The organism is Brevibacillus panacihumi (genome assembly GCF_003710985.1).
In the GTDB taxonomy this organism is placed as follows: domain Bacteria; phylum Bacillota; class Bacilli; order Brevibacillales; family Brevibacillaceae; genus Brevibacillus; species Brevibacillus panacihumi.
Map to the genome: position 1 here is coordinate 1 of NZ_RHHT01000029.1, position 115,343 is coordinate 115,343.

The following is a 115,343-nucleotide window of genomic DNA, read 5'->3' on the forward strand; positions in this document are numbered from 1 at the left end:
CGGTCATGACCGTTTTGTATGACCGCAAGCGGTCATATCGAGTTTTATGAAAAACGTCGAGATGTTTCGATCCCCCGATGAGAGGGGACGTTTTTCACACAAATATAGCCAGGTTGCGTGTGTTGATGGTCGTCTGGTCGATCAGGAAGAAGCGTTTGGAAAGCTTCCACTCGCCGTCTACATACGTGAATTCATCCGTTCTCTCGCCCGAAACAATATCGTGGAAAATATCGGTGGAACGGCTGCGGTACAGCATCAAATAGCTTTTTACCACCGCTTTTTCATTCGGCTTGAATTCCATCACGCGCACGTTGTTGACGTTGCGGCGCGTACGCGAAGGCGGCATTTCCGCCCAGGCGTAGTCGGTTTTCAGACGCTCGACACGCAGCTTCAACAGCTCGTAATCGTCGTTGAAGGCAAACATGTCCGTCGCATAGTCAGGACGTTCCATCCCTTCCTTGTTTACGCGCACCGGCATGACGTACTTGAGATCCTTGTGCATCAGGGCAAACCAGCCGTCGAAGTCGATCTCGTCCAAGAGACTCGCCTCGCGGTACAGCCATTGCTGAAATTCATGTGTTGCCAGCATCATTTCCATGCTCATCGTGTCCATCCTCCTCCACAAATTACGAGTTCATCAGGTCGAGCCAGTACCGGTAGAAGTTGCGGGAGCCAGCTTCGGAGAATTTGTCCGGATAAGCTACACCTGGACCCGGGAAGTCTTTCACGGGCTCGCGATGCATGCCCATCGTGTAGTTGTAGGTCAGTTGCTTGGTGTATGGCATTGTGCCGCTGGCAGCAGCTGTAATATCGGTAAATACCTCTGTGTCATCCTGTTCAAAGATCCCCGATGGACTGAATGTCAGGATGTACGCTTCACGAGAACGCTCTTTCCAGTCCTCTGTCGCGCCTTTTTCTACCAGGAACCAGGTCATGACTTCCATCTTGTCTGGTCCGACTGGCTTCCACAGGCGCATCGTGGTATTGGAGATCAATTGGTCTTTGATTTTGGTATGGGACACCAGGATCGACAGGTTCGGGAAAACGGTACCAATCAGATTTTTCAGATTGGACATCATCTCGAATTGAGCGGCCGACAGATTCGCCTTGTACTCGTCGATCAGGTTTTCCGGGAACGCGAAGTCCGGGTTCGGCATTCCGATGTTGCAGCCATGGCCGTTGTTGGTATGAACCTGATAGCCGCGCTTGGAATAGGTTGCGCTTGGCACCATGCCCAATGCTGCGATCGATCCATGAGTCACCATGGTGTGGTAGGAGTCGCTGACGAAGTTGTCAGAACCGATTTTCCAGTTCGAGTGAACGATAAATTTCTGCGGAGGTCCTACGACTTCCATTTCGGTGCGGCCGAACACCATGTCCAGATACCATTTGTAGTCGCCAAGGAAGTCTTCCAGCGGCTGCGGATTGTCGTTCCAGGTACCGAAGATCAAGCCTTTGTAGGTGGCGATGGTGACCTTGTTCAGGCTCATTTTGGATTTGTCCATTTTGTCGCCGTAGATGTCGTTTTGCAGCGGCACCCCGATCAGTTCCCCGGTATTTTTGAAGTTGAAGCCATGGTACGGACAGGTGAAGTTGGCCTTGTTCCCTTTGTCCGCACGGCAGAGCTTCATGCCGCGGTGTGTGCACATGTTGTAGAAAGCGCGGAGTTCTCCGTCCGAAGAGCGAGTGATAATGACGGAATAGCCCGCCAGATCACGAGTCAGATAGTCGTTTTTCTGGGAAAGCTCGGACTCATGGCCCAAGAGAATCCAGGTTTTCATAAAGATTTTTTCATGCTCCAATTTATAAATGGTAGGGTCCGCCAGGATATAGGCAGGAATGACGCCTTCCTCCGGCCGTACCGTTTCATTCAGGTATTGAAGGGTCTCTTCACGGGTCATTTCGTCAAGAAGCACTTCTGGCTTACTCATTCGTGATCACTCCGTTTCTAGCATTTTGATCTTTCTGTATCTTCCATTTACAGTGATGCTTTCTTATACAGGAGCACTTCTGCCCCTTCTTTCTTCAGGGTGGTGATATACGCCAGGAAACCGATGATCGCGACTACGATTAGCATGATGATGGATGTGCCGAAGTCGCCGCCTGCCGCATCACGCAGCCAGCCCATGATGTAGCTGGAAAAACCGCCGAGAATATTCGTGAAGCCCATCAAGCCTGCTGCGCGGCCTGCTGTCTCAGGAGTGGAGAATTTGACGATAAACAGATTGCTCAATTGGAACACGCCGCCCTGCGTCCCCATCGCCAGCCCCAGACATACACCCGCCAGAACCGGGTTCGATGCATTGGAGGCAATGGTCAGGAAGATCGCACAAAGCGCGAACAAGATAGTGGCCAGCAGAGAAGGTCGCTGTGTTTTGTCCGCCAGATAACCGCAAATCAGAACGAAGATCAAGGCGAACAGCCAGGACAAGGAAGTGATTCCAGCCATCTCTTCGATCGCGAATCCTTTCCCTTGTGTCAGGTAGGTCGGCAGCCAGATACTGATCCCGAAGAACAGGAAGGAGGATGCGAGCATTCCGATCCAAACCATCCAGTAGCGGAAGTCTTGCGCAAAGTTTTGACGGTCTTCCGCTTTGCTCACGACGTCTTCCTGACGGATGAAAGCCAATTCTTCCTTGCTCATTTTCGGATGTTCTTCCGGTGTTTCACGAGTCAAATACAGGAACATCGGGATGTTGATCAGCAGGTTGAACGCTGCCAGCAAGAAAAAGGCGCTATGCCAGGTAAAGTTGGCAATAATGGCAGTCAAGGCAAGTGCCCCGATCGCTGGTCCCAGATAGTTGCCTGAAATCCAGGAGGATTGGGCACGGCCAATCTCCTTGCGATTAAACCAGTTCGCAATAAATTTGCCGGATACCGGAATCATGATCCCTTCGCCGATCCCCAGAATAATCCGGGAGACTAAAAACGTTTCATAAGAGGTTGCCAAGCCCGCCATAATCATCGTAATTCCCCAGATGACCAAGCCGAGGATCGCTGTCTTGCGGGCGCCGAGCTTATCGATGACGATGCCCCAAAACAGGTTGGACAATGCATACGCGACTGTGAAGATAAAGGTCAGAAAGCCAATCTTTGCGTTCTTGTCATCGCCAGTCAGGCCCATGTCTGCCAAAAATGCTGGATCCGTCTGGATAACAGAGATGCCAAGCTTGTCAATTTGCCCAAAGAACCAGAAGAAGAAAATTGGGATTGAAATATAAACCCATCGCATGTTTTTGCTTAGCATAATCTGCGCCTCCTGATGTAAGATGCACTAGTTGAGTGTGGGCGTAAAGCTGTTAATTGGCAAATCCGTATTTGTCTGCAAACAAATCAATGCTGCACCATTCGGTTTCGCGGCTCAGTCCACTCTCTTTCAGGCCTGGGAAGTCATAATGCAAGTCTTGGAAAATCGTATGGTTGTTAAAGAACACAGCTCCCGCTTCCAGGCGGTCGGCAATTCCTTCAGCCTTTTCCTGATCGGCTGTCCAGACGGAAGCGCGCAATCCGAATTCGGTGTCATTCGCCATCGCAATGGCTTCATCCAGATCGGAGAATTTCAATACAGGAATGATCGGCCCGAACTGTTCTGCGCGAACCAGCTCGCTGTCTTGTGTTACACCAGTGGCAATCGAAGGGAGCATGAAGTAGCCTTTGTCCCAGGATTCTTCATCCAGCTTGATTCCAAGTGTTTCGACATGAGCGCCTTCACTCTTGGTGCGCTCGATCAAGCCTTTTACATAATCGTACTGGGCTTTGTTGTTGATCGGACCCATCATGGCATCCGGCTGAATGCCGTTGCCGACGATCATGCGTTGGAATTCCTTGGTCAGCTTCTCGAGGAACTCGTCATAGCGGGATTCATGCACGTACACGCGCTTGATCGCGGAGCATACCTGACCGGCTGCTCGGAGGATTCCCATGCGAATGCGCTGCATCGCTGTTTCGTCCAGCACGGCATCTTCGAGTATGAGCGCCGGGTCATTGCCACCCAGCTCCATGTACAGCTTTTTCACGGTTCCCGAAGACATTTTCATGATTTGTTTTCCTGTCTCGGTGCTGCCTGTAAACGCAATCGTGCGGACGCGTGGATCATGGCAGACCACGTCTCCCACCAAAGCACCCGAGCCTGTAACGATATTGATGACGCCTGGCGGCAACTGGGCGGCTACCACCTTGAGGGTTTCGAGAACAGTCAAAGGGCAGTCGGTCGCCGGCTTGACAACGACGCTGTTTCCTGCCAATACGGCTGGAATGACGCGTTTGTAAGTCAGAATCATCGGTGAGTTCCACGGGGAGATGACGGCCGTTACACCGCGGGGACGACGGCGGATTTGCACCATCTGACCGCCTGGGAGCGTTTCTGTTTTCCAAAATTTCACAAGTGCATCTGCGCCCTTGCTCATGATCTCGACACAGCGCATGATGTCTTTTTTGGCTTCGACAAGCGGTTTTCCGTTTTCGCGGACGAACAGCGGCACAGTGGACTCGATCACTTCCGCCAGTTTTTCGGAGGCTGCTTTTACCAGCTCCGCTCTTTTCTCTACCGGCGTGCTTGCCCATGCGGGGAACGAGCGCTCAGCCGCATCGATCGCTTGAATCACTTCTTCTCTTGTGCAAAGAGCCACCTGTCCAACCACTTCGGAAATGTCAGCGGGGTTGGTCACATCTGTGACCTTCCCCCCCTGAATCCATTCGCCGTTGATCAGAAATTGGCCGGAGATGCTTGGATATCGTGTCGTCATGTTTGTTCGGCCTCCTTACAGTTTTTTCGGCTTAAAGGCGTCTGCCGCTCCTGGAGGGCCTCCAAACGGCTTGGCCATCGGACCTACGGCATTCATATCTACTACGATCATGGTCGGCTTTCTGCGCGCTACTGCTGCTTCCAGCTCATTGACCAGTTCTTCGGGGGAACCGACGCGGTTGGATTCATAGCCCATCGATTTCGCCAGCATCACGAAGTCCGGGCTGACCAGATCGACGGCTACCTGACGTCCGTAAGCTGCATCCTGGATGTTGCGCAGGACGCCGTAGCCTGCATCGTCGAACAAGAGAACGATCAGCGGCAGATTTTCCTGTACAGCAACTGGCATTTCACCCACGTTCAGCATGTAGCCGCCGTCTCCCGCCATCAATACGACCACGCGATCCTGCTGTCCCATCTGGGCACCGAGCGCAGTCGGCAAACCTTGTCCGATACCGCCTCCGGAAGCGTGGATGGAAGTGCGAGGCTCGTAGATTTCGAACAAGCGGCTGCCCCATACGTTGGCTGGAACGGTTACATCACGCACGAGAATGGCGTCTTTCGGCAGCACTCTGCGCATGCCGTCGACAATTGCTTCGTAAGGTCCAAGCGTCTCGCGCAGGATTGCACGGACTTTTTCACGGACAGATTTTACTTCATCTACGTAGGCTGCCTCAGGAGCAGCACCTTTTGCTTGCAAGGCTTCGTTCAGGGCGGCCAGGATCGGCTTCGCTTCGCCCAAGAGGCCATGCGTCACTTCGTAGTTGCGGTTGAACGCACTCAGGTCGGCGTCGATGCTGATATGTGCTTCAGGAGCCGTCACTTTCCAGTTGGCCGTCTCGTTGCCGCGGAAACGAACCCCTACGCTAACCAGCAGATCCGCATTTTTCAGCAGTTCTTTAACTGCCTCATAAGCTGCGAAGTGACCGATGCATTGCGGATGATCCTCTGGGATCGAGCCTTTGCCGGATTGGCTGGTAATCACAGCTGCTCCAGTCAGTTCAGCCAGCTTGGTCAGCTCTTGGGAAGCGCCTGCAGAAATGACGCCTCCGCCTGCCCAAATCACCGGGCGACGGGAATTCGCCAGCATATCGACAACCTCTGCCGGAATCACAGGTGCTGCCGGTGTCGCACAGGCCACCTGCACGGATTCGATCTTGCTTTGCGGGATGATCGCGGATTGGAAATCAATCGGGATTTCCAGCGATACCGGACCTGCAGGAGCCGTCGTCGCAGTGACGATCGCCTGACGCACGACCGAAGCCGCTTGCTCAGGCTTGCGCAGACGGTACGCTTCTTTACAGCAGCCCTTCATCATGGAAAGCTGGTCTTTGCATTCGTGGATGTAGCCTCTGCCTGTGCCCAAGTATTTCGAACCGACTTCACCAGTCAGGTGCAAGACAGGCGTCCCTGCTGCCCATGCTTCTACCAGTGAACCGGCTGCGTTTCCTGCGCCGCTTCCTGTACTCGTAATCACGACGCCCAGCTTGCCTGTCGCTCTTGCGTATCCATCCGCCATATTGGCTGCACCGCTCTCGCCACGGGAGCAGACGATACGGATGCTCCCCTCGCGGAGCAATGCGTCATAAATCGGCATATTGTGAATGCTGACGACACCAAAAACGACTTCTACCCCGGCGCGTACAAGCTCGGCTACTACCGCGTCTGCTGTCGTAAATTCCATTTGTCCATTCGTAGTCATGATGTACCCCTTTCAGACTCTTTCGTTATTAAAGCGCTTTCCCCAAAGCTCCGGCTACTTCAATCGTCGATCCCGATACGTAGCTTGCTTGCGCGGAGGCGAGGAACAGAATCGCACTTGCCACTTCTTCGGGTTGGCCGACTCTGCCCATTGGAATATTGCGTTTTTTCGCCAAGTCGTTGTAATACTCTGCCGGATCCATCTCAGGCGCATTTTTCAGGCGTCTGCGTTCCCATTGATCCGTCGCTATCAAGCCGAGACTTACCGAGTTTACCGTGATGTTGTGGGGAGCCAGCTCCTGGGAAAGAGTCTTGCTCAGGTTCAGCAGCCCTGCTCGTGTCGCAGCAGTCGCTACCATATGGCGCTCCGGTTCTTTTGCCAGCGTCGCATTGATGTTGATGATGCGGCCGCCGCCCTGCTTGAGCAGATGCGGATAAGCAGCACGCACGGCGTGAATGATCGCAAAGTACTTCAAGTCAATTTGTTGTCTCCACTGCTCATCCGTGATGTCGAAGAAATAGCCCATGACGCTTTGGCCCGCTGCGTTGACCAGAATATCGACAGCGCCGAAGTGTTCCGCAGTGCCGTCGATAAAGCTGTGCACGTCTTCTTTGCTTGTCACGTCACAGGTTTTCGCAAAAACCTGCTCGGCAGGAGCAAACTGCTCCAGATGCTTGCAAGCGTTTTCCATTCTCTGTTGGTCTCGCCCGCAAATCGCGACGCGGGCCCCTTCCTGCAGGAACATTTCTGCCGTCTTCAAGCCGACGCCGGAAGTTCCGCCCATGACAATCGCCACTTTATTTTTCAGACCCAGATCCATCTTTTTCAACACTCCTTCTTCAGCGCTGGCTGGTTGTCGTCGATGCTAGTCTTTCTTGGCCAGTTTGGTCGCCCAGCCTTCGTCCGGATCGCCTTTCATGGATGCGCGGGCTCCTGGCGGCGGCGGACCTGCGATGCCCCATTGGTCCATCAGATGAGGTACGCGTTTCCAAACCAATGCTTGCCACTTGTCATCATCCTCTACCGTAGTCAGGTAGCAAGTGTATTCCATGACGTATCCAGCTGGATCGCGGAAGTAGCAGAAGATGTTGTTTCCCGGGCCGTGACGTCCTGGTCCCCACATCGGTTCGACGTCTGCTTTGCGGACATTGGCGATCCCGCGCATCACTTCGTCGACGCTCTCTACCTCGTAGGCGATGTGGTTCACAGAAGCGTGTTCGTCCTGGTTAAACGCAAGCGAGTGGTGGTTCTTGTTGCAGCGCAGGAAGACCATTTGATGCTCGCTCCAGTCCGTAACCTTGAAGCCCAGCACTCTTGTATAAAATTCCGTAATCATGTCGATGTCTTTGGTGTTCATGACGACATGGTTCAATTTGATCGGATCGACGTTTTTCTTGCTCCAATCCTTTGTATGAATCTCTACCCAGCAGCTCAGCTCGATGCATCTGCCTTCCGGATCGAGAAAGCGAAGCCCGTATCCTGCTCCCGCTTCGTCCAGATAGCCTGGTTCTTGAATGACGGGAATGCCCAATTCCTTCAGTTTTTCCGCAGCCGAATCGACAGCATGCTTGTCGACGACACCGAACGCGATATGGTGCAAGCCTCTTTTTTCCCCTTTTTGCAGATGCAAAATGTGGTTCTCTGAGCCAGCGCCGCGGAAGTACACATTGTTCTCGTCCTCTTGCAGCTTATCGAGTCCCCATATTTTTTCGTAAAAATCTGCTTGTTCTTGCAACACCGGCGTAAATAAGCTGATGTGACGCAGATGGGTAATGCCCAACATAGGAAATCACCTCTTGTGGAATAATGTAGTTTGGAGCAAGCAATGCCGATGAAACATATTCAGTTTGTTCATAATGTTTCAAATATAAAACGATGTTTCCGAATATGACTAAAAAAAAGAGGCTCTTACAACCTGTTGCTCTTTCCTAAGCAGCTTTGCCTTTCCTTTCTCTCATAAATCTGCACATCGTTTCATATACAAAACAAAGTTTATTTTTTCATGTCTTTATTTTAGTTTTTTCGCAACTATGGTGTCAATACTAAAGATTTAGATAATTTCACACTTATATGGAACCCCCATGCCTGACAGACATAGAGGGGCTTATTGCTAAGGCATCACAGCTATTGTTTGGATTATTTTACTATCAAGACCGAGAGCGGTATGTACCATGCACACGATGGCAACCCGGCATCCACCCGGCTCTTCCCGGTGTGCAAGGGCAAGGCGCGGCCGATCAGACCCAGCCGGGGACTCCCCCCCACCCTGGTTCCTTCCCCGGTGGTAAAACTGGAGCGTACAGCCAAAGGCATGTGGTCGACCGACCGCCGTCATGCAGCGAAATACCGCGCGCCGGCGCCAGCCGCCACATCGATGCGCCGTCTTCTTCTGTCGGCGAACGCAGGCTGATCTGCCCTGTACGAATCTTCTCGCTCGTCTTGATCTGTATCACCTCCTTTCAAAGCGCTGCTACACGGTGCGTCATCCGGCGCGAAAACGGCTTAGGAACGTCTGCAGGCGCGGGCTTTCTGGCTTGTAAAAAATTTGTTCGGGCGTCCCCTGCTCCACAATCCGGCCTCCGTCGGTGAAAATGATCCGGTCTGCCACATCACGGGCGAAATCCATCTCGTGGGTAATCAAAAGCATCGCCATCTCGCCTTCTGCCGCAATCTCCCGAATGACCGCCAGCACTTCTCCGACCAGCTCCGGGTCGAGCGCAGAGGTCACCTCGTCAAACAGCATGACCTTCGGACGCATGACCAAGGCACGCGCGATCGCGACACGCTGTTTTTGACCGCCGGAAAGCTGTGCGGGATAATGGTCCAGCTTGTCGGCGAGTCCTACCTTTCCCAGCATGGTGATCGCCCGATCGACCGCTTCATCCTTATCGAGACCCAGAACGTGTATCGGAGCCTCCGTTACATTTCGCAGAATGCTCATGTGCGGAAACAGATTGAAGTGCTGAAACACCATCCCGATCTTGCCGCGGATGCTGTGCAGGTGCTTTTCATCCGCCCGCACCAGTTTGCCATTCACCGTTTTATGCCAGAGATGCTCTCCATCCACCTCAATCGTTCCCGAGCTCGGCTCCTCCAAGGTCATCAGCAGACGGGCCATCGTGGTCTTGCCTGAGCCGCTGGGGCCAATCACGGCGATCTTTTCGCCGGATGCGATGTCCAGATCAATTTCCCTTAAAATGGTCAGGTCTCCAAACGACTTGCTCACCTTCCGATAACGAACGACGGGAGCATCCTTACTTGCAAAGTTCATGATTGCTTCCTCCTTTTTTACGTGCGGTTCCATTTCAGTTCCAGCCTTCTGATCAACAGCGATGAGGCGTAGCTGAGAAGCAGGAAAAGAATCCCTACGAGCGTGAATGCTTCCAGATAGCGGAAGGATTCTGCCCCGATCATCTTGGCTGCCATGAGCATTTCGACCAGCGTAATGGCGGACAGGACGGGCGTTTCTTTAAACATGACGATCAAATAATTGCCGAGAACCGGGACTACCGGACGGATCGCCTGGGGAAGAATGATGCGCCGCCACATCGTCCACCGCGTAAAGTTCAAGGCCTTGGCAGCTTCCCACTGACCGCGCGGCACGGCGTCAATCCCGGAGCGGTATACCTCTGACAGATAGGCGCTGTAGTGGATGCCAAGCCCCAGCACTCCGGCGGCAAAAGGGCCCAAAGAAATGCCGATCGCCGGCAAGCCGTAGAAAAGGAAGTACAACTGCACCAGGAGCGGCGTACTGCGGACGAATTCGATCACTCCGGTGGCAACCAGCGAAATCAGGCGATTCTTGGAACGACGCCCCATCGCCAGGAGCAAACCTCCTGCCAATGCGATGGCAAAACCGACGATCGTCGCCAGGATGGTCATTTTCATCGCGTCCAGAATGTGCGGCAAGGTACTCCAGGTAAAATTCCAATTCCACATCGCCTACACCCTCCCCGCGGAAAGACGTCGTTCCAGCCAACGCATCATCAGCGTCAACGGATACGCCATGACAAAGTACAGCAACAAAATGAGACCGAATATTTCAAATGTTCTGGAAGCATCGAATGTGCGCAAAATCATTCCTTGGTACGTCAGATCGGCCATCGTAATCAGCGAGACCAGGGATGTCCCTTTCAGCAGCTCGATCGCTAAGTTGCTGAAGGACGGCAGCATGATGACCATCGCTTGCGGCAAAATCACGCGTCTCATCCGCAGCATCGGGCTCATGTTCAACGCAATCGCCGCTTCCGTCTGTCCTTTTGGGACTGCAAGAATGGCGCTTCGCACTACTTCCGATCCATACGCCCCGTAGTTGAGGCCCAATGCTGCGACCCCGGCAGCCAGCGCAGTCAGCTCGATCCCCAGCAGCGGCAGCGCGTAGAACAGCCAGAACAACTGGACGATCAGCGAGGTGCCGCGAAATACCTCCACGTAGACCGAACTGACCAGACGAATGCTTTTTCGGCGGGAAAGTCGGGCGAATCCCGCCACAAACGAGAGCAGAAACGCTACGCCCATCGACAGTACGGTGACCTTGAGAGTCGTAACGGCTCCCTGATAAAGCAGCGGCAATAAATCGACAGACACCATGATCCTTCATTCCTCTCCTAAGCGGATTGCCTTATTCCTTGACTAATTCCTCTGCTGTCATCTCACCCGGCAATTCCTGCTCGGTAAAACCGAACGGCTCCAAAATTTTCAGCAGTTCTCCTGACTCCTTCAGCTTTTGCAACTCCGCGTTGTAGGCCGCGACAAAATCTGCATCCTCTTTGCGGAAGGCGGCTGCGCCATAGCCACGGACACTTTTGCCGTCGATCTCAGGCTGAACAAAGTCCATCACTCGCTCCAGGCTGTCGTCCTTCGCACTATCCAGCACGGCTTGGAGAGAGGGTCCTGTCATCGTGATCGCATCCGCACGTCCGGATTGCAGAGCCGAGACTGCAGACGGCTGGTCGGGAACGAGCACCATCTGTTCCTTTTTCACACCGCTTTTCTCCAGGTATTCGATCTCGATCGCTCCGCCCATCACCGCTATTTTGGCAGCAGGATTGGCTGCAATGTCCGCGTAGCTTTTCAGGTTCAGCGGATTCCCCTTCTTCACCGCAATCGCTTCTCCAATGCTGTACTCGGGATTGGCAAAAGCGACTTCCTGCGCTCGTTTGGGTGTGATGTACATGCCGGCTGTAATAATGTCAAAACGGTTTGCCTTCAAGCCGGGTATCAGCGAGCCGAACTCGGTCAGAACGCCGTTCATTTCCGGGATGCCCATGCGCTCCAGAACGACACGCGCCACCTCTACGGCCTCTCCCGTCAGCTTTCCGTCCGGTGTCGCATAGGCGTATGGCACTTCATTGGCGAAGCCTACTGTGACAACGCCCTGCTGTTTCGCTTTTTCCAGCGTCGATCCTCCTGACGCCTGCTCTCCTCCCGGCGCTCCTATCTGCGCCGTGTCTGCAGAACATCCCGCAAACAACAGGCTGCTGGACAAAATTGCCGTACATACGAAACTCATCATGCTTTTTTTCATTCCTTGCTCCCCCTTGTCAAAAATGGATACCAAAAAAATTGGATAGAACAAAAAAACGGCGCATTGCTTCTTCCAGCCGAGGGCCATCCCGGGGGGCAAAAGCAAATGCACCGATCGTTCTTCATAAAGCAGGCAGCGCAAAAGAAACCTCCTTGTTTGGAGCTCTTTCCAAACAAACAAGTGCTGCGATTCCCTGCGAAAAGGTGTTCATACATGATCTGCTTTAGCCGACGAGGTTAGCTGACGGGTAGGATGGCAGTTTGGCATCCCTTCTGCTCGATGCAGAATTAACCCCAGAGGTGGTTCCCCCGCTTCCGTCCTGAACGGAACTAGGCCCTTATTTGATTGGCAGGTGGATCTGTACTCCTTTCATGAAGCCGTTATGGTTAACACGCGTTTTATGTTAGCACAGGCTCGACGGGGACTCATCCTTGATAATCCACGATATGCGGCCTTCAGGTCCCCTCAGGCAGAGTTAACCGTAATTACCGGATGTATCCAAAAAGTTCCTCCCTGATCCTGCCCTGTCCAATCTGGTTGAAAATGTTTAGGGGGGTGTCGTCGAGCTGCAGTGGTGGGGAGGAAAAAGAGGAGAACGCTCCGGCGGGTTGGGATCTTTGCCGGGGGTCATCCCTGGACGCCTTCATTGCAAAGGCGGAACCGCGGCCAAAAGCAGCCCACTTCGAAGAAGTGATTCAGGGTTGGCCGCTGAATGCGTGTTCCGCCTTTTCCATTACGGCTTGGTCAAGATCCCAAATGCCTTCGCTTTTCTTCCCTTTTTCCTCGGCCAGCTTCACTCGATCTTCGAGCTGATAGCGTGTGGGTTTCTCAGGGGGTAGTGCAGAACGCTCCGGCGGGTTGGGATCTTTGCCGGGGGTCATCCCTGGACGCCTTCATTGCAAAGGCGGAACCGCGGCCAAAAGCAGCCCACTTCGAAGAAGTGATTCAGGGTTGGCCGCTGAATGCGTGTTCCGCCTTTTCCATTACGGCTTGGTCAAGATCCCAAATGCCTTCGCTTTTCTCCTCTTTTTCCTTGGCCGGCTTCACTCGATCTCCAATGCTAATGGTGTGTGGGTTTCTCAGGGTGTCTTTCTTATTTCTTGGTCACGACTCCGTCCGCATCTACCTTGGCATCAAATGAAATCTGGTTCAGCTTTTCGATCATCCGCTTTTTGCCCGCTGCATCCATGGGTACGGGCTGGCCGTTGACGATTTTCACGGGGATGACGCTGGTCTTTATACCTTGATCCTGATCGGCAAATGCCAGCTTGACCATGATCGCCTCGCGACCTTTTGGGTTGTAGGATGTCGTGAACACGAAATTGCCGACACTGTAGTAGATGGGAGCATCCTTGTAGAACTCAATGCCCATCACCGAGTGCGGATGCGAACCGACGACGGCATCTACGCCGCTGTCGATCAGCTTGCGGGCCATCGCACGCGCATAAGGTTCGGGCACATCCTTGTATTCCAGGTTCCAATGCATGACGGCGATGGTGATGTCTGCGACCTCTGCCGCCTTTTTGACATAGGTCAGCATCGGTTCATCCGTGTAGGCATGCGCAAGTCCCGGCTTGTTTTTCCCTGCGAACCACTGGCGATTGGGCAAAACGCGGCTCAACCCAAGCACGGCGATCCGTTTGCCTTTGATTGTCGTCAGATAAGGGGCGAACGCCTCCGCCTCGTTTTTTCCCGCTCCCACCCAGGCGATCTGATTTGTCTGCAGATGTTGGATCGTGTCAAACAGCGCATCCATTCCGTAATCCAGCGAGTGGTTGTTCGCCAGGTTGACGACATCGAATCCAGCATTCACCAAGCCTTTGAGCGTTTCCGGCTTGGAGCGGTAGGCAAATTCTTTTGGCTCTGCTTTTCCCCGCGTGCTCACGGATGTTTCCAGATTCCCGATCGTCAAATCCGCCTGCTGCAAGATAGCTGCTGTCTTTTGAAACGGGTAGTCCACCCCATGCTTGGCGATCTGTGCACCGACGCTTTTGTCCAGCATGATATCCCCAACAAAGACGATCTGGAGCTCTTCCGCCTGCATCTGCTGCTGCGCAGGCTGGTTCGTCTGTTCCGTAGCCATGACGAGTCCGGGTGCACCTCCGGCTACAGTCAACAGGCATGTGAGGCCCCATGCTGCCAGCGTTTTTTGAAGACTTCCGATCTTGCTTCACCTCATTCCTTTCCCTATTTGCCTTCATTCTAGGAAAAGGAGCGTGTGAAGCCTGTTGAAGGATGTCCGGCGCGAGAAGAAATTTATCGTGCCAAACCGACGCAAAAGGTGGATTTTTTTCCCATTTCCCGATCAGGACAGCAAAGCCGCGATTTGATCGATATCGACGTTGCCTCCCGAAATGACGGAGACGACTCTCTTGTCCCGCAGAGTCGTTTTTGCAAACAAGGCTGCCGCTACCGTCGTCGCACTGGATGGCTCGATCACTTGCTTCATGCGTTCCAGCACCAGGCGAAATGCCTCGCGAATCTCTTCTTCGCTGACCAGAACGAGGTCGTCCAGGTACTTCTGCAGCACGGGGAAGGTAAGATCACCTGGCTGCGAGGTGCGCAGGCCATCGGCGATTGTCGCGGTTCCCGGGATGGAGACAAGCTGGTTTTTTTGCAAGGAGAGGTACGTGTCGTTGGCTAGCTGCGGCTCTACCCCGATGACCTGGACCGCGGGCTTCGTTTCCTTGATCGCGGTCAGGATCCCGGAGATGAGCCCTCCTCCGCCGATGGGAACCAGGATCGCATCGACATCCTCCAATTGTTCGAGGACCTCCAGGCCGATCGTCCCTTGGCCTGCCATAATCAACGGATCGTCGTAAGGAGGGATGTACACGCCATTCTCCTCTTTGGCAATCACCTTGGCCTTGGGCAGGCGCTCGGCTGATGTCAGTCCGCATTTCACCACTTTGCCGTTGTAGGCCTGGATGGCTTCCATCTTGCACGTCGCTACATCTTCCGGGACTACGATCGTCGCGGGGATCCCCAGCCTATTGGCAATATAGGCGACTGCCTGTCCGTGATTGCCGGAGGAAGCCGCCGTGACGGAAGTGGCTCCTTGTGCAACCGCCTGCTTCACCTTGTTGGTTGCCCCTCGTATTTTGAAGGAACCTGTCTTCTGCAGATGCTCGGCTTTGAAAAACAGCTTGTTGCCGCATTGTTTGGACAACTGGTCGGAATGAAGCAAAGGAGTGAAGTGAACGGTGTCGGCAATCGCCTCTCGTGCTGCAATGATGTTTTCTAGACTGATCATGGACGTCTCTCCCCCGTTTACGATTTTACAGCGATAATAAAATCAATTTCGACCGGCGTATTGCCAGGCAGCTCCGCTACGCCGACAGCTGTCCTGGCATGGCGCCCTTTCTCCCCGAAAATCTGCATTAGCAGCTCGGATGCGGCATCCATCACCTGCGGCTGTTGGGAAAATCCAGTGCCCGACTGCACGTAACCGTTGATCTTCAGCACCCGCTCTACCCGATCGAGGCTGCCGATTTCCGCTTCCAGACAGCTCAAGCCCCTGAGGACACAGACCCGCGCCAGCTCCTGCGCCTGTTCGATCGTGACGTCCTGCCCAACCTTTCCTACATACGGAATTTTGCCGTCGACTCTCAGCACTTGGCCGCTGATGTAGGCGATCCCCTGGTGCACGACTACGGGCACATACTGGTAAAGCGAGGGGACAGCTTGTGGCAATTCCAAACCCAATTCACGCAATCGTTCTTTGATCATGGCTACCTCCATAATGAAAACCTCTGCTTTGCATGCAGAGGTCTCTTATTTACACAAATATACCAAATTTTCATGCCATTGATCCAGTTGGCTTGACGCACAAGCTCCTCACTTCGGCTGCATGCGGATGGCCCCGTCCAAGCGTATCGTCTCGCCGTTCAGCATGGTGTTTTCGATGATATGGCCCACAAGGCTGGCGTATTCCCGCGGCTCTCCCAGGCGCGGTGGAAAAGGAGCCATCGCTCCCATGGCATCCTTGGCAGCGCGCGGCAGCGTATCGAAAAGCGGCGTGTCGAACAATCCGGGAGCAATCGTCATGACGCGAATGCCGTAAGGGGCGAGATCACGCGCAATCGGGAGTGTCATTCCCACAATGCCGCCTTTGGAGGCACTGTAGGCTGCCTGACCGACCTGTCCTTCATAGGCGGCGACCGAGGCTGTGTTGATGATGACACCTCTTTCTCCCTGCTCGTTTGGTTCATTGCCGGCCATCTGTTCTGCCACCAGCCGAATGACGTTGAAGGAGCCGATCAAATTGACAGAGATGACTTTGGAAAAGGCATCCATGCGATGCGGGCCGTTGCGAGACAAGGTTTTTTGGGCGATTCCGATGCCTGCACAGTTGACGGCAGCGTGAATGGTCCCGAAGGTTCCGGCGACCTGATCGACGGCATCCCGTACACTCTCTTCGCTCGTCACGTCAGCATGGACGTAGGTGGCATAATCTCTTCCCAGCTCCTGAGCAAGCGCAATCCCCTTTTCCCGGGAAACATCCAGGATGGCCGCCTTCCCGCCACGTTCTACCACGTATCTCACTGTTGCTTCGCCTAGACCGGATGCTCCGCCTGTGACCGCGACGACAGTGTTTCGAATATCCAAGCCATCCTCTCCTTCCTCTTTTCAGTTCCCAGAAAAAGGAATGCAAGTTGGATACCAGTCGAGCATTTCGTTGATCCTGTGCGTCTTTACACCGTTGTACTGTGTCCGGTTATGGCATGAAGCGTACAGTTTTTGGACAGAAATGGTTTTTTGCCGGACAATTGCCTTTTTACAGGTAATCCTCCAGGTTGATACCATCGTATTGTGGAATTTTGATCCGAAGATAGCGCATCGGCTCGCTGTCGAGTGGAATCGTACAATCGAATCCCAGCTTGGAGCCTACTCCTTCATCCGTAGAGGGATCCAGCTTCGAACCCTGGGCGCCATGGACAACTACCAGATCGCGCTCTGCCTGAAAACGTGTGGCGATCGCCCATTCGACTTCCTCCATATTAAAGATGTCGACGTCTTCATCCACTACGACGACATGCTTGATGTCGAAGCTGTTTGCCAGTGCGGCCAATATCGCGTTTTTTCCCTCGCCTTCATTTCGCTTGAGAATGGACACGATGGCATGATAACGACAGGTGCCGCCCAGGCTCATATGCACCGCCTTCACACCCGGTACCGTTTGTTTGATCGATTGCAGCAAACTGGCCTCCCGCGGAATACCCCCGAGCAGAAGATGCTCATAGCCCGCTGGCACGATGGTATAGAAGATCGGCTGATGACGATGCGTAATCGCCATGATTTCCACAACCTCTTTATCGCTTCTCGGTCCGTAGTATTTCGGAAACTCTCCAAACGGTCCCTCTGGCTCACGTACATGCGGCAGGATTTTTCCTTCCAGCACGATTTCGGCAAAAGCAGGCACGTCGATGTCCACAGTCTCACAGCGAACGACCTCAAGCGGTTCACCTCGCAGCGCTCCCGCAATCTCCAGTTCATCTACCCCAAAGGGCGTACTTGCTTGCGAGGCCAGTAGGGTCAAGGGATCGACACCGATGACAATCGCACACTCCAGCGCCCTCCCTGCACTCTCCGCCTGTTTGTAGAGATGATAAGTATGTCTGGGGAGAAGCAACGCGCCGAGGCGATTCTTGCCCGTTACCTGCAGCCGATGAATGGAGACATTTTGCTTGCGCGTGACAGGGTCCCTGACGATGAAGAGTGCTGCAGTCAAATAGTTGCCCGCGTCCTTTTCATGATGAACCGGAATCGGCAACAACCGCATTAGATCGATGTCCTCCCTAATGATGTTCTCCTTTACAAGAGCCTCATCATTTCCGACCTGCTTGCAGGGGAGCGGAGATGCGACCGCCTCCGTGAACCTCCTGATGACGTCATAAGGATCGGTCTCCATCGCCTCGGCAAACTGCTCCCGCGTCGAGCAGATGCCGGAGACCACAGGGATGCTGTAGTCTTCTACTTGTTTAAAAAAGGCCGCCTTCACACCATCAAGCTTTTTTGTGACTGCTGCCAGCTCGTACTGAAGGCTGACCTGCTTCTCGATGGTCGCAAGGCGTTCTGTCTGTCGCAAATACTCCAGCCAAGTGCGTAATGTCTGCGCTCTTCGCATGGCTTCTCCCCCCTCCTTCGATTAAACACTTGCTTGTTTCCCAAAAATATCCCGGTATCTGCGCTGATACATTCTCGTCAATCGCTCGCGCCCCCTCACCTCTGGCGGGGTCGGATACTCTTTTCCGTCCACGATGATCGGCTGGTCGTAGCGAATGAGGATATGCGGCAGGTATTCGTTGAGCAACGCATCGATACGCTTGGCGTGCAAGGGATTTCGAGCCAGCAGTTTCAGCATGCGCAACCCGAAGCCCACATGACGTCCTTCGTCTTCCTTGATGCGGGCGAATCCTTCTGCCAATCCGGGGAGCAAGCCTTTGCTGCCGTATACGGCTTCAAAGACTTCATACCCCGTCATGGCCTGGACTCCCTCGATCACGCCCTGATAGTGGGTCAAGCCTTCCACCAAGGCAGCCTCCCGCTCTTCTTCCCCCAGTTCCAACGCTGCAAGCATGGTCTTTACCCGATCATCCAGCTTTTGTTGGACCACATTCTTGACTCCGGATATGCGCTCCCGGCCAAATACCTCCTGAAAATAACGCATGAAAAATTGCGTATGCTTGAATTCCTCCAGCAATTGCGTGCTTAAGAACGCCTGCTGCTCCGTCGAGGAACCCAGCATGATCCACGGACAGAATTTGAGAGCGACATTCTCCTCCGCATCCAAAAAACCGGTGCAGAAATGGATCAGATAACCCTTGAGATCCTCATCCAGCTCTGCAAAATCCTTTTTGTCCTGCGTCAGATCTATGGAGGCAGGGTCCCAGGTGCCAAAACGGATCGCTTTTCGATACAAATCCCATGCCACCTCATCCGTGGTTTTGTCGAGACCTGGAATCAGATCGTCAGAAGTCGTCATATTGACTTGCTCCTTCATTTTTCATTCCTCCTCAACGAAATGAAATGATTAAAACGCTTTTTGCAAAAGCTCCAGGACTTCCTGCTCGGTCGGCAGCCGGGGATTCCATTTCATCATGCCGCTTTTAAAGGAGTCTTTGGCGATGTCGACCAGCTTAGCTTCTGGAACACCCACTTCCTGCAGTCTTTGCGGGAGACCAATATCACGGACAAGCTGACCAACCAATTCAGCTGCCGTTCCCGTTTCTTTCTGAACGCTGCCCAGAACATCTGCGATCAACTCCGCTTTTTCCGGACGCACCGGGGTATTGAACGCCACCACATGCGGCAGCAGCAAGCCGATAGCCACCCCGTGCGGAACGTGGCAATGTCCAGAGAGCGCGCTACCGATGGCATGAGCAAGGCCTAAGAAGCCGTTGTTAAATGCCATCCCGGCCAGAACGCTGCCCTGGGACATTCCGATCCGGGCTTCCATGTCTGCTCCGTCTCGAACCGCTCGGCGCAAATGCGGCGCAATCATCTTCATCGCATGGATGGCGAGGGCATCGGAAGCCGGGCTGGAACGCAGGGAAAAAAACGTCTCGATCCCGTGGGCCAGCGCGTCAATTCCAGTCGCAGCCGTCATTTTTGCCGGCAAGCTCAACGTCAGGGCAGGATCGATCAAGGCGGTCGATGGAGCCATATGCTGGCTTGTTACGGTTATCTTGACGTGGTTCTCCCAGTCGGAATAAACTCCAAAGATCGTCACCTCGCTCCCCGTGCCGGAAGTGGTCGGAATTGCAATCAACGGGATCGCGGATGCTGCAGGGACGCGATTGACGCCCGCATACTGGCCGATGCCGCCGCCATTTGCCGCCAACACGCGAATTCCCTTGGCCGTATCGATCGGACTGCCTCCCCCGATCGCCACCATGCAGTCGAAGGACTGCTGCTGGAACATGGCTGCGCCCGCTTGGATGGTCTCCAGACTGGGGTCAGGCTCGACATCGGCGTAGATCTGGTAATGAAGCCCTTTTTCTTCCAGTGAGTGTATCACTCCATCCAAAAGTCCCGCCTGTCGCACTCCTTGATCTGTGACGAGGAAGACGCGGCGTACGCCCATCGACAAAAGCATCTCTCCAAGACGGGATGCGCTGCCCACCCCGAACTGGACGTTGGTGGGCAAGTGAAAGGAAAAAGGGGATTCGATTCCCTGCACGCTTTGATTCGCACTCATCGGTCTTCTCTCCCCTCTTCGCTCGGCAATTCATCGATTTCAAAATGAATATGCTTCGTCTCGCAGTACTCCATCAGTCCATCCACGCCCCGGGTGCGGCCTAATCCGCTCTGCTTGTATCCCCCGAACTCTGCCTCCGGGAAATTTTTATTGTACGTATTGATCCAGACCGTCCCCGCGCGGATTCCTTTCGACATGCGCATCGCCCGATTCAGGTCACGAGTCCACACCCCTGCTGACAGGCCGAAGTCTGAGTCATTCGCCATCTCGAGTGCCTCTTCTTCACTCGCAAAGCTTTGAACGGCGAGCACCGGACCAAATATTTCCTCGCGCACGACGCGGCAATGCGAAGGCAACTCATCGATGATTGTCGGTGCAAAAAAGCTTCCCTGATCAAATGCTCCGCCTGTAATCCGCTGGCCCCCTGTGACGATTTTTCCTTCCTTCCGCCCAATTTCACAGTAATTGGCGATTAGCTCCAACTGAGCCTGATTGACGACCGGTCCCATGTCGGTCGACTCTTCCAATCCATTGCCGACACGCAGATTCTCCGCGTATCGCTTCATGCGCGACAAGACCTCGCCTTTTACGGATTCATGTACAAGCAGCCGTGAACCAGCCATGCAGATCTGCCCCGCAGAGATGAAAATGGAACGGCCGATCACGGGAATGGCCTTGTCAAGATCGGCATCTGCAAATACCACATTGGGAGATTTTCCGCCCAATTCCAGCGCCAGCTTCTTGATATTGCTGGTGGCCATCTCCATGATCTGTTTACCTGTTGATGTATCCCCCGTGAAACTGATCATATCCATCTTCTTGCTCGTCCCCATTGCAGCCCCAATACTTCGGCCGGGACCTGTCACGATACTGACAATACCCTTGGTGAACTGCGGCACCTGATCAATCAGTTTGAATATTTCAACAGATATAGCTGGCGTGAGGCTAGCCGGTTTTACCAGCACCGCATTGCCCGCCGCGAGTGCCGGAGCAAGCTCCCGAATCATCAAAAGCGCAGGCCAATTCCACGGCGATATGATCCCGACTACGCCGATCGGCTCCTTGGTGATGACGCCAAAATTATGCGGCTCCAGTTGCACAGAGCGGCCAAACACCGTCCGTGCCGCACCTGCGAAATACTTTAGCGTATCGACACAGCCGGCCAGCTCCTGGCGGGATTCCTTGATCGTCTTTCCCTGCTCGCGGGTTAGAATGACAGCGAGGCGTTCGAGCTGCTCCTCCATTTTTTGCGCCAAGCCAAGCAATGCTTCATAACGCCTCTTGGGATTGTATCCCCAATCGCTTCTCTGAAAGACTTCGTACATTTTGTCTATCGCTTGCTCCACGTCCTGAACTGCAGAGTTCTGTGCGTATCCTACCAGCTCCCCCGTAGCGGGATTAAAAGATTCCAACCACTCTCCCGAAACGGAGGACGTCCACTCTCCGCCAATGTAATTGTAATATCGGGTCACCTGTACCCCTCCCTCTTTTTTTCTCCTTGCTCCATACCCTGCCATCTCTCAAACAGATGGGCTTCCAGACGAAATTGGTCGAGAGCCTTCTGCACGCTTTGATTCACGATGTCGTCGATGCTTTGCGGAAGATGGTAAAAAGACGGGACCGGGGGGAGAATGATTCCTCCCATCTGCGTGACCGCGAGCATCTGCTGGATATGGCCGAGGTGGAGCGGCGTCTCACGCAGCATCAGCACCAGCTTTCTGCGTTCCTTCAATTGCACATCCGCGGCTCTCGTCAACAGCTCGCTATTGTAGCTGTTGGCGATTCCGGAGAGGGTTTTGATGGAACATGGCGCAACGATCATGCCGTCGACCAGATACGAGCCGCTGGAAATCGCAGCCCCCAGATCCTGGTTGTCGTATACCTTGCTCGCCATCCTCCGCAAATCTTCCATCCGGTAATTCGTTTCGTACTCGATCGTGCGAATCGCTGTGTTGCTTACCACCAGATGAACCTCCACGCCCAATTTGCAGCATTGCTCTACGATCCGCACGCCATAAATGGCTCCGCTCGCCCCCGAAATCCCTACCACGAGTCGCATGACAACCTCCTCTCGTTATTCAAAATTGCCCTTGGTCTCCGGTATCACCAAGCTGCCGATGACATACACCACAAACACGGCGATTGAAAAGCCCATTAGCGAGTAAGGAATATTTTCGGTCGTTCCGCTCGCCAGCGTGACAAAGGTAGGCATCATGCCCCCGACCGCAAAGCCCATGTTCCAGGAAAGACCTGTTCCGCTCGACCGGATCGATGTCGGGAAGCGTTCATTGAGAAAAATCAGGATCGGGGCATAAGCTGCATTGCCCAAAAATGCCAGCGCGAGGGCGTAGAAGGTGATCATCGGGATTGAGGTTGCGCTTCCCAATTGAATGAAGAGAACAGGCAACAGAATCAGATTGATGAAGCCAATGAGCAAAAAGGTCTTTTTCCTGCCGATTACATCACTGAGATAGCCAAACAAGACGGCCGAAATGATGGCGCTTACACTTGCTCCCATGAGAATCAGAGAAGCGGTACCGCTGTACACCTTATTGATGACATTCAGGAAAGTAGGCAAATAACCGGATGTGAGATAGTAAGCCGTTCCGCCGCCGGTCACGAGCATGAGATTGACCAAAAGCACATTCCGGTATTGCGTGAAAATCATTTTGACAGGCGACCCCTCCGGTTTTTTCGCCGCTTCCTTTTTTTGCTGGGCTTGCAGCCACAACGGGGATTCTTCCAGCGATTTGAAAACAAACACGCCTAGCACAGCGCTGAGGATGCCGGCAAAAAACATAAATCTCCAGCCCCATGCATCAAACGCTTCGCCGGGAAATGCTTCAGAGACAATAAAGTAGACGATGGAAGCGAGCAAAGCGCCCAGACCTGCACCTCCGCCCCCGACAAACCCGGACATGAATCCGCGCCATTTCGGCGGGACCGATTCTGTACCGATCGTATGCGTCGAGGCAACCACGCCGCCTACAAAAATGCCCTGCACCAGCCTGAGAATCAAAAAGATGATCGATGCGCCGACACCAATCTGATGTACCGTCGGCAATGCTCCAAACAAGGCCGTGGCTACGCCGACACCGATGACAGCCACAATCATGGCTTTTTTGCGCCCTTTTCGGTCCGCGTACGAACCAAACAAAGCGGAGCCGATCGGCCGCATCAGAAGTGTGACGGCGAAGGAAGCATAGACAGCTGCCAGGGAAAGCGTAGGCAGCTCGGTGGGAAAAAAGAGCTTGCCAATTACGGGTGCCACATAAAGAAGGACAAAGAGATCAAACAAATCAAGAGCCCATCCCAGAAGAGATGCGATCGATGCATTTACCATCTGGCGGCGGCTGATCTCTACCTTCGGCGGCTGATTGCTGGAAAGCACCGTCGTACTGTTTGTCATGGACATGTTCATAACCTCCAATCATCTATTGTTGAAGCGGAGCGCAGGCTCGGGTATTCGCTTTGTCAGCCCCGAGCCTCCCCTCTCTTACTTCCCGGTAAAATTCGGCTTCCTTTTTTCGTTGAAGGCTTCTACTCCTTCACGGAAGTCGTCCGTGCTGCGCAGCATGCCATAGGCATAGCCTTCGATCTCCAGTCCCGCGCTCAATGATCCCTCTTGGGAGGCGTTCAGCACCTGCTTCAAGACGCGCAGGGCAAGCGGCGAGTATTCCAGCAGCTCGTCGACGAGATCTGCTACAGCCTGCTCCAGTTTTTCCTGCGGCACGACTGTAGTGAGCAGCCCCCATTGATACGCTTCTGCGGCTGGAATTCGTCTTCCGCGCATGATCATATCCTTGGCGCGTCCCAAGCCTGCCAGTCTGGCGATTCGTTGGGTGCCGCCGCTTCCTGGAATCATGCCGAGCTTGATCTCCGGCAGGGCGAGCAATGTCGTATCGGAAGCGACGCGGAAGTCACACGCCATGGCGATCTCCAGCCCCACGCCGAAGGTATAGCCTTGCAGTTGAGCAATCACCGGCTTTGGCGAGCGTTCCGGAGCGGCGACATTTTTATGGAGAACAGACAGTTCCTCGGGGTGGCGTTCCATGAACTGTGCAATCGTGCCCCCCGAAGAAAAAGCCTGGGTTCCCTCCCCTTTCAGCACGATGACACGCACATCATCGTCTTCGTTCAGCTCCTGGAAAATCCGGTTCAACTGGGAGCGTCCTATAAAGCTGAGCGTATTCATTTTTTCCGGACGATCCAGGATGATGGTCGCGGTCTTTTTTTCCGCGTTTTTCTCGACGCGAATGTGATCCCACTGCGTAGCTGCGAGGCTGCTTGTTTGTTTTTCCATTACGAAACACTCTCCTTTTTTGTTGTGCTTGGTTGAGCGTAGCCATCCCGAAGCATCCGCCGCAGGATTTTACCGACGGGACTTTTGGGGATCGAATCTACCAATACGTACTTTCTCGGTCTCTTGAAATTGGACAAATGCTTGCTTTGTCGGCAGAATTCGTCCAGCTCCTCAGCGGTTAACTGGGGATCATGGGCGACGATAAAGGCCGTTACGACTTCTCCCCAACGCTGATCGGGCAACCCCACCACAGCTACCTCTGCAACCTTGGGATGCTTGGCGATGACATCCTCCACCTCCAACGGGTGGATGTTTTCTCCCCCGGAGATAATCATGTCGTCCACGCGCCCCAGGACATACAGGTCGCCGTCTTCATCGAAGCTCCCCATGTCTCCCGTGAAGTACCAGCCCTCACGAATGGCCTTGCGCGTAGCGTCGGGACGATTCCAATATCCCTGAAAGGCTTCCTGGGAACGCAAATCCACGATGATCTCTCCCGGAACCCCTGTCTGGACCACATCCTCAGGAGTGGAACCTCCATCCGGGTCTGCCACGACGACGCGCAATCGCTGGTGAAAGCCCGGCTTCCCCGCACACCCCGGCTTGCGGTCGAGATAATCACAGATGGAAAAGGTGTATACCTCTGATGAGCCGTAGTGGTTGACGAACACCTTGGGCTTTAGCTTGGCGAAGATTTCCTCTGTCAGGGCCTTGGTCATCGCTGCTCCGGCATAGCCCAGTTTTTTGAGAGAAGAGAGATCGTATTGTGAGAACTTAGGATGATAGACAAGATCATGAAAAATAGTAGGAACGAGATACACGCATGAGAGCTTTTCTTTTTCCAGCGTCTCCAGGACCGTCTCCGCATCGTAATCAGGCGTCATGACCATCTTGCCGTTCAGCAATGCGATGGAGAGGAGGGAGCGCATGCCCATGGTGTGGTATAGCGGCATGACGCCAATCGTGCTTTCCTGAAAGACATACTGATTTTGAATGATGTGGGCGACTGCGGCGCTGTACTCATTGCGATGGGTTCGCGGCACGCCCTTGGGCCTTCCGGTCGTGCCGGAGGTGTACAGCATCAGGCACAGGTCATCTCCGTCGCTTTCGCTTCGCACGAGCGGTTGCTTGCTCTTGTGCCGCAGCTCCTCGTACTGGATGTCTGCTCCCCTCGCTTGCAGGACGGCCACTTTGACCGTATCCATCCCATGCACGGCCGCAAGAACGGCATACTCGCTGACCGGTTCATAGATGACAGCCTTTGCCTGCGCATCTTTGACGCAATATTCAATCTCTTCTGCCGTCAATCGGAAGTTGATCGGAGTGAACACGGCGCCGATCTTTTGAATCGCCCAGTACAGGATGACCATTTCCAGGCGATTTTTGAGTACGAGGACGACGCGGTCATGTCTTTTAATTCCGAGGGACTGCAGACCAGCTGCGGCATGGTCGACCTCCTGATTCAGTTCCGCGTAAGTAAATCGTTTTTCGCCTTGTACGAGTGCTTCATACTGTGGGTGCCGTTCGACTGCAAATTGAAACAGGGTCCCCAGATTCATGTTTTTCACCTTCCTTCCTACGATCGGCCACTTGCTGCACAGCCTCTACGATTCCCTTGTAGCCCGTGCATCTGCACAAGTGACCGGACAACATATCGGCAATTTCCTCCTTGCCCGGATCGGCATGAGTCTGCAAAAACTCGACGGAGGACATCAGGATGCCTGGCGTGCAAAATCCGCATTGCAGGGCGTGACATTCCGAGAACGCTTCCTGCAGGGGGTGGGGCTTGCCCCCCTGCGCCAATCCCTCTACTGTCGTGATGTCGGCGCCTTCCGCCTGAATCGCCAGGATCAGACAGCTGCGAACCGCTCTGCCGTCCACCAGCACTGTGCAAGCTCCGCATACGCCGTGTTCGCAGCCGACATGCGTGCCCGTCAAGCCGCAGTCCTCCCGCAGAAAATCGCTCAACAGCTTTCGGGGTTCGACCTGTTCCTCATAGCGCTTGCCGTTTACCTGCAAGCGCAGGCTGTATCGTTCCTCGCGCTTTACCTGCATCACGTCGCACTCCCCTTTCCCAATACCGCGCGATGGTAGGCGGTCTCCAACACCCGTGCCGCAAATACCTCGGCCAGGTGGAGGCGGTACTCCCTGCTGGCGTGCAGATCCCCTTCCGGATCGATATCGGCTGCCGCTGCACGGCCCGCTTCCAGCAGCAGCGAATCCGTCAGCTTTTCGCCGAGGATGAGACCCTCCACCTCGCGGGCCAGCACCGGAACCGCATCTACTCCGCCCAAAGTCAGCCTGACGGAAGCGATCCGCTCCTGTTCGTCGACATCGAGTACGCATGCCGCCGCTACCAGCGCGAAATCTCCATGTTTGCGGCTGTACTCCTGGAACGAGTAGCCTTTGGGAATACTCCCTGTGGGAATTTTCACCTCGCGCAGCATCTCGTTCGGCATGAGATCCGTCGTCAGATACGTGATGAAGAAATCCTCCACATTCACTTCCCTGGTTTCCTCCGCGCTTTGGATGACCACGGCGGCTTGCAAAGCCAACAAGGACAAGGGAATCTCGGCCGTCGGATCGGCGTGGACGAGGCTGCCCCCGAAAGTGCCGCGATTGCGCGTCTGCATATGCCCGATGTAGGGCAAGGCCTCCGCAAGCAGCGGTGTTTTTTCTCTGACAAGAGCGGACCTCTCTACGTCCCTTTGCCTGGTCAACGCTCCGATGTGCAACCAGTCCCCTTCCTCCCGGATGTACTTCAATTCTTCCAGTCCGCTGATATCGATCAGGCACTCGGGCGTGGACAGGCGCATGTTGAGGATCGGGACCAGACTCTGCCCTCCGGCGATCAGCTTCCCTTCCTCGCCGTACTCCTGCAAGTATTGGCACGCCTCCTCCACCGTGGAGGGACGAAGATAATCAAATGCTGCCGGTTTCATCTCTATCCCCTCCGAATTTTTTGTCAGGCTGTTTTTTGTTCCTTTTCCACATGCTTCTTCAGCTTTTTGAAAAAATCCGTAATCAGCAGCTTGGCGACGCCGCCCAGCATCCGTTGACCGATCGAGGCCACCTTTCCCCCTACCTCGGCTGTGTAGGTATAAGTGAGCGTCGTGCTGCCATCCTCTCCGGGGGCCAGTTCGATCAGCCCTTCCGCCTCGACAAAGCCTGGCGCTCCTTCGCCCCGTACAATCAGCTTGTAGCTTTTTCGCTCGATCACATCTGCCAATTGAATCGTGGCATCGTATTTTCCTTTGACCGCCGCTACTCCGACAGCCAGATCCGCACGGTATTTGCCATCCTCCACAAGCACCAGCTCCTTGCAGCCCATCATGCACTCGGCCAGCACTTCCGGATCCAGGATCTTCGCCCATACCTGCTCCACTGTCGCGTTCAGCTCGACAGAACCATTGCCGTTCATGCGTATTCCTCCTTCTTTTTCTTCGATTGCTGGATCCATGACCAGACGCGGTTCGGCGACAGGGGAAGCGTGTCGACCGTTACATCCCATTCAGCGAGCGCATCCGCTACCGCATTGGCGATGACGACCGGAGCGCTCATCGTATTACCTTCTCCCAGCCCTTTTGCCCCGAGCGGTGTCAGCGGGGACGGCGTCTCGATATGCCCGATGGTGACAGGAGGCATCTCGGTAGCAGTCGGACATAAGTAGTCCATGAAGCTGCCGGAGAGAAATTGGCCGTTTTTGTCATAGGCAAGCTCCTCATAGAGCGCGCCGCCCAAGCCGTGAGCCAGACCGCCCATGATCTGTCCGTCGGCAATCAGGGGATTCAGCAGCACGCCAGCGTCATGCACCGTGCAGTAATTCAGGATTTTCACATCCCCCGTGGCTGCATCTACCTCGACGACAACTGCATCCGCGACGAATCCGTAGGCAGCCGAACCGTTGACCCGATCCTGCTCGTCCGGGGGCTGTGCCGTAGGAATCGTATAAAAGGCGGTCTCGTGTATGCCCGGCTCTGTTCCTGCCGGCAGGCCTTGCGGATTCCAGTGGGCAGAACCAACCAGTCTTCTGAGCGAGGCCTGCTTGGCAGGATCATTTCTCAGTGCGACTTTTCCGCCTTTCATCTCCAGTTGATCCGGCGAGCACCCGAGCTGATCGGCCGCTATCCGCAGCAGCTTTTCCCGCACCTTGCCTGCCGCCTGATAGACCGCGCTCGACCCGATGGGAGCAAATCGGCTCGAATAGCTGCCCGATGCCACAGACCAGGGACTGGTCAAGGTGTCCATCTCAGCGATGACTTTGACCGTGCGGGGATCGACGCCCAATACCTCTGCTACGATCTGCGCTGCCACCGTCTCATGCCCCTGCCCTGTCGGCGCCGTGCTGATGCGGACGCTGATGCCGCCCATCGGATCGATGGACACGGTCGCTCCTTCTGCACATCCTGATTTGGGCAATGATTTTGACCGCTCCTCGGGAGTCAATGCGACAGTGATATAGCCCATATTGGAGCCAGAGGGCTCGACGATGCAGGCTAGGCCGATTCCCAACAGCTTCCCTTTTTGTCGGGCTTCCTTTTGACGTTGGCGAAACTCCTCGTATCCGACCATTCCGATCAGCTTGTCAAACGCACTCTTGTAATCGCCGCTGTCGTAGATGCCGCCTGAAGGCGTTTGGTAGGGAAACTCTTCTTTCCCCAACAGATTTTTGCGAAGGACCTCTGCAGGATCGAGTCCCAGCTTCGTCGCCACCATCTGCATGATGCGCTCGAGCGGAAAATAGAGCTGCTGTCCGCCATAGCCCCGTATCAGCCCCGTCGGACTTTTGTTGGTCATGACCGCGATGGTCTCCATCTGCAAATGCTCGATCCGATACGCGCCGGTAGTGTTGGAATGCGTCCGGTACAGGCAGGCGGGCTCCGGCGCTCGCACGTAGGCCCCTACGCTGTCTACCATTTTCATTCGCAATCCCGTAACCGTACCGTCCCGCTTCACCGCCGCCTCGATCCATGTCACCCGATCGGTGCCGCTCGAGCTCGCCATGAGATGCTCCTGGCGATCCTCGATCCACTTGACTGGCAAGCCCAGTTTTTTCGAGACTACGCCCATCAGCACCATATAGGGGTAGACACCGGACTTGATCCCGTAGCTGCCTCCCACATCCTTGGGAATCAGAATGCGGAGCCGGTTGCTGTCGATCCGCAGGGCTGCGGCCATGACGGACTGCAAGGTAAACGGCCCGTGAAAATTGGACCAGATCGTCAGGCTGTCATCACTCGACTGATAAGAAGCAATCACTCCATAGGTCTCGACAGGCGTGGCGCTGTATTTGGGAAAGGCAAACTTGTGCTTGATTACGACATCGGCTTCGCGGAAGGCCTTGTCAGGATCCCCGTAGGAAAAATGCCGGTGGTTGGCGATGTTGGAGCCAACCTGCTCATGCAGCAGCGGGGATTCCGGGTGCAATGCCTGCTCGATCTCAACCACTGCGGGAAGGGGCTCGTATTCTACCTCGATCTTCTCCAGCGCATCCTCTGCCAGATAGCGGTTCTTGGCGACTACGACCGCTACCGGCTCCCCGACATACCGCACCTTGTCTACCGCCAGAGAGTAATAGTGCACGGAAGCCGTCACACCTACCGGAAAAGGATTCGTGCAGGCCGCCACATCCTGTCCGGTCACCACGCCCTTCACACCTGGCATCTCTTCGGCCGCCTGCGTGCGGATCGCCTTGATTCGCGCATGGGGATACGGGCTTCGCAGGATGGCGGCGTGATGAATATGGGGCAAGGGACTCATGTCCTCAATGAAGCTTCCTTGCCCGGAAGTGAGTCGCGCGTCTTCTACGCGCTTCATCGGTTTTCCGATCTGTTTCGTCTCCACTCGCTGCTTCCTCCTCTCTTTTATCTGGTAAAATTTGTAGTTTTCGCATGTGAATACTGAGGTTTTTGAGCAACAGACTCCACAAGCCATATCCAGCCTGGGATGGTTATGACTTCGCTGCCAGAAGAGGTTCCTTGCGCCGCTCATGCAAGGGCTCGCTTCTTCCTTTCAGGGATAGCCCGCTGCGTCCGCTGCGGCAACTGCTGATCTCTGCCAAAATGCTCAGCGCGATCTCCTCGGGGGAATCAGCACCGATGTCCAGTCCTACAGGAGCATGCAGCTTGTTTCGCTCATCCTGATCGAATCTTCCCCGCTCTTCGCTGATCTCCCGCAGGATCTGCTCCGTGCGTCTGCGCGGACCAAGCACGCCCAGATACGGAATCGGCGACTCCATCAATCGTCTGAGCAGCATCAGATCCAGCTCATACTGATGGGTCATCACGACGACATAGGCATCCTCCCTCACGGAGATGGATCCATACTCCTGCCGAGCAACCAGCACCACCTCGTCCGCATCGGCAATGACCGGATGCCGGAGGGACAGCTGGCGATGATCGATCACCGTCACATGCCAGCCTAGCGCTCGCGCTCCCCGCACGAGCGGTACGGCGTCCGGCCCAGCGCCGCAGATGACCAGCGGCGTACGCGGCTGTATCGTTTCTGCAAAAAGGGTAATCTCCACTTCGTCCCTGATCACTTGGTACAGCCCTTTCGCCTGCGCAGGCAGTCCGAGTTTTTGCTGTTCATCCTGATCGAGGAAAAACACACTCCCCACAGGCTGCTTGGCTGGATCACCTGTCTGGATGATGACGCCGCTCATGCACACCTCTCGGGTCATCGCCTTTGCCTCATAGATGTGAAAAAGCTGTTCGGCTTGGTGGGGAGCGTGCTTGGGATCATAGGGCTGAAGCAGGATTTGCATCGCACCGTTGCAGCCGACCCCAAGTCCCCAGAGCAGATCCTCTTCCGCGCGGAAATCGTAGCGATGCACCGCAGGTCTTCCTGTCTGCAGCACATGCCTGGCATGCTCAAGCAAGTCACTTTCGACGCAGCCCGCGCTCAGTGTCCCGATCACTTCCCCGTGTTCCAGGAGGAGACACGCTGCTCCCTCCCTCCTGTACGTAGAACCCTCGACATGAATGATCGTCGCCACGACTCCGCGCTCCCGGCTTTGCAGACAACGCTTCAATCCGCGGTATACTTCCATCACCTCTGCATCACCTCACATCGGGAAGTAGCGTGCTTGAAACTATAATAGGAATATTTCGAATTATGCGGTTTTAAATTCTTCGCATCCTCATCTTGAGATTTTTGCTTTTTACTCACTCTTGGCGAGCAGGCTGGAAAACATCTGCCTGTATTCGGTTGGCGTGATATTTTCCAAGCGTTTAAACGTTGTGGCGAAGTATCCTGCATTCGTAAAGCCTGCATGATTCGCGATCACTTCGACCGGCAGCGCCGTCATTTTCAACAGCTTTTTCGCCTGCTCGACGCGGTATTTGGTCAGATACTCCACAAACGTCACCCGCATCTCCGCTTTGAAGAGGCGGCTGAAATGGGAACTGCTCAGGTACACCCGATCCGCCACATCGTGCAGCGTGATCGGCTCATGATAATGGCCATGGATGTACTGCAGCGAGCTTTGAATGGGATTTCCGTAATCGATCTTGTCCGATTCCGGAGAATGAGCGTTTTTTCTGACCGATGTGGTCTCCCTCCACAGCTGCGGCATGAGAAGCCGATCACAGGCGGCCAGGAATTCCAATCGGGCCACGGGCTTTAACAAATATCCGGAAAACCCTGCATTGATAGCAGCCTGAACCACTTCGAACATCTGCAGTTGTGTCAGGACGACAATGGAGATGTACGGATACTGCTCCAGGATGCGCTTGCCGCACTCGATCCCGTCCATGTCTGGAAGAGACAAATCGAGGATGACCATGTTCGGCTGGTAGTCTCGAACCATCGCCAATCCCTTCTGCGCGTTGTCGCACTCGTACACGGGAAGGTAATTGTACTGGCTTCCCGCCAGAATCGATCGAATTTCTTCACCGGTTTCTATTTCATCGTCGATAATGAGCAGCCCAGCCAACAGGATCCCCTCTTTCCTACGTGTTGTTTCTCTGCGCCAACAGGTGGTTCAGCTCCCGGCGAAGTATCTTGCCAGACGCATTTCTCGGAAGCTCGTCTACGAACAGGTATTTGCGCGGCCGCTTGCTATTGGACAGCTTCGCGTGCTGCTTGCAATACTGGTCTAGCTCCTGTACCGTCAGGCTGGCATCCGGCTCCCGCGGGACAATGCAGGCTACCACAATCTGTCCCCAGCGATCATCTTCCTCGCCGATGACCACGGCTTCTGCTACCTTCGGATGACTGGACAACACTTCTTCGATCTCCACCGGAGAGATGTTTTCCCCGCCGGAAATCAGCATCTCATCTATTCTGCCGACGATGTAGAGATCTCCCTCATCATCCAAAACGCCGAGATCACCCGTGTAGTACCAGTCGTGGCGGATCGCCCTGCGGGTAGCATCCGGGCGATTCCAGTAGCCTTTGAAGGCTTCGTCTGACCCAGCGTGAATGATGATTTCCCCGATCTGGCCGCTCGGCACCACGTCTTGTGGCGTAGCGCCTCCAGATGGATCAGGGACAATCAGCCGCATGCGCTGATGAAATCCAGGCTTGCCGGCACAGCCCGGTTTTTTGTCCAGCGCAGAGCAGGTAGTAAATGTGTAGATTTCGGTGCTGCCGTAATGATTGACGAAATGCTTGGGTTTGAAAAAAGAGAAGCATTTTTGCGTCAGGACTTCGGACATGGGAGCGCCTGCATAGCCGATCTTTTGCAATGCCGACAGATCGTAGTCCGCTCCGTTCCCGTTTTCCAGCAGCTCATGGTATAGGCGGGGGATCATGTACAAGCAAGTGATTTTTTCTTTTTCCAACAAGGACAGCATGGAGACCGGGTCGGATTGTACCGGTATGACGTACTTGCCATTGAGCATGCACATGGATAACAGGGAATGAATTCCCATCGTGTGGTACAGCGGCATGGCTCCCAGCGTATTTTCAAAAGGCTCGTACGCGTTTTGAATGATGTGCGCGATGGTGGAAGCGTATTCATTTTTATGGGAGCGCGGCACGCCTTTCGGGAATCCAGTCGTTCCCGATGTGTACAGCATCAAGGCAATCTCTTCCTCGTCGAAAACGGAGCTCTCGAACGAAGAAGTCCCTCTTTGCACCAATTCGTCGTAGCTGACATCGCCCTCCCCACGATCCACTCCGATAAAAACAGGACGATCGCTGAATTTTGCTGACATCACTGCGCGTCGGCTGCTGCTTTCAAAGATGACTGCCTTTGGCTCCGAATCACTGATGCAGTACTGGGTATCCTCTGGAGACAAGCGCATGTTGATGGGCGTAAAGATCGCGCCCAGCTTCTGGGTAGCCCAGAATACACATACTGCTTCACGCCGATTTTTCAGCAAAACCATCACGCGGTCCCTGCGGGCCACGCCCAGCTTCATCAAGGATGTCGCCAGACGATTTACTTCCTCGTTCAATTGCGTAAAGGTATACCTCACTTCATTCTCAACAAGCGCGACACGGTCCGGATAGCGACTGATTGCACATTCAAAGACGGTCCCGAGATTCATATTCGTTTCCCTCCAGATCTTCTGTCCAATCCTCCTATAATGGTACCAAAAAGATCTTTTTGAAAAATCATACTATACGCATTTCCGGCTTCTCTTTGTAATTTTGATCTTTGCGCTTTTAAAATTTGATCATCCTTCGACTAGGACCAGCCAGCTCTATATGGGTGTTTCGGGGGATAACAAAAGCGCTTCGAGCCTATGGATCGAAACGCTTTTTCGCTGCATGTTGGGGAACGAGGGCCAAAACGGAGGTAGATCCAGTCATTTTCTCATTTTCGCCAGATTCCTGCACTCAGGAGATATATTCGATAAATAAAAGCAGGGCGTCATTGCGATCACCCTGCTCATTGCGAAAATGCTCTTATTTGCCGATCACCGCAGTCATCTGCGCCAACTCCGCGATCGTCTCCTCGTCCACCGACAGCCCCAGGCCCGGGAGATTCGGCAGGACAATCCGCTTTCCTTCATACGGAAAGGCGGCGACGTCTCGTGAAAACATCAGCGGACCTACCAGCTCGTTGGAGATTATGTTCTTTTTGGCTGCGCTCAGATGCGCGCCTGCTGCCGATGCGACGGCGGACTCGACCATCGAGCCCACCTGGCACTCCATCCCTGCCATCTCGGCTTGCGCCACCAGCTTCAGGGCCGGATAGATGCCGCCGCATTTCATCAGCTTGATATTGAGCTTGTCGGCTGCCTGCTTGATGATTGTCTCGCGCATCTCACGGTCACCGTGGACACCTTCATCGATCATCACCGACAGATAGGTTTGCCGGCGTATTTCCGCCAGTGCGGAGATGTCGTCCGCGATGACGGGCTGCTCGATCCAATCGATGTTGCACGATTTTACCTGCTCCAGGACCCACATCGTCGTGGCTTTGTTTCTCCAGCCCTGATTGGCATCGACGCGCAATTGCACGTGGTCGCCGATCGCCTGACGGACAGCCTGGATTCGTTTGACATCGACAACTGGATTGTTGCCCACTTTGATCTTGATCGATTCGTACCCTTGCCGGATGGCTTCCTTCGCTTCCTCTGCCATGACGTCAGGGTCGAGAATGCTCACCACGTAGGGAACCGGCATTTGATCGTAATAGCGTCCCCCGAGCAGATTGTAGACTGGCTGGTTGGTCGCCTTTCCCATGATATCGTAGCAGGCGATATCAATCGCTGCCTTCGCAGACGGGCAGCCGTACACGGTTCCCGCCATTTTCTCGTGAATCCGCTCGATCTGGAAAGGATCTTCTCCGATGACGAGCGGGCCAAGCTGGTGGACCAGCAAGCTGTAGGTACTCTCCCATGTCTCTCCCGTCACGTGCTGGTCTGGTGTCGCTTCGCCGTACCCGGTGATCCCGGCGTCTGTCTCCACTTTTACCAGCAGCGTCGGCATATCTGCGTAAGTCTCGTATGCCACGATAAACGGGCGAATCAGCGGAAGCCTGATCCCCGTGACTGTGATCGAAGTAATCTGCATGCTGCTCCTCCTCGGGGGCGTTTACGCATTCCCCCCTATTATTGATAGCCGATCAGATGGGCAATCGTGACAAAGACTGCTCCCAGCACATAGTGAATGAGAATCAACGGCCAAATCCATTTTACCCACTTGATCCAGGAGATTCCCGCCAGAGCCAGACCTGCCATGAAATAGCCGGAAGTAGGCGTAAAGATGTTGGAGATTCCGTCGCCGAGCTGGAAGGCGAGAACGGCCGTCTGACGAGTCACGCCGACCAGATCCCCCAGCGGAGCCATGATCGGCATCGTCACAGCCGCTTGCCCGCTGCCGGACGGGATGATGTAGTTGACCATGCATTGGACGATGTACATCCCGATGGCTGTCAAAGCCGCCGGCAAGGAACCTACCGCATTGGCCAATCCGTAGAGAATGGTGTCCAAAATCTTGCCATCCTGCAAAATAACCAGAATCCCGCGGGCAACCCCGACCACCAATGCCCCCATGACCAGTGTGCGACAGCCCTCGATAAACGCTTCGGCGATCTGATTGAACGACAATCGGGACACAATTCCAGTCAGAATTCCCATCAGCAGGAACAATCCCGCGATTTCCTTCAGATACCAGCCCAGCTGCGTAACGCCGATCGCCAGCATGACAATGGCTGCTGCCAGGATGAGCAGCACCAGCTTTTGTTTTCCAGTCAAGCCCGCCACTTGTTCGACGGGATCTTGTTTTTCGCGGAGAACCGCATCTGTGTCATACGTAGCACTCTGTTTGGGGTCCTTTTTGATCTTGCCCGCATACCGCATCACGTACCAAATGCTGATGATGAGAAAAACCACCCACATGACAATCCGGAAGGTCATCCCGGAAAACAGCGGGATCTGGGCAATTCCCTGCGCCACTCCTACTGTAAACGGGTTCATAAACGCAGTCGTAAATCCGACAGAGGTACCGACCAGCACCACAGCCGCGCCTGTCATCGAGTCAAAGCCCAGGCGAAGCATCAATGGAATCAGGATGGTGATATAGGCGATCGTCTCTTCCGCCAATCCCAGCATTGCCCCAGCCAAAGCAAAAAAGATCATCAGTACAGGAATAATCAGCTTTTCCCTGCCTTCCATCTGCCTGGAGATGCTGCCTACAGCACCTTGCACGACATTGGTCGACAAAAGGATACCGAACGAACCACCTACGATAAAAATGTAAAAAATAATGTCCGCTGCTGCATTCATCCCTGTGTACAGCGACTCAAACACAGCCATGAAACCGATGTTGTCCGCTTCTACAGTATGATAGGTGCCATCTACTGCAATCATGCGTCCAGAGGCATCCTCGGCACGATCGTATTCGCCAGGTGGTACGACATAGGTGGCGATTGCTGCGAGCAAAATGACAGAAAACAAGATGACAAACACGTGAGGCACTCTCGAAGCCATCTTCCAACCCCCTTATCCATTTTTTGGCGACAATTGTCGTTATACTGTCGCTAATTTACGGACTAATATACGGAAAATTGCATCAACCGTCAAGGGAATTTTCTAAAAATTGATACGATACAAAGCACGCGGCCGCCCCTGCTGATACGGCTGTTCTTCGCCTACTGCCCGAACAAATTCCTTGTCTGCCAATTTTTTCAGTATCCGCTCCGCACTTCGTCTGCTGACTTGCAAGTAGGCTGCCAGGTCGGTTGCGGTAAAACGATTGTCCCGCCGAAGACGGATAAACGCGACCAGCTTGTTGATCGTCGCGACACTGATGCCGGTCTCTTCTGCCACGTGCAGGACGGTGCGATCCTCGCTTTTGAGATGAAACGCTTTCAAATCTTCATTCAGCGGACCAATCACTTCCTTGTCCTTCGTAACCAAAAATGCGCTGCTCACTCCCACCTGCTTGCGGGCATGAAACAATCCGATCCTCGCATTCGATTCCGCCTCTTTTGCCGTCATGCCAAATCCAAATCCCATGCTGATCGTGACGCCAAACAGCTTTTCCAGATTCCCGAAGACAGGCATATGCAAAAAATTGCCGGTCATCTTCTCGACGCTGCCTCGCGTCCCATAGAGAATAAACTGGTCCAGTCCAAGCTGTTGGATCGAAGCATCCGTCTCCTTGCCCAGCTCCAGAAGCATCTGCTGCAGCATGATTCCCGCATCGGTCCCGTTTTCCTGGAACGTCCCCTCTCTGGGATCGATCGCCGCTAAGCCGACAGCGATCTGCGCGTTTTCACTGATCATCATCTGACCGATGGAAGTCGCTCGCGCCACCGTCTCCCGAATGCTTTTTTCGGGCACGAGCATGCTGATGCAGGGGATGCCTGCACGGGTCAACTGGTCGTAGACGTAATCCACGCTGGTCAGGGCGAGCTTGCTCTTCCCGCTCACCACATTCTCCCGGTGAAAGCGAATCAAGGCCTCAGGGTCGAAAGGAGTCCCCTCCTCATCGATAATCTGGCTAAAGTCTTGGACCATCCAGCGGGAGGCATCAAGGGAAAGCTCGTTTACAGCCTGTTCGATGTATTCCTTTTTGGGAATATCGATGGACAATTCGCGCAGCCCTTCCTTGCGATTCAGCAAAATATGGGCCAAAGTAAGCGTCAGCGTATACTCATCGGATGGGATGTAGACGGACGGTATCCTTTTGCTGCGCGCCTGCTTGCGGGCAAAGTACGAAGGCAAGGGTCCCGCAAACAGCCACACGTCGCATTCGTCCAGCTCAGCCGGCAGTGAATCGCATTCCATCGGGTTTTGATAAGGAAAAACGCTGAAATGAATGCCGGGATACGTATCAGCATAAGCCGTAATCCGGAGAGAAAACGGTTCAGGAGTAATAACGGCTATTCGGATTAACACCTTGCTTTCCTCCATTCTGCTTCCAAGCATCTCTTGTTTGGGTATCCCCACCCAGCCCCAGCAGACAGGCGGGTGGGGATGGCTTCGTCACTTACGCGAGTGCTGTTCGCTTCGGCTCCCTGGTCTCTTTTCCCAGGAAAAGCAGGGTCCCCGTGCCCAGCAGCAGAACGACGGTGAACATCCCGAAGATAAAGGGATAACCGTAGTGCAAACCGGAGAAGTAACCTACGAGGTACGGCGCGATGATGCTTCCGACACGGCCTACCCCAGCGGCAAAGCCCGAGCCGGTCCCGCGCAAGGGAGTCGGATAGTTTTCCGGCGTGTAGGCATAGAGCGCACCCCAGGCACCCAGGTTGAAAAAGGATAGCAAAGCGCCTGTGATGAGCAGACTGGCTGTTCCGCTGCTTTCCCCAAACGCGTAAGCCAGGACCGCCGTCATGAACAAAAATGTGGCGAGCGTCTGTTTGCGTCCCCAGTTCTCCACCAGATAGGCCGCTGCAAAATAGCCCGGCAATTGCGCCAAGGTCATGATCAGAACGTACTGGAAGCTTTGAATCATCGTGAAGCCTTTGTCTACCAGCACAGACGGCATCCAAAGGAACATCCCGTAGTAGGAAAAGGCGATGGCAAACCAGACGACCCAAAGCGTGATGGTCTCGCGTTTATGCTCCGTCAGCAGTTTTTGCACCGGGATGCGTTCGGTTTGCGGCTTGTATTGCGGCGATTCCGGGATGTTTTTGCGGACAAAAAAGGCGTAAAGGATCGGAAGCGCTCCGAGAATGACGGCCATCCGCCAGCCATAATCCGGGATGATAAAATACGCGATCACAGCCGCAATCAGCCAGCCGACAGCCCAAAAGCTCTCCAGCAGCACGACCGTTCTTCCCCGTTTTTCCGGAGGCGCGAACTCATTGACCAGCGTAGACGCGACTGGAAGTTCGGCTCCCAGCCCCAATCCCATGCAGAACCGCAGCAGCAGCATGGCGAGGAAGCCCGTTGCGAATGCACTCGCCAGACTGGCTGCCCCAAACAAAATGAGCGTATACAAAAAGACAGGCTTGCGGCCGATCCTGTCAGCCAGATAGCCGCCCAGCATGGCGCCGATTGCCATTCCGACAAGATTGCCGGTCCCGAGCAATCCCGCCTCCTCTCCGGTCAGTCCCCATTCCTGCCGAAGCGCTACCATGATAAAGGAGAGGAGAGCCACGTCCATGGCATCAAACATCCAGCCAAATCCCGCTGCCCAAAACACTTTTTTATAAGTTGTCGTCATGATGTGTCCCTTCCTTCTTTTCAGTTCTTAAAACAGCAATGAGAGGAAGGATTCCCGGTCCAGATCGCCAAAAAACGGCTTTAGGTCCACCTCAGCGAGCAATTCCATCAGCGCAGCACGGTCATAAAGCTGGTCGTGCAGCAGCGCTTCCAGCTCCGCCACCTCCCGGACGCCAAAAAAGTCGCCGTATATATGTACTTCCTTCATTCTGCCCTTTTCAATCTCGAGCCGCACCTCAATCGTTCCGACGGGAAAACGCTTGGATTGGCGGAAATTGCTCTTCGGCGACTTCCCGTAATTCCACTCCCATGTCTGGTAACGCTCCCGGGACAATTCGTGAATGTTCTTCCAGTCCTCTTCGGTCAGCTTGTATTCCTCTACTTCTTTCCCGCCAAAAATGGATCGCAGGATCGCCTGGCGGAACTCTTCGATGGTCATTTTCTGCTCCAAAAACTCGGAAATATTGGCTACCCGGCTGCGAATCGATTTGATCCCTTTCGACTGGATCTTCTCCGCATTCACCTTCAACGCAGAGACGATGTGCTCCATCTCGGAATCAAACAACAGCGTGCCGTGGCTGTACATTCGCCCCTTGGTCGAATACTGGGCATTGCCGGAGATTTTGCGCTCCCCCACCTGAATGTCGTTGCGGCCAGTCAGCTCTGCGTCTACCCCCAACTGTTTCAGGGCCTGCACGACCGGCTTGGTAAACTTGCTGAAATTATGAAAGGATTGCCCGTCATCATTGGTAATAAAGCTGAAATTCAGATTGCCCAAATCGTGGTACACCGCTCCGCCGCCCGACAGTCGGCGCACGACGTGAATGCCCTTTTCCTGCACGTACTCCGCATTGATCTCCTCGATCGTGTTCTGGTTCTTGCCGATGATGATGGACGGCTCATTGATGTAGAACAACAGATAGTCATCTGTAGCAGGCAGATGCTTGAGCGCGTATTCCTCAATCGCCAAATTGATCCGTGGGTCTGTGATGCCTTGATTGTCTATGAACAGCATAGGAGTTCCTCCAATTGTTTACATATTCTCTCCTATCATACCATGTTCAACCAGCGAGGAAAGAAGGAGTTGCTTGCCATGTAGTGAACATTCAAAATTTGAAAAAAGGAAGTTTTTTCATATTGTTTTTTACTCATTATTCCTCAGTGTTTTGTCGATATAACCGTTAGGTATCAGAAATTATCCTTATTTACCGAATGAAAACCCTTGTAAAAATATGTGATAGACAAAAGGATATTCGACATTTTGGCTGATACACTACTTTACCTGATATCGAGGTGTGTTCAAGAGTGAAAGCGACAACCATTTTTTCCCGGTTCCAATCCTTGCGACCAAAGCTCATGACGATCATCCTCTTGCTGTTGATCGTGCCCAGTACCTTGATTGGAAATCACACCTATCAGACGGCCACGGAAAGTTTGGATCAATTGGGAGAACGCGCTCTCAAAAACAACGTTCGGCTTACCATCGAGATGATTGCCTCCCTTCACCCCTTTGTGGAACAGGGGAAAATCTCTCTGGAGGATGCACAGGAAATGGTCAAAAGCCGGATCCTGGGACCCAAACAGGCAGACGGCACTCGCCCTATCAACAAAAACATCGATGTCGGCGAAGCCGGCTATATATTTGTACTCGATCAAAAAGGGGTCATGCTCGCTTCTCCCAAGATCGAAGGGCAAAATACATGGGATACAGCCGGACCGGACGGCAGTCTGTTCACGCAGGAAATGATAGCCAAGGCAGGGAATGGCGGCGGCTTTACCTATTATCTCTGGCCGATTGAGCCGGGATCCGACATACTGGCGCCTAAAGTTACCTACACCGAGCAAGACCCTCATTGGGGCTGGATCATCTGTGCGGGGACCTATACATCCGACTTTAACAAACCGGCCCAGGCCTTGCTGACCGAGGCTATCATCTGGACAACGATTCTTCTCGCATTCGGTGCGGCCTTCTCCTGGTATATGACCGGCCGGATCACCAAACCTGTAACAGCCATTGCCGCACGCGTCAGACTGGTGGCAGATGGAGATTTGTCAGGCGAGCCGATCAAAGTGGCAAGCAAGGATGAGATCGGACAGCTCACCGATGACTTCAACATGATGACACGCAATCTGCGCGAGTTGATTCAGCAGGTAGGCGCCAGCTCTGACCATGTCGCGGCTACTGCCGAGCAATTGACAGCAAGCGCCCAGCAGACCAGCCAAGCAACGGAACAAATCGCTGTCACCATGCAGGAGGTCGCGATGGGCACGGAAGGCCAGGTGCGTGCCATCGACGAAGCCTCCCGCACGATCACAAGCATGTCCGCAAGCCTGCAAGAAATCGCAGCCAACACCGAACATGTGACAGTTACCGTGAATCAGGCTTCCAACGTCGTCCAATCCGGCAACGAGTCGGTCCATAAAGCCATCTCACAGATGGAGTCGATCAGCCGTACTGTAAATGGATTGGCTGATTCCATCAAATCGTTGGGCCATCGCTCGCAGGAGATTGGAAAAATCGTAGAGGTCATTACGGCCATCGCCGAACAAACCAACCTATTGTCTTTAAACGCAGCCATCGAGGCTGCACGCGCCGGGGAGCATGGCAGAGGTTTTGCGGTGGTTGCAGATGAAGTGAGAAAGCTTGCCGAGCAGTCCTCGCAATCGACGAAGCAAATCATCAGCCTGATCGCTGCCATCCAAGAAGAGACGAATTCCGCCATCGACTCGATGGAAACAACCACGGCTGAAGTAGCTGCCGGGATTGAAGTCGTGCATCAGGCAGGACAATCCTTCCGCGAGATTCACGAGGGAATCGAACAAGTCGCCGTTCAGACCAGGGAAGTCTCGCACAATACCTCCCAGCTGAGCGCGGGTACCCAGCAAATCGTCCAATCGATCGATGTCATCGGCGAAAAAGCCGACACGACAGCTTCGGGCACCCAAAACATCTCAGCGGCCGCCGAAGAGCAATTGGCTTCGATGGAAGAGATCTCCTCCTCCGCTGAATCGCTCTCCCATATGGCGGAAGAGCTGCAAGCCCTGATCCAGAGATTCAAAGTGTAGACCGGGTTGTCCAACCTTTTTCCAACGCAGCAAGGCTGTCACGCTGATCGATACAGATCGGGCGCTGACAGCCTTTTTTTAGCAGCTTGTATGTTATCCTCTGAGAAAACGCATGGCTTCGCTGATCAGCGGATGAAGCACCGAGACATGTCCTTCCCGTTCTAATTTGCGGAAAGAAGCCTGGAAATTCTCTGTTTGGCAGGGCACCATCCACCGATAGAGTTCTTCGGCATCTGCGACCATGTTGGGCTTTTCCTCCGCTCCGATCGCGATCAATAGTTTGGCGTCGATTTCGCCCTTTTGCAAGCGCTGCTCGAAGGCCGCCCATCTCTTGTGAAGGCTGTGTTCTTTCCACCAGATAGAAGGGCTTGCGGCAATATAGCTATGGAAGGCTTCGGGTCGGGTAAACAGCATATACAGCGCAAAGTATCCTCCTAACGAGTGTCCGAACAGACCTTGACGTCTCCGATCGATCGGGCACACCGCTTCCACAGCGGGCTTCAAATCCTCCTCGATGAAGGCGATAAAATCCTCTATGCCTCCCGTCTTCGGCCATGCGGAACCATCTGGCCGTTCCGGCAGCTCGGAAGTCTTCGCAGCCTCTGTATAATCATAGAAACGCTCGTCAGTTACGATCGGCACCTCGGCGTCATAGCCAATGCCGACGATCACCTGCGGCTCGATCCCATGCGGCTTCCTTCCTTGCAAGCACATGGCCTCAGCCATGGATCCAAATACGGCATTGCCATCCAGCACGTACAACACAGGGTACCCGTTCTTGGGAGACTGCTCTTGCGGAATCGATAAAAAGATGCGGTATTCCCGACCGGAGCGTTTGGCACGCAAGCTGAAGTGATGGGTATTGGGGATCTCGAAGCCGCTCGTCATGCGCCTGAACGGCACCAGCTCGTCTGCTTGATTCCGCGAATAGTCCGACTCCTTCTTTTCTTCGAACAGCCATCGGAGAGCGCACGGGAATTGCTGCGCCATAAAAAACAAATCATGCGTACCGCCTGCGATTTTCTCAAACTGCAGCTGCTGCACAGGAAAGCCTTTTTCCAGCCAAATCGCATGGGCTTCCAGCGTATTTTCCACCATGTGTCTCTGGCGATTGGATTTATAGATTCCTTCGCAGTCCCCGACAGACATGTAAATCCGTTGATTCGGTGAAAGGACTGGCTGATCGCGAAGGAATTCCAGCACCCCCTCGTACCAGAACGATGTCGACAAGAGCCCCAGCCTGCCAAAAGTCTCGGGACGCCAATAGCCGGCGAACATGGCGATGAGCGCGCCAAGAGAGCCTCCGATGATTCCCGTATGCGCAGGTTCGGGCATCGTCCGGTACTTCCTGTCTATCGCTGGCTTGATCACGTCTGCCAGCTCATCGATGTACTGCCGTCCTCTCCCTTCAAACGGCGGCTTGCCTGCAGCCAATGACGCTGCTGGCCAGGGCGTGTACTCGCTATTGCGCTCATGGGAAGGGATCCCGACCAGAATCACCTCGGTCAATTGGCCCGTCGTGCACAGATGATCGAGGTAATTGATGCAGCTCGTAAATGCTTCCCCCTCATCCTGAACATAGGCGACTGGATACCGCCTGTCAGAGGTTGGATAGGATGGAGGAAGATAGATTTGAAGCGCGCGATCAGATATGTTCAGGCTGTGATATCGATTCATGTTTCTCCCTTTCTGCATCCCGGACCGGAGTGGCTACCGTTTCATTTTCATCAGCAAATAGATAAAGTAAGGGACCCCGATGATCGAGATGACGATCCCTGCTGCAAGCTCGGCAGGAGCAAAAATCGTCTTGCCGATAAAATCCGCCCATACGACCAAGGCAGCCCCGATCAGCCCGCTAACCGGCAGGATGGCGCCGTGGTTCACTCCTGTCAGCCTTCTTGCTATTTGCGGAGCGATCAGGCCTACGAAGCTAACACTTCCCGATACCGCGACACTGGCGGCTACCAGGCCGATGCTGCAGCCGAGCAAAACCTTCTTTTCCCTCTCGACATGCACCCCCAGGCTGAGGGCGCTGTCTTCCCCCAGCTGAAAGAGATCCAGGACTCGTCCCTTCCACCAGAGAATCGGGGGCATCAGGATCAGCCAAGGCAGCAGGGTCACCACGAATTTCCAGTTGGCGTTGTATATGCTCCCTGCCAGCCACACCACAGCCATTTCAAAATCATTCGGATTCATTTTCAAGGAGACATACAGCGTCACCGCCCCAAAACCGGAAGCAGCAGCGATCCCCACCAGGATCATTCTCTGCGGATCCAGCCTGCCGTGCTGCTGGGAAAACAAATAAATCAAGACGACCGCCAGAAAGCCGCCAACCAGCCCAAACATCGGCATCATCATGACAGCGAGCCAGCCTTGGATCTGCACACTTCCTTGAAAAAAGAACATGAACAAAACGACTGCCATGCCAGCCCCCGCATTGATGCCCAGGATGCCGGGATCTGCCAGGCCGTTGCGCGTCACTCCCTGAAAGACCGTCCCCGCCATCCCAAGCGCCGCTCCCACCAGGACACTCAACACGATTCGCGGCAACCGAAAATCAAAGATGACCAGATCATGCTCCCGGACAGGATCGATCCGCAGCAAGGTCTGCACAATCTCTCGAAGGGACAAATCGAACATTCCGCTCGTCAGGCTCAGATAGGCTCCTCCCGCAATCACCACAATCAGAACCGCGCAGATCGACCAGACTCTGGGTGGAGAAACATCAGGCATGCTTGCCCCCTCCTCTCGTCTTGATGAGATAGAGGAAAAACGGGACGCCAAACAAAGCTGTGATCACACCGATCGGGGTCTCGAAGGGGTAATTGACAAATCGAGCCAGAATATCGCAAAACGCCAGAAACAAGCCCCCGAGAACCCCCGAAACGGGGATGAGGCGCTGATAATCCTCTCCGCAGAGGAATCGGGCGATATGGGGGATGATCAGACCGATAAAGGCGATCTTCCCTGCCAACGCGACCGACACACCAGTCAGGATCACGACGGCCAGAAGGATCAACACTTTGATCAGATCTGTCCGCTGTCCAAGGCCCGCCGCTACATCATCGCCCAGCGACATCACCGTGACGGATTTCGCAAGCAATAGAGCAAGCGTCAAGCCCACGATGGCAAAAGGCAGCGCCAGCTTGAGCATTGCCGGGTCCATGGCATGCAGCTTGGCGTTGTACCAGAAGCTGACGCCCTGCGAGATTTGAAAATAGCTAGCTGCCGCCGCAGAGATACCGCTCAAGAACGTGCCGACAATCGTTCCGAGAATCGCCAATCGCACTGGCGTCAAACCGCCGGGGATCAACCTGCCAAGACCAAAGACAAGCGCTGCCCCCAAGGCAGATCCGAGCATCGATAGGGCGATCAGGCTTGCCGAATTCGTGCCGGGCAAAAGGATCATCGCAAACGTGACGAGAAACGCCGAGCCGTCTACGACGCCCATAATGGACGGTGAAGCCAGGTAATTGCGCGTCATCCCCTGCATCAAAGCTCCGGAAATCGCCAGAAATGCCCCGATGAGCAAAGCGCCGATCGCTCGGGGAAGCCGGGATGCCATGACAATCTGATGGTCCACATTTTCCGCGTCAAAATGGAAGAGCGCATTCCAGATCTCTTCCGTCGGGATGCTTTTGGAACCGTACAGGACAGACAAATACAGGAGAAAAAGTGCGGCTACCGGCGCCATCAGCAGGATAGCAGCCGGTACAATACGTTGGGATCGCATACTAGCAACACGCCTTATCGAAATTGATTCATTCGCAGAAAGGATTCAACTACTTGGACAATTGCTCCACGGCTGCCTTCAAGAAGGCAATCTTACTGTACGCCGTTCCGCCTTGTGCCAGCGGATCTACGATATTGATGTAGACATTGCCGTTTTTCACCGCATTGCTGCTCTTGATAATGGGATTGTTCTTCCATTCTTCCAAAGCATTGGGTGCGTCATGGTTTTCTTCCGCCGCAAATTGGAGAAACACATAATCCGGGTTCATTTCAGCGAATTTCTCGATCGGGAGTGCTTCCTGGGCCTTGGCTGCCTGGATCTCGGCCGGGGTGTGCAAGCCAAGCTCGTGATACAAGATCGGGTTGAAATAGACGCCCGCGGGATACACATACATCAGCCCCTCGCGAACGCGGATCACGACTACTTTTTTATCCTTCAGCTTGTCGGCCAGCTTGACCTTTGCATCTTCCAAATCCGCTTTGTACTGTCCGATTACTTCTTCTGCCTGCTTTTCCTTGCCGGCGAGCTCCCCTAGCAGCAAGAGATTGGATTCCCAATTGGTCGATACATGAGAGTAAAGAATCGTCGGAGCGATCGATTCCAGCTTTTCGGAGACTTCAGGCTTGAACTTCGTGCTTCCCAGAATCACATCCGGCTTCAGCCCCAGGATCGCTTCGAAGTTCGGCTCTGTCTTTTCGCCAATCGAGACGGCATTTTTCGTGATCGACTCGAACATTGGCGGGAAAACGCCCGCGAATGAGATCGCTCCGACCGGATTCACGCCGAGCACGATGGCATCCTCCATCGCCTCTACGGCACCTGCCATGACGATGCGTTCTGTCGTGGCAGGCAATGTATACTCTTTGTCCAGATAGGTGATGGTCTTCGTCGCTGCAGCCTCCCCTGACTTTTGCCCGTCGGTACTCGCCTGTACCGGCTGTCCGGCGACACCGTTGCCATTGGCTGTCTGGTTGCTTGCCTGTTCGTTGCTTCCGTTCCCGCAAGCTGTCACTAATAGAGAAATTGCGAGAATTACGCTGACACCCGCTCTGGTCCTCTTCATCCTTCTTCCGTGCCCCTTTCATAATCGCTGTAAATGATAATGAGTCTCATTAGCAATTATAGTAGTGGGACCCGCTTTCCTCCATGTACAATATCCAGAATAATCATGGACATTTTCCGGTAAAAATCCGCATCGCTTCATCGACGATCCGATCCAGCGCGATAGGCGAATACTCCCTCCAAGGCTCGGAAGCGATCTGACACACCTTATTTTCGCGAACCATGCGAAGCGACATCCAGGACGGTGATTGCTGCAGTTTTTTCCACTCTGCCAGCGTCTCCGAATCCCGGCAAATCAACAGCAGGACGACATCCGCTTCGATACCGTCGAGCTCCTCCAGACTGATCGGGATATTGCGATCCACTCCCATGTTTTCGCAGGCAGACCTGACTCCCAATCCGTCATAGAGTACATCCTGCATACCTTGGTTGCGGTATAGATAAAAATGATGACGTACTCGTTTCAGCGTCAACACACGCGGACGAACTCCGCTTTCCAAGAGCCTTTTCTTTTCCCTCTCTATTTTCGATTCAAAGGAGGCTATCCAGCTTCGGGCTTCAGATGGTTCACCCAGAGCTTCCCCCAAAGCTAGCAATCCTTGCTTCCAGCCTGCCTTCTCATCAGGAAGCTCCACGATTGGGGCGATCCCCGCCAATCTCTCCCTCTCCCACGGCTCCAAATCCCGGTGAGTGATAATCAGCTCAGGCTTTGACTGTGCGACGAGGTCCAAATTGTGGCTATTCTGGTATTTCTGCCTGGCAATGTGGAGGTGGTAGGGGATATCGCTGCCGTATTTTGTGAAGTACAGGTTGGACCACATCGGATGCAGAGGGGCTGCATGAGGAATGACCTTCAGCGTCAGCAGATAACCGAGTATTGATGTTCGTCCGTATACAGCCACCCTTCGGCTTCGTTGCTTCATGTACTGGGATGGGGACAAGCCATAGGTTTGCTTGAATTTGCGGCTGAAGTAAAAAGGGTCCGTGTAGCCTACCTCGTGGGCAATGTCTTTTAGCAGCCTCTCCGATTGGTTCATGAGATGCTTGGCTTTTTCCATTCTCACCTTTGTCAGATGATCAAGGGCGCTGGCACCATAGGTTTTTTTGAATAGATCCACATAGTATTTGGGACTCAGCTCCGCAATGGCCGCCAGCTGAGTGATCGTAATTTCCTCGACATATCGCTCCTCCATGTACGCCTTGGAACGTTCAAGCGCTTGTCGCGTATCGACTGCCCGCTCGGAGTGTACCGCTGCCGCCGCATAGAGCAATTCCGCGCAATCGATTTGAGCCCGCCAAACCTTCATTCTGTCCTTGCTGTTGAAATGGGCGTGGATGGCGCGACACAGCTTTTCCAAGCGTCCCGCTGGCGTGACCGGGATTCCCTTGCGCAGGGCAATTGCTGAATCCAGTCGTTCTGCACTTGCGGCGGCAAAGAGGCCAGCTCTTTCCTCAAAAATATCCAACCGCAGCACCATCGCTGACAGCTCTCCGCTTCCGTCTCCGCTCCAACCGAATGTGCTCTCAGGAGGAATCAGATAGACATGATCCTTTTTCATTGCCACCTGCCTATCTCCCAACTCCAGCACCCCGCTGCCTCCGAGATGAACAATGAGCGCGTACGTTTCGGTGAGCTGTTGCTCCAGCTTCAATTTGCTTGCTCCCTCCGCAATGAATACGTCCCGCAGCCGGATGTAGCAGCGTCCAGGATCAAATGAATCCTCTTGCTCTTGCCCTGGCGCAGGGCTTTCGCTCCAATCTTGTTCGAGTCGATCTATTTTCATTCTCCACCCTCATTTGATAACGATTATCATTCTCCTTTGAGTATAGCAGGGAAAGGAAGCGGAATACATTGTTTTTCCCTAAAGGATAAAAAAGCATGCAGGAATGTTCCCGCATGCTTCGTTTTTCATCGAAATATGGATGTGAGATAATGAAGATGGAGGTGCATGCATATGAACAACAGTCCGGATATGATCGAAGTCGCCAGCTTGATCGGCGAACCGTCCCGCATTGCCATTCTGCTCAGTCTGCTGGGAGGAAAATCCCTGCCGGCAAGCGAGCTTGCCAGAGCCGCACGAATCACTCCGCAGACCGCCAGCGCCCATCTGTCCAAGCTGGTAGAAGGCGGTTTGCTCGTCCATGAATCCTATGGCCGCCATCGGTACTATCGCTTGGCACGTGCGGAAGTGGCACAGGCGCTGGAAGCCCTGAGCGTCATCGCCAGGCCCAAGCCCATTCGCTCCCTGCGCGAATCAGATCAAGTAAAAGCGATGCGCTATGCCCGTACCTGCTACGATCATCTGGCAGGAGAGATCGGCGTCGCGTTGACAGACCGCATGCTCGAACTGAGGATGCTCGAGGAAAGTGGAAAGGATTTTTTGCTAACAGATGTAGGGAAAAACAAGCTTCTGGAGCTTGGCGTCGACATCGAGCCCGCGGCCAAAAGCCGCCGCAGCTTTGCCCGCCAATGCCTCGATTGGAGCGAGCGTCGGCATCATCTGGCAGGCAGTCTGGGAGCGGCCGTAACCAAGCGGCTTTTTGAACTGGGCTGGATCGAACGATTTCAGGACAATCGCGCGGTACGCGTCACCAAAACCGGGATCAAAGGCTTCGCTGACGAATTTGGCCTTCAGCTCTAACCTCTTCTTGCTCCATCGAAATGGGCAGCTTTTCGTCGTCGCGCCTTTTGGAAAATGTCCAATTCACCAGGAAAATGCCTGCAAAGATGAATACACCACCCAGGTACACATGCCATTGAATCTCTTCCCCCAGCAGGAGCCACCCGGAGAGGACGCCAAAAAACGGCGCGAGAAAAAGAAACGCGCTGGTTCTGCCGGGGTCTCCTTTTTGCAAAAGGGTAAACCAAGTGGCGAATTGCACGATGGAGGCCATCACGGCAAGCCATAGCACGATCAGGACGGACTCCGGGGTAATGATCATCTGCGGTGTCTCCAGCGTTACCCCCATGAGCAGGAGCAGCAATCCCCCGAACAGCATTTGATACGCCGTCATTACCCATAGATGGAAGGCGGCCCCCCATTTTTTCACCAAAATCGTGGCTGCTGACCACGCGACAGCCGAACCGATCCCAAACCATGTTCCCGCCTCTACCTGCACCTGCGAGCCGAGTGTAATGACAACTCCGATGATTCCGATCAAGACGCCCAGCCACTGTGCCAATCGATATTTCATGCCGAGAAACACGGTCCCCCAGATCACGACCAGGAGCGGATTCATGAATGTCAGGATGGAGGATTCGCCTGCTGTAATCGTCCGCAAGCTGAGAAAAATGCAGCCCATCACGCTGGCGGTCTGAAGAAAACCGATCAACAGCAGCTTGCCCCAATCCTGAACGGAGGACGGAAGCGGCTTTCTCCACACCCACAGCGCCATGAGAATACCTGCAAGCGTAAAGCGAAATCCGACTAAAAGCAGCGGAGAAAAATACGTTAAACCCATTTTTCCCACAGCAAATGACGAGCCCATCAAAGACGTGGTAATGACGACAAGACTTGCGAACATGAGAGGATGCACGGTTCCACTCCCCATTTCCTGGTTTTTCCACCATTACTCATGAGGTAAGTGTAATCGATGATGGTTACGATGGAGAACGAATCGTCGTTGTTCGAGCTGTAGAGGAGGAGAGGAAAAAGGGGAGAGCGCTCAGGCGGGTTGGGATCTTCGCTGGGGGTCATCCCTGTACGCCTCCATTCCAAAGGCGGAACCGCGGCCAAAAGCAGCCCCTTCGAAGAAGTGATTCAGGGTTGGCCGCTGAGTGCGTGTTCCGCCTTTTCCATTGCGTCTTGGTCAAGATCCCGAATACCTTCGCTTTTCTCCCCTTTTTCCTCGACCAGCTTTTCAGGTTACCCTGCTTATTTATGTAGGCTTCTCAGGGTGTCTTCACAGTTCTCTTACGCCGACTCTCTCTCGACCAAGAGTTGCTTCTCCTTCCTTGCGAGACGCCCACCGTATAGAAAGATCCATACGCTGATCAGGCATATGACAGCACTCAAAGCAAAGCCACCGCTGTAATCGGTGATTTGTCCGCCATCGCCCGCCCCCTTCAGCATTCCCAATCCCATCGCCGCACCGAATACCATGCCGACATTGCGGATCATCCCGACCATCCCGCTGATGCTGGCGGATTCATGGGCTGGCACATGCTTCATGATCAGGCTCAGGTTCGGCGAAGCCGTAAGTCCCATGCCCGCTCCAACCATTCCAATCATGATGGCAATCAGTACGAGGGAGCTTTGCTCATAGAACAGCGCGAACAGCAGCGTGCCCAATCCCATCAATCCCAAACCGGCCAAGGTCAAGCGTTTCGGACCATAGCGATCTGACAATCTTCCTGCCATCGGTCCGGACAAGGCCAAGACGAGCGGATAGGCAATCATGATATAGCCTGCCAGTGCAGTCGGCATTTTTTGAAAGCCGGTCAGGTAAAAGGGGGTGACAGCCAATGTCGTATTGGCGGCTGCATACGAGGCAAAGGTAACAGCCATCCCGCTCGCCACCATCGGATTTTTACAGGTTTGCAACGGGAGAAACGGCTTTTGCTGCCGTCTCTCCCAAAGGGTCAGCACCAGCAGACTGGCGACGCTTCCCGCCAGAACCAGCGTGGTCGGTGCGGACAGCCAGCCGTATTGGTTGCCGTTGGACATGCCGTATATCAAGGAGCCGATCAACAGCATGAACATCATAATGCTGACTAGCGGAAACGGTTCTTTTGTTTTTGCCACCGCATCTTTTGGGATGTATCGGAATGCCAAAAACGTACCCGCGATGGAGACGGGCACATGAATCAAAAACAGCCAGCGCCATCCCAGCCACTCCGCCACCATCCCCCCGATGACCGGACCCGACATGGCCCCCAATGCCACTGCCGTACTGACCAGCCCCAGCGCTCTCCCCATTTTGTTTTTGGGAAAATGGACGGCGATCATCGCGACGTTGGTGGCTTGGTACATCGCGGCACCGATGGCTTGTACCACGCGCAGCACAAGCAAAACAGCAAAACCCGGAGACAGGGCCAAGAGGATCGAGCTGATCAAAAAGAGCAGGTACCCCATGTTATGGATCAGGCGAAGTCCGACCCGGTCCCCCAGCTTGCCCATCAGCGGCAGGAATGAAGCAATCACCAGGAGATACCCCACCGTAATCCATTGAATGCTTCCCAGACCTACTTGAAAAACGTTCATCAGCTCGGGCAAGGCTACATTCATGACGCCTGCCGTAAAATGAGAGACGAAGATTCCCAGCAGCACCGCAATCAACACCATGCGCTGCTGGCGCAAGTCGATCGACATGTTCCCACCTCCAATGCTTGACCGAACACGAGATTATGCGTTTAGTTTGCTAGACTTTGACAGGGGTGTCAAGAAAGAAGGGGCAGGGTGTGGACATGCAGAAGAGGGTATCTGACGACGCGGATACCCTCCTTGATTCGCGATTATCGAGATGATCAGAATGCAGGCAAAACTCTTCGCTTCAGAAAGCTGATGACAGCGGCCAGATATTTTTCATACTCGTCCTTGATCACACTGTGGCTGCTGTTCTCAAAGATAACCAGCTCGCTGTTGGGAATGCGCTGTGCGATTTCTACCGACTCCTCCACGGGTGTGATCCAGTCGTGGCGCGCCCCCATAATGAGAGTAGGAGCGGTGATGTTCGGGAGTTCATCCCGCAGGTCGAAGGTTTTCAAAAAGCCGCCGAAGCCTTGATTTAAAGCATGGTACGAACGATTGGAGCGAGCCCTGGCATCGAGCGTTCGCTGCTTTTCTTCTTCGCTCGGCTGTGCGTTATGCGTGACCGAGTACATCGGCGCCATGATTTCATAGAAGCGATTCAACTGCTCCTGGGACTCGAATTGTCCCTCCCAGAGAACGGCCGTGATTTCTTTCATCTCCGGTGTTCCCTTTTCCTCGACGATCTTGCGTGCCTTGTGTAAAAACTCGTAGCTCGGCGAAGTCGTCAACAGCAGCAGCCCGGCTACGTGATCGGGGTAGCGCAAGGCGTACTCCTGGGCCACCATTCCGCCGTAGGAATGCCCGTGCAGCACGACCTTTTCCAGCCCCAAATGCCTGCGCAGCGCATCAATGTCCGCTACATTGTTTTCCAGGGTATAGCTCTCCTGCGGTCCATGGTCCGAATGTCCGCTGCCGCGATTGTCGATGTAGACGAGCTGCATGTGCTCGGATAGCGGTGTCAGGCCCGGCTTGTAACCCGTGTGATCGCCGCCCGGTCCTCCGTGCAGGACGAAGCAGACCGGCTTTTCCCGCAGGATCGGCCCGTCCGGCACCCACCCCATCCCCTCTACATCGAAAAAAATGCGTGTTCCATTAATGTGTGCGTACATATTCTATCTCTCCTTTTTCTCGTCGTAGAGATGGCAGCGAACCATCTGTCCTGCGATGAACGTCTCCTTGGGCACCTCTGTCTTGCAGATGTCCATGCAAGCGTGACAGCGCGGATGAAAGCGGCAGCCCGACGGCGGATTGGCCGGCGACGGCAAATCTCCCTGCAAGATGATCCGCTCCTTTTTCTCATCCGGGTCCGTTACGGGTATTGCGGAGATCAAGGCTCGGGTATACGGATGAAGCGGCGATTGAAACAGCTCTTCCTTGCGCCCCAGCTCGACGATCTCGCCCAGATACATGACCGCCACCCGGTCTGAGATGTGCTCCACGACACCCAAATCGTGGGAAATGAAGATATAAGTCATGCCGAACTGCTCTTGCAGATCCTGCAGCAGATTCAGGATTTGCGACTGAATCGACACGTCCAAGGCGGACACAGGCTCATCAGCCACAATGAGCTGTGGCCGAAGCATGATGGCCCGGGCAATGCCGATGCGCTGGCGCTGCCCGCCGGAGAACTGATGCGGATACCGATCCAGATGAGCCAAAGTCAGTCCGACGATCTGAATGGTCTCCTCGATAATCTGCGTGCGCTTCTCCTTCGGGACCTTTTGGGCGATCAACGGCTCCTCCAGGATGCGGCGGATCGTCAGCTTGGGATTGAGCGTGGCAAAAGGGTCCTGAAAGACGATTTGCAGCTCACTGCGCATCGCCCGCATTTCCTTGCCCGACAATTTGGTCAGATCCTGACCGCGATACCGCACCTCTCCTGCCGTCGGCTCCAGCAGGCGCAACAGGCAGCGCCCGGTCGTAGATTTGCCGCAGCCGGACTCTCCGACAATGCTGAGCGTCTCACCCTCGTAGACGGTCAGATCAATTCCATTTACCGCCTGAACGTAAGAGGGGGGCTGAAACCAGCCTTTTTTGCTGGCAAAATGCTTCTTCAGCCCTTTGACCTCCAGAATGGGTTGGCTCATGTCCGCTCACTTCCTTCCGTACCGGCATCCGGAGCATGCAGCCAGCATCTGCACTCCGATCCGTCAGCCATCTTCAACAAGTTCGGGCTTTGCTGCTGACAGATCGGCATGGCCTCGCTGCATCGGGGAGCAAATCGGCAGCCCTGCGGCCATTCACCAGGGGACGGGACATTGCCCGGAATGGCGTACAGCCTCTTCACGCCTTTTGCCCGATGCGGGACCGAGCGTATCAGTCCCATCGTGTAGGGATGCTTGGGTGCTCGCAACAAGGTGCGCACATCGGCGGATTCAATGACTTGACCGGCATACATCACAAGCACCCGGTCGCACATCTCGGCGACGACCCCCAGATCGTGGGTGATGAGCATGACGGACATCCCGGTGTTGTCACGCATCTCGCGGATCAGTCCCAGCATCTGCGCCTGGATCGTCACATCCAAGGCCGTCGTCGGCTCATCCGCGATCAGAAGCTGGGGCTGGCAGGCCATCGCCATCGCGATCATGACGCGCTGTCTCATTCCTCCTGACAGGCGGTGCGGATACTCCGCATAGATGTCTTTTGCCCGAGGGATTCCGACGAGGGTCAAAAGCTCTATCACCCGCTGCTTTCGCGCTTCCGGTCCGAGCGAGGTGTGCAGATGCAGGACCTCTCCGATCTGCCTGCCGATTGTGAGCACCGGATTAAGCGAGGTCATCGGCTCCTGAAAAATCATCGCCATCCGGTTTCCCCGCAGCTTGCGCATCTCGGCTTCAGACAAGTGCAACGTCTCCTGGCCTTCAAAGCGAACACTTCCGCTCACTGCGCCGTTCTTGCCGAGCAGCCGCATAATCGACAGCGAGGTCACGCTTTTTCCACAGCCCGACTCTCCGACGATCCCCAAGGTCTCCCCCTTTTTCACTGTAAAATCGACGCCATCCACGACGGTTACCGCCCTGTTTTGACGATTGGAAAATTGTGTGGTCAGTCCATTTACTTCCAGAACAGACGGTCGGCCATTCATAGGGCACCTCCTCGACAAGCTAGCCTGCATGTTGTGATATACTGCTCATAATCCAAAGATTCAAAACCTTCAGAAGGGGGCTTGCGACATGAATATGGATCATATTGAGGCGTTTCTATACGCATTTCAACTCGGGAGTTTCAACAAGGCGGCTGAGGCGCTGTATCTTACCCAACCTTCCGTGACCGCCAGAATTCAATCTTTGGAGCGGGAGCTGGGAGGCCCCCTTTTTCATCGCGACAACAAACACATCTCTTTGACGGAGCGCGGCAAACAATTCCTGCCGTACGCCCAGAAGATTCTCCATGCGTACCAGGAGATTTCCACTACATTGCGGGAACAGCCCCAATCCAGCAATAATTTGACGATCGGCTGCACCCTCTTGATGTCCACCCACATTCTCCCTGAAATCCTGCCGCTCTATCGCGAAAAATACCCCGGAGTCAACATTCGCATCCTTGTGGGCTCCTCCGCTTTTGTGCTGGAAAAGGTGTTGAACAAAGATGTCGATTTCGGACTGGCCAGGACGGTTTCCCACCCCTTGATCGACTCCTATCATCTGCACACCGACACCATGCGCCTCGTGGTGCCTGCCTCGCACCCGTTCTGTTCCATGCCGCCGCACAAGCTCACATGGGATCTGGTCGGACGTGAACCGCATATCGTGCTTGCACACGGGACACTGGAATGGCTCATGATCCAGCGCCACTATCATCGCAACGAAATCCTCCCGAACATCATCATGGAGGTCCCGAACTTCGAAGCTGCCAAAAAGATGGTGATGCGCGGCGTCGGAATCAGCTTTTTGCCGGAGCTTTGCGTTCTGGAGGAGCTTGCCAGCGGGCAGCTTGTTGAAATCTCCCCCAAGCCTATGGCGCAGCTTGCCCGCAAGAGCGATATTATCTGCTTGCGCGAGTCCAAGCGGGATCTCGTCGAGTTTTTCATCCATGCGGTCAAAGGAATCGAACGGAAATGGGCAGCCGTCAAATCCCATTAATTGGATTTTGGATCCAGAATGTCACGCAGAGCATCCCCGAGAATATTGACTGAAAAGACGACGATGCTGATCGACAGCCCCGGAAACGTAGCCAGCCACCAGGCATCCGTAATATACTCCTTGCCCTCGCTGAGCATCGTTCCCCATTCGGGTGTCGGTGGCTGCGCTCCAAGTCCGATGAAGCTGAGCGCTGCCGTATCCAGAATGGCGATGCCAATCTGCAAGGTGGTGTAGACCAGCAAGGTGCTCATGATGTTTGGCATGATCTGAAACAGCAGGATACGCGCCTGAGAGGTTCCCATCGCACGGCTCGCCTCTACATAACCGGATGACTTGACGCCAAGCGTCGAGCCTCGCGTCAGCCGGGCGTACTTGGGAATCCCGGCGATCCCGACCGCAATCATGGCATTGGTCAGGCTGGGACCAAGGATTGCCACAATCGCCATCGCCATGATGATATTGGGAATCGCCAGCAAAATATCCATGATCCGCATCAGGACCGAATCGACGACACCGCCGACGAAGGCGCTTGTCACCCCGATAAAGGTCCCCGTAATAAAGGTGATCGAGACGGCCATCACCGCTACCATCAACGTGACCCGCGTGCCGTGCAGCAGCCTGGAAAAAACGTCGCGGCCAATCGAATCCGTCCCCAGCAGATGCTCTGCCGACGGTTCCGCCAGCAATGCCTCGTAGTACGGCTTGGTCGGATCATGCGGCGCAAACCAGGGACCCGCGATGCCGACTGCGATCACCATCAGGAGGATCAGCATGCTGTATCTCGATTTTGGATTGTTCCACAGCTTGCGCAAGAGCCCGTCTTCATGGGCGGAAATCTTTTGCTGCGGCGCAGAAAGTACGGCTGGATTCACTTGGCTCACGATGTCCCCTCCTTCGTCTGCCCGACTTCAATGCGCGGATCGATGAGGCTGTAGACGATATCGACCAGCATGTTGACCAAGACAAAGATGACGCCAATGAACAGGATGATCCCTTGTACGAGTGGAAAGTCGCGGGATGCGATCGAGCTGATCGCCAAGGACCCCAGCCCCGGCCAGTCGAAAACCCGCTCGATGATCACAGTTCCGCCCAATAGCGAGGCAATCTGCAATCCGATGATCGTGACGACCGGAATCATCGCATTGCGGAAGGCATGGACGAACAGCACGGCGCGCTCTCCCAAGCCTTTGGCCCGCGCAGTCCGGATATAGTCAAAGGACAGGACCTCTACCATCCCAGCACGCGTCAATCGGCTGATTACCGTCGAGGCCAGAACACCGAGTGTGACAGCAGGCAGGATCAGGTCGCGAAAGCCGGTCCCGCCTGCGATCGGAAGCCAGCCCAGCTTCACGGTAAACAGCATGATCAGCAGAATGCCCAGCCAAAAGCTCGGGACAGAAACACCCAAGGTCGCAATGCTCATGGCGGAGAAATCAATAAACGTATCCTTGAAGCGTGCGGCGAGCACCCCCATCGTAATCCCGATGCAGATCGCCAGAAACATGCCGCTCGGCGCCAGCTTGACGGTAGCGGGAAAACGCTCCAGGATCTCGGAGAGGACAGGACGTCCCGTCTTGAAGGACGTCCCCAAATCTCCTTGCAGCACACCCGCTATATACTGAAAATATTGCGTGACCAAGGGCTGGTTCAGCCCAAGCTGCTCTCGCAATGCATGGACCTGCTCGGCTGTTGCATTTTCGCCCAGCATGATCCGGATGGGATCGCCGGGAATCAGATGGATCAGCGCAAAGGAAAAGATCGAGATCCCGAGCAGGACGATCAGTCCAGACGCAAGTCGTTGGAGAATGTACTGTTTCATTGGTTTACCCAGCTATCGTGGTACATCAAGCCGCGCAGCGGATGGATGCCGACGCCTTCAACGGGCTTGCGGACCACGTTGAATTGTTTCTCGGTGTAGATCGGCACCCACCAGGCCTGGTCTACCACGTATTTTTGGATCTCTTTATACACGTCCTTGCGTGCTGCGCTGTCCACCGTCGTTCTGCCTTTCACCAGCAGTTCGTCCATTTTTGCGTCTTTGACATAGCTGAAGTTCAAGCCGTTGTCCGCTTGGCTGGAGTGCAGGAAGAGATAGAGCACATCCGGATCATTCAGCGTGTAGCCCATCAGCGTCATATCGAAACTTCCCTTGGTGGCGGTATCCACCAGCGCGCCCCATTCCAGCGTCACGATATTCACCTCGACGCCGATGTCCTTGAGCATGGCCTGAATCAACTGGGAAGCCTGCGCCCATGTTCCCGTCTGCGTCAGAAGATCCAGCTTGAGCGGCTTGCCTCCTTTTTCATACAGTCCTTGCGCGTTTTTCGTATAGCCCGCTTTTTCCAACAACGCCTTGGCTTCTTCGACCTGGTATTTCAGACCGTAATCCATGACCCCTTCATCATAGCCGAACAAGGATGGCGGCAATGGCCCATAGGACACGACGCCCTCGCCCTGGATGACCGCCTTCATAATCGCTTCCTTGTTGATTGCTTTGTTCAAGGCCTGTCTCACTTCGATTTCCTGGAACGCCGGCCTGCGCGTGTTCAGCATGACGAACAGCCCCAAGCCGTTGCGCAGCATTTCTTTGACTTCGAACTGCGGATTGTCCCGGTACTTGGCGACATCCTTGGCTACGACGCCTCGGGCGATGTCGATCGAACCGCTGTCCAGAGCCGCGAGCAAGGTTTGGTTCTCGCTGATAAAGCGATAGACGAGCCTGTCCGCGTATGGCGCCCCCTGATTTTTGAAAATCGGATCTGCCCAGGCGAACTCTTCGTTGCGTGTGAAAGAGATGGATTGACCGTTTTCCCATTTTTCGAATTTCCACGGCCCCACCCCGACTGGCTGGCGTCCGTATTTGTCGCCCGCCTGTGCAATGGCCTGCATCGACAACGGCTGCAGCCATCCTGGATCGCTGAGGAATTGCAGCAGCGGCGCAAACGGCTGCTTCAGATTCAGGACGAGGGTCGTATCATCCGGGGCTTCTACGGACTCTACCTCGGACAGATTGCTGCCTGCCACTTTTGCTGCCGTCGCCGGATCGAGCGCGCGTTGGTACGTCTCTGCGATCGACTTGGCGGTCATGTCTGTCCCATCGTGAAACTTCACGCCTGTACGAATCTTGAACGTCCAGGTTTTGCCGTCCTCCGAAACTTCCCAGCTTTCCGCCAGATAGGGCTTGAATTCCAAGGTATCCGGGTCCTGCGTGACAAGACTCGCGCCCAGATTTCCAGCGATCTGGTTCGCCACGGCCATCCCCGTCTTGTGGATGTCCAGCTGGTCAGGTTCATTGGCGATGCCGATCGTGATCGTTCCGCCTTTTTTCGGTTGGAGGTTGGCTGTCGCTGCCGGCGCTTCCGTGGACGTAGACGTGGTCGGCGTTCCCGATTCAGATGCTGGCGAACTGGCTGGCGGTGTACTGCACCCGGCGATCAGCGAGAGCGACAGGGACACCATCGTTGCCGTGGAGAAAAGCTTTTTCAGGTGAGCTTTGGGTACCATGTGTCATCCTCCTACTAAAGAAAGTATCGTTATCATTTACAGTACCACTTTTCTAAAAATTTCGATTATTGAACATTTCTATAGGGTATAGACAACGACCAAGCTCCTGCTGTAGTGGTGGGGAGGAAAAAGGGGAGAACGCTCCAGGCGGGTTGGGATCTTCGCAGGGGGTCATCCCTGTTCGGCTCCATTCCAAAGGCGGAACCGCGGCCAAAAGCAGCCACTTTGAAGAAGTGGATCAGGGTTGGCCGCTGAATGCGTGTTCCGCCTTTTCCATTGCGCCTGGGTCAAGATCCCAAATGCCTTCGCTTTTCTCCCCTTTTTCCTCGACCAGCCGTCGTATGTCGCCAGGCCTTTAATAAAAGACAGTTTCTCAAGAGGATTGCCACATAACACAAAAGAGCTGCCCCTCAGGACAGCTCCTTGTAACACCCTTATTTCTGCGCCTTCGCCGTCTGCAAGCGGAAATTGGCGCGCTTTTCGATTTTGCCGAGAATCAGATCGACCAGAATCACGAGCAGCGCGGCTGGGATTGCCCCAGCCAGCACCTTCTGATCGTCTGTCGTGACGATTCCGCGCATGATCATTTCTCCGAGTCCGCCGGCGCCGACGAAGGTAGCCATTGTCGCAGCCCCGATGGAGACCACCGTAGCGACACGAATTCCCGTCAGAATGATCGGCATAGCCAACGGTATTTTCACCTTGGTCAAAAGCTGCAGCTTGGTCATGCCCATTCCGGTACCTGCTTCTATCAAATTCTTGTTGACGTTCTCCAGCCCGGCGTACGTGTTCTGGACGATAGGCAGCAGCGAATAGAGAGCCAATGCCGTAATCGCCGTCCCATAGCCGAGACCTAAAAAAATCATGACGATCAGCAAAAGTGAGATCGTAGGGATGGTCTGGATTGCGTTAATCGTAGTCTGGATCAGAAACGCGACACGCTGATTGCGGGTCATCCATACAGCCAGCGGGACTCCCGCTGCGATCGCAATCAGTATCGCACTGGCGCTCATGAAGAGATGTTCTCCCGTAAAAGCCAGCAGCTGTTTCCAGGAGCTCGCAAATACTCCCAAGGTCCCGATCAAGAGATCCATCGCATCTGCCTCCTTTCCATCAAGCCTTCTCTTACTTCTGGATCAATCCGTGTTCCAGCAAAAATTCGCGGGCGATTGCCGCCGGGTCTTTCTTTTCGATATCCGCCTGATAGTTCAAGGCAGTCATGGTCTGGGTATCAATCTTGCCTGTCAGCTTGTTGATGACCTCTTCCAACTGCGGATACTTCTTCAACGTGTCATTGCGAACGACAGGAGAAGCGCCGTATGGCGGGAAGAAATGCTTGTCATCCTCCAGGGTAACGAGATTGTACTCCTTCAGCCGCGAATCAGTCGAATACGCAAGAACAATATCTACTTCTTTCGTGTCTACTGCCTTGTATACCAATCCGATATCCATCGGCGTTGTTTTGCCAAACTGGAAGCCGTATTCCTGGATAAACGCCTGGTAACCGTCATTGGGCCGCTCGAGCCAGCTTGAATCCGTACCCAGGCTCAGCTCCTTGGCATGCGCTGCCAGATCCGAGATTTTTTGCAGATTGTACTTGTCAGCCAATTCCTTGCGCACCGTGAAGACGTAGGTGTTTTCAAAGCCATACGACGGGAACCAAAGCTGGTCGAATTTTTCGGCCACGCCGTTCTTCACCAGATCAAATGCTTCCTGCGGGTCCTTGCTGAACTCCTCCAACCCGAGGCTGCTCGTGATGTCCGTCCCCACATAGCGGACAGCGGAGATCTGGATGTCGTTATTTTGCATGGCCTTCAATACAACCGGTGTAGCTCCCAGGCCGCCTACCAGCTCTGTTTTCAGGTCGGAGTTGCCCTCGATTACCTGCTTGAGCATATGCGCCAGAATCGTCTGCTCCGAGGTGGGCTGATGCCCGATTTTGACGACGTCGCCGGAGCTGCATCCCGTCGCCAGCAGTAGAGATAATCCTGTTATGATCAGTGCTTTTATCCAATTGCCTTTTATCATCCTGAACGTTTCCCCCTCAATTGGCACGCTTTATCTTTAAACCTTTCGGCGTGCACATCTTCTGAATATTTCGTGTAAGCAAGTCAGCAATCGTCGCCAGCATTGCGGTTGCAAGCGCACCTGTAATCATCATATTGTCGTTTGCAAGCCCAAGTCCGGTAAATACCAGGTAGCCGAGTCCGCCGCCGCCGATGACAGCCGCCAGCGTGGCCCAACTGATGGTATAGATCGTTGCTGTTCGAAACCCTCCCATAATAATCGAGATCGCCATCGGCAACTCGATCTTCCACAGTATTTGAAAACTGGTCATGCCCATGCCGCGTGCCGCTTCGATCAAAGCCGGGTCTACTTCGCGGATCCCCGTATACGTGTTGCGAAGCATCGGCAAAAGCGAATAGAGAAACAAGGCGACAATCGCAGGAACAGCCCCGATCCCGAGCAACGGAATCATCAGACCCAGCAGGGCAAGGCTCGGAATGGTCTGTAAAATATTCACAAACCCGATGACATAGGTATTGATCTTTTCCGTTCGTGTCAGCAGAATGCCGAGCGGTACAGCGATCAAAAAGCCTCCAGCTACCGCGATCAAGGAGATGTAGCTGTGTTCCCAGAGCAGTTTGAGCACCAGATCATATCTGTCTGTCAAAAATTGAATAAATTCACTCATCCCCTCACCCCATTTCTATGAAATACTCCATTTGGGGAGCGTCGCCGCTTTTTTGGACACGTTTGGATGAAGCTCCTTCACCTTGCGCAGGCGCTTGGCCCCGATAAAGTTCACCACGAACTCGTTGGCTGGATGCTGCAGCAATTGTTCGGGAGTATCCAGCTGGACGACCTCCCCGTCGTTCATCAGGCAGATGCGATCCGCGATTTTGATCGCCTCGTCCATATCATGCGTGACGAACACAATGGTTTTGTTGATCGTCTTTTGCAAACGCACGAACTCGTCTTGCAATTGCTCTCTGCTGATCGGGTCCAACGCGCTGAATGGCTCATCCATCAGGATAATCGGAGGATCGGCTGCCATCGCGCGTATTACCCCTACACGCTGCTGCTGGCCGCCGCTCAGCTCAGCCGGATAGCGGTTTTTGAACACCTTGGGATCGAGCCCCACCATGTCCAGCAGCTCATCTACCTTTTGCTCGATTTTGGCTCGATCCTGCTTTTTCAGCTTGGGGACCAGGGCCACATTTTCTCCGATGGTCATATGCGGGAATAGCGCGATCTGCTGGATCACATACCCGATGCTGCGGCGCAGCTCCACGGGATCAGCCAAAGAGATGTCCTCTCCGTTGATCTCGATTTTGCCTGCTGTCGGCTCGATCAGGCGATTGATCATTTTCATGGTCGTCGTCTTCCCGCAGCCGCTGGGGCCGATCAGGACAAACAGCTCGCCTGCTTTGATCTGAAGATCCAGACTTTTGATAATGGAGGTATTGCCAATGCTTTTTTCCACATGGTGAAAGGAAATCATAAGCACCACTCCTTCGATAAAATTTATGGAAAGAAAAAGAGTCGAACCACTGCGCGCGCCAGGAAAGGCCATCCCGGCGAAAGCAGTATTTCGACTCTTTTCTCACATACAAATATGAGGAAATAAGCTTGCATATTCACTGAATGAAAGCCCAAATAGAGCTGCCAATCATGCGATGAAAAAGCAAGCAAACAAACGTAGATTGTATGCAAATTTCTGCTTTAGCCGACGAGGTTAGCTGACGGGTAGGATGGCAGTTAGCATCCCTTCTGCTTGCACAGAATTAACCCCAAAGATGGTTCCCCCGTTTTCGTCTGGAGACGAAACTAGGCCCGATATGAAATTAGTGAAGGTTTTCGTATTGCTAATGTCTTTCAGTTTACCATAATGCGATCGTCGCCTCAATTTTCAAAAAACGCCGTATAACTCCCTCTGACTCTCTCAAAGGGAGTTAACCGTAATCAGTTGACTCTTTCTTCCGAATACTCGGGAATCCTTCCAAATCCTTCCCGGACTCGTCGAACTTTTGCCGACATGTTAAGCCTCATTGTAAAAGATGCAGCAAAAATGTCAGGGTCCCGACGCTCATCACTGTCGTGATCAGCACGCTGCTGGAGACAAACTGCGGTCTGGCGTTGAACTGGATGGCGTACATCGCCGTGGTGGCCGCTGACGGCATGGCTGCCAGAATGACCAGAACCTTCTGCAAAAGAGGATCAATCGGAAACAGCAGACAGATCAAATAAGCGAGCACAGGCGAGGCGATCAAGCGAATGACGCTGGCGATACTCAGGCCCTTCCACTCCAGCCCCTTCGCTGATACATTGGCAAGCTGCATGCCAAGGATGAGCATGACGACGGGGATGGCTGCCTGTGCGACCAGGTCTATCGCCTGATAATAGCTCTCCGGGATCACGATTTGGAATTGTTGAAACAAAATCGCGACGATGACAGCGTGGTTGGAGGGCTGCTTGAGGACCATCTTGATCGCGTCCTTGGCGCCGCCCTTGCCGCGAGAGGCGAAATAGACGCCAAACACGCCCATGATAATCGCGTGAAAGACCATGATCTGCACCGCGTAGTTGAATCCTGCCTCGCCATAGGCGAACAGGATGATCGGCGTACCGTAGTTTCCGCTGTTCATGAATGCGGTGGACAGCATCATCGCGCTCTCCTGCTGCTTGTCGTACTTGAAGCATTTTGCCGTGATTTGCGTGATCACGATCAGCCCGATGGTCAACAGCATGGAGATGATCACGATGTAGAACAACTGCAGGTCAAGCGGTGTTTTGTAAAAGGTGCGAAATACAAGAGCCGTAGACAGCACGTATATGGCAAGTGTCGAGATGGGCTTGAGATCCAGCTTGTAGACCCGCTGCAGGATGTAGCCACTGAGGAAAATCAGCAATACCGGTAAAATGACTTGAAAAAAAATCATATGAGTTCCCTACTTCCGCTTCGATTCACATCCATGCTTTAGTATACCAGAGCGAAAGCAAAAAAGGCCGATCACGCCCCATTTTTTGTGGAGCGAAATCAGCCTGAACAGGTCTTTTATTCCTTCCATTCCACCGCTGCAATGCTTTCCGAACCCGTCGGATGCAACACGTACCCAGACAGTCCTGCCCTTGCCGCCATCATCGGCTTGGCATGGGCGAGCGGAATCATCGGCGCGTCTTCAAACAGCAATTCCTGTGCTTTTTTGTACATGTCGATCCGTTTTTGATGATCGACCGTCGACGCCGCCTCTACCAGAATGTCTTGAACCTCCTTGTTTTTGTAGCGCATCCGATTCTCATTGGGATTGAACAAGACGTTCAGGAAGTTGTCCGGATCGCCATTGTCCCCTGTCCAGCCCAAGAGGTACATATCCTGCTCCCCTTGCCTGATCTTCGCCAGATAGGTCGCCCACTCCATCGTGACAATCTGGGCGTCGATGCCGATCTTGGCGAAATCCTGCTGCAGCGCCTCAGCGATCTTCTGCCCTTCCGTCATGTATTGACGCGGAACAGGCATCGCCCACAAGGTTGTTTTAAATCCATTGGGGTAGCCTGCCTCTGCAAGGAGCTGCTTCGCTTTTTCCAAATCATAAGGGCGATCCTGAATAGCATCATTATAGCCCCATACAGATGGCGGCGTCGCGTTGACGGCTGGCTCTGCGCTGCCGCCGTAAAAAGCATCCACTATCCCCTGCTTGTCGACGGCATAGGCAACGGCCTGACGCACCTTTTGGTTGTCAAACGGCTTTTTCTCCACGTTAAACGCGAGATACGCCACGTTCATAGGCGGACGATCCAGAAGTTGCAGCTCGGCGTTTCCTTTTACAGACTCGGCGTCATCAGGGTTTAGTCCGTCCATCAGGTCGATCTCGCCGGAGACGAGCGCAGTCAGACGGGCTGTATTGTCGGGAATCACCTTGAATACCGCTTCTTCCAGCTTCGGCACTCCCGGCTGCCAGTACTGCTCATTCTTTTTCAATGTAATGGTCTCATTGCGCTTCCACTCTACAAAGACAAACGGTCCGGTCCCGACCGGATTTTCCTTGAAGCCCAATCCGTGCTTTTGCAGGGCGGCAGGAGAAGCGATGGCGAACGCAGGCATGGCCAGGTTGTTGAGGAACGGAGAGAGCGGTTTTTTCAGTTTGAACTCGACGGTGTGCGGGTCGATAGCTTTGACGCTTTCAATGATGTGTCCTTCCTCTCCCTTAAACCCGCCAAACATGTCGTTGTAATAGGAAAAGCTGACTTCGCCGTGCAACGGATGATTTTTGTCCATCCAGCGCTCGAAGTTGAATACGACAGCGTCGGCGTTGAAATCCGTACCGTCGTGGAATTTGATTCCCTGGCGAAGCTGGAAGGTATACGTAAGCCCGTCCGGAGCGATCTCCCACTTCTCTGCCAGTCCCGGACGGATATTGGTATTGTCCGGTTCAAAATTGAGCAGCGTCTCCAGCACATTGACAGTCACCTTGAACGATTCGCTGTCCGTGGCAGCGATCGCATCCAGCGTCACGGAATCCCCGCCCCGTCCGATAATCAGTTTTTGCTCTTTGACAGGCTGGTTCGCAGCAGGCTGTGCCTGTTCAGACGTCTGTGCTGCCTCTCCTGTTGGAGGGCTGGCGCTGTTTGGCGGTGCCGAAGGAGAACATCCCGCAGCAAACAGTCCAACTGCCAGCGTTAGCGAGTACCAAACATTTCGATTCCATTTCATCATGGGCCGTTGTCTCCTTTCCTGGTTCATGAAGTAAATGGTAGCCGAAGTATTTGTAAAATACAATATATTCAGTAAATTTTACCCAAATTCCTGAAGCATGTCTTCAGGAATAATCGCGTTACTCAGGGAAGTAGCCTTTTGAGGCATCAAGCAGCCCTTCCAGTTGCGTGACGGCGGAAAAAAACTCAGGATGTGCATCCTGGTTCTGCTCTGCCAGATCCTTCAGGTCGCTATATGCTTCCGACAGACGGAAAAAAGGGGCGTCTAGGTTGGGCTTTCTCTCGTGGGGAAGCTCTGTCATCACCATATTGGTTTCCAGGTAAAAAGTATCCGCCGAAACATGCTCAATGTCGTTTTTGACTTCTTGCAGTACATTTTGAAGTTCGCTGGGGAGGATCTCCTGATGCTTCAGCAAATTGTCAACAACAGTGAGGACGTACTCTTTTTTGGTCAAGGCAGCTCGTCATCCTTTCGTCTTTCCTGTCTCCTTACTTTGCCCAGAGCTGCTTCCATTTACTCCTAGTGAGACTTGAGTACAAAAAGAGAATGCCGTTGGTCAGACTGCAGTGGAGACGAGGAAAAAGGGGAGAACGCTCCAGCGGGTTGGGATCTTCTCTGGGGGGCATCCCTGGCCGGCTGCACTCCAAAGGCGGAACCGCGTCCAAAAGCAGCCACTTCGAAGAAGTGGTTCAAGGTTGGACGCTAAAAGCGTGTTCCGCCTTTTCCGCTGCGCCTGGGTCAAGATCCCAAATGCCTTCGCTTTTCTCCCCTTTTTCCTCAACCAGCGTCCATTGGTCCTCGATACTCCTTGAGGGCTGCTCAGGATGTTTTTGTACTACTGCTGTGAAAGAAACAGTTGTGGAACGGTGTACAATGCTGGAGTGCCGCCTGTATGCAAAAACAGCAGGCGGTCCTCTCGGGTAAACTCTCCCTTGCGAATCTTCCCGATGAGTCCTGCCATCGCTTTGCCCGTGTACACAGGGTCCAGTAAAATTCCCTCGGTGCGAGCGACGAGCTTCACTGCCTCGACCATCCCTTCTGTGGGAATGGCATAACCCGCCCCGACATATTGGTCGTCGCAGCGTACGGCATCGTCCGGGATTTTTCCTTGCAGTCCTGTCAGTGCAGCGGTACGATGCAGCAAATCCCGCACCTGCGCCTCTTTTCCTTCCTGCGTACCGCTGACATTGATTCCGATGACTTTGGTGTTCGACTGCCGGGCAAGAAAGCCTCCGACCAATCCTGCTTGTGTGCCTCCGCTCCCCGTACCTGTTACGACATAGTCAAAGGGCGTCCTGTCTGCCATCGCCTGCTGCTCGATTTCATCCGCGCAAGCCATATAGCCGAGCGAGCCGATCTGGTTGGAACCGCCAAGCGGGATGATATACGCCTTTCGTCCCTCTTTTTCCGCAGCTTGAGCCAGATGTTCCATGGCCACTTGCATATCGGCGTCTGCCGGAACCAGCTCGATTTTTTCTACGCCCATGAGATGGAACAAAAGATGATTGCCGCTCGCCAACGGATCGTACTCTCCTACCTCGGGTCTGGAGAGAACCAACTGGCAGCGCAAGCCTTCCCGCACTGCTGCCGCCAGAGTGAGACGGCAGTGATTGGACTGCACCGCTCCGCAGGTGATCAGCGTATCGGCCCCCTGTCGAATGGCATCAGCTACGAGATACTCCAATTTGCGCGTCTTGTTTCCCCCTGCCGTCAAACCCAACATATCGTCGCGTTTGATCCAGATGGACGGTCCCCCCAATGCTTCTGAAAGCCGTTCCAGCTTTTGAATCGGCGTCGGTCCCGTCGTATACGTCCTGCGATGATAGCGGATCTCGTTCATGTGCGGCTCGCCTCTTTTCTTGGTATGGTCTTTATTCCATACTACATACCCGCAGAAAATTCCTTTCACAACGTAAGATCAGGCAAGGCATAGCTTGGGGCAAAATGCGAAACGAGGCTGCACAGTCGCAACCTCGTTGTTTCGAAATCACTTCGTCAACTGCAGAAGCCAGTCCTTCAAATCTACAATGCGCAGCGTTTTCGGGCGCGTATCGGTCCCTGAAACAAGCAGTGGAACCAGCGAATCCTTTTCATGCAACGAACCGTGAGCCGCTCCGCCGATGTGAGTCGGAGAGCTCTCACTGACCAGCTCATAGCCGGGCTTACTGGTTACGACCACGTATCTTCCTTCGTGAGAATGCATGGCACCGTACAATCTCGCCAAAACATCGGGATACTTTCCGTATCTGATCCGCTTGTTCTGGATGTCAAGGTCTACCAGTTCAGAATTGCCTTTTATGTGCCAAGACTGTCCATATTCATCTATGTACTTTCCCTCGGGACGATAGGAGAAGGCTTGCGTGGTATTCCCCGCCGTAACCACAATATCTTGACCGGCTTTTCTTGCGATGATATCTAGCTTGTCTTCTCTCTGCAATTTCTTTACGAGCTCAGGCAACCCAATGTTGGAATCGATGGCGTAGATGTAAGCCATGCGTTCATTCGGCATAATCACTACCTGATCTTCCTTTGAAACAGGCTCGCTCAATTTCGCGATACGATAAGGTTGCAAAAGCGGACGAAGATCAATTTTGGCTTCCTGGCGGTCATCCAGAACGGTGGTTTGCCCGCTGTCTCCCATGACGATCCATACCGCCTGCTTTACGGCCTGATCCCACGACCCAAAGGCGTTCAGCGCCTCTTGCAGCGCTTGATCCGCTTTGACAATTCCATCTGTCTCGGCAGGTCCCTTTCTATGAACAGTCATATCGTTCTCCGGAAAATAGGCGATGGTGAGCGCAGGAAGCTTTTTATGGCGAATCAGAAAAGCCAGGTCTTGAGCAGTAAATGTATTGTTCAGTCCATATTTTTTCCACACTTGGGTGTTGCGGTTATTCTTCGGGTCCAATTGGGCAAAAGCCGCGTAGGAAAGCAGGGATGGCCCGGTCACTTTGATTTGTTCCGGCAGGCTCGTCCCTTTTGCGGTCATAGGCGGTACTCGCAGGCTGTGTTCCGTTTTGCCGCGAAATACAATCGCATTAATCGAAGCCGATTCTTTGCCTTGTTCCGCCAGTTCTTCATGAATGGTTTTCGTACGTTTGTTCAGTTGAACCTGATTTAAATGATATACAGCATCCATCACAACTTGCGGTTGATTGATTTTCAAAGCTTCCTTAGGACCGTTCCCGTAGAAAATCATACGTTTTTCCTTGTCGCTGTACCAGACTAAACCAGGAACATGGTGATGGTCCGTATAGGTGCCTGTCAAAAACGTGCTATCAATGGTTACGGACATCGTAGGAAAAGAACTCACCATTTGCGGGAAGTAGCGCCCGTTGTCGTACAGATGCTTCAATGCAGGCGCGCGTCCTTGTTGCATGACTTTGCGCAAAGGCTCGTCCATTAAGGAGTCAATGAGGATGACAATGACAGGTTTGGCAGAGCGGGGGGTGACGGATTGGATGCTTTGCTGATTTGCCTGATCACGTGGAGGGCTGCTGCAACTCAGGACGATTCCCGCGAGCAGCATGATCCAAAGAAAGGGGGTTCCCTTTTTCAGCAGATTTCTCACTTCTATCACCCCTTCGGACGAAATACAAGCGCCACGAGAAAGCCAAAGACAATTGCCGATGAAATCCCGGCACTCGTCACCTCAAAAATACCGGTGATAACGCCGACCAGACCGCTCTTCTCCGCTTCAGCCATCGCCCCATGCACAAGCGCGTTGCCAAAAGACGTGATCGGCACGGTCGCGCCCGCTCCCGCAAATTTGATCAATGGATCGTACAAGCCGACACCATCGAGGACAGCACCTGCTACGACCAGGGAGGACATGGTGTGCGCCGGTGTCAATTTCACTACGTCCAGGAGAAACTGCCCGATCAGGCAAATCACTCCGCCAACCAGAAATGCCCACAAAAACGTCATGATCCCCCTCCTTACAACGTATCCGCTTCAATAGCTACAGCGTGCGCGATGCAAGGGATGCTCTCCCCTTGCTGATACGATATCGGCGACAGCAGCGCCCCAGTAGCTACGACCAAAATCCGCTTCCACTCTCCTTCTTGCATGCGGCGCAGCAGATGTCCATAGGTAACAGTAGCGCAGCAACCGCATCCGCTGCCCCCTGACCAGACTGTCGGATTGTCGCCGTAGATCAGCATGCCGCAATCCACATAGCGCTCCAATGGCACATTGACATTGTGCTTGGGCAATAGCTCGGAGAGAATGGAATGACCCACCTTTCCCAGATCCCCCGTCACGATCAGGTCGTAGTGGTCATGGGGAAGCTTCAGGTCGCGAAAATGGGTTTCGATCGTCGCCAGCGCAGCAGGTGCCATCGCTCCCCCCATATTGAACGGGTCAGACATGCCCATATCGACGATTTTGCCGATTGTGGCGGCTGCCACGCGCAATCCATTCCCTTGATTCGCCACGACGGCAGCCCCCGCTCCGGTCACGGTCCACTGCGCTGTCGGCGGCTTTTGCGAGCCGTATTCCGTAGGATAGCGATACTGCTTTTCTGCGGCAGCATTGTGACTGCCTGTAGCGGCCAACACATAGTCTGCGGCTTGGCTGTCCACCATCAGGGCAGCAAGCGCCAGACCTTCCATGGATGTGGAGCAGGCGCCGAAAATCCCCAGAAAAGGGATGGAGAGCGTACGGGCAGAAAAATTGGCAGAGATGCACTGATTCATCAAATCGCCCGCCAGCATGAATTGCACCTGCTCTTTTCGCAATCCCGCCTTTTCAATCGCCTTGTCGCATGCTTCCTCGAGCAAGACTTTTTCCGCCTTCTCCCAGCTGTCCTGACCGATCATCAGATGACCGTGCAGGATATCAAAATCATTCGCCAACGGTCCCTGTGCCTCAAAGGGTCCGCCAATCGCAGCCCTTCCGGCAATCACCGGCCTTGATGGAAACACCCATGACTGGTAGCCCTGGCGCATCTTTCATCCCCCCATTTTGATCAGTGTTTTGATGAGTCCGATGACAAACGCCGAAGCTACACCGAAGACGATGACCGAGCCTGCCAGCTTGAACATGTTGCCGCCTACTCCCAGCACAAAGCCTTCACTTCGGTGTTCGAGGGCCGCAGACGTGATCGAATTGGCAAAACCAGTCACAGGTACGCTGGTTCCCGCTCCCGCCCATTGCGCGATGCGATCGTACCACCCCAATCCAGTTAACAAGGCAGAGAGGAAGATCAAAACCGCTACCGTCGGGTTGCCTGCCGTTTTTTCGGTGAAATCAAAAAAGTGGATAAACATCTCCTGAATCCCCTGCCCGATCAGACAGATCACTCCCCCTACCAAAAAGGCGCGAAGGAAATTGCGGGCGAGGGGACGGGCAGGCTCGTGGCGCTTCGCAAGCTCCTGGTATTCCTGCTGAGTCAAGGTCAATTTTTTCTTTTTCTGATCAGCCATCAATTTCGCTCCCTATTAACGCATTAACAGCGGTTTCACTGTATCAATCACCTTTTGCAGTTCCTGCGAGTCGCCTTGGTAGGTCCGCTTCACTCGCTGATCCTGCGTTCCCAAAGCATAGAGCTCAAGATCTGCCTGGCATTTTTTCAAGGTGGCGAACGTCAGCTTCATCTCGATCGGCTGGGCAACCTTCAGCTTGTCATCATACAAGTCGAGATAGAGCTGCCCGCCTTTGTCCACTTGTCCCAGGAACACATTTTCCAGAGCGACGCCTGCCTTTTCCAACTCAGCCCGGACCCAATTGCGGTTCAATCCGTTGTTCGCCAGGGGCTCATCCAAAATCACGCCATCCATAATGACGGTCTGCGGTTCTTCGGCAGGAGAGACTTTCAGCCCGAGATGCTGCGGTGTCACCGGCTGATGCTGCGACTTGAGCAGCACACTCAAGTCTCCGCTCGCTTCCATCAGGGCAAATTCAACGTCAGCCACGCGAAAAACATCTTTCATGCGCAGATGCTCCAACAAGTCTTCGGTTGTCATCCGCTCACTTTTGAGATTGTCCTCCAGAATTTTTCCATCCTTGATCAGGATCGTGGCATTTCCTTGCACGATGTTGCGAACTTTTTTGCTTTTCAGCGACAGCCATTCCAGCAAGACGGGGAACAACGCGAAAATGGTGAGTGCAATCAAGCTATGATAGATAGGTCCATCCATTTCTGTTGCCATAAATGCTGCGATAGAACCGATGGATATTCCGACGATGTATTCAATATAAGTAATTTGCCGAATCTGCCTCTTTCCAATGATTTTGGTGAGTATAAACAGATAGGCAAAAGCAACGAACGACCGTATGACGATATCTAGCCAATCCGGCATATCCTACCTCCACTTTCCTCCAGGAAAGGAAGAGAGGCTCGAATCCCCTCCCCGTCTCCTGTTTGGAAGCCTTAGAATCCTTTGTATTGCGGTTCTTCGTTTTCCAGCTCAGTCACACGCTGTTCCAGGTTCGTAATGATGGACTGTGTTTGTTCAGCAGCCTGGGTGTACAATTGCTTGGCTTGTTGGTTCTGTGTGCCCAGTGCGAATGTTTCCAGATTCGCCTGTGCACCTTTCAAGCTGGCCAGCGTTTGTTTTACTTGCGCTCCAACTGTCATTTCCTCTCACCTCCTGCAACTATAGAATCAACCAAAAGGAAAGAAATTATCCCCAGTCGATCATCGAGCTTCACCCTCACCTTTCTGGAATTAAAAACAATTAATGAAAAACAAAAAAAGTACCATCTACATGTAGACGGTACGATTCGAAACATTATTTTTTTCTTCGTTACGAAGACAGCGGCTTATATGCGGCTGCTAGTCTGATCAGGTCTTGATCTGAAAGATTTCCGATGATTTGTAGCCGGATGACCTTCCCCTGCGGATCGAGAATGTGAACGGTAAGACGCTGTATTTCGCTGTTTTGAAAAGGGGTAAGGGTAGCTACATTGTCGCTGCCGGGAATCTGCATCACTTTCATATAGCCGGGATATTCGTCGCGGACTCGTGTTTTGTTGTCCAGGATGGCCTGTGTGTACGTATCCCGATCCTGAATGACGACTGCCCACTCCCCCTCCTTCTGGTAGATGTCCCAATGATTCAATTTCAGGACTGGGGCTCCCATCTTCCCATCCTTGAGGGTGAAATACTGCGTGTACAGACCATTTGACGAGAGGAGCGGCAGCCTGAATGGTGCCGGGCGATAAAGAGGCGCTTCAAACACTTTTTGCGTCTCCTCGGTCGTGATGACCTTTCCCCCTTTGCTCATCCGCTGGTAGTCCTCCAACGTAGACGTAAGCGCATCCGGCTTCTCCGTCTCCGATGTTTTTTTGATCGTGATCTCTAGGTTGTGCCAAATCACATTTTGAGAGGCTTCCTCCGCATATATGGTTACGGGACCGCTTAGGGCCGCAGTTAGAAAAAAGGTGGCATAGACAGATCGAAGGTTCATTCCCATCATCAGGATCTCCTCTCCAGAATGTCATTGGCAATTTCCAGTAATTTTTCTTTGGTCATGCTGCTGTCCGTCGAATTGATGGATAGCGACCAGTCCTGATCCATCCATCTTACTTCCCTGCGCATTTTTCCATACGGATCTTCTCTTTCGATATACAGGCCTTCCGAGCCGCCAATCGATACTTCCTCTACAATCTGATTGGCGCCTGGGACCGTCATCATGCTATTTCCTACCCAAAATTGCTTCAGCATATTGACCCGAAGCTGGTTCCCGGCAGCATCCTCATAAGCGGCAGAAGCATGATAGACCGTCGGCAATACTGTGACGGGTTCGACCATCAGCGCCTGATTGGTTTCGTCAGCCTTGCGTTTCAGATTCTCTTCCAAAGCCTCGTCTTTTTGGTAATCATAGCTGACCATTCCTTCTTTAAACTTGTATGCTGTAGCGATTTCCGCAGGATAGTCGAGGATATTCTTGAGATGAGTGTTCAGCTCCACCAGTTCGTTCAACATATACGGCTTGGCGATATAGCTGACCTCGCCCTGGCCCGCTTCGTTCTTCTGATAGACGGCAGCAGCCGTGCCGGGAGCAAGCTTGCTTCTTACTTCATCCAGTTTGGCCTGCGCCGCCTGCAATTCGGCCAGCCTTTCCTTGGACAGAGGAGGAGCCGCCTGATATTCCATGACCGTTTCCCCCTGCTGATTCTGGATCTTGTACCAGGTAATCGAGGCAAAACCTGACGCAAAGATAAAAACAAGCGTAGCCACTAATAGCCATTTTGTCCTGCCTGCCTGCCGCATGGGCGATCTGCTTTGGCTCTCTTGTTTGACAGAAAGAAGAATTCTTTCCCGCAAGTCTGGCGACAGTTGAACTGTCTCCTCGACTGCACGCAATGCTTCCATGGCATATCTCATTTTGTGATCCATGCTTACTGCTCCCTCCCCAAGGTTAAAGACTGCTGGCTGACAATCTCCCGTGCTTTCATCAATGCGTGGTGCAAGCGCGACTTTACTGTCCCTATAGGCAATTGCAGGATTTCGGCGATCTCTTCTTGGGTGCAACCATGCCAGTATTTCAATACCAGGACACTGCGAAATTTGAACGGAAGCTGCTGAATTTGCTCCATCAGTTGCTGTTGTTCCAACTGTTCAACAACTTCTTTGGAGATGTCCGGTACAGTCTGTACAGGCGAAAGCAGTTGTACCTTGTTGAAAAGCCGGACGATTTTCCAACCGCGCCGACGGTAATTCTGGATTTGTCGTACGGCTACGCCTGTCAACCAGGAGGAAAAGGTTCGAGCATGATCATAATTGTGCAACGACCTGTATACCTCCAGATAAATGTCGTGAATCACATCCTCTGCATCCTGCTTGTTGTCCAGTAGAAACAGCACGGTCTTCTTGACCTCATGAATGGTCAAATCATACAGTTCACCGAAAGCGTCCCGATTTCCGGCAAGCGTCTGCCTGATGGATGCATGAAGTCTTTCCTCGGCTGACCGATCCACATTCCCACCCTCTTTCCGTTGATTTACACCTCATATTGGTCACTCGCGATTATTTCGTTCAAAAAAACAAGCTCTCCCCTGATCCTACCAAATTTTGTGTTCAACGGGCTTTACTCGGCTACGCAAAAAAGCCAGTGAGCCTCGCCTTTTCCGTCGAGTGCCACTGGCTTTCACCATGCTGTGGACAAATTGGTTTACGTTGCTGTCTCGCTGATCTTGAGCACCGGTTTTATCGTGATCCCAGTTTTGGAATCTTCGAAAGCCTGATTGATCTCCTGGAATTGATAGAACTTCACGAGCCTGTCGAAGGGGAACAGCCCTTTCTTGTAATACTCCACGAGCTGCGGAATGAACAACTGTGGAACGGCGTCTCCTTCGATGACCCCGACCATGGTTTTTCCTTCTGCCATGATGTCGTTGTGAACATCAAAGTTCATTTCCGGCGTAACCCCGACGATCGCGGAAATGCCGAGCGGGCGCAGCGCATGCAGTGATTGGCGAACGACTGGCGGAACTCCTGTCGTTTCTACCGCATAATGCGTACCGCCACCCGTAGCTTCTTTAATCTCTTGCACGACATCGACCTTCTTCCCGTTCAGCGCCAATGTCGCCCCAAGCTCCTTCGCCAGCTCCAACCGATTGTCATGCACGTCGATCGCAATAATCTCTTTGCAGCCGGCAATTTTGGCAGCCATGATGGCACTTAATCCTACAGCCCCGCAGCCATATACGGCGATGGAGGTGCCAAAAGCAGGACGCAATTTATTCAGGACGGTACCGCTGCCTGTTTGAATACCGCAGCCCAATGGCCCAAGAAGAGCCAGATCCACGTCCTTGTCTACTTTTACGACGTTGCGCTCATGGGCAATCGCATAGGTCGCAAAGGAAGATTGGCCGAAGAACGTGGACAGCTCTTTATCATGCTGATGCAGGCGATGAGACCCGTCTTCCATTTCTCCGCCAAAATTCAACAGATTGAAATCCACACATGCTGACGGATGGCCTGTAAGACAATTTTCGCAGTGGCCGCATGAAGCATAGGAGATGACCACATGATCGCCTGGTTCCACATGCTTCACCCCAGCTCCTACCTTCTCTACAATTCCGGCTCCTTCATGCCCCAGCACCACTGGATACGGCGTTAGCCCCAGGTCTCTGGCTACCGCATCGGTATGGCACACGCCTGTCGCGAGATTCGAATCAGGACTTCGTTTGCTTGAGGCTCGGCCAGCTCTACCTGCTCGATCTGGAAGTCTTCTCCTTGCTGATGAGTGACAGCTGCAGAAATTTTCAAAGGGGTGCCTCCTTGGTTCCTTTTTCCAAGCTTATATTTCCCGCTAGGTAAGGGTTTATTCCAGAGGCTCGTCATGGACGAGGGGACGATTGCTTCTCCAGATACGGGTCCCGATCCAGCGGTCCTCTGCTCGACATGCGGGTCAATTGCATGGCCATGTGTCTGGGCGTATACGGCATATGATTTTCCAGCCACCAGCCGATGACCCCCATATACGCCATGGTAAAATAGCGGATGGCTATGTCCGTGGAGACGACGAAGCCAATCCCGTCTGCCTGGATTTGAGAGACGCCGGACGTAATGAATTGCTCCATGATCTTCGTCATTCTTCTCGTCAGATGCTGCAGCTTGTCCTCCATCATGATCGTCCGGTAAAAGGATGCATGTATCGCGATCTGTTCGAAGAGGCGAACCAAAATGGGATGAGGTTCGTCAATCTCGTAATTAAACTCCTCAGGCGTCATCGCAATGGAATGGATCAGCTCACTCATAATCTCCTCGAAGCATTGATTCAATAGATCCTCTTTGCTGTTGAAATGCAAATAAAAGGTCGTGCGGTTCAACGTTGCCCGCTCAGCGATTTCATTAACCCGGATCTTGTTGTAGTCCTTTTCATACAGCAAAGCGATCAGGGCGTTCCACAGCATCTCCCGTGTGCGCCGAACCCGGGGGTCCATCCTTGCCTTTTCCCTCGACATTTCCTTTCCTCCTGTCTATCTTTATCTCAAAAATCTACACCCAAAGAAAAAGTGTCGAGTAGTCGACATCCTCAAAAACACTGTTCATTGCCTATTTTCCGATCTCCGATAAGATTATCTTACATCAACATGTCGATTAAGCAATGATTCCAAAAATATCGACACGATTGATTGAAACCGCTTTCTTATCATGCATGGCAAGGAGGAAAAGGCATGACAACAAAACGACCACAAAAATGGGATCGCGAAGTAGATGTTCTCGTTCTCGGTACGGGAGGAGCGGCACTGACAGCAGCCATCCTCGCTCATGACCAGGGCGCACAGGTCCTCGTATTGGAAAAGGCCTCGCAGATTGGCGGAACCACTGCCTTCTCTGGCGGAATACCGTGGATTCCCCTCAACCGCTACATGAAAGAGCTGGGAATCGAAGACACTCGCGAAGAGGCTCTCCAGTACATAAAGCGTCTCACAGGCGGCAAAGAACCGGATGCCGAGCTGCTCGAGGTCTACGTCGACAACGGCTGGAAAATGATTGACTATTTGCACGAGAATACGCCGCTTCGCTTCAAAGTCCCACGCGGATACGGCGATTATTATGGAGATTTGCCGGGCGGAAAAAGAGAAGGACGTTCGATTGACCCGAAACCGTTTGAATTGAATCAACTGGGCGAATGGGCAGCGTACGTTCGGGCCAACCCCATTTTTCCGCCGCTTACGCTTGAAGAAGGCGGAGCCACGGATCCGACGCAGATCGACTTCAACATCGTTGCTGAGCGCATGGAGAACAATATCGTGACCATGGGCCGCTCCCTGATCGGGTCTTTGTTCAAAGGTCTCCTGGACCGCGGAATTGAGGTACTGCGGGAAACTCCAGGCAAGGAGCTCGTCATGAACGACGAGGGCGAAGTGATCGGCGTTCGCGCAGAACAAGAAGGAAAAGACCTGTTTGTCGGGGCACGCAAGGGTGTCATCCTCGCTTCTGGCGGTTTCGAGTGGAATCAGGAGCTGGTCCGTGCCTTCCTGAAAGGACATGTGACTCACCCGCTCTCTCCTCCTTCCAACGAGGGCGATGCGCTAATCATGGCGATGGAAGCAGGTGCAGCGCTCGGGAACATGAGCGAAGCCTGGTGGTACCCAGCGATGCAGGACCCGACGATCGAGTATGAAGGCCATGTCCTTAATCAGATCGGCAGCGGCCGCAATCTGGCGCACAGCATCATCGTGAACCGTTCCGGCAAGCGTTTTGTCAATGAGGGAACGACCTACATGGATATGCCGAAAGCCTTTTATACCTATGACCAGGTGACCCAGACCTGGCCGAATGAACCGCCTGTCTGGATGGTTTTTGACAGCAATCTGAAGGATTCTGCCCTCATTCTCACCATGATGCCTGGAGAGCCTGCCCCTGATTGGATCGCGCAAGCCGATACGATCCGAGAGCTGGCGGAGAAGATTGAAGTCGATGCAGACGGTCTGGAAGAGACCGTCAAGCGCTTTAACGGCTACGCGGAAAAGGGCGAAGATCCCGACTTCCACCGCGGTACGGTCTATTTTGAAAACTTCGCGGCTGGCGGCGGTTCGCCGGAATTCAACCTGGGTCCCATCGAGAAAGCTCCCTTCTATGCCCTGCCGATCTATTACGGAACACTCGGGACCAACGGCGGGCCGCGCATCAACGCAGACGGTCAGGTGATCAGCCTGCGCGGCAAACCAATCAGCGGTCTGTATGCGGCGGGCAACGCAGCCATGGGTATTCTCGGTCAAACCTATCCGGGCGCTGGCGGAACCATCGGTCCTGCCATGACATTCGGCTATCTCGCCGGACAAGCAGCAGGAAAAGCGGCTTCCCGGAACATCTAAGGGCTGCCGCCATATCCAGCAAAAAATACAAGAAGGACGAGAGGGAAAGGAATGAGCGACTATGCCTCATGGAATACACGAGATTGAACTGGATCTTCCCATTTCGACGATCTGGGAATTTGTCAGCGACATGGATAAATGGGCACCACTGGTCCCAGGCTACATCAGCCACGAGATTATCAATGAACGCCAGTCCACCTGGACCTTCCTGGGCGATATCGGCATCATGAAGAAAAAAGTCAGCCTGAAAATTGACATAACCGAGTGGACCGAACCAAGCACCGTGAAGTTCAATCTGACCGGAATCAATGAAAACTTTGCGGGCGAAGGCTACTTCATCGCAGAAATGCTTGGCGAGCAGCGCACCAAAATGACGGGCTGCCTCGACATCACGGCAAAAGGCGTCATGGGTCCGATGATCAATACCATCCTCAAGACTTTCGTTCCGCAGACGACGACCGATTTGGCGGAAGCCATCGCCAATCGAATCAAGGAAACAGCAGCCATCAAGTCCTGACGAAAAAAGGCCCCGAGTATGGGGCCTTTTTTTCGTGCAACAAAAAATAAATTCCGAAATATCCTGCTGCCCGATGCCATACACATATCAAGATAACGAAACGCATCTGGGAAAGGAATGAAGACCATGCCTCAAGGAATACACGATGTTGATCTGGACCTCCCCGTCCAAGCGATCTGGGAGTTTGTCAGTGTCATGGATTTCTGGATTCCGCTGGTACCGGGCTACATCAGCCACGAAATTATCCATGATCGCCAATCTACGTGGAATTTTAACGGAGATATCGGGATCATGAAGAAAAAGATCAATCTTCAGGTAGACATCACAGAGTGGACACCGCCGACCGAGGTGAGGTTTACCTTGACGGGGATCAACGAAAATTTCACAGGGGAAGGGTACTTCCGGGCCCAGGCACTGGGAGAGCATCGCACGAAAATGACGGGGTCTCTCGATATCACAGCAAAAGGCGTCAAGGCCCCCATGATCAATTCGGTATTGAAAACCTTGATCCCCAAGACAACCGCTGAAATGGTAGAAGCCATCGCCAATCGAATGATTGAAACTGCCCCCGTACCGCGAATGCGAGAGTGAACATGCCCCGCAGCAGGTCCCATAGGATCTGGCTGCGGGTTTTTATTTGAAATATTCATTGCTTTTCCAACCTCAAAACTGGTATACCTATTCTTGAAATCGAATCAACAACGAGGAAAGGAATTGTCTATGAAAATGCGATTTAGGAAGCTGCTGCTCTCTCTTGCTATCGGATGCGTTTCCCTGATCAGCATCCAACAACCCGCTGTCGCCGCAACACCTGGCACAACCATCATGCTCGACGGCTATCCCCTTCCCTTTCCGACTCCGCCTGCAAATGTGAACGGAACAACGATGGTTCCTTTCCGAGCTATTTCAGAGGCAATGGGCATTCAAGTGAATTGGGATGCCCAGACCCAGTCCATTACCGCCGTTCAGTCTACCGCCCAAGGTGACAAAACCGTCAAGATGCAGGTAAACAATCCGCTCGTCACCGTAAATGGGAAGACCGTCACTCTGCCGGTCGCGCCTTATGTAAACAACGGAAGCACCCTGATCCCGCTCCGTTTTTTCAGCGAGCAATTTGGTGCGCAAGTAGGCTGGGACCCTAACACCAGAACGGTGTCGATCGTCTCACCGCTGCGCGACATGTACGGCCTGGCCTTCTATGCGATCTCTTCCTTTTCGCAGCGGGAGTTGATGCCGTTCTTTGACTCGGTAGCCTTTGGCTGGAGCAGAATCGATCAGGACGGCAATCTGACACTGACTGGCAATGATTTTTACTGGCCGAAGCCTGCCGGCGAAACCACCCCGGAATCGATCATTGCGGATGTCAAGCTGGCTGGCTCCTCCCCCTACCTGATGGTATTTGCCGGGGACGGGAACGGAGAGCTGACCAAGCTGCTCGAAGATGCAAGCTTGCGAGAAAAGGCAATCGCGCAAATGCTCACACTTGCTCAAGAAAAAGGGATGACAGGAATCGCCTTGGATTTTGAAGGATTGGGCATGAACGGTGATGTCACCGGGGTCAAAGAGAAATACAATGAATTCGTTCGCCTGCTCTCTGCGGAAACCAGACAGCGGGGAATCCAGCTGACCTTGATCCTTCATCCCCTGAACGGCGCTTACAAGGGCTACGACTATGCCGCCTTAGGTCAGTTGGCCGACGATCTTGTCATCATGGCCTACGCATACGAAGGGGAAAAAGGTCCGGAGCCGATGAACCGAGTGGACGAAGCCATTCGCATGGCCTTGGTCCACGTGCCCAAGGAAAAACTGATTCTGGGCATTTCGATGGGAAGCGAAAATGAATCGTCTGTGAATCAGAAAATCGGGCTTGCCAAGAGATACAACCTCAAAGGCTACGCCATCTGGCGGCTGGGACTGATCAACCAAGCGTCGATGGAGCAAATCAAGCAAAGCGTTCACTAAAGGACCCAATCGTAAGCAAGGAGACGAGCCTGTTAAATGAAGCTGATATCGTGGAATGTAAATGGATTGCGCGCATGCGTAAACAAAGGCTTTAGCGACTATTTTGCGAGAATGGATGCCGATATTTTTTGCATCCAGGAAACGAAATTGCAGGAAGGGCAGATTACGGCTGATTTCGCCGAGAATTACCTGCAATATTGGAATTATGCCGAGAAAAAAGGCTATTCCGGCACCGCCGTCTTTACCAAGCGCGAGCCGTTGTCTGTCAGATTCGGCCTGGAAGAGAACCATGAGCCGGAGGGGCGCGCGCTCACACTGGAATTCGATTCATTCTACCTGGTCAATGTCTACACGCCAAATGCCAAACGAGATTTGTCCCGACTGGATTACAGACTGGAATGGGAAGATCGCTTCCGCCGTTATCTTTTGGAGCTGGATGCCCAAAAGCCGGTTATCATCTGTGGCGACCTCAATGTGGCGCATCAGGAAATTGACATCCGCAACGCCAAATCCAACCGCGGAAACTCCGGCTTCACCGATGAGGAGCGGGAAAAAATGACCCAGTTGCTCCAATCCGGGTTTCTGGACACGTTCCGGCATTTCTATCCGGACCGCGCCGATGCTTACACCTGGTGGTCGTATATGCCCAAGGTTAGGGAACGTAACATCGGGTGGAGAATCGACTACTTCCTCGCCTCCGCCAGACTGGCTCCATCTCTGCTAGACGCCCGGATCGATGCCGAAGTGACGGGCAGCGATCATTGTCCCATCATCCTGGAGGTGGCCGATCACCTTCTGGGCAGTGAAGACACCAACTGATATCTCCTGTCAGCGTGTTCTCAGATTGACAAAAATGGCATCCGGACTAGTCGGCGTGAAGCTGCCTCCTTTTGGCTCGACGCTTACGGCAATATTCTCTACCAGACCCAGCTCGCCTCCCTGGAAATACAGCTGGGCGATGCCGTTTTCCCAGCGCAGCAGGCCGACTCGTGAACGTCTGTCCTCGGTGATAAACCATACCTGATAGTCCGTTTCCGGGAGAGGAGCCAGTCCTTTTGTGAGGATCAGCATTTCATTGGATGTGTTGTTCACCCAAACATAGCTTTTGGCATGACTCGGGACAACAGATGCGACGTGCAAGACCGTGTGCGGGTCCATCACGATATTCATGTTGGGCAGGCTTGCAGCCAACATTCTTTCATCAGGGAGTCCGCTGTCCCTTTGGAAGAAGAACAAGCTCATCAGGAATAGGAAAAGAACGGCTGCTCTCTTCACAGCAAAGGCAGCTCCAATATCCTTCTTCCTCCAGGAGAGCCAACGCTCAAAAGCAATACGGCGCAAGAGGCGGCGTTTGAGTGTTGGGGATGGCGTCGGCATAGGCATCGCTTCTGACGGTTCGAGAATAGCCGACCATTCACGGTGCAGCTCCGCGCATCGCGTACAGGATAGGAGGTGAAGCTGCAAATCTCTGCGCTTCCCTTCCGCCATCCTGCCCAGCAGATAATCAGCGATCTCCTCCTCCCGCCATATGCAGCTTGCATTACTCATGCTTCCTCTCACCTCCCAGCGATTCCAGCCACCCCGATTGACTCAATTGCTTGCGTATATTGTCCAGCCCATAACGAATCAAAGACTTGACGGTCCCAAGCGGCCGATTCATGTTTGCGGCCAGCTCGCGTTGTGTCTTGGCCTCATAGTACATCCCCTGCAGAGCACGAGCCTGAGCTTGAGGGATCCTGCTCAATGCCTGCCCCAGCACTTCCCGATCCAGCCTGGAGAGGACCTTCTCTTCCGCAGCCGCAACAGTGGAAGCCTGCTCCAGAGTGACGCTCTCCCCAGGAGCGATTGGCAGCCGCTGCTTTTTCCGCATCCGATCCAACGAGCGGCTTCGCGCCATGACGGCCAGCCAGGCCTCTATACTTCCGCGCTTGGGATCGTACTGACCCGCTTTTTTCCATACTTCCAAAAAAAGATCGTGACATATATCCTCTGCTTCCATGCGGTCTTTTACAATGCGCAAAGCAATATGCAAGACCAGCGAAGCGTATTTCTCGTAAAACTGTTCAAAGGCTGTAATCGATCCATTTGCCATGTCACGAAGCAGCCGCTCTTCGTCAACATCTGGATGGGCCAACGTCTTCCACCTCCGCTGAAATATCCCCTTTTCCATACTACTAGCAAAATTTCCGGCAATTTTAAAGTCTTTCAAAAAATTTTTATTGACTTCTGTAAATCCAAATTTCCCACTTGTTCGTACCCTTGGTGAGTGACCAAAAATGAGAAACAGGGGGAAAGAAAAAGATGATCAGAAGTTGGGGAAAATCATTGTCACTCTTCGTTGCATTCATCGTCGGAGTGATGACCCTGGGGCTTGTCCCCTCTTTGGCTGCGGGGGAAATCACCCTGTACACGCCGTACACCAGCATTTCGGTGACGCCGGGAGAATCGATCCATTACAACGTTGAGATCATCAACAACAGTAGTCAGGTTCAAGACGCGGAGCTTACGGTGCAAGGGCTGCCGGAGAACTGGGAGTATCAGCTCACCTCCGGGGGCTGGAGTTTGCAGCAGATCTCCGTTCGTCCCGATCAATCGCAGCAAGTGTCGCTGCAAGTGGATGTGCCGCTGGAAATTGACAAAGGGAGCTACCGTTTTCAGCTCGTGGCTGCCGGCAAAGCAACCCTGCCATTGCAAGTGACTGTAACCGAGCAAGGAACCTTTAAAACAGAGCTGACGTCAGAGCAGCCAAACATGGAGGGTCATGCCAGTTCTTCCTTCCACTATAAAATGACATTGCGCAACCGTACCGCGGAGAAGCAGCTTTATTCCTTGACCGCAGATGTACCGTCCGGATGGGATGTTCAGTTCAAGGTGGACGGCAAATCGGTTACCTCCGTCAATGTCGACGCCAATACCACAAAGGACATCGATGTGGAGGCAGATCCTCCGGAGGGCATCAAGCAAGGATCTTACAAGATCCCGGTAAAAGCCGCGACCAGCGCTACAGCGGCCAGCACCGAGCTGGAGGCCGTGATCACAGGATCCTACGCTGTCAAACTGAGCACGCCGACAGGATTGTTAAGTACCGATGTGACAGCAGGCAGCCAGCGCAATTTGACGCTGACAGTCGCCAACACGGGCTCGGCAGATTTGCGAGACATCGAGCTTCGGGCAGATACCCCGCTGAATTGGGAGGTAACCTTTGAACCAAAGCAAATCGCAAAGCTGGAAGCGGGAAAGACGACAGAAGTGACAGCAACCATCAAAGCGGATGAGCAGGCGATCGCCGGGGATTACGTGGTCAGCATGACAGCCAGAGCAGCGGAAGCTTCCTCGGAAGCTCAGTTTCGCGTGGCAGTGAAAACCTCGATGCTGTGGGGATGGCTCGGTGTTCTAATCATTCTCGGCGTCATGGGAGGCGTGTACTACCTCTTCCGTACCTACGGAAGGAGGTAAGCCGAGTTGGAGCCCATTATCGAACTGAACGAACTGACCAAGCAATACGGGGAACAGACTGCCGTCGACCGATTGACGCTGAACGTCAACCGCGGTGAAATCTTTGGGCTGCTCGGCCCCAATGGCGCTGGCAAGTCGACGACGATTTTGATGATGCTCGGTCTGGCTGAGCCGACATCCGGCACCGTGACGGTTTGCGGGATTGATTCAACGCGGCAGCCGATCCACGTAAAGCGCAAAGTAGGCTATTTGCCTGACGATGTAGGGTTTTACGAGGAGCTGACCGGAACCGAGAATCTGCTCTACACCGCACGGCTCAACGGCTTCTCCCGCAAAGAAGCGGTCTCGAGAGTCGAATACCTGCTGGATCGGGTCGGGCTTGGCGAGGCCGCTCATAAAAAGGCTGGCGCCTACTCTCGCGGCATGCGTCAACGCTTGGGTCTTGCAGAGGTATTGATCAAGCAGCCGGAAGTGATCATTCTGGACGAACCAACCTTGGGGCTTGATCCCGAGGGGGTGCGCGAGCTTCTCCAACTGATCCGGCAGCTCAGCCGCGACGAAGGTATGACGGTGCTTCTCTCCTCCCACCACCTGCATCAGGTGCAGCAAATCTGTGACAGGGTCGGACTGTTTGTCGCCGGCCGCCTGCTGGCTCAAGGAGACGTCCACAGCTTGTCGCAGCAGCTGTTCCAGGAGGAATCGATCGTGATCGAAGTGCAGGTGAACCACTTCCCCGGTGGCCTGCTGGATGCCCTGCAGCAGGTGGACGGAGTAAGCCGGATTGAAACCCATGACGATGGCAGGCTGGTGATTCATTGCACCCAGCATGTCACGTCTGAAATCTCTCGCATGATCGTGGAAAGCGGCACTTCGCTGCTCCATTTGACCCAGCGGCAATACGGTCTGGATGAAATCTACCATCGTTATTTCGAAGGGAGGGAAGCAGATGAGAAGCGATGACAAACGACTCCATCCGTTCTGGGTGATCGTCCAAAAGGAAGTGGCGGATCATCTGAACAGCTGGCGTTTTTATATCCTGCTGCTCTTGCTCGTGCTGACTTGCTTCGGCTCCCTGTATACCGCGATGATGTCGATCCGGGATGCGGCTCCTTCCGAGGATGCGCTTGTCTCGCATCTCTTTCTGAAGCTGTTTACGGTCTCAGACGGAACATTGCCTGCGTTTATGACCTTTATTTCCTTTCTCGGACCGCTCCTTGGCATCGGCATGGGGTTTGACGCCATCAATTCGGAGCGAACCAAGGGGACGCTAAGCCGTTTGCTTGCCCAACCCATCCATCGCGATTACGTCCTGCACGCCAAATTCGTCGCAGCGCTGTTTGTCATCAGCGTCATGTTTTTTGCGCTCGGCTTCCTTGTAATGGGACTGGGGCTGTTGATGCTCGGCATTCCGCCTTCTCCGGAAGAATTCTGGCGGATGGTCATCTTTTTGCTGCTCAGCATCTGCTATGTCGCCTTCTGGCTGAACCTAGCCATTCTGTTTTCGGTTCGATTCCGGCAGGCTGCCACCTCGGCTCTGGCAAGCATCGCAGTGTGGATTTTTTTCAGCGTCTTTTTTACCATGATTGTCCGGCTGATTGCTGCGGCGACCTTGCCGACACAAGCAGCTGACATGAACGGGTGGCTCAGTCACCAGCAATTTGTCCAAATCCTGCTGCGATTCTCGCCAAGCCAACTGTTCAGTGAAGCGACGACCATTATGCTCACGCCTTCGATCCGAAGTCTGGGGCCCCTGACGATGGAGCAAATCTACGGCGCCATCCCCAGTCCGTTGCCCTTGGGACAAAGCGTGCTGTTGATCTGGCCGCATATCATCGGGTTGATCGCAGCCACGACCGTATGCTTCGGATTATCCTATCTGTTGTTTATGCGCCAGGAAGTACGCTCTCGTTAATCTTTTTTCGCCTGTGAACGGCTCATGGAAGGAATTCGGGCCATTCACAGGCATTTTTTATGCTTTGTCGCTCTGATCCATTCCCTTTTTCAGGAATATTTTCAGATGACCCGTGAAATTCTAAACTATTATGTCGGACCATTCGCTTTGGAGGAATCCCATGACCTTCCTGATCTCGCTCATCATTGTGATTTGCTTTGTTTTATTTGGCGTCATTTCTCCGGAACTATTCGCAAAATCGGCTACAAAGGTGCTCGGCTTGACCACCACCAATTTTGGCTGGTTTTATCTGATCGTCGCCTTCGCCTTTTTGATTTTTTGCATCTATCTCGCTTTCAGCAAATACGGCCAGATCACTTTGGGGCAGGATGATGACGAACCCGAGTATTCCCTCCCGACCTGGTTTAGCATGCTTTTTAGCGCAGGAATGGGAATTGGACTAGTATTTTGGGGCGTTGCCGAGCCGGTATCCCACTACTTTGCCCCACCCGCGGGAGTGACCGGACAAACCACAGAAGCAGCCTCGGTTGCGATGCGGTACGTCTTTTTTCACTGGGGTCTGCATCCCTGGGGGATCTACGCGATCATTGCCCTTTCGCTTGCCTATTTCCAATACCGGAAAGGTGCGAAGGGATTGATTTCCTCCACGTTCGCCCCTTTGCTTGGCGAGAAAGTAAACGGCCCCATCGGACGGACGATCGACGTACTCGCCATCATCGCCACAGCTTTTGGCGTCGCTACCTCGCTTGGTTTGGGGACATTGCAAATCAACGGCGGCTTGTCCCACCTATTCGGTCTGGCATCCAGCACCACTGTCCAGATCGGGATTATCGCGGTGATCACCGTCATCTTTCTGCTCTCCGCCACCACGGGGCTGGATAAAGGAATCAAGCTTCTCAGCAATACCAATCTCGTAGTGGCGCTGCTCCTGCTGCTGCTGACCCTGATTCTCGGGCCGACTGCGTTTTTGTTCGATACCTTCACCAGCACGCTCGGCAGCTATCTGAACAACCTCGTCTCCATGAGCTTGCGGCTTACTCCCTTCACCCATGGAAACTGGGTTGCCAATTGGACGCTGTTTTATTGGGCCTGGTGGATTGCCTGGGCTCCTTTTGTCGGCACGTTTATCGCGCGTGTATCCAAGGGAAGGACGATTAAAGAATTCGTGGTCTGTGTGATTCTCATCCCCAGCATACTCAGCTTCATCTGGTTCTCCGTCTTTGGCGGGACCGCCTTGCATCTGGAGATTTTTGATCAGGCCCCGATTGGTGAAGCTGTGCAAAAGGATATTTCCACCGCCTTGTTTCTCGCGCTGGAACATCTCCCCTGGGGAACGATACTCGCCGTCGTTGCTCTGATTTTGATCATCACCTTTTTCATCACATCGGCAGATTCCGCTACTTTTGTCCTCGGGATGCTGAGCTCGGACGGTTCCCTCGACCCGTCCAATCGCGTCAAAATCATCTGGGGCATCCTCCAGTCTACCATCGCTGTCGTCCTCCTTCTCAGCGGCGGGCTGGAGGGATTGCAGACGGCTTCGATTGTGGCTGCCCTCCCGTTCGCGATTATCATGGTATTCATGTGCTTCTCCTTGTTGCGCGCCTTGCGTGAAGAGGAGCGCTTAGCGAAAAAACGGCGGAGGGAACAAGCCAAAAAGCTTGAAAGACTGTTGAAGGATGTGTGACAGGAATAAAAAAACCTTAGTCCGGTTGCGCATTGGACTAAGGTTTTCCTGTGTTTGGATTAATCGTCCCAATCTACGTCAAGCACTTCGCCTGTCGTTGCGGAGATTTCGATGTCGACTTCTTGCCATTTGTCCGTTCGGATTTCCACTTCGTACAAATATTGCCCGTCATCTTCATCCAGTTTCGCTTTCGTAATAGTTCCTTTTACTTGATTCAGGGCTATTTTTTTCGCTTCTTCCAGACTGATTTTCACCTTTTGTTTCATACGCTCCGGATCATTCTCGCGCCAGGCTTCACCAGTCATGGCGTCGACATAGACGTCTACTTTGCGATAGCCGCTCTTAATCTCGATTTTGTAATAGAGCGTGCCTCGCTCCATTTCCAGCTCCATTTCCCGAATCGTTCCCGGCTGAACACCAAGCGCCAGCTTCTGGGCTTCTTCCTGAGAAATGCGCACCGTTTGCAAAATGTCTCCACGCAGATCATCATCGATCTCCAGATATACAGGATGCTTCTGGCTATTCTGCGGGGATGTATTCAAATGACCCGCGTTTTCCGCGTTAGCTGTCAGGCTGACACTTACTGCGAGCAGCGCCACCATCATAGTTGCCATTGCCTTCTTCATGGGAAATCTCTCCTCTCTGTTTCCCTCATGATAGTCCCTGAAAATGAAACAGAAATAAGAAAGAGATTAAAAAATGATGAGAGAACCCCTAATCTTCCCAAACAACGGACAGCACCATGCCTGTATAGGCGTCTACTTGAACCTTCACTTCTTGATGATCGGGCGTCTCCAATTCCACTTCATAGGCCAACGCCCCGTTTACTTCCTCTACTTCTATGCTTTCAAACCTGCCTTCAACTTGCTGCAGGGCGATCGCTCTTGCTTGATCCAGAGAAATTCCTGCGCTTTGGTCGGCTTGGGCATGAGGTGGCTGCTCTGACTTCGTCGGCTCCTCCACCTGTGTTTCCTGTGCACGATCCACCTTCAAGGGAATGATATGCAAAACCTGGCCGGAATAAGCGTCCGTACCGATTTGATAAACCCCGTTGCTTCCCTGCAACGTACTGGAGTAGAGATCCTGGCTTCCATTCTCAACCAGCGTAATCAAGCCAACCTCCCCCGCATATCGGGACTCAAGCATTTTTTTCATCTCTTCAGCTGGGATGATCTCTTTTTCCTTGCCCACTACCAGTTGCGAAACGCCCAATACGGCAAGCGCCACCAGCACCACGCCAAGAAGAAGTCCTTTTTTTCGATTCATCGCTGCTCCCCTCCTGTCGCTCGTATCGAATTGGGAAACGACACCGTAAAAGTAGTTCCTTTTCCTACTTCACTCCAGACATCGATTGTCCCGCCATGAGCATCCACAATGCGTTTTGCAATGGACAGGCCCAGTCCGGCTCCGCCTGTTTCCCTTGCCCTCGCTTTGTCAACCCGATAAAACCGGTCAAAAATATGCGGCAGATCTTCCTTGGGAATTCCAACCCCGCGATCCACTACGGAGATGCTCACCGCTCCGCTTCGTTCGGTTATCTCGATGCGGATTGGCTCTGAACTGTAGGACAACGCATTGTCGAGCAGAATCACGAGCAACTGTTTCAGTTTAGACTCATCGGCATGGACCCGAATATCGCTTGCCTCGGCATGGACGGTAATCTGTTGGTCATAGGTTCTCTTCATCCACTTGCTCGTCTCTTCACTTAGCGCGACCAGATCCACTTCCTGAATGGTTAAGTGTGATTCTTCATGAGGATTGGCCAGCGTCAGCATTTGCCTGGTCATTTTCTTCATCCGGACAGCTTCGGCGTAGATGGCTTCGACCGCTTCCTCCAGCACCTCCGGCTTTTTCATCCCCCAGCGCTTCAGCATGGTTGCATAACCTTCAATCACGGTTAAAGGGGTTTTCAGCTCATGCGAAGCATCCGAGACAAACTGCTGCTGCTTGTCAAAGTTCTGCTGCAAAATGTCTATCATTTTGTTAAAGGTATTCCCCAACTGGTATAATTCGTCTTTTGACTGATGCTGTACATCCAGTTTCTTGAAGATGCCCCGCTTCTGAATTTCTTCCATCGTACGAATCATCGAGTGGATCGGGCCCAGTATCACCTTCCCCAGTACTCTGCCAGCCAGAAAGGAAGGCAGCAGCACAACAAGCGAGGCAATGATCAGCACGACTCGCAACATCCGCATCGTTTCCTGTACATCTGCCAGGCTGGTCGTCACTTCCAGGGATACAACCGATCCGTCTTTCCAGATGATCGGCATTTGCGCGATCGCATAGGCGACACCGTCCTGTTCCGTGATCCGGTACGTTTCCGAAGCGCTGTAAGACGGGGGCAAGTCGCCGAATTTCTTGTCCTTCGCAGCCGTGATGATCGCACGTGACTCTTCATTGACTACCCTGATCATTCCGATCGGTGCCAAAAAGGCTTGCAGCAACTCTGCGGGCTCTACTTGATTGGCGGATGAATGAAGCGTTTCCGCTATATTCCGGGCCTGCGACTGGAGCCTTTCCAATTCCTGGTCCGTCATTTGCTTGTGGAATAGCCAATAAATGGAGGTGTTGATGAGACAGACGATCAACACCAGCCAAACCGTCGAAAACAGATGGATCTTGTTGCGGATATTCATCTGATCCTACCCCTTTATGGTGTAACCGATTCCCCGTACGGTATGAATAAGCGGGGCATGAGGCGAAGTATCCAGCTTCTTGCGCAAATAGCGGATGTACACGTCTACTATGTTCGTATCGCCATGGTAATCATATCCCCATACCTTCGTCAAAATTTGCTCTCTGTTCAGAACCTGGTTTGCATTTTTCACCATATAGATCAGCAAATCGAACTCGCGCGGCGTCAGCTCTACCTGATTTTCGCCACGCGTGACGATACGTTGCTTCTCATCCACACAGAGATCCGCAATCGTGAATCGTCCATTCTCCTCTTCCTTTTTCAAAACATTCGCCATGCGCATGCACGCACGAATCCTGGCCAGCAATTCCTCAATCGCAAATGGCTTGGTAATATAGTCATTGGCACCTAAATCCAATCCGCTCACCTTGTCCGGCAGCGAATCTCTTGCCGTGACCAAAATGACAGGCGTGATGCTTCCGGAAGCACGTATGCGCCGCAGCACCTCCATGCCGTTCAGTTTCGGAATCATCACGTCCAGCAAAACCAGGTCCCACTCTTCTTGTAAAAAACGTTCAAGCCCGATGGCCCCATCTTCTACCGAATATACTTCGTATCCTTCATATTCCAGCTCCAGCTTCAAGAAGCCGGTGATCTTCTTCTCATCTTCTATCAATAGAATTTTTGCCTGACTCATGGAACGGCCTCCTCTTTCCTAACACCGTAACAAAGGCTGCTGGTTGGAGTCTACTTCAAATTCTGCTTTTCGTCTACTTGCACCCGCTCCTCGGACAGAAGGCTTGCAATATCGTGCATCAAAAGTCGGATAGGGTACTGAATTTCTTGCTATTCTGTGTACAGAGAGGAGGTGGTGGAAATGAATTCCCTCGCAAATATGAATGCAGCCTTGCAGTATATCGAAGCAAACCTCACAGACGAGATCGACTTTCACGAAGTGGCAAGACTGGCCTGTTCATCCGAGTATCACTTCACCCGAATGTTTTCATTTTTGGCGGGGGTTACACTGTCCGAGTACATTCGCCGCAGACGCCTTACGCTGGCGGCCTTTGAACTTCAAGAATCGCAAGCCAAGATCATCGATGTAGCCGTCAAATACGGCTACAGCTCTGCAGATGCTTTCTCTCGCGCTTTTCAGGAGCTGCACGGGGTCACGCCGTCAAAAGCGAGAAACCGGGAGCAGGCTCTCAAAGCATTTCCACGCATGACTTTTCAATTAACCATTCAAGGAGGAGAAGAAATGAACTATCGTATCGAAGAAAAAGAAGCTTTTCGCATCATCGGAATTACGAAAAGGGTCCCCATTGTTTTCAACGGCGTGAATCCGGAGATTGCCGCTATGTGGGGACAGCTTAACGCGGAGACCATCCAGATGCTCAAGCAGCAATCCAATATCGAGCCAAAAGGAATCATCAGTGCGTCGACGAATTTTTCCGAAGTCAGAATGGAGGAAAAAGGGGAATTGGACCATTACATCGGCGTGGCAACGACAAACGATTGTCCGCCTGGTCTCGCCGCGCTTGAAGTAGCGGCGTCCACCTGGGCCGTATTTGAGGCAGTCGGGCCTTTCCCCCAGACGCTCCAGAATACGTGGGGACGCATCTATTCCGAGTGGTTTCCTACTTCCAGCTACGAGCTGGCGAAAGGGCCGGAAATCTTGTGGAATGCGCATAAAGATACAACTTCCCCTACGTTTCAAAGCGAGATCTGGATACCGGTCGTCAAACGCCTTCCCTGATCAGCGTGAGACGAAGTAAAACGCAAGAAAGCAAAACCCCTGCCTTCATAGAAACTGGCAGGGGTTGCTGTTGCTTATACCTGTAATTCGAACTGCTTGGAATACAGATGTGCATACGCTCCGTCGCGTCTAAGTAACTCTTCGTGTGTGCCCTGCTCTGCAATTCCGTCTTTGGTTAATACGATTATCCGGTCTGCATTGCGGATCGTAGACAGGCGGGGCAATGACGATCGTTGTACGCCCTTTTGCTAACCGTTCCAGCGATTCCTTGATAATACTCTCACTTTCGTTATCCAGAGCGCTCGTTGCCTCATCCAAAATGAGGACAGGCGGATTCTTCAAGAAGACGCGGGCGATACTTAGTCGCTGCTTTTGGCCTCCAGACAGCTTCACACCGCGTTGCCCAATCTCGGAGTTGTAGCCGTCTGGCAAGCTCATGATAAAGTCATGGGCATTTGCGTGCCTGGCTGCCGCAATAATTTCTTCATCGCTCGCCTCCGGATTCCCGTAGCGGATATTTTCCATCACCGTTCCGGCAAAGAGGTAGACATCCTGCTGTACGACGCCGATGTTTTTCCTGAGCGACTGCAGATCGATATCCCGAACGTCGGTCCCATCTAGCAACACGTTGCCAGTTGTCACATCATATGAGCGGGGAATAAGCGAACATATTGTCGTTTTTCCCGCACCGGACGGGCCGACTAGCGCAACATACTCTCCCGGCCTTACTGTCAGCGAGAGGTTTGTGAAGACATCGTCCAAATGGTCTTCATAGCGGAAGGAAACTTGCTGAAACACAATTTCGCCATGTACCTCTCGCAGGATGATGGCGTTTTCTTTGCTTTCGATTGCCGGCTTCAGATTCATGATTTCCATAAAGCGCTGAAAGCCCGTGATCCCTTCCTGAAAAAGTGTGCTCATTTGGGTCAGCCGTTGAATCGGCTCTACCAAAAAGCTGATATACAATAAAAACGTGATCAAATCCGCTAAGTCCAACGTTTGGTTGACGATACTGGCACTGCCACAAATAATCAGGGTGATGGTAATCAGCTGGATAAACGTCTCAACACCATTGTAGAAATACGCTTCAGCCTTGTACGTATTCTTGCGACTGTCGAGAAAACGATTATTTTCTCGGTTAAATTTCTCGATCTCGACGTGTTCGTTCGCAAATGATTTTACGACTCGAATTCCAGCTAAACTATCCTCCACCTGGGCGTTCACGTCCCCGATCCGCTCTTTGTTTCTTCTTAATGCCCGATTCAGCTTCTTATTAAAATACATGACGAAGATCGTTAAGAATGGGAAAAAACAGAAAACCGCAATCGTCAAAGGAGCGTTTATAGAAAACAAAATGACAATTGCCCCAATAAAGCGGATGAAATATTTCAGGTAGTCTTCCGGTCCGTGATGATACAGCTCGGCAAGCATCAACAGGTCGTTCGTGATGCGCGACATGAGCTGTCCCGTCTTTTCCTTATCGTAAAAGCTGGTAGAGAGCTTTTGCATATGCGCAAACAGCTCGCTTCGCAAGTCTCTTTCCATGCGAGCACCGATCTCATGACCTTTATAGTCCACAAAAAAATTCCCGATATTCTGGATCGCGACCAAAACGAGCATCAGCGCTCCAATCCAATACACTTCACTGAGGGCAGTGGACAAATCTCCTTCGAGAACATCCTTCGTAATGTATCGAACGAGCAGCGGAAATGCCAACGTCACAGCAGATACGAGAACAGCACACCCCAATACCGCAAGAAACAGCATTGCATACGGCCTGTAATAAGATAAAAATTTTTTTATTGGAAAATGCATGAGTTACCCCTCTTTAGTGTTTTTTTCATAAACACAATATAAGGGGGTACAACGTTTAGAAATTAAGAACGTGTTCCACCCTTATCTCTTTTCACGGGTTGATTTTTCATGTTTTTCATATAAATTGCCTCCCTATTGGTTGATATTCCCAGTATAATCGATTTCATTTAAAAAAAGATCCCAATTTCTCATGTGATCACTGAGAAATTGGGATCTGACACTACCTCAAATAAGCCAACGCCAAGGCGATATAGTAGCGAATGGAATCCAGGTACTTCTCAACCTCTACCCATTCATCCGGCTGATGCGCCATGCTGGGCTCGCCCGGGCCGTAGATCAGAACGGGAATGCCGCTCAGATTCGGCTGATAGATAGAAGCATCTGTGTAGTAATTGACCCCGCGAGGCGCAGCATCCTCCGCCATTCCCGCCACCTTCATGGCAGTGCGAATGAAGGGATCATCAGACGGCGTATCGACATAAGACATGTCATTCAAGATTTTGAGCTGATAAGACGCCGCCAGGGACGCTTTTTGGGCGAGCCGCCCGATATCTTCGAGAATCCGCTCATGGCTTTGCCCCGGAACGGTGCGTATATCGAGGGTCACGCTGCACTGATCGGGCACGACGTTGGGGCTGACGCCGCCGCGAATCATTCCGATGTTCAGCGTAGAGCCGCCGAGGATGGCATGAGGCTCATGCTCCAGCCGATAAGCATTCAGCTCCGCGATGAAACGATGAATCGCCTGGATCGCGTTGATGCCGTGATCCGGCATGGAGCCGTGCGCCGTCTTGCCGTACATGGTCACCTCAAGCCAGAGCGCGCCTTTATGGGCGACGATGACCTGATTGGCGGTAGGTTCGCTGACCACGATCGCAGAAGCATGATCGATCTGGCCTTTCTTCACCACTTCCTTGGCTCCCAGACAGTCTACTTCTTCTCCTACTGTCCCTGCAAAAAGCAGATTTCCAGGCAGCGAGATCCCCGACTTGGCGAGGCATTCCATAGCGATGATCATCGCTGCGACACCGCTTTTCATGTCCGTCGTGCCGCGGCCGTAGATGCGGTCGCCTACTCGTTGACCCGCAAACGGGGGATACGTCCATTCCACCCCTCCGACGGGAACGGTATCAAAATGCCCGCTGAAAACCAGGGTTTTCCCCTGATCCCTGACTGCTTTCTCTGAAGGCTTGCCATACAGGGAAATGAGCAGATTGGCCCGATCCTCTGTCACCAAGTCCATCTCCATGTGCAGCCCGCTGTCCTGCAGCCGCTTCTGAATCGCTTCTGCTACGGCCCGCTCCGCTCCAGGCGGATTCACACTGTTGATCTGGAGGAGCGACTGCAAAAAAGCGACTGCATCTGCTTGATCCACTTGTGCAAACAGATCATTGGCATTCATTTTTCCAAGACCTCCCCTTCCCAGGCATGCGGCAATCCCGTCCTCGCTCCGACCTGCTGTACCACGCGCGCGCCCAGGGTAATGCCTGCCCGCAAGATTTTTTCCTTCTCCCAACCTCGTAGAAAACCATACAGCACGCCGACGGCAAAAGCATCTCCCGAACCAGTAGAATCTACCGCTTTGACTGGCAGAGAGGGAAGGAAGATGCTTGTCCTTGCTGAGTCCGTACCGGATACAGCAGAGCTGTACAGCGCTCCCTCTCCGCCCATTTTCACAAAGATCTCCTTCGCGCCACGTCGATGCAAATCCTGCAAGGCATCTTCCAACTCCTGATCGCCAACCAAATCCTGCAGCTCCGATCGGTTTACAAACAGGATGTCCGTCCGGGAAAGCAGCGGTTCGAGCGGCTTCAGCCCTTTTTTGGTCAACAGGGAGCTGGGGTCAAAGGATATGCGCAGACGCGGGTTTCGTTCTTTCCAGGCGAAAAGCTGATCCGCAATCGGCAGATGCGGGCTGCTCAGATGCAGGAAGTCAAGCTCTTGGCAAAAGTCCTCGGGGATCCGGTTCACCTCGTACTGCACATTGGCTCCCGGATACGTATACATGGTGCGCAGCCCTTCTTGGTCCACCAGCACCATCACCATTCCGGACGAAACGTCGTCGACGATCTGGATGTGGTCCAGGCGCACCTTTTCCATGCTGTCCAACAAAAAGGAGGTGTAGGCATGCTGACCGACCGCTCCGAGAAAATACACTTCTTCCCCCAAACGCGAAAGACCAACAGCGACATTCGCTGCTGATCCTCCAGGCAAAAATTGCAGGTTGCTCACTTCGGTCTCCTGATCAACTTCTGCGAAGGCGTCAACCTGACAGATGATATCTGTATTGACGAAACCATGTACGGCGATTTTACCCATGATCGGCCCCCAACCTATCGCAAGGAATGAACCTGATCCATGAAGCGTTTCACCTTTTCGGTGTCCACGCGCTCCCACCAGTTGCCGTTCTCTTTCAAATAGCTGCCGACAATCGCGCCATCTGCGACAGACAGGATCTTCTTCGCGTTCTCAGCGGTCATCCCGCTGCCGATGATCACCGGGAGGGAGGCGTTTTCCTTGATTCCCGTAATCTCATCCAACGAAGTTTCATCCCCGGTGCGGTTTCCGGTCGCGATCAAAATATCTGCATCGAAGAATTCATTGTCCCGCGTCTGCTCCGACAAGCTGCGATCCGCGACAATCGCGTGACTGCCATGCTTCACATGGACGTCCGCGAGAATTTTGATGTCGTCTCCGAAAAGGCGCGCCTTGTAGCGCATCGCTTTGGCTGAAGCGCCTTCGACAAAGCCCTCATTGGCGATATAGGCGTTCACCCACTGGTTGGAGCGAACCCATCTGGCCTGGATCGCCTTTGCGATCGCGATGGCAGGCACGACAGCATTCGCCAGACAGTTTACGCCGATCGGCACTGTGGACATCTTTTTCAGCTCGACGCCGACTGCCGTCATCGCGGCGACTGTCTCGTAACCGAAGTCTTCCGGCTTGGGAAAAGGAAGATCCCAGGCGTTCTCGATTTGCAGGCCGTCAATACCGCCTTCAATCAATCGGCGGGCATCCTCAAGCGCAAAGTCGATCATTTCCTGAACAGACTCCCCTTTGTAGTGGGGCGAGCCTGGCAATGGCTTGAGATGGATCATCCCGATAATCGGTTTTTTTACAGGAAGGATTTCGAGTAATGCATTCTTTTTTGGGGGGAATATTCCTCCGCTCATTCCAATCACCTACACGCTCATTTTTTTTCTTGCCTTGATCGAATTCAGCCATACAGCCAGCAAGATCACGACACCCTTGATCATGAGCTGATTGTAAGAAGACACATCCAAAAGGTTTAATCCGTTGTTGAGAATCGAGATGATGGCGACACCCATCAAGGTGCCGACGATCTTCCCTTCCCCGCCGAACAGGTTGGCGCCGCCCAGAACTACGGCTGCGATGGCGTCCAGCTCAGATCCGGTACCGGAGTTGGGCGAGCCTGTAGAGAGACGGGAAGCGAGGATAATCCCGGCAATCGACATGATCGCTCCGCCGAGGACGTACACACCGGTTTTGACCCAGTTGACATTGATCCCGCATAGTCTCGCTGCTTCTTCGTTGTCTCCGATCATGTAGACATAGCGTCCAAACCGGGTATGGGACAAGAGGATATGGCCGATGATGACGACGATCACCATGATAATGACCGGAATCGGAATCGGTCCGATGTAGCCGCGTCCCAGCGCCCGAAAAGTCGCGTCGCTTACCGCAATCGGATTCCCTTGCGTATACACGAAGGCAAGACCGGAGAGAATCGTCGTCATCCCCAGAGTCACGATGAACGGCGGGATTTTTTGCGTCGAGACAACTCCCCCGATGAACAATCCGATAAGTCCGCCGATCATGATCGCGAGAAGCACCGCGAGCGGAATTGGCACTCCCGCCACAATCAGCCCGCTGACGGCCACGCCGCTGACAGCGATTTGCGAGCCGGCACTCAGGTCGATCCCCCCGGTAATGATGATGAACGTCATCGCCACCGCCATGATGCACAGCACCGTAGCTTGACGGGTCACATTGATCAGGTTGTCAACCGTTAAAAAATCAGTCGTCACGATGGACAAGATGACGAAAAGCAACACAAGGCCAATCATGGTGCTGCCCTTGTCGAAGATGAGATACAGCGTTTGCTTCCAGTTGTTTGGCTTATTTTGGGTGATTTCCAGCTCAGTTGACGTTCCTTTAGGCACTTACTCCACCCCCAAATGCGAGTTTCAGTATGTTGTCAGGTGTAATGGATGACTTCTCCAAAAAGCCGGCGATGGAGCCTTCGCGCATGACGAGAACCCGGTCGCTCATCCCGACGATTTCCGGGATTTCCGATGAGATCATGATAATGGCGACGCCCTGTTGGGCAAGCTGGCTGATCTGGGCGAAAATCTCTGCCTTCGCCCCGACGTCCACCCCGCGGCACGGCTCGTCCAGGATGAGAATGCGCGGCTCCTGGATAATCCAGCGGGAGAGAATGGCTTTTTGCTGATTGCCTCCGCTCAGACTGGAGATCGGCTGTTCCAGTGTAGCTGTCTTGATGTTCAGCTTCTGCCGGTATTCCTCCGCGACTTTTTTCTCGGCGGTTTGCTGGACCAGCAGGTATTTCACATATTTTTTCAGGTTGGACATCGTGATGTTGGCACGTACGCTCTGCTTCAGCGCCAAACCTGTTTCCTTGCGATTTTCTGTTACAAACCCCAGTCCCAGCCTGATTGCGTCGGACGGATTGCGAATCTCTACCTTCTGATCCTCGATGAATACGTCTCCGGTATCCTTCGCCAGCATGCCGAACAAGGCTTTGGCGATCTCGGAACGGCCTGCACCGACCAGTCCGGCAATCCCCAGAATTTCCCCTTTGCGCACTTCAAAGCTGATGTCCTTCAATACACCTTGTTTGGAAAGGTTCTCGACACGAAGGATGGGCTTGCCCAATTCTACTTCCACTTTGTTGAAGTAGTCCGTCACTTTGCGATTGACCATCAACTCTACCAAGGAGTCGACATTTTTTACCTCGCTCAATGGAATCGTTTTGATATGAGTCCCATCGCGCAGGACTGTTACCGTATCACAGATTCGGAATATTTCGTCCATGCGGTGCGAAATGTACAGAATGCTGACGCCCTTTTTCTTCAATTCCTCAACCAGGGATAGCAGCACTTCTGTCTCCCTCTCGGAGAGTGAAGACGTCGGTTCGTCCATAATCAAGATTTTGGCTTGCTGAGAAATCGCGCGTGCGATCTCCACCATTTGTTTTTGTGCAATGCTCAGTTCTTTGACAAGCTGTTTCGGATTGATCTCAAGCTGCAAGGAAGCAAAAATTTCCGCGGCTGCTTTATTCATCTGTTTCCAATCGATCAATCCGAGCTTGGTGACTGGCTGAGCTCCGATAAACACATTTTCCGCTACTGTCATGTTCTTCATGACATTCAGCTCTTGATAGATACAGTGGATTCCCAGTTTTTTGGAGAGCTTCGGGTCCATCTGATCGATTTCCTGTCCCTCGAAGAAAATGCGGCCGCTGGTTTTGCTGTAAGCCCCGGTCAAGATTTTCATCAAGGTGGATTTCCCGGCTCCGTTTTCGCCGACGAGGGCATGCACGCTTCCGGGATAGACGGTTAAGGAAACATCGGAAAGTGCTTTAACCCCGGAAAATTCCTTGCTGATGTTTTGCAGCTCCAGTATGGGTGATTGCAAACAGATCCCTCCCTCCGCATGATGTGGAGTATTTCGTATGGAGTGGGGGCTCGCCTTGCCTCACGCCGGTCGAGCCCCGATTCTTGCTTACTTTTTGAAGTATTCGTCTACGTTGGACTTGTCCATCAGAATAACTGGGATGCTGATGTTTTTCTCAAGCTGTTTGCCGTTGATCGCTTCGATCGCAGCTTTGACTGCTTCTTCCCCGATTTTTTCCGGCTGTTGCTGAATCATCGCCAGGATCTTGTCGTTGCGGATGCCTTCTGCCGCTTCCGGAGTCACGTCGAAGCCGACGATTTTGGTTTTGGTGTTGTTCGCGGATTCGAGAGCTGCCAACGCACCGAGGACGCTGTTTTCAGCAGTAGCGTAGATGTAGTCTACGTCAGGGTTCGCCTGCAGGATGTTCTCTACGGTAGCCATGGATTTTTCACGGTCGTAGCCAGGCTGGTCGTTCAGGATTTCCACGCCTTTTGCATCAGCGAGAACTTCCTTGAAGCCGTTCAGACGCTCTTTTTGCACGAAGGATTGCACGTGCGTCACAACTGCGATTTTTACATCTTTTCCGTTTGCTTCAATCTGTTTTTTCAGATGCTCGCCGAGTTGCTTGCCCGCTTCGTAGTTTTCTGTCCCGATGAAGGTATCTACCTTGTCGCTTGGCACCACAGAGTCAGCCGTGATGACAGGAATTCCTTTGTCCTTGGCTTCTTCCACGACCGGAACCACACCTGCGTTGTCTACCGCAAGCAGAATCAGACCATCGACGCCTTTTTGCATGTAATCCTCGACGGCGGATACTTGTTTGGCGAGATCCAGGTTCGGATCGTTGACCAGAAGCTTCACGCCTGCTTCTTCTGCTGCTTTTTTCATGCCGTTGTCGATGTCGATGAAGAATTGGTGACGCAGAGTTGCCGTCGATACCCCAATCGTAATCTCCTTTTTATCGGCAGGCGCCTCAGCGGAAGGAGTTTGAGCAGCAGGCTGTTCTCCTCCTCCTGTGCTTCCACATCCAGCCATGATGGAGACCAATGCAGCCATTGCCAAAAGCGATACTTTTTTTACCATTTCTTTTTACCCCCTATTTTTCTATGCATTTTGGATAGAATCTACTCCACACCAGGAAACGATGAAACGGGCGTATACCTCAATCAGCTTCAAGAATTGGTCGACTGGCACCGATTCGTCGATGCAGTGGCATTGACGCGGATCGCCGCAGCCGAGAATGATGGTCGGGATATTGGCGAATCCGGCCAACAGACGGGCATCACAGCCAGCAGGCATGCCTTCGATGATCACCTCATCCTCCAGCACCTCACCGAGAACCTGCTTCGCTTCCTGGATCAAAGGATGCGTCACAGGGGTTTCAAACGGAAAGCCCTCCTGGTACACGGTCACCTGCGGCGGATGCTCCCGAAGCCATTCGTCTCCGCGAACGACCCGATCGATCGCATCCAGCACCTGCTGGTGTACGCGGTCGCGTGTCACTTGATACGGCTCTCCCTGCCGCGGCTGGTAGTGAAGGCAGGTCTTCAACGTGCAGGAACCCGGAACGACAGAGCCCGCGATGCCGCCATTGATCTCTCCCAGATTAATCGTAGGTCCCGGCAGCAGCGGATGTCTTTGCGTCATCAGCCAGTGATGCTCCAGCTCCTTGATTGACTGATAGATCTTGATCGCCTTGTCGATGGCATTGACGCCTTCCCATAGTTGACTGGAGTGCAGGCTTTTCCCATCCACCTTGATCTCGTGGAACAAAAAGCCCATATGCGCCGGCTGGATGTGCAGTTGCGTAGGCTCCCCGACAATCGCCGCATCGGCTGTGTAGCCGCGCTCGACGCAAGCCAGGGTCCCGTTCCCGCCGCCCTCCTCGTCCACCACAGACTGGATGATCAGATCTCCCTTGAGCTTTACGCCCATGGTGTGGAGCACTTCTGCCGCCATGATCATCGCGGCCAGAGAAGCTTTCATGTCAGTCGATCCCAGACCGTACAAGACGTCACCCTTCACCTCGCCGGAGAAAGGATCGTCCTTCCATTTGTCCCGGTCGCCATACGGCATCGTATCGATGTGGCCGTTCAGAATCAGCGATCTTCCGTTTCCAGTGCCTTTCAGCGTGCCGACGATGTTGGGGCGGCCTTCGTTGTTGTGTCCCAGATTGGCCCCAGGGTACTTCTTGATCTTTTCATCCTCTACGCAAAACTCGTCAATCACAAAGCCCAGCTGCTCCAAGCGTTTCTTGATGATGGCTTGTCCGGCCTGCTCGTTTCCGCCCAGAACTCCGTGGCCGATCACCTGCGTATCTGTCTGGACCAGCTCGGAGAGGAAACGAATGTAGGCATCCTTGTTTTGCCGCACGATCTCGTTCACTTGCACGTGAACACCTTCTCCCTCTTGTGTACTTGCCTTCTCTTAGCGTTTGATTTGCTCCAGAATCCGTGCCCAGAGCTTTTGGTAATGCTCCCATTCCATGAATTCTTTCGGGCCCCAGTGCGGAGCGCAGTCGCTGGCGAAGCAGGCTGTCTTGCCTTTGCCATAGCTGCCCAGCACGACGAATGGATCTTCACCGATTTTGACCAGTACGTCCGCATCCGACTTGGCTGCGAAGCGGTTGTAGCCGAGGAAGCGCGGCCATTCGCCCAAGCCTGCTGTGATGGCATGCTCTTTTACCGTTTGCGGCTGCACGCCCTGCGGCGCTTCCACGCGGTCATCTCCATCCATCATGACGATTGGCATGACGTCTGCGAGAACCGTGTTTTTAAAGTTGGCTTTCCCTTCGATCCCCATGAAGGAAAGGTAGCCGCCAATCATCATGAAGCCGCCGCCGTCTGCGACATAATCGCGGATGAGCTCCAGGCTGTTGGGGATGATCTCCATGTTGTAAAAGGTTGCGTTTTGCAGCAGGAAGGTGTTGGCCCCTACGTCGCTCAGCACGATGGCATCGTACTTATCCAGCTCTTCCCGCTTTTTCGGGAATCGCACCTGAACCTCGTGCGCAGGCATGTAGTCGATTTCGACACCGGCATCACGCAAGCATTGCAGCAGATAGGTTGCGCCCTCCTCATACTTGGTTGATGTAAAGCTGTCATACCCTTTTGTATGGATCATATGAACGACCCAGGATTCCCCAATAAACAATACTTTCATTTCTAAGCACCTCTTTATATTGTAAATAGTATCAACATTAGTATGATGATTCTGAAAACTGGACCACTTCGTCTAGCGACGGCATCCCTTCCTGGGCACCGAAGCGTCCCACCGATATGGCAGCCACCTTGTTGGCAAAAGCAATCGCTTCTCCAAGGGATTGGCCGCTGCCCAGCGCGTAGGCAAAGCCGGCGTTGAAAGCATCACCCGCACCTGTGGTGTCGACCACCGGGACGCGATAACCCGCGATGCGCTGCAACGTTTTGCCCTCCTCTTTGAACGCCACTCCTTGAGAGCCGAGCGTCGCGATGACCTTGCGAACCCCTTGGGCCAGCAAAGCGTCCATCTGTTCCTCCAGACTGCCTTGTCCCTCTGCCAGCAGGGAAAGCTCCGTCTCGTTCGGGGTAATCGCATCCACGCAGGCGAGCAGTTCGGGAGGCAGCTGTTGAGCGGGTGCGGGATTGAGGATGACCGTCTTCTGCAGCCGCTTGGCGACCTTTGCAGCATAGGTCACTGTCTCCAATGGAATCTCCATCTGCATCAGAACGATGTCCGCTTTCTCGATCAACGCCATCTGCGCATCGATGTCAGCCGGGGTGCAGTGCGCATTCGCACCTGGCACGACGATAATGCTGTTGTCTCCCTGTGCCAACACGATGAAGGCAGCTCCCGTATCGCTGGATGCTGTTTTCTTCACACCTGCGCTGTCGACTCCCCCCGCCTGCAGAGAGCTGAGCAATTCCCCTCCGAAAAGGTCTTCTCCTACGCGTCCGATCATGGCTACCTGCGCGCCGAGACGAGCCAGACCGATCGCCTGATTCGCCCCCTTCCCTCCCGGAACGAATTGTACGCTTTGTCCCAGAATCGTCTCTCCCTTGGCGGGCAGACGCGGAGCCTGGACAACCATGTCCATGTTCAAACTTCCAATCACGACGATGTTTGGTTTCACTCTTCCATTACTCCTTACTATACGAACGTTCCGACTCGTTCTTATCTACGATCACTGAAGTTTCTCTCATCCCCGTCTTTGTCTTGCCGGTCGGAATGTTGTCTGAAACAGCGCTCAGGATTTCTTCGTCGAATCCCTGACGATCAGGGAAACTCCCAACTCCACCGTTTCATAATGGCTGCTGGACTGATCGATTCTTTCAATCAGCTTCTTCGCTGCAAGCTCGCCGATCTGGTAAATGGGCTGCGCGATCGTGGACAGCTCCGGCTGTGTGATCTCCGTCAGATTGACGCCGTCAAACCCGCATACCGCCACTTCTCCCGGTACCGAAATACCTCTGCGATTCAATGCTTTCAGCGCGCCAACCGCCATCAAGTCGTTCCCTGCAAAAATCCCGTCTACATCAGGATGATTGCGGAGCAAAGCTTCCACTGCTTTTGCTCCTCCGTCGATGGTGAAATCCCCCGGGACCAGCAAGGTTGGCGTGTACCACGGTTGTTTTCGCGCGACTTCTTCAAAGCCTTCCAAACGTTCTTTCGCCGTGACCAGCTCTTTGGGGCCGTAGATATGGGCGATTTTTTTGCAGCCCGCATCCAGCAAATGCTCCACAGCGGCCTTCGCGCCCCCGAAGTTGTCTACCGTGATGACGCATCCTGATTTCATATCCGGAGCCCGGTCCAGCATGACAAAGGGAATCTGCGCTTCCTCCAGCCGCTCCAGGTCTTCTCGCACCAGATTGTTGGTCGCGAAAATAATCCCGTCTACGTACTTCTTTTTCAGTACCTCGATATAGGATCGCTCTTTTACCCCGAGGTCGTCGGAATTGCACAAAATGACTGTATATCCGTTGTTTTGCGCAATATCCTCCACTCCCCTCGCCAACCCGGGGAAGAATGGATTGGAAATATCAGGCAATATCAGCGCGATCGTCTTCGTCCGCTTTCCCGCCAATCCCCTTGCCATCTGGTTGGGTACATATTGCAACTGCTTCATGGCTCTGTTTACCTTTTGTTCGGTCTCGCTGTTGACATAACCATTTTGATTCATCACCCGGGATACTGTAGCCACGGAAACACCCGCCAGCTTGGCGACGTCTCTGATTGTTGCTTTCATCTTTACCTTCACCACCGACTATGTGTAACCGGTTTACACAACCCTTTTCCTGTTACATGATGTTTTTTCCAATCGACATGTAACCGGTTACTATAAAAATAATCTGAATTTGCCAGCTAGTCAATATGAAAAAAAAATGGGCTTCTTCAGCCTCTTCCTCTGCGCCTCGCTCAACATCGTGATCGATAATTGGTGGAGAGAAAATTTTGAAGCTTCCGGCTTGCGGGGATTCGTCACCTTTATGCACGACCAGCGCTTGGAAAATTGTTGTCGAATTTCCTGTGTGTGAATAGTCAGAAAGTTGTGCTATTCTGAATGAAATGTGGATAAAAGGAGGATAAAAGATTCATGAAAATGAAGTGGACCTCATTCTTTCTTGTTTTCTTTCTTTTCATCGGGGTCGTGCCGCAAGTGTTCGCAGCCGATATCTGGTCCGACGGCGATTTTGAATTAGGACCGCCCAGTACGCAACAACAGCCTTTGCCACCCAACAACAATGGCCTTTGGTCTGAAAATCTCTGGCAGGATCCCCCACCGACTACGAGTCCCGCTCCTTCACCCTCACCTGCTCCTGTACCCGCTCCCATACCTGGCAACGCATCCCCCCCATCTCCCACAGCACCGTCGCCGCAACCGCCCTCCCTGCTCACTTTCTCCGCACCCCCAGTTACAGAAAACGGAAAAACGCTGATTCCCGCTCGTGAAGTGCTTGATGCACTCGGAGCAGAATTGCAGTGGGACGCGATCAAGCAATTGGTCACGGTTCGCAAAGGCACTACCACCGCTCACGTCATTCTCAACAACAATATGGCCATGACAAACGGCAGCATGGTGAAGCTGGAAGCCAGCGTAAGAATGAACCAGGATCGCATATACATTCCCATCGACTTTCTCTCGCAAGCTCTCGGCTGCAAGGTTCAGGTAGACCCTTCGACTACGAGAGTAATCGTTGATGATTGGTTGGTTTTCTACCTCGACCCGACGAAAATTCCCGCAACAGGAAAAGAACAGCCACTTCCTGCTCCCAACTCGTTCGTTGGAAACTGGTCGATCTGGATTCCAGGCGGTTATGCTACCACAAACACGACGGTGAACGGAGATGGCTCGAAAACCGTTACGCAGGAATACGTGCCGGGTGCAGCGGGATACACGCTGAGCATTCTGGCCAATGGCACCTATTCCTGGCAAACCACTGGAGGGACCATTACCGGGACCTGGCAAGCGCTCCCTGATGGACGAATCGTACTCTTGAAGGCAAAATACGAGTTTGATTGGTATGTAACGAAGATCAACGATAACGAGATCAAGTTCTACTCCTATGGCATGGAGGAGTACGGCAAACGGGTGAAGTAACACTCTGGAACACGAAAACACCGCCTGAAACGGGCGGCGGATCGGTGTCATGTCATGATCTTGATGAACTGTAGAATCAAGGGTACACCCTTTGCAGGTACGTCACTGAGCACCAGAACGCCAGTTTGAACGGCGTAGAGATTGGGAGATTGCAAAATTCCGTTGATAAAAAGATTTGTCACAGTCACATCATTCGGGCCGAGTATGCCGGAAGTACTAAACGACCCTGCCGCATCACTGTCGGTATACACGTTTTTCATTCCATCTGAAAAGGCTGTAAACTGATACGTCTCCGCCTTCAAGAGGCCGGGAGTGCATGGACAAGGAGGACAGGGAGGACAGGATTGTACGGGAAAGATTGTAGGGCATCCGTACGGGGGGATTAATTGGTACCTTGCCATTCTACTTATGCTGACACGCTCCGCTTTTGGCTTCATTCCATCCCCTCTTCTTTTTTAAAGGTATACCCCAGGTCCTTTTTCGCTCCTGGGGTATACCTTTTTTCTTTTTCCTCAGTTAATCACGAATTCAACACAGACTGGTGTACCACCGTTTTCAGCATCGCCATCTGGAATCGTAATACTTGTAGTTGTAATCGTCGAGGTATTCCCTGGCTGAATGACCCCATTCACATACAGATTATAGTAAGCGAATGTGCTGGGAAATGCGGTAGCAGCAGCGCCTGCGTCATCATTGAATGCTGTAGCAGCAATAGCAAAGGTAGCGCCTGTCCCAGTCCCAGCTCCCATTGTTGAGTTGAATCTCACTGAGGTTACAAATGGTTTAATAATCGCCATTTTCACACCTCCCCATTTGGTAATATAAGGGGATCCCTTATTCTGTATTAATTAATGATTCCAGGAGTTCCCTTGAAACGGACAAACATCATCGAGCACTTCGCATATTTTCAAATCTTCAAGTTTCTAAACTAAGTCAGCGTGTTACGCATTCAATAGCCATCCTTCGCCAGAGTTGGACAATGTCAGTAGACGATCGGCGAAGCTTGTCTATAATTACGAAAAATATTCTTGATGTATATAAAGGATTTGATCGGAGGAAGAGTGAATCCATTGTTTATCAAATAGTAGAAAGGGGTCTTCGATGTGAAACGCAAAATCGCTTTCGCTGTTTTGAGTGGGTTGCTGACAGCCAGTCTATTTATCGCTCCCGGAAGCTTCGTTTCTGCCAAGAGTTCCTCGAATCCGTATCTGGTCGTATTCAAAAACGATCTGCCCTCAGATTATGAGGATCTGATCGAGGAAGCCGGTGGAGAAGTAGTACGTGCATTGCCGGAGATTGGCGCCGTTGAAATCAAGTCGAACGAACGCGGCTTCCTGAAGAACCTGAAAGGGGTTCGCGGAATCCAGGCGGCCAATCTCGCATTCACCCATAAGCTAGGTTACAAAAAAATCGACCGTTCCGCAGCGGATGGCCAGCCTGTCACGGATATCCCCCAGCCAGAGGATATTGACAGCTACTGGGAATATCAGTGGGATATGCAGCGTATCACAAACGATGGAAAATCCTATGACATCGAAACAGGCGGCACCAATCGTAGGCATAAAGCCGTCGTAGGCGTCATTGATTCCGGAATCGATCCGGACCATCCGGATTTAAGGGACAACCTGCTCGGCGGCATGAACTTTGTGCCTGCCGGCATCGACTCGAGCGAAACGGGTGATCCGGACGATATCCGAGACCGTGACGGACATGGCACACACGTCGCCGGTTCCATCGCGGGCAACGGCAAGATCAAAGGAGTCGGGCCAAATCTGGGACTGAGGGTGTACCGCGTGTTCCCGGAAAATGATGGGGCTCCTACCTCCTGGATCGCCGCCGCTATCATTCAAGCTGCGGACGATGAGGTCGATGTCATCAATATGTCGATTGGCGGCTTCGATGCCATCTCCCGGTACACGTTCCAAGGAGAGGGCTCCTATAGCGATGTAGCCGACATCCTGATCTGGAAACGGGCGATTGATTATGCTGTGAAAAAAGGAGTAACGGTCGTAGTAGCAGCTGGCAACGAATCGTTGAACTTGAACAATCCTACAGAGATCACCCGATATATGAACGAGACTTACGGCGATCTCGGCTTCGAATTCAAAGGCGCTTCCAAGGAGGTCCCCGGACAGGTTCCGGGAGTCATCACTGTCTCCTCGTCGACCGAATGGTCAGAAGATGAGATCGCGTTCTACTCCAATTACGGAACCCGCTCCATCGATGTTGCTGCTCCCGGAGGGGATAACGGTCCCATCTATGCAGAGACAGGCGATTTGGACCAGAGAGATTTCCACTACCGAACACTCAGCACTTGGCCAACCTATCTGGACCCGTATTTCACTTCCAATCTGCATGACTACGCTCTGCTTCATGGCACCTCGATGGCTGCTCCCAAAGTGGCGGGAATTGCTGGGGTAATCAAGGCAGCCAATCCAGATTTGAAACCATCTCAGGTGGCCAATTTGATTAAGAAAACCGCGATTGACATGGGCAAAAGAGGGACAGACCAATACTTCGGAGCAGGCGAGGCCAATGCTTACAAGGCTCTGAAACAATAGCTTTTCAAAAGAAAAATCCTGTAAAGGGCAAAAACGGACGCCTCCTTAAGCCAAGGTGTCCGTTTTTATTCTTTGTCTCCCAGCAAGGGGGCAGATTTAGATCAGAGGTTTTTGAATTAATGTTGCAAATTTAAATCGATGGACATGACCATCGTTAAATGTTGTGGTTCCTTTTACGAAATGCACATGCTTGCCATTGCCAACAGGTATTGCTGGACCAGTAATAATTCTGACTCTATGAAGATGATTGAAGAAGTCTGTATTCGTTCTAATTACATGCACATGACTATTTCCTCTAGGTATCGCTTGTCCAGTCACTCCAGCAAAACGGTGATTATGTCTATCCTCCCCTTCTTCTGCAAGCTGTGTGCTCCCCAGAAACTCATGAACATGTCTTTGGATTTGCGATGTACGTCTGTGTTTTAATCTCCATTTGTACCTTTTTTTCTTAGCCACTGGTACCACCCTTCCATCCTTTACTTGATCCCATCGTATTAATGGAGACAAGGATGTGAACTGGTCAACGGCTTACACAACTCCAAAATCCATATTTCCCCAACTACTCATAACTAGTATCGCGATCCTCCTCTTTCTATACTTTTTCATCAAAATTAAAACTTGTTACCCAATCTTGTCTCTCTTATCGCACGGGCGGACAACTTTTTACATAGCAATGTTTTAGCGAGAGAACAAGTTTTGTTTGTACACACTTGTTAATCGCTAGTCATTTGTAAAGGAGGGAGCGAGTATGGGAAACAGAGAAAATAATGAAGCTAGACAAATTCGACAAGTGGAACGCATTCTCGAAGAAGTAATTCGAGAGCTGCGGGAAGCACTGCGCAGACTCAGAGAAATTCGGGAAGATATTGAAGACTAAAACGAAGTAAGCTGATTTGGCGGGTCCATCTGAGCATGTTGAGATGGACCCCTACATAACAATGGTTGAAACATGCAACATTTTTTCTTTTTTTACGTTTTATTTGTATACACCGAACAAAGAAGGAGCGAGATTCGTGTTGAATATTTCGAAAAAAATCGTCATTGGAAGTGTTGCGGGGGCGTTATTGTTTACGGGAGGAATGATGGCCGGTAGCAACAGCGCACTGGCAAAAAAAGCAACGGAAACCATACGCGCTAATTTTGCAAATATCAAATTAATTGTCAATGGCCAGGAGATTCAAACCAAGGCAGAACCATTCAGCTACAACGGCAACGTGTATGTTCCTGCCGCTACCATTGCCAATATGTTCGGCATCGGTCAAACATGGGATAACGACACTCCTGCTGTCCGTTTTGAAAGTGCTGATCGAGCCAAAACTGCACCACAGTATGCCGGCATGCAAGGTCAGCAAAATTATCCACATCCCCTGGATTATGTGTACGCTCTACGTCCCTATTACGAAAAGGTAGTTAATATTGTAAACAACCAAGAGCTTGTTATTCCCAAGATGGAAAGCACCGGGACCTTGACTCCGATTTCCCGCATGGTTCATGCCAACATGTTCTATATGCTCGAAAAAAATTCCCAAGGTTCCTTCATCAACGGCTATCAAATTGATAAGGTGAAAATTTCTATCTCCAAGGTGTTCTCCCGTCAGATTGATCCTGTTCAAGGTTCTCTTTCATTCAATGAGGATACAAGAGAGTTCACCGAGAAAATTTATACGCAAGCTGGCGACAAATATAAACTAGCAGGGGTAAAAGTGTATCTGATTGACTGGGATAATGTGATCACCAAAAGAGAGGAATTACTGACTCAATAGATACGTGGAAACAACACAAGCGGCATACTGGATCCTTTTCTTCCAGCATGCCGCTTTTTCATGGCTAATAGATATCCACAGATTTGTTTGACTTTTGTGGATTTTTTGTGAGTAAATGTTGGACTGGGTCTTGGGAAACAGATCGGAATGTTCGGGTCAGCCTATGCGGCGGGAGCGGGCCAGAGTTAGCCCAGCAAGGACCATGCTGGTCAGCCCCATCACGATGGCAATGATGGCCCCTGCTCTCCCGTCGCCTGTGCCGAAATCACCAGTGTATATGGTCAGATGCAGCATAGCGTAGGCTATGACGATAATCCCTACCACCACGGCAACAATGGCCCCGCGTCGCCCGCTGCCAGTGCCGAAACGACCGGCGGAGCGAGCCAGAGACAGCCCAGCGAGGCTCGCGCTGATCAGCCCCACAAACGCGTCTACCGTGGCCCAGATTCTCCCGGAGGTTGTTAGTCCATATCCGACATTAGCGGTGGTCACTTCAGCAAAGGCAATCGTCGGTACAAGTAGAAGTGTACAAAGAATTACGAATGAAACTAGCTTCATTTTCATTTGTTCATTTCCCCTTTTTTCGCTTTCGATAAGGTAGGAGCTTTTTGAAATCGTTCCCCTGATCCGGCAGTATCGGGTTTCTCAAATGTAATTGTTCAATCGATTGCGGATTTGCTGGATATCCCCTCCCCTTGGCCCGCGCTTTCCATTACGCCTTACTTTCCCGGTTCGAATCTTCTTTCTTGGCTTCCGCTATTTTCTCAACCTTCACAGCCACTTTACACAATAAATGTCGAGAACTTATGCAGATCCTCCTCTCATCGTGTGGATTTCTTCAAGTCCCGAAGAAATCACGGTATAATCTCGGTAAGCGGTATCATTTCGTCAAGGAAGCACACTCCATATAGAAACGATGTGATTGAGATGGATGCAAAACTGTTGGTCGTGGAGGACGAACCGGGCATGCTTGATGAGATGCAAACCTATCTGCAACGCGAAGGGTTCCGCGTATTGACAGCTCGTACCGGCAAGGAAGCGCTTGCGATAGCCCGGTCTGAACGGCCCGAACTTGTCGTGCTGGATTGGATGCTCCCTGAGAAAAGCGGCATCGACGTATGCCGTGAAATCAGGCAAACGTCACAATGCGGCATTATTATGGTCACTGCACGATCGGATGAATCGGATAAAATCGTCGGACTGGAAATCGGTGCGGACGATTATTTGACGAAACCGTTCAGCTTGCGCGAACTGGCTTCACGTATCCGAGCGTTGCTTCGCCGCTTGCGTGGATCTGAGGACAGGTCCATGTTCTTGGAAAGGGATAACTTGAGCATTTCCGAGGCCAAATGCCAGGTATTAAAAGACGGCCAGGAGATCCAACTGACTCCGACCGAATTCAAAATTTTGTACACGCTGGCCGCTCGTCCCGGCATTGTCTTCAGCCGTTTGCAATTGTTAAAGGTGGCTTTGCAGGATGAGTACATGGGATACGAACGAACAATGGATTCCCATATCCGGAATCTTCGCCGCAAGCTGGAAGACGATCCAGCCAATCCCCGCTATATTCAAACCGTATACGGTTTCGGCTACCGATTCGGTGAACCATCATGACGTTGACCGTACTCCAAAAAATATTTGTCTGCATGGGACTGCTCGTTCTTATCCTTGGCGGCTCTCATGCCGTAACCAATCTGGTTTACATGGAGTCCTTGTTCGATCAATTTCGAAATGAAGAAATCAACGCAGTTTTTTTGAACGCTCCACCCGAAGAACAAATTGAAATCTTGAAAACGTATGTTACTGCAAAGATGGAGTTTTTTTGGCTTGGAAAATGGGGATTTTTCATAGCGACTGGCCTTTTCTTCAGTCTCTGGATTTCAGGGGTACTGACTCTCCCGCTTCGCAAGCTCATTGCCGCTATCGAACGCGTGGCAAAGGGGGATCTGGAGGTAAATGTTCCTGTACAATCAAAAGACGAATACGGGAAAGTAATCCAGACATTCAACGATATGACGCATCGCCTACGGGAAGCGGAGGACGCTCGCAGGCGGTTGGTGGCTGATGTCACCCACGAGCTTCGTACTCCGCTGTCCATTATGCAGTTGAAGCTGGAAAATTATCAGCAGGCTGGTCATCCTGTCCCGCCGGAAATGCTTCGGATCCATGATGAAGTGATCCGATTGAGCCTGCTTGTAGAAGATCTTCATGTCTTGTCGTTGGCAGAGGCAGGCCGTTTGACGCTCGATTGCAAACCGCTCGATCTGACGGCACACCTGGAACGGATCGTGGAGCAGAATGCGCTATTTGCACGCGTCTCGGTGATTGACACCGGCATCGGTATACCGGAAGAAGACCTGCTTCACCTATTCGATCGATTTTACCGCGTAGAAGAAGCGCGCTCGCGTCATTCAGGCGGTACAGGCCTTGGATTATCCATCGCCCACCATTTTGTAAGAGCCCACGGCGGTTTCATCCACGTTTCAAGTCAGCCTGATGAAGGGACTATTTTTACTGTTTATCTGCCTCTAAGCAATCCCTGAACAAATCAAAAACCTCATCAACAAAGGATGAGGTTTCAGCATGTTTTACAGACGACGCTATTCTTTATAAATCAAGGATTTCAACGATTCTGCCTGATCTTTGTCCTGTTGGCTGATAATTCCCTCAAATTGATACACGTACGTGCCATTGTTCGTTATCTTGAGGTAGGCTACGTTCTGCTTCGTAAAACTCTCCAACACTTCATTCGCCTGCGTAATCGACAGCTTGGAATTCATCGCAAGCTCGGTAGCGGTTAATTTTCCGCCGTAACGTGCAGCAATCTGAAGCACCAAATTTTCCATTGCGTCTAACCTTCGGAGCCTGGTATTTTTTCTTGCCGCGAACAATAGCCAGCCACCGAACACAGCTGGAAGAACCCCGAGCAGAAGAAAGAGTACCAGATCGCTCGTTTCGGACAACTTTGTCTTCTCGGAAGCCATTGCCCCAGCGATCATAATCACCCCAAATACCAAAATAATGACTCCCGCGACATACTGAATTACTTCCGCAACAAGTCCCCTGCTTGTCGTTTTTGGGTTCATGCACAATCAGCCTTTCATCTATCGTTAGTTTCCAGTTTATCATATCCTTTCCATTGGCTCATCAGCGGAATTGCGAAGCTCAACGTAAAACGGGTCATGTATTGCCGAAACTGTGTGGTACCAAAAGTAATTAAGGGAGACAGTGAAAGTGGATGAACTTCAAAGATGTGAGCATTGTCAAAACCGCAACGAGATATGGCAACTGGAGACACTA

Annotated in this window: 106 protein-coding genes, 3 pseudogenes and 2 riboswitches; of the genes and pseudogenes, 19 read left to right on the forward strand and 90 right to left on the reverse strand. The window is 53.0% G+C overall.

Annotated elements, in window-relative coordinates:
- Window positions 1-94: 94 nt before the first annotated feature.
- The 36 genes from EDM58_RS13935 to lplA all read right to left on the reverse strand — a co-directional run bounded on the left by EDM58_RS13935 (window position 95) and on the right by lplA (window position 40,565).
- On the reverse strand, window positions 95-604 hold the full coding sequence (locus tag EDM58_RS13935; RefSeq protein ID WP_122913855.1) for an aromatic-ring-hydroxylating dioxygenase subunit beta: 510 nt from the start codon (window positions 602-604) through the stop codon (window positions 95-97).
- Window positions 605-626: 22 nt separating this feature from the next.
- Window positions 627-1,931 carry an aromatic ring-hydroxylating dioxygenase subunit alpha gene (locus EDM58_RS13940; RefSeq protein WP_023558093.1) on the reverse strand — a complete coding sequence of 435 codons (1,305 nt, stop codon included), beginning with the start codon at window positions 1,929-1,931 and terminating at the stop codon, window positions 627-629.
- Window positions 1,932-1,978: 47 nt separating this feature from the next.
- Window positions 1,979-3,247 carry an MFS transporter gene (locus tag EDM58_RS13945; RefSeq protein WP_023558094.1) on the reverse strand — a complete coding sequence of 423 codons (1,269 nt, stop codon included), beginning with the start codon at window positions 3,245-3,247 and terminating at the stop codon, window positions 1,979-1,981.
- A 52-nt stretch (window positions 3,248-3,299) separates the two neighbouring features.
- Window positions 3,300-4,745 carry an aldehyde dehydrogenase family protein gene (locus tag EDM58_RS13950; RefSeq protein ID WP_122913856.1) on the reverse strand — a complete coding sequence of 482 codons (1,446 nt, stop codon included), beginning with the start codon at window positions 4,743-4,745 and terminating at the stop codon, window positions 3,300-3,302.
- A gap of 15 nt (window positions 4,746-4,760) precedes the next feature.
- Window positions 4,761-6,446 carry a thiamine pyrophosphate-binding protein gene (locus tag EDM58_RS13955; protein ID WP_122913857.1) on the reverse strand — a complete coding sequence of 562 codons (1,686 nt, stop codon included), beginning with the start codon at window positions 6,444-6,446 and terminating at the stop codon, window positions 4,761-4,763.
- A gap of 28 nt (window positions 6,447-6,474) precedes the next feature.
- Entirely contained in the window at window positions 6,475-7,266 is a 792-nt protein-coding gene (locus tag EDM58_RS13960) for an SDR family oxidoreductase (RefSeq protein WP_122913858.1), read from the reverse strand.
- 45 nt (window positions 7,267-7,311) lie between these two features.
- Complete coding sequence (locus tag EDM58_RS13965) at window positions 7,312-8,229, reverse strand: VOC family protein (RefSeq protein ID WP_122913859.1); 918 nt, start codon at window positions 8,227-8,229, stop codon at window positions 7,312-7,314.
- 699 nt (window positions 8,230-8,928) lie between these two features.
- Window positions 8,929-9,717, reverse strand: coding sequence for an ectoine/hydroxyectoine ABC transporter ATP-binding protein EhuA (gene ehuA, locus EDM58_RS13970; protein WP_183187509.1), 789 nt, complete (start codon window positions 9,715-9,717; stop codon window positions 8,929-8,931).
- A gap of 17 nt (window positions 9,718-9,734) precedes the next feature.
- Window positions 9,735-10,385: an ectoine/hydroxyectoine ABC transporter permease subunit EhuD gene (gene ehuD / locus EDM58_RS13975; protein WP_122913861.1), complete on the reverse strand. Its 651-nt coding sequence runs from the start codon at window positions 10,383-10,385 to the stop codon at window positions 9,735-9,737.
- Between the two features lie 3 nt (window positions 10,386-10,388).
- The gene (gene ehuC / locus EDM58_RS13980; protein ID WP_122913862.1) at window positions 10,389-11,036 is read right to left on the reverse strand and encodes an ectoine/hydroxyectoine ABC transporter permease subunit EhuC; all 648 of its coding nucleotides are present in this window, start codon (window positions 11,034-11,036) and stop codon (window positions 10,389-10,391) included.
- A gap of 31 nt (window positions 11,037-11,067) precedes the next feature.
- Window positions 11,068-11,973: an ectoine/hydroxyectoine ABC transporter substrate-binding protein EhuB gene (gene ehuB / locus EDM58_RS13985; RefSeq protein WP_122913963.1), complete on the reverse strand. Its 906-nt coding sequence runs from the start codon at window positions 11,971-11,973 to the stop codon at window positions 11,068-11,070.
- A gap of 211 nt (window positions 11,974-12,184) precedes the next feature.
- Window positions 12,185-12,319: riboswitch (cyclic di-AMP (ydaO/yuaA leader) on the reverse strand.
- A gap of 349 nt (window positions 12,320-12,668) precedes the next feature.
- Window positions 12,669-12,854 (reverse strand): hypothetical protein, encoded by a 186-nt coding sequence (locus tag EDM58_RS13990; RefSeq protein ID WP_122913863.1) that lies wholly within the window; start codon window positions 12,852-12,854, stop codon window positions 12,669-12,671.
- A gap of 212 nt (window positions 12,855-13,066) precedes the next feature.
- Entirely contained in the window at window positions 13,067-14,056 is a 990-nt protein-coding gene (locus tag EDM58_RS13995; RefSeq protein ID WP_122913864.1) for a CapA family protein, read from the reverse strand.
- A 222-nt stretch (window positions 14,057-14,278) separates the two neighbouring features.
- Entirely contained in the window at window positions 14,279-15,226 is a 948-nt protein-coding gene (locus EDM58_RS14000; protein WP_122913865.1) for a threonine ammonia-lyase, read from the reverse strand.
- 17 nt (window positions 15,227-15,243) lie between these two features.
- Complete coding sequence (locus EDM58_RS14005) at window positions 15,244-15,702, reverse strand: RidA family protein (protein ID WP_122913866.1); 459 nt, start codon at window positions 15,700-15,702, stop codon at window positions 15,244-15,246.
- A 108-nt stretch (window positions 15,703-15,810) separates the two neighbouring features.
- Complete coding sequence (locus EDM58_RS14010; protein WP_122913867.1) at window positions 15,811-16,581, reverse strand: 3-hydroxyacyl-CoA dehydrogenase; 771 nt, start codon at window positions 16,579-16,581, stop codon at window positions 15,811-15,813.
- Between the two features lie 169 nt (window positions 16,582-16,750).
- Entirely contained in the window at window positions 16,751-18,100 is a 1,350-nt protein-coding gene (locus EDM58_RS14015; RefSeq protein ID WP_122913868.1) for a UbiD family decarboxylase, read from the reverse strand.
- Between the two features lie 21 nt (window positions 18,101-18,121).
- Window positions 18,122-18,976: a R2-like ligand-binding oxidase gene (locus EDM58_RS14020; RefSeq protein WP_122913869.1), complete on the reverse strand. Its 855-nt coding sequence runs from the start codon at window positions 18,974-18,976 to the stop codon at window positions 18,122-18,124.
- Between the two features lie 30 nt (window positions 18,977-19,006).
- A complete protein-coding gene (locus EDM58_RS14025; RefSeq protein ID WP_122913870.1) occupies window positions 19,007-20,173 on the reverse strand; it encodes an iron-containing alcohol dehydrogenase family protein in 1,167 nt (388 codons plus the stop codon).
- A complete protein-coding gene (locus EDM58_RS14030) occupies window positions 20,170-21,645 on the reverse strand; it encodes an aldehyde dehydrogenase family protein (RefSeq protein ID WP_246000730.1) in 1,476 nt (491 codons plus the stop codon). The genes EDM58_RS14025 and EDM58_RS14030 overlap by 4 nt, the downstream gene beginning before the upstream one ends.
- The gene (locus EDM58_RS14035; RefSeq protein ID WP_122913872.1) at window positions 21,642-22,232 is read right to left on the reverse strand and encodes a UbiX family flavin prenyltransferase; all 591 of its coding nucleotides are present in this window, start codon (window positions 22,230-22,232) and stop codon (window positions 21,642-21,644) included. The genes EDM58_RS14030 and EDM58_RS14035 overlap by 4 nt, the downstream gene beginning before the upstream one ends.
- A 15-nt stretch (window positions 22,233-22,247) precedes the next feature.
- Window positions 22,248-23,588, reverse strand: coding sequence for an MFS transporter (locus EDM58_RS14040; RefSeq protein ID WP_246000731.1), 1,341 nt, complete (start codon window positions 23,586-23,588; stop codon window positions 22,248-22,250).
- 81 nt (window positions 23,589-23,669) lie between these two features.
- On the reverse strand, window positions 23,670-24,476 hold the full coding sequence (locus tag EDM58_RS14045) for an enoyl-CoA hydratase/isomerase family protein (RefSeq protein WP_122913874.1): 807 nt from the start codon (window positions 24,474-24,476) through the stop codon (window positions 23,670-23,672).
- The gene (locus EDM58_RS14050; RefSeq protein WP_122913875.1) at window positions 24,476-26,035 is read right to left on the reverse strand and encodes a class I adenylate-forming enzyme family protein; all 1,560 of its coding nucleotides are present in this window, start codon (window positions 26,033-26,035) and stop codon (window positions 24,476-24,478) included. Before EDM58_RS14050 ends, EDM58_RS14045 begins: the two co-directional genes overlap by 1 nt.
- A complete protein-coding gene (locus EDM58_RS14055) occupies window positions 25,983-26,531 on the reverse strand; it encodes a (2Fe-2S)-binding protein (RefSeq protein ID WP_122913876.1) in 549 nt (182 codons plus the stop codon). Before EDM58_RS14055 ends, EDM58_RS14050 begins: the two co-directional genes overlap by 53 nt.
- Complete coding sequence (locus EDM58_RS14060; RefSeq protein ID WP_122913877.1) at window positions 26,531-27,418, reverse strand: FAD binding domain-containing protein; 888 nt, start codon at window positions 27,416-27,418, stop codon at window positions 26,531-26,533. Before EDM58_RS14060 ends, EDM58_RS14055 begins: the two co-directional genes overlap by 1 nt.
- A gap of 23 nt (window positions 27,419-27,441) precedes the next feature.
- Window positions 27,442-27,897 (reverse strand): SRPBCC family protein, encoded by a 456-nt coding sequence (locus EDM58_RS14065; protein ID WP_122913878.1) that lies wholly within the window; start codon window positions 27,895-27,897, stop codon window positions 27,442-27,444.
- Window positions 27,894-30,320: a xanthine dehydrogenase family protein molybdopterin-binding subunit gene (locus EDM58_RS14070; protein WP_246000732.1), complete on the reverse strand. Its 2,427-nt coding sequence runs from the start codon at window positions 30,318-30,320 to the stop codon at window positions 27,894-27,896. The genes EDM58_RS14065 and EDM58_RS14070 overlap by 4 nt, the downstream gene beginning before the upstream one ends.
- Window positions 30,321-30,426: 106 nt before the next feature.
- Window positions 30,427-31,527 (reverse strand): XdhC family protein, encoded by a 1,101-nt coding sequence (locus EDM58_RS14075; RefSeq protein ID WP_122913879.1) that lies wholly within the window; start codon window positions 31,525-31,527, stop codon window positions 30,427-30,429.
- 111 nt (window positions 31,528-31,638) lie between these two features.
- Window positions 31,639-32,412, reverse strand: coding sequence for a response regulator transcription factor (locus tag EDM58_RS14080; protein WP_122913880.1), 774 nt, complete (start codon window positions 32,410-32,412; stop codon window positions 31,639-31,641).
- A gap of 16 nt (window positions 32,413-32,428) precedes the next feature.
- Window positions 32,429-33,973, reverse strand: a complete 1,545-nt coding sequence (locus EDM58_RS14085) for a class I adenylate-forming enzyme family protein (protein WP_122913881.1) — start codon at window positions 33,971-33,973, stop codon at window positions 32,429-32,431.
- 361 nt (window positions 33,974-34,334) lie between these two features.
- The gene (locus EDM58_RS14090; protein ID WP_122913882.1) at window positions 34,335-35,447 is read right to left on the reverse strand and encodes a mandelate racemase/muconate lactonizing enzyme family protein; all 1,113 of its coding nucleotides are present in this window, start codon (window positions 35,445-35,447) and stop codon (window positions 34,335-34,337) included.
- Between the two features lie 38 nt (window positions 35,448-35,485).
- On the reverse strand, window positions 35,486-36,865 hold the full coding sequence (locus EDM58_RS14095) for a YfcC family protein (RefSeq protein WP_122913883.1): 1,380 nt from the start codon (window positions 36,863-36,865) through the stop codon (window positions 35,486-35,488).
- Window positions 36,866-36,967: 102 nt separating this feature from the next.
- Window positions 36,968-38,278, reverse strand: a complete 1,311-nt coding sequence (locus tag EDM58_RS14100; protein ID WP_122913967.1) for a helix-turn-helix domain-containing protein — start codon at window positions 38,276-38,278, stop codon at window positions 36,968-36,970.
- Between the two features lie 91 nt (window positions 38,279-38,369).
- A complete protein-coding gene (locus EDM58_RS14105) occupies window positions 38,370-39,551 on the reverse strand; it encodes an MFS transporter (protein WP_122913884.1) in 1,182 nt (393 codons plus the stop codon).
- Between the two features lie 27 nt (window positions 39,552-39,578).
- Window positions 39,579-40,565, reverse strand: a complete 987-nt coding sequence (gene lplA / locus EDM58_RS14110; protein WP_122913885.1) for a lipoate--protein ligase — start codon at window positions 40,563-40,565, stop codon at window positions 39,579-39,581.
- A gap of 290 nt (window positions 40,566-40,855) precedes the next feature.
- Between lplA and EDM58_RS14115 the strand changes: the two genes are divergently transcribed.
- Window positions 40,856-42,616: a methyl-accepting chemotaxis protein gene (locus EDM58_RS14115; RefSeq protein ID WP_246000733.1), complete on the forward strand. Its 1,761-nt coding sequence runs from the start codon at window positions 40,856-40,858 to the stop codon at window positions 42,614-42,616.
- Window positions 42,617-42,709: 93 nt separating this feature from the next.
- On the opposite strand, the gene EDM58_RS14120 is transcribed toward EDM58_RS14115, so the two are convergent.
- From EDM58_RS14120 to EDM58_RS14140, 5 genes are all read right to left on the reverse strand, one after another.
- Window positions 42,710-44,293 carry an alpha/beta hydrolase gene (locus EDM58_RS14120; RefSeq protein WP_122913886.1) on the reverse strand — a complete coding sequence of 528 codons (1,584 nt, stop codon included), beginning with the start codon at window positions 44,291-44,293 and terminating at the stop codon, window positions 42,710-42,712.
- A 33-nt stretch (window positions 44,294-44,326) separates the two neighbouring features.
- Complete coding sequence (locus EDM58_RS14125) at window positions 44,327-45,349, reverse strand: FecCD family ABC transporter permease (protein ID WP_023558134.1); 1,023 nt, start codon at window positions 45,347-45,349, stop codon at window positions 44,327-44,329.
- Entirely contained in the window at window positions 45,342-46,349 is a 1,008-nt protein-coding gene (locus EDM58_RS14130) for a FecCD family ABC transporter permease (protein WP_122913887.1), read from the reverse strand. Before EDM58_RS14130 ends, EDM58_RS14125 begins: the two co-directional genes overlap by 8 nt.
- Window positions 46,350-46,398: 49 nt before the next feature.
- Window positions 46,399-47,412 carry an ABC transporter substrate-binding protein gene (locus EDM58_RS14135; RefSeq protein ID WP_023558136.1) on the reverse strand — a complete coding sequence of 338 codons (1,014 nt, stop codon included), beginning with the start codon at window positions 47,410-47,412 and terminating at the stop codon, window positions 46,399-46,401.
- Window positions 47,413-47,515: 103 nt separating this feature from the next.
- Window positions 47,516-49,195, reverse strand: coding sequence for an AraC family transcriptional regulator (locus EDM58_RS14140; protein ID WP_122913888.1), 1,680 nt, complete (start codon window positions 49,193-49,195; stop codon window positions 47,516-47,518).
- Between the two features lie 171 nt (window positions 49,196-49,366).
- Here EDM58_RS14140 and EDM58_RS14145 point away from each other — a divergent pair, with 171 nt between their 5' ends.
- Window positions 49,367-50,053 carry an ArsR/SmtB family transcription factor gene (locus tag EDM58_RS14145; RefSeq protein WP_122913889.1) on the forward strand — a complete coding sequence of 229 codons (687 nt, stop codon included), beginning with the start codon at window positions 49,367-49,369 and terminating at the stop codon, window positions 50,051-50,053.
- Here the strand turns inward: EDM58_RS14145 and EDM58_RS14150 are convergent.
- From EDM58_RS14150 to EDM58_RS14170, 5 genes are all read right to left on the reverse strand, one after another.
- Window positions 50,016-50,948 (reverse strand): DMT family transporter, encoded by a 933-nt coding sequence (locus tag EDM58_RS14150; protein WP_122913890.1) that lies wholly within the window; start codon window positions 50,946-50,948, stop codon window positions 50,016-50,018. The genes EDM58_RS14145 and EDM58_RS14150 overlap by 38 nt on opposite strands.
- Before the next feature lie 377 nt (window positions 50,949-51,325).
- Window positions 51,326-52,723: an MFS transporter gene (locus tag EDM58_RS14155; RefSeq protein WP_246000734.1), complete on the reverse strand. Its 1,398-nt coding sequence runs from the start codon at window positions 52,721-52,723 to the stop codon at window positions 51,326-51,328.
- A gap of 155 nt (window positions 52,724-52,878) precedes the next feature.
- Window positions 52,879-53,772, reverse strand: coding sequence for an alpha/beta fold hydrolase (locus EDM58_RS14160; RefSeq protein WP_122913891.1), 894 nt, complete (start codon window positions 53,770-53,772; stop codon window positions 52,879-52,881).
- A gap of 3 nt (window positions 53,773-53,775) precedes the next feature.
- Window positions 53,776-54,750: an ABC transporter ATP-binding protein gene (locus tag EDM58_RS14165; RefSeq protein ID WP_023558142.1), complete on the reverse strand. Its 975-nt coding sequence runs from the start codon at window positions 54,748-54,750 to the stop codon at window positions 53,776-53,778.
- Window positions 54,747-55,751, reverse strand: a complete 1,005-nt coding sequence (locus EDM58_RS14170; protein ID WP_122913892.1) for an ABC transporter ATP-binding protein — start codon at window positions 55,749-55,751, stop codon at window positions 54,747-54,749. The genes EDM58_RS14165 and EDM58_RS14170 overlap by 4 nt, the downstream gene beginning before the upstream one ends.
- An 88-nt stretch (window positions 55,752-55,839) precedes the next feature.
- Here EDM58_RS14170 and EDM58_RS14175 point away from each other — a divergent pair, with 88 nt between their 5' ends.
- Window positions 55,840-56,748, forward strand: a complete 909-nt coding sequence (locus EDM58_RS14175) for a LysR family transcriptional regulator (RefSeq protein WP_023558144.1) — start codon at window positions 55,840-55,842, stop codon at window positions 56,746-56,748.
- On the opposite strand, the gene EDM58_RS14180 is transcribed toward EDM58_RS14175, so the two are convergent.
- The 22 genes and pseudogenes from EDM58_RS14180 to EDM58_RS14290 all read right to left on the reverse strand — a co-directional run bounded on the left by EDM58_RS14180 (window position 56,745) and on the right by EDM58_RS14290 (window position 77,887).
- Entirely contained in the window at window positions 56,745-57,551 is an 807-nt protein-coding gene (locus EDM58_RS14180) for an ABC transporter permease (RefSeq protein WP_425455621.1), read from the reverse strand. The genes EDM58_RS14175 and EDM58_RS14180 overlap by 4 nt on opposite strands.
- Before the next feature lie 74 nt (window positions 57,552-57,625).
- Entirely contained in the window at window positions 57,626-58,567 is a 942-nt protein-coding gene (gene nikB, locus EDM58_RS14185; RefSeq protein ID WP_122913893.1) for a nickel ABC transporter permease, read from the reverse strand.
- A complete protein-coding gene (locus tag EDM58_RS14190) occupies window positions 58,564-60,252 on the reverse strand; it encodes an ABC transporter substrate-binding protein (protein ID WP_122913894.1) in 1,689 nt (562 codons plus the stop codon). Before EDM58_RS14190 ends, nikB begins: the two co-directional genes overlap by 4 nt.
- A 434-nt stretch (window positions 60,253-60,686) precedes the next feature.
- Window positions 60,687-61,346 (reverse strand): ABC transporter permease, encoded by a 660-nt coding sequence (locus tag EDM58_RS14200; protein WP_122913896.1) that lies wholly within the window; start codon window positions 61,344-61,346, stop codon window positions 60,687-60,689.
- A gap of 31 nt (window positions 61,347-61,377) precedes the next feature.
- On the reverse strand, window positions 61,378-62,280 hold the full coding sequence (locus EDM58_RS14205; protein WP_122913897.1) for an osmoprotectant ABC transporter substrate-binding protein: 903 nt from the start codon (window positions 62,278-62,280) through the stop codon (window positions 61,378-61,380).
- Window positions 62,281-62,296: 16 nt separating this feature from the next.
- Window positions 62,297-62,947 carry an ABC transporter permease gene (locus EDM58_RS14210; RefSeq protein ID WP_122913898.1) on the reverse strand — a complete coding sequence of 217 codons (651 nt, stop codon included), beginning with the start codon at window positions 62,945-62,947 and terminating at the stop codon, window positions 62,297-62,299.
- A 63-nt stretch (window positions 62,948-63,010) separates the two neighbouring features.
- Window positions 63,011-63,757, reverse strand: a pseudogene (locus EDM58_RS14215) (ABC transporter ATP-binding protein); the annotation flags it as partial.
- A 209-nt stretch (window positions 63,758-63,966) separates the two neighbouring features.
- Window positions 63,967-64,100, reverse strand: a riboswitch (cyclic di-AMP (ydaO/yuaA leader).
- A gap of 201 nt (window positions 64,101-64,301) precedes the next feature.
- Window positions 64,302-65,195, reverse strand: a complete 894-nt coding sequence (locus EDM58_RS14220; protein ID WP_023558153.1) for an AEC family transporter — start codon at window positions 65,193-65,195, stop codon at window positions 64,302-64,304.
- A gap of 116 nt (window positions 65,196-65,311) precedes the next feature.
- Window positions 65,312-66,970 carry an ABC transporter substrate-binding protein gene (locus EDM58_RS14225; RefSeq protein ID WP_246000735.1) on the reverse strand — a complete coding sequence of 553 codons (1,659 nt, stop codon included), beginning with the start codon at window positions 66,968-66,970 and terminating at the stop codon, window positions 65,312-65,314.
- A gap of 118 nt (window positions 66,971-67,088) precedes the next feature.
- Window positions 67,089-67,424: a hypothetical protein gene (locus EDM58_RS14230; RefSeq protein WP_023558155.1), complete on the reverse strand. Its 336-nt coding sequence runs from the start codon at window positions 67,422-67,424 to the stop codon at window positions 67,089-67,091.
- Window positions 67,425-67,805: 381 nt separating this feature from the next.
- Window positions 67,806-68,810: a D-cysteate sulfo-lyase gene (gene cuyA / locus EDM58_RS14235; protein ID WP_122913900.1), complete on the reverse strand. Its 1,005-nt coding sequence runs from the start codon at window positions 68,808-68,810 to the stop codon at window positions 67,806-67,808.
- 147 nt (window positions 68,811-68,957) lie between these two features.
- Window positions 68,958-70,499 carry an alkaline phosphatase family protein gene (locus EDM58_RS14240; protein ID WP_122913976.1) on the reverse strand — a complete coding sequence of 514 codons (1,542 nt, stop codon included), beginning with the start codon at window positions 70,497-70,499 and terminating at the stop codon, window positions 68,958-68,960.
- A 47-nt stretch (window positions 70,500-70,546) separates the two neighbouring features.
- Window positions 70,547-70,897: a stage V sporulation protein AE gene (spoVAE, locus tag EDM58_RS14245; protein WP_122913901.1), complete on the reverse strand. Its 351-nt coding sequence runs from the start codon at window positions 70,895-70,897 to the stop codon at window positions 70,547-70,549.
- An 11-nt stretch (window positions 70,898-70,908) separates the two neighbouring features.
- The gene (gene spoVAD, locus EDM58_RS14250) at window positions 70,909-71,919 is read right to left on the reverse strand and encodes a stage V sporulation protein AD (RefSeq protein ID WP_122913902.1); all 1,011 of its coding nucleotides are present in this window, start codon (window positions 71,917-71,919) and stop codon (window positions 70,909-70,911) included.
- Between the two features lie 3 nt (window positions 71,920-71,922).
- A complete protein-coding gene (gene spoVAC, locus EDM58_RS14255) occupies window positions 71,923-72,396 on the reverse strand; it encodes a stage V sporulation protein AC (RefSeq protein ID WP_122913903.1) in 474 nt (157 codons plus the stop codon).
- Between the two features lie 15 nt (window positions 72,397-72,411).
- Entirely contained in the window at window positions 72,412-73,272 is an 861-nt protein-coding gene (locus EDM58_RS14260) for a DUF421 domain-containing protein (protein ID WP_122913904.1), read from the reverse strand.
- A gap of 71 nt (window positions 73,273-73,343) precedes the next feature.
- The gene (locus tag EDM58_RS14265; RefSeq protein WP_023558163.1) at window positions 73,344-73,550 is read right to left on the reverse strand and encodes a DUF1657 domain-containing protein; all 207 of its coding nucleotides are present in this window, start codon (window positions 73,548-73,550) and stop codon (window positions 73,344-73,346) included.
- 169 nt (window positions 73,551-73,719) lie between these two features.
- Complete coding sequence (locus EDM58_RS14270) at window positions 73,720-74,391, reverse strand: VirK/YbjX family protein (RefSeq protein WP_148039328.1); 672 nt, start codon at window positions 74,389-74,391, stop codon at window positions 73,720-73,722.
- Entirely contained in the window at window positions 74,391-75,314 is a 924-nt protein-coding gene (locus EDM58_RS14275) for a hypothetical protein (RefSeq protein WP_023558165.1), read from the reverse strand. Before EDM58_RS14275 ends, EDM58_RS14270 begins: the two co-directional genes overlap by 1 nt.
- A 2-nt stretch (window positions 75,315-75,316) precedes the next feature.
- Entirely contained in the window at window positions 75,317-75,895 is a 579-nt protein-coding gene (locus tag EDM58_RS14280; RefSeq protein WP_023558166.1) for a sigma-70 family RNA polymerase sigma factor, read from the reverse strand.
- Window positions 75,896-76,089: 194 nt separating this feature from the next.
- A pseudogene (locus EDM58_RS14285) lies at window positions 76,090-77,189 on the reverse strand (NAD(P)-dependent alcohol dehydrogenase).
- A 71-nt stretch (window positions 77,190-77,260) separates the two neighbouring features.
- Window positions 77,261-77,887 (reverse strand): TetR/AcrR family transcriptional regulator, encoded by a 627-nt coding sequence (locus tag EDM58_RS14290; protein ID WP_122913906.1) that lies wholly within the window; start codon window positions 77,885-77,887, stop codon window positions 77,261-77,263.
- Window positions 77,888-78,100: 213 nt separating this feature from the next.
- Between EDM58_RS14290 and EDM58_RS14295 the strand changes: the two genes are divergently transcribed.
- The 5 genes from EDM58_RS14295 to EDM58_RS14315 all read left to right on the forward strand — a co-directional run bounded on the left by EDM58_RS14295 (window position 78,101) and on the right by EDM58_RS14315 (window position 83,045).
- Complete coding sequence (locus tag EDM58_RS14295) at window positions 78,101-79,747, forward strand: FAD-binding protein (RefSeq protein WP_122913907.1); 1,647 nt, start codon at window positions 78,101-78,103, stop codon at window positions 79,745-79,747.
- A gap of 61 nt (window positions 79,748-79,808) precedes the next feature.
- The gene (locus EDM58_RS14300; RefSeq protein WP_122913908.1) at window positions 79,809-80,264 is read left to right on the forward strand and encodes an SRPBCC family protein; all 456 of its coding nucleotides are present in this window, start codon (window positions 79,809-79,811) and stop codon (window positions 80,262-80,264) included.
- A 126-nt stretch (window positions 80,265-80,390) separates the two neighbouring features.
- On the forward strand, window positions 80,391-80,855 hold the full coding sequence (locus EDM58_RS14305; RefSeq protein ID WP_023558170.1) for an SRPBCC family protein: 465 nt from the start codon (window positions 80,391-80,393) through the stop codon (window positions 80,853-80,855).
- Window positions 80,856-80,984: 129 nt separating this feature from the next.
- On the forward strand, window positions 80,985-82,226 hold the full coding sequence (locus EDM58_RS14310; RefSeq protein WP_122913909.1) for a stalk domain-containing protein: 1,242 nt from the start codon (window positions 80,985-80,987) through the stop codon (window positions 82,224-82,226).
- A gap of 36 nt (window positions 82,227-82,262) precedes the next feature.
- Window positions 82,263-83,045: an exodeoxyribonuclease III gene (locus EDM58_RS14315; protein WP_122913910.1), complete on the forward strand. Its 783-nt coding sequence runs from the start codon at window positions 82,263-82,265 to the stop codon at window positions 83,043-83,045.
- Between the two features lie 9 nt (window positions 83,046-83,054).
- Here EDM58_RS14315 and EDM58_RS14320 read toward each other — a convergent pair whose 3' ends face one another.
- Together EDM58_RS14320 and EDM58_RS14325 are read right to left on the reverse strand one after the other, a co-directional pair.
- Entirely contained in the window at window positions 83,055-83,774 is a 720-nt protein-coding gene (locus tag EDM58_RS14320) for an anti-sigma factor domain-containing protein (RefSeq protein WP_122913911.1), read from the reverse strand.
- A complete protein-coding gene (locus EDM58_RS14325) occupies window positions 83,767-84,360 on the reverse strand; it encodes an RNA polymerase sigma factor (protein WP_246000736.1) in 594 nt (197 codons plus the stop codon). The genes EDM58_RS14320 and EDM58_RS14325 overlap by 8 nt, the downstream gene beginning before the upstream one ends.
- A gap of 167 nt (window positions 84,361-84,527) precedes the next feature.
- Here EDM58_RS14325 and EDM58_RS14330 point away from each other — a divergent pair, with 167 nt between their 5' ends.
- From EDM58_RS14330 to EDM58_RS14345, 4 genes are all read left to right on the forward strand, one after another.
- Window positions 84,528-85,682 carry a COG1470 family protein gene (locus EDM58_RS14330; protein WP_122913913.1) on the forward strand — a complete coding sequence of 385 codons (1,155 nt, stop codon included), beginning with the start codon at window positions 84,528-84,530 and terminating at the stop codon, window positions 85,680-85,682.
- Window positions 85,683-85,688: 6 nt separating this feature from the next.
- Window positions 85,689-86,642, forward strand: coding sequence for an ABC transporter ATP-binding protein (locus EDM58_RS14335; RefSeq protein WP_122913914.1), 954 nt, complete (start codon window positions 85,689-85,691; stop codon window positions 86,640-86,642).
- Entirely contained in the window at window positions 86,629-87,594 is a 966-nt protein-coding gene (locus EDM58_RS14340) for an ABC transporter permease (RefSeq protein ID WP_122913915.1), read from the forward strand. The genes EDM58_RS14335 and EDM58_RS14340 overlap by 14 nt, the downstream gene beginning before the upstream one ends.
- A 160-nt stretch (window positions 87,595-87,754) precedes the next feature.
- Window positions 87,755-89,278 carry a glycine betaine uptake BCCT transporter gene (locus EDM58_RS14345; RefSeq protein ID WP_122913916.1) on the forward strand — a complete coding sequence of 508 codons (1,524 nt, stop codon included), beginning with the start codon at window positions 87,755-87,757 and terminating at the stop codon, window positions 89,276-89,278.
- Between the two features lie 59 nt (window positions 89,279-89,337).
- Here the strand turns inward: EDM58_RS14345 and EDM58_RS14350 are convergent, their stop codons facing one another.
- The 4 genes from EDM58_RS14350 to EDM58_RS14365 form a co-directional block, all read right to left on the reverse strand.
- Window positions 89,338-89,904, reverse strand: coding sequence for a PepSY domain-containing protein (locus EDM58_RS14350; protein WP_122913917.1), 567 nt, complete (start codon window positions 89,902-89,904; stop codon window positions 89,338-89,340).
- 88 nt (window positions 89,905-89,992) lie between these two features.
- Complete coding sequence (locus EDM58_RS14355) at window positions 89,993-90,544, reverse strand: PepSY domain-containing protein (RefSeq protein ID WP_122913918.1); 552 nt, start codon at window positions 90,542-90,544, stop codon at window positions 89,993-89,995.
- Complete coding sequence (locus EDM58_RS14360; RefSeq protein WP_122913919.1) at window positions 90,541-91,914, reverse strand: HAMP domain-containing sensor histidine kinase; 1,374 nt, start codon at window positions 91,912-91,914, stop codon at window positions 90,541-90,543. The genes EDM58_RS14355 and EDM58_RS14360 overlap by 4 nt, the downstream gene beginning before the upstream one ends.
- A gap of 6 nt (window positions 91,915-91,920) precedes the next feature.
- On the reverse strand, window positions 91,921-92,610 hold the full coding sequence (locus EDM58_RS14365; RefSeq protein WP_122913920.1) for a response regulator transcription factor: 690 nt from the start codon (window positions 92,608-92,610) through the stop codon (window positions 91,921-91,923).
- A gap of 180 nt (window positions 92,611-92,790) precedes the next feature.
- Between EDM58_RS14365 and EDM58_RS14370 the strand changes: the two genes are divergently transcribed.
- Window positions 92,791-93,669 (forward strand): AraC family transcriptional regulator, encoded by an 879-nt coding sequence (locus EDM58_RS14370; RefSeq protein WP_122913922.1) that lies wholly within the window; start codon window positions 92,791-92,793, stop codon window positions 93,667-93,669.
- Between the two features lie 74 nt (window positions 93,670-93,743).
- Here the strand turns inward: EDM58_RS14370 and EDM58_RS14375 are convergent.
- The 11 genes and pseudogenes from EDM58_RS14375 to EDM58_RS14425 form a co-directional block, all read right to left on the reverse strand.
- Window positions 93,744-95,484: pseudogene (locus EDM58_RS14375) on the reverse strand (ABC transporter ATP-binding protein).
- A gap of 220 nt (window positions 95,485-95,704) precedes the next feature.
- Window positions 95,705-96,886 carry a M20 family metallopeptidase gene (locus tag EDM58_RS14380; protein WP_122913923.1) on the reverse strand — a complete coding sequence of 394 codons (1,182 nt, stop codon included), beginning with the start codon at window positions 96,884-96,886 and terminating at the stop codon, window positions 95,705-95,707.
- Complete coding sequence (locus EDM58_RS14385) at window positions 96,883-97,803, reverse strand: carbohydrate kinase family protein (protein WP_122913925.1); 921 nt, start codon at window positions 97,801-97,803, stop codon at window positions 96,883-96,885. Before EDM58_RS14385 ends, EDM58_RS14380 begins: the two co-directional genes overlap by 4 nt.
- Window positions 97,804-97,817: 14 nt before the next feature.
- Entirely contained in the window at window positions 97,818-98,657 is an 840-nt protein-coding gene (locus tag EDM58_RS14390; RefSeq protein ID WP_122913926.1) for a BtpA/SgcQ family protein, read from the reverse strand.
- A 9-nt stretch (window positions 98,658-98,666) separates the two neighbouring features.
- The gene (locus tag EDM58_RS14395) at window positions 98,667-99,668 is read right to left on the reverse strand and encodes an ABC transporter permease (RefSeq protein ID WP_122913928.1); all 1,002 of its coding nucleotides are present in this window, start codon (window positions 99,666-99,668) and stop codon (window positions 98,667-98,669) included.
- The gene (locus tag EDM58_RS14400) at window positions 99,661-101,163 is read right to left on the reverse strand and encodes a sugar ABC transporter ATP-binding protein (protein WP_122913930.1); all 1,503 of its coding nucleotides are present in this window, start codon (window positions 101,161-101,163) and stop codon (window positions 99,661-99,663) included. Before EDM58_RS14400 ends, EDM58_RS14395 begins: the two co-directional genes overlap by 8 nt.
- A gap of 87 nt (window positions 101,164-101,250) precedes the next feature.
- Window positions 101,251-102,225: a substrate-binding domain-containing protein gene (locus tag EDM58_RS14405; protein WP_122913931.1), complete on the reverse strand. Its 975-nt coding sequence runs from the start codon at window positions 102,223-102,225 to the stop codon at window positions 101,251-101,253.
- A gap of 21 nt (window positions 102,226-102,246) precedes the next feature.
- Complete coding sequence (locus EDM58_RS14410; RefSeq protein ID WP_122913932.1) at window positions 102,247-103,533, reverse strand: M20 family metallopeptidase; 1,287 nt, start codon at window positions 103,531-103,533, stop codon at window positions 102,247-102,249.
- 36 nt (window positions 103,534-103,569) lie between these two features.
- A complete protein-coding gene (locus tag EDM58_RS14415; protein WP_122913933.1) occupies window positions 103,570-104,304 on the reverse strand; it encodes a glutamine amidotransferase in 735 nt (244 codons plus the stop codon).
- A gap of 37 nt (window positions 104,305-104,341) precedes the next feature.
- Window positions 104,342-105,253, reverse strand: a complete 912-nt coding sequence (gene rbsK / locus EDM58_RS14420) for a ribokinase (protein WP_122913935.1) — start codon at window positions 105,251-105,253, stop codon at window positions 104,342-104,344.
- Between the two features lie 114 nt (window positions 105,254-105,367).
- Window positions 105,368-106,366 carry a LacI family DNA-binding transcriptional regulator gene (locus tag EDM58_RS14425; protein ID WP_122913936.1) on the reverse strand — a complete coding sequence of 333 codons (999 nt, stop codon included), beginning with the start codon at window positions 106,364-106,366 and terminating at the stop codon, window positions 105,368-105,370.
- A 348-nt stretch (window positions 106,367-106,714) separates the two neighbouring features.
- Between EDM58_RS14425 and EDM58_RS26395 the strand changes: the two genes are divergently transcribed.
- Window positions 106,715-107,719, forward strand: coding sequence for a copper amine oxidase N-terminal domain-containing protein (locus EDM58_RS26395; protein ID WP_122913940.1), 1,005 nt, complete (start codon window positions 106,715-106,717; stop codon window positions 107,717-107,719).
- A 47-nt stretch (window positions 107,720-107,766) separates the two neighbouring features.
- Here the strand turns inward: EDM58_RS26395 and EDM58_RS26400 are convergent, their stop codons facing one another.
- Window positions 107,767-108,156, reverse strand: coding sequence for a DUF4183 domain-containing protein (locus tag EDM58_RS26400; RefSeq protein ID WP_122913941.1), 390 nt, complete (start codon window positions 108,154-108,156; stop codon window positions 107,767-107,769).
- Between the two features lie 75 nt (window positions 108,157-108,231).
- Window positions 108,232-108,516: a DUF4183 domain-containing protein gene (locus tag EDM58_RS14445; RefSeq protein WP_122913943.1), complete on the reverse strand. Its 285-nt coding sequence runs from the start codon at window positions 108,514-108,516 to the stop codon at window positions 108,232-108,234.
- Window positions 108,517-108,822: 306 nt separating this feature from the next.
- On the opposite strand from EDM58_RS14445, the gene EDM58_RS14450 reads away from it, so the two are divergent.
- Entirely contained in the window at window positions 108,823-110,280 is a 1,458-nt protein-coding gene (locus EDM58_RS14450) for a S8 family serine peptidase (RefSeq protein WP_122913945.1), read from the forward strand.
- A gap of 96 nt (window positions 110,281-110,376) precedes the next feature.
- Here the strand turns inward: EDM58_RS14450 and EDM58_RS14455 are convergent, their stop codons facing one another.
- Complete coding sequence (locus EDM58_RS14455; protein ID WP_122913978.1) at window positions 110,377-110,736, reverse strand: YmaF family protein; 360 nt, start codon at window positions 110,734-110,736, stop codon at window positions 110,377-110,379.
- A 292-nt stretch (window positions 110,737-111,028) separates the two neighbouring features.
- On the opposite strand from EDM58_RS14455, the gene EDM58_RS26405 reads away from it, so the two are divergent.
- Window positions 111,029-111,157: a hypothetical protein gene (locus EDM58_RS26405; RefSeq protein WP_281275088.1), complete on the forward strand. Its 129-nt coding sequence runs from the start codon at window positions 111,029-111,031 to the stop codon at window positions 111,155-111,157.
- 136 nt (window positions 111,158-111,293) lie between these two features.
- Complete coding sequence (locus EDM58_RS14460) at window positions 111,294-112,043, forward strand: stalk domain-containing protein (RefSeq protein ID WP_183187510.1); 750 nt, start codon at window positions 111,294-111,296, stop codon at window positions 112,041-112,043.
- 156 nt (window positions 112,044-112,199) lie between these two features.
- Here EDM58_RS14460 and EDM58_RS14465 read toward each other — a convergent pair whose 3' ends face one another.
- The gene (locus EDM58_RS14465) at window positions 112,200-112,601 is read right to left on the reverse strand and encodes a DUF6223 family protein (RefSeq protein ID WP_246000739.1); all 402 of its coding nucleotides are present in this window, start codon (window positions 112,599-112,601) and stop codon (window positions 112,200-112,202) included.
- A gap of 369 nt (window positions 112,602-112,970) precedes the next feature.
- Between EDM58_RS14465 and EDM58_RS14470 the strand changes: the two genes are divergently transcribed.
- Both EDM58_RS14470 and EDM58_RS14475 read left to right on the forward strand, forming a co-directional pair.
- Entirely contained in the window at window positions 112,971-113,657 is a 687-nt protein-coding gene (locus EDM58_RS14470) for a response regulator transcription factor (protein ID WP_122913948.1), read from the forward strand.
- Entirely contained in the window at window positions 113,654-114,586 is a 933-nt protein-coding gene (locus EDM58_RS14475; RefSeq protein WP_122913949.1) for a sensor histidine kinase, read from the forward strand. The genes EDM58_RS14470 and EDM58_RS14475 overlap by 4 nt, the downstream gene beginning before the upstream one ends.
- Window positions 114,587-114,643: 57 nt before the next feature.
- On the opposite strand, the gene EDM58_RS14480 is transcribed toward EDM58_RS14475, so the two are convergent.
- Complete coding sequence (locus tag EDM58_RS14480; RefSeq protein WP_122913951.1) at window positions 114,644-115,129, reverse strand: hypothetical protein; 486 nt, start codon at window positions 115,127-115,129, stop codon at window positions 114,644-114,646.
- Between the last annotated feature and the right edge of the window lie 214 nt (window positions 115,130-115,343).

Excerpts from the sequence above, each read along its gene's own strand:
- EDM58_RS13935 (WP_122913855.1), bottom strand. The coding sequence starts at position 604 with ATGAGCATGGAAATGATGCTGGCAACACATGAATTTCAGCAATGGCTG.
- EDM58_RS13940 (WP_023558093.1), bottom strand. The coding sequence starts at position 1,931 with ATGAGTAAGCCAGAAGTGCTTCTTGACGAAATGACCCGTGAAGAGACC.
- EDM58_RS13945 (WP_023558094.1), bottom strand. The coding sequence starts at position 3,247 with ATGCTAAGCAAAAACATGCGATGGGTTTATATTTCAATCCCAATTTTC.
- EDM58_RS13950 (WP_122913856.1), bottom strand. The coding sequence starts at position 4,745 with ATGACGACACGATATCCAAGCATCTCCGGCCAATTTCTGATCAACGGC.
- EDM58_RS13955 (WP_122913857.1), bottom strand. The coding sequence starts at position 6,446 with ATGACTACGAATGGACAAATGGAATTTACGACAGCAGACGCGGTAGTA.
- EDM58_RS13960 (WP_122913858.1), bottom strand. The coding sequence starts at position 7,266 with ATGGATCTGGGTCTGAAAAATAAAGTGGCGATTGTCATGGGCGGAACT.
- EDM58_RS13965 (WP_122913859.1), bottom strand. The coding sequence starts at position 8,229 with ATGTTGGGCATTACCCATCTGCGTCACATCAGCTTATTTACGCCGGTG.
- ehuA (WP_183187509.1), bottom strand. The coding sequence starts at position 9,717 with ATGAACTTTGCAAGTAAGGATGCTCCCGTCGTTCGTTATCGGAAGGTG.
- ehuD (WP_122913861.1), bottom strand. The coding sequence starts at position 10,385 with ATGTGGAATTGGAATTTTACCTGGAGTACCTTGCCGCACATTCTGGAC.
- ehuC (WP_122913862.1), bottom strand. The coding sequence starts at position 11,036 with ATGGTGTCTGTCGATTTATTGCCGCTGCTTTATCAGGGAGCCGTTACG.
- ehuB (WP_122913963.1), bottom strand. The coding sequence starts at position 11,973 with ATGAAAAAAAGCATGATGAGTTTCGTATGTACGGCAATTTTGTCCAGC.
- EDM58_RS13990 (WP_122913863.1), bottom strand. The coding sequence starts at position 12,854 with ATGACCCCCGGCAAAGATCCCAACCCGCCGGAGCGTTCTGCACTACCC.
- EDM58_RS13995 (WP_122913864.1), bottom strand. The coding sequence starts at position 14,056 with ATGGCTACGGAACAGACGAACCAGCCTGCGCAGCAGCAGATGCAGGCG.
- EDM58_RS14000 (WP_122913865.1), bottom strand. The coding sequence starts at position 15,226 with ATGATCAGTCTAGAAAACATCATTGCAGCACGAGAGGCGATTGCCGAC.
- EDM58_RS14005 (WP_122913866.1), bottom strand. The coding sequence starts at position 15,702 with ATGATCAAAGAACGATTGCGTGAATTGGGTTTGGAATTGCCACAAGCT.
- EDM58_RS14015 (WP_122913868.1), bottom strand. The coding sequence starts at position 18,100 with ATGCGAAGAGCGCAGACATTACGCACTTGGCTGGAGTATTTGCGACAG.
- EDM58_RS14020 (WP_122913869.1), bottom strand. The coding sequence starts at position 18,976 with ATGAAGGAGCAAGTCAATATGACGACTTCTGACGATCTGATTCCAGGT.
- EDM58_RS14025 (WP_122913870.1), bottom strand. The coding sequence starts at position 20,173 with ATGAGTGCGAATCAAAGCGTGCAGGGAATCGAATCCCCTTTTTCCTTT.
- EDM58_RS14035 (WP_122913872.1), bottom strand. The coding sequence starts at position 22,232 with ATGCGACTCGTGGTAGGGATTTCGGGGGCGAGCGGAGCCATTTATGGC.
- EDM58_RS14040 (WP_246000731.1), bottom strand. The coding sequence starts at position 23,588 with ATGTCCATGACAAACAGTACGACGGTGCTTTCCAGCAATCAGCCGCCG.
- EDM58_RS14045 (WP_122913874.1), bottom strand. The coding sequence starts at position 24,476 with ATGGAAAAACAAACAAGCAGCCTCGCAGCTACGCAGTGGGATCACATT.
- EDM58_RS14050 (WP_122913875.1), bottom strand. The coding sequence starts at position 26,035 with ATGAATCTGGGGACCCTGTTTCAATTTGCAGTCGAACGGCACCCACAG.
- EDM58_RS14055 (WP_122913876.1), bottom strand. The coding sequence starts at position 26,531 with ATGCAGGTAAAGCGCGAGGAACGATACAGCCTGCGCTTGCAGGTAAAC.
- EDM58_RS14060 (WP_122913877.1), bottom strand. The coding sequence starts at position 27,418 with ATGAAACCGGCAGCATTTGATTATCTTCGTCCCTCCACGGTGGAGGAG.
- EDM58_RS14065 (WP_122913878.1), bottom strand. The coding sequence starts at position 27,897 with ATGAACGGCAATGGTTCTGTCGAGCTGAACGCGACAGTGGAGCAGGTA.
- EDM58_RS14075 (WP_122913879.1), bottom strand. The coding sequence starts at position 31,527 with ATGGAAGTATACCGCGGATTGAAGCGTTGTCTGCAAAGCCGGGAGCGC.
- EDM58_RS14085 (WP_122913881.1), bottom strand. The coding sequence starts at position 33,973 with ATGAATCTCGGGACCGTCTTTGAATGTGCAATCAGTCGCTATCCGGAC.
- EDM58_RS14090 (WP_122913882.1), bottom strand. The coding sequence starts at position 35,447 with ATGCAGATTACTTCGATCACAGTCACGGGGATCAGGCTTCCGCTGATT.
- EDM58_RS14095 (WP_122913883.1), bottom strand. The coding sequence starts at position 36,865 with ATGGCTTCGAGAGTGCCTCACGTGTTTGTCATCTTGTTTTCTGTCATT.
- EDM58_RS14105 (WP_122913884.1), bottom strand. The coding sequence starts at position 39,551 with ATGACGACAACTTATAAAAAAGTGTTTTGGGCAGCGGGATTTGGCTGG.
- lplA (WP_122913885.1), bottom strand. The coding sequence starts at position 40,565 with ATGCTGTTCATAGACAATCAAGGCATCACAGACCCACGGATCAATTTG.
- EDM58_RS14120 (WP_122913886.1), bottom strand. The coding sequence starts at position 44,293 with ATGAATCGATATCACAGCCTGAACATATCTGATCGCGCGCTTCAAATC.
- EDM58_RS14125 (WP_023558134.1), bottom strand. The coding sequence starts at position 45,349 with ATGCCTGATGTTTCTCCACCCAGAGTCTGGTCGATCTGCGCGGTTCTG.
- EDM58_RS14130 (WP_122913887.1), bottom strand. The coding sequence starts at position 46,349 with ATGCGATCCCAACGTATTGTACCGGCTGCTATCCTGCTGATGGCGCCG.
- EDM58_RS14135 (WP_023558136.1), bottom strand. The coding sequence starts at position 47,412 with ATGAAGAGGACCAGAGCGGGTGTCAGCGTAATTCTCGCAATTTCTCTA.
- EDM58_RS14140 (WP_122913888.1), bottom strand. The coding sequence starts at position 49,195 with ATGAAAATAGATCGACTCGAACAAGATTGGAGCGAAAGCCCTGCGCCA.
- EDM58_RS14145 (WP_122913889.1), top strand. The coding sequence starts at position 49,367 with ATGAACAACAGTCCGGATATGATCGAAGTCGCCAGCTTGATCGGCGAA.
- EDM58_RS14155 (WP_246000734.1), bottom strand. The coding sequence starts at position 52,723 with ATGTCGATCGACTTGCGCCAGCAGCGCATGGTGTTGATTGCGGTGCTG.
- EDM58_RS14160 (WP_122913891.1), bottom strand. The coding sequence starts at position 53,772 with ATGTACGCACACATTAATGGAACACGCATTTTTTTCGATGTAGAGGGG.
- EDM58_RS14165 (WP_023558142.1), bottom strand. The coding sequence starts at position 54,750 with ATGAGCCAACCCATTCTGGAGGTCAAAGGGCTGAAGAAGCATTTTGCC.
- EDM58_RS14170 (WP_122913892.1), bottom strand. The coding sequence starts at position 55,751 with ATGAATGGCCGACCGTCTGTTCTGGAAGTAAATGGACTGACCACACAA.
- EDM58_RS14175 (WP_023558144.1), top strand. The coding sequence starts at position 55,840 with ATGAATATGGATCATATTGAGGCGTTTCTATACGCATTTCAACTCGGG.
- nikB (WP_122913893.1), bottom strand. The coding sequence starts at position 58,567 with ATGAAACAGTACATTCTCCAACGACTTGCGTCTGGACTGATCGTCCTG.
- EDM58_RS14190 (WP_122913894.1), bottom strand. The coding sequence starts at position 60,252 with ATGGTACCCAAAGCTCACCTGAAAAAGCTTTTCTCCACGGCAACGATG.
- EDM58_RS14200 (WP_122913896.1), bottom strand. The coding sequence starts at position 61,346 with ATGGATCTCTTGATCGGGACCTTGGGAGTATTTGCGAGCTCCTGGAAA.
- EDM58_RS14205 (WP_122913897.1), bottom strand. The coding sequence starts at position 62,280 with ATGATAAAAGGCAATTGGATAAAAGCACTGATCATAACAGGATTATCT.
- EDM58_RS14210 (WP_122913898.1), bottom strand. The coding sequence starts at position 62,947 with ATGAGTGAATTTATTCAATTTTTGACAGACAGATATGATCTGGTGCTC.
- EDM58_RS14220 (WP_023558153.1), bottom strand. The coding sequence starts at position 65,195 with ATGATTTTTTTTCAAGTCATTTTACCGGTATTGCTGATTTTCCTCAGT.
- EDM58_RS14225 (WP_246000735.1), bottom strand. The coding sequence starts at position 66,970 with ATGATGAAATGGAATCGAAATGTTTGGTACTCGCTAACGCTGGCAGTT.
- cuyA (WP_122913900.1), bottom strand. The coding sequence starts at position 68,810 with ATGAACGAGATCCGCTATCATCGCAGGACGTATACGACGGGACCGACG.
- EDM58_RS14240 (WP_122913976.1), bottom strand. The coding sequence starts at position 70,499 with ATGCTGCTCGCGGGAATCGTCCTGAGTTGCAGCAGCCCTCCACGTGAT.
- spoVAE (WP_122913901.1), bottom strand. The coding sequence starts at position 70,897 with ATGACGTTTTTGTGGGCATTTCTGGTTGGCGGAGTGATTTGCCTGATC.
- spoVAD (WP_122913902.1), bottom strand. The coding sequence starts at position 71,919 with ATGCGCCAGGGCTACCAGTCATGGGTGTTTCCATCAAGGCCGGTGATT.
- spoVAC (WP_122913903.1), bottom strand. The coding sequence starts at position 72,396 with ATGGCTGATCAGAAAAAGAAAAAATTGACCTTGACTCAGCAGGAATAC.
- EDM58_RS14260 (WP_122913904.1), bottom strand. The coding sequence starts at position 73,272 with ATGCCGGATTGGCTAGATATCGTCATACGGTCGTTCGTTGCTTTTGCC.
- EDM58_RS14265 (WP_023558163.1), bottom strand. The coding sequence starts at position 73,550 with ATGACAGTTGGAGCGCAAGTAAAACAAACGCTGGCCAGCTTGAAAGGT.
- EDM58_RS14270 (WP_148039328.1), bottom strand. The coding sequence starts at position 74,391 with ATGATGGGAATGAACCTTCGATCTGTCTATGCCACCTTTTTTCTAACT.
- EDM58_RS14275 (WP_023558165.1), bottom strand. The coding sequence starts at position 75,314 with ATGGATCACAAAATGAGATATGCCATGGAAGCATTGCGTGCAGTCGAG.
- EDM58_RS14290 (WP_122913906.1), bottom strand. The coding sequence starts at position 77,887 with ATGTCGAGGGAAAAGGCAAGGATGGACCCCCGGGTTCGGCGCACACGG.
- EDM58_RS14295 (WP_122913907.1), top strand. The coding sequence starts at position 78,101 with ATGACAACAAAACGACCACAAAAATGGGATCGCGAAGTAGATGTTCTC.
- EDM58_RS14300 (WP_122913908.1), top strand. The coding sequence starts at position 79,809 with ATGCCTCATGGAATACACGAGATTGAACTGGATCTTCCCATTTCGACG.
- EDM58_RS14305 (WP_023558170.1), top strand. The coding sequence starts at position 80,391 with ATGCCTCAAGGAATACACGATGTTGATCTGGACCTCCCCGTCCAAGCG.
- EDM58_RS14310 (WP_122913909.1), top strand. The coding sequence starts at position 80,985 with ATGAAAATGCGATTTAGGAAGCTGCTGCTCTCTCTTGCTATCGGATGC.
- EDM58_RS14315 (WP_122913910.1), top strand. The coding sequence starts at position 82,263 with ATGAAGCTGATATCGTGGAATGTAAATGGATTGCGCGCATGCGTAAAC.
- EDM58_RS14320 (WP_122913911.1), bottom strand. The coding sequence starts at position 83,774 with ATGAGTAATGCAAGCTGCATATGGCGGGAGGAGGAGATCGCTGATTAT.
- EDM58_RS14330 (WP_122913913.1), top strand. The coding sequence starts at position 84,528 with ATGATCAGAAGTTGGGGAAAATCATTGTCACTCTTCGTTGCATTCATC.
- EDM58_RS14340 (WP_122913915.1), top strand. The coding sequence starts at position 86,629 with ATGAGAAGCGATGACAAACGACTCCATCCGTTCTGGGTGATCGTCCAA.
- EDM58_RS14345 (WP_122913916.1), top strand. The coding sequence starts at position 87,755 with ATGACCTTCCTGATCTCGCTCATCATTGTGATTTGCTTTGTTTTATTT.
- EDM58_RS14350 (WP_122913917.1), bottom strand. The coding sequence starts at position 89,904 with ATGAAGAAGGCAATGGCAACTATGATGGTGGCGCTGCTCGCAGTAAGT.
- EDM58_RS14355 (WP_122913918.1), bottom strand. The coding sequence starts at position 90,544 with ATGAATCGAAAAAAAGGACTTCTTCTTGGCGTGGTGCTGGTGGCGCTT.
- EDM58_RS14360 (WP_122913919.1), bottom strand. The coding sequence starts at position 91,914 with ATGAATATCCGCAACAAGATCCATCTGTTTTCGACGGTTTGGCTGGTG.
- EDM58_RS14365 (WP_122913920.1), bottom strand. The coding sequence starts at position 92,610 with ATGAGTCAGGCAAAAATTCTATTGATAGAAGATGAGAAGAAGATCACC.
- EDM58_RS14370 (WP_122913922.1), top strand. The coding sequence starts at position 92,791 with ATGAATTCCCTCGCAAATATGAATGCAGCCTTGCAGTATATCGAAGCA.
- EDM58_RS14380 (WP_122913923.1), bottom strand. The coding sequence starts at position 96,886 with ATGAATGCCAATGATCTGTTTGCACAAGTGGATCAAGCAGATGCAGTC.
- EDM58_RS14385 (WP_122913925.1), bottom strand. The coding sequence starts at position 97,803 with ATGGGTAAAATCGCCGTACATGGTTTCGTCAATACAGATATCATCTGT.
- EDM58_RS14390 (WP_122913926.1), bottom strand. The coding sequence starts at position 98,657 with ATGAGCGGAGGAATATTCCCCCCAAAAAAGAATGCATTACTCGAAATC.
- EDM58_RS14405 (WP_122913931.1), bottom strand. The coding sequence starts at position 102,225 with ATGGTAAAAAAAGTATCGCTTTTGGCAATGGCTGCATTGGTCTCCATC.
- EDM58_RS14415 (WP_122913933.1), bottom strand. The coding sequence starts at position 104,304 with ATGAAAGTATTGTTTATTGGGGAATCCTGGGTCGTTCATATGATCCAT.
- EDM58_RS14425 (WP_122913936.1), bottom strand. The coding sequence starts at position 106,366 with ATGAAAGCAACAATCAGAGACGTCGCCAAGCTGGCGGGTGTTTCCGTG.
- EDM58_RS26395 (WP_122913940.1), top strand. The coding sequence starts at position 106,715 with ATGAAAATGAAGTGGACCTCATTCTTTCTTGTTTTCTTTCTTTTCATC.
- EDM58_RS26400 (WP_122913941.1), bottom strand. The coding sequence starts at position 108,156 with ATGAAGCCAAAAGCGGAGCGTGTCAGCATAAGTAGAATGGCAAGGTAC.
- EDM58_RS14445 (WP_122913943.1), bottom strand. The coding sequence starts at position 108,516 with ATGGCGATTATTAAACCATTTGTAACCTCAGTGAGATTCAACTCAACA.
- EDM58_RS26405 (WP_281275088.1), top strand. The coding sequence starts at position 111,029 with ATGGGAAACAGAGAAAATAATGAAGCTAGACAAATTCGACAAGTGGAA.
- EDM58_RS14465 (WP_246000739.1), bottom strand. The coding sequence starts at position 112,601 with ATGAAGCTAGTTTCATTCGTAATTCTTTGTACACTTCTACTTGTACCG.
- EDM58_RS14470 (WP_122913948.1), top strand. The coding sequence starts at position 112,971 with ATGGATGCAAAACTGTTGGTCGTGGAGGACGAACCGGGCATGCTTGAT.
- EDM58_RS14475 (WP_122913949.1), top strand. The coding sequence starts at position 113,654 with ATGACGTTGACCGTACTCCAAAAAATATTTGTCTGCATGGGACTGCTC.
- EDM58_RS14480 (WP_122913951.1), bottom strand. The coding sequence starts at position 115,129 with ATGAACCCAAAAACGACAAGCAGGGGACTTGTTGCGGAAGTAATTCAG.